This is a genomic window from Sutcliffiella tianshenii (assembly GCF_016908565.1).
In the GTDB taxonomy this organism is placed as follows: Bacteria; Bacillota; Bacilli; order Bacillales; family Bacillaceae_I; genus Sutcliffiella_A; species Sutcliffiella_A tianshenii.
Genome location: NZ_JAFBED010000003.1, coordinates 57,672 through 173,014, shown reverse-complemented (window position 1 = coordinate 173,014; position 115,343 = coordinate 57,672). Strand labels below are relative to the sequence as shown.

General features: G+C 42.1%; 124 protein-coding genes, 2 pseudogenes and 1 riboswitch (2 of these 127 cut by a window edge). Of the genes and pseudogenes, 97 read left to right on the top strand and 29 right to left on the bottom strand.

Going from position 1 to position 115,343, the window contains the following annotated elements:
* Positions 1 to 2,278 carry the 3' portion of a S8 family serine peptidase gene (locus JOC95_RS07855; protein ID WP_204414988.1) on the top strand. 1,163 nt of this gene lie to the left of the window's left edge, so the window shows 2,278 of its 3,441 coding nt (coding positions 1,164-3,441); its start codon lies off the left edge, out of view; the stop codon is at positions 2,276 to 2,278.
* 73 nt (positions 2,279 to 2,351) lie between these two features.
* Here JOC95_RS07855 and JOC95_RS07850 read toward each other — a convergent pair whose 3' ends face one another.
* On the bottom strand, positions 2,352 to 5,438 hold the full coding sequence (locus JOC95_RS07850; RefSeq protein WP_204414986.1) for an efflux RND transporter permease subunit: 3,087 nt from the start codon (positions 5,436 to 5,438) through the stop codon (positions 2,352 to 2,354).
* Positions 5,439 to 5,538: 100 nt separating this feature from the next.
* On the opposite strand from JOC95_RS07850, the gene JOC95_RS07845 reads away from it, so the two are divergent.
* The 5 genes from JOC95_RS07845 to fosB all read left to right on the top strand — a co-directional run bounded on the left by JOC95_RS07845 (position 5,539) and on the right by fosB (position 8,920).
* Positions 5,539 to 6,375, top strand: coding sequence for a TetR/AcrR family transcriptional regulator (locus tag JOC95_RS07845; RefSeq protein ID WP_204414984.1), 837 nt, complete (start codon positions 5,539 to 5,541; stop codon positions 6,373 to 6,375).
* Between the two features lie 81 nt (positions 6,376 to 6,456).
* Complete coding sequence (locus JOC95_RS07840) at positions 6,457 to 7,080, top strand: histidine phosphatase family protein (protein ID WP_204414982.1); 624 nt, start codon at positions 6,457 to 6,459, stop codon at positions 7,078 to 7,080.
* Positions 7,077 to 7,547, top strand: a complete 471-nt coding sequence (locus tag JOC95_RS07835; protein ID WP_239582779.1) for an NUDIX domain-containing protein — start codon at positions 7,077 to 7,079, stop codon at positions 7,545 to 7,547. The genes JOC95_RS07840 and JOC95_RS07835 overlap by 4 nt, the downstream gene beginning before the upstream one ends.
* 412 nt (positions 7,548 to 7,959) lie before the next feature.
* A complete protein-coding gene (locus tag JOC95_RS07830) occupies positions 7,960 to 8,484 on the top strand; it encodes a DinB family protein (RefSeq protein ID WP_204414980.1) in 525 nt (174 codons plus the stop codon).
* Positions 8,485 to 8,497: 13 nt separating this feature from the next.
* Complete coding sequence (fosB, locus tag JOC95_RS07825; RefSeq protein ID WP_204414978.1) at positions 8,498 to 8,920, top strand: metallothiol transferase FosB; 423 nt, start codon at positions 8,498 to 8,500, stop codon at positions 8,918 to 8,920.
* 3 nt (positions 8,921 to 8,923) lie between these two features.
* Here the strand turns inward: fosB and JOC95_RS07820 are convergent, their stop codons facing one another.
* The 3 genes from JOC95_RS07820 to JOC95_RS07810 are packed head-to-tail and all read right to left on the bottom strand — an operon-like array spanning position 8,924 to position 9,838.
* Positions 8,924 to 9,202, bottom strand: a complete 279-nt coding sequence (locus JOC95_RS07820; protein ID WP_239582778.1) for a DUF3784 domain-containing protein — start codon at positions 9,200 to 9,202, stop codon at positions 8,924 to 8,926.
* Positions 9,203 to 9,227: 25 nt separating this feature from the next.
* Positions 9,228 to 9,599, bottom strand: a complete 372-nt coding sequence (locus JOC95_RS07815) for a DUF2178 domain-containing protein (protein ID WP_204414974.1) — start codon at positions 9,597 to 9,599, stop codon at positions 9,228 to 9,230.
* 26 nt (positions 9,600 to 9,625) lie between these two features.
* Positions 9,626 to 9,838, bottom strand: a complete 213-nt coding sequence (locus tag JOC95_RS07810; protein ID WP_275580527.1) for a helix-turn-helix transcriptional regulator — start codon at positions 9,836 to 9,838, stop codon at positions 9,626 to 9,628.
* Positions 9,839 to 9,985: 147 nt separating this feature from the next.
* Between JOC95_RS07810 and JOC95_RS07805 the strand changes: the two genes are divergently transcribed.
* From JOC95_RS07805 to JOC95_RS07790, 4 genes are all read left to right on the top strand, one after another.
* Positions 9,986 to 10,483 carry a hypothetical protein gene (locus tag JOC95_RS07805; RefSeq protein WP_204414972.1) on the top strand — a complete coding sequence of 166 codons (498 nt, stop codon included), beginning with the start codon at positions 9,986 to 9,988 and terminating at the stop codon, positions 10,481 to 10,483.
* Between the two features lie 80 nt (positions 10,484 to 10,563).
* Complete coding sequence (locus JOC95_RS07800; RefSeq protein ID WP_204414970.1) at positions 10,564 to 11,139, top strand: TetR/AcrR family transcriptional regulator; 576 nt, start codon at positions 10,564 to 10,566, stop codon at positions 11,137 to 11,139.
* Positions 11,140 to 11,251: 112 nt separating this feature from the next.
* Positions 11,252 to 13,360, top strand: a complete 2,109-nt coding sequence (locus tag JOC95_RS07795) for an MMPL family transporter (RefSeq protein WP_204414968.1) — start codon at positions 11,252 to 11,254, stop codon at positions 13,358 to 13,360.
* 219 nt (positions 13,361 to 13,579) lie between these two features.
* Positions 13,580 to 14,407 (top strand): STAS domain-containing protein, encoded by an 828-nt coding sequence (locus JOC95_RS07790; RefSeq protein WP_204414966.1) that lies wholly within the window; start codon positions 13,580 to 13,582, stop codon positions 14,405 to 14,407.
* A 39-nt stretch (positions 14,408 to 14,446) separates the two neighbouring features.
* On the opposite strand, the gene JOC95_RS07785 is transcribed toward JOC95_RS07790, so the two are convergent.
* Positions 14,447 to 15,154, bottom strand: a complete 708-nt coding sequence (locus tag JOC95_RS07785; RefSeq protein WP_204414964.1) for a metallophosphoesterase family protein — start codon at positions 15,152 to 15,154, stop codon at positions 14,447 to 14,449.
* A gap of 114 nt (positions 15,155 to 15,268) precedes the next feature.
* On the opposite strand from JOC95_RS07785, the gene JOC95_RS07780 reads away from it, so the two are divergent.
* The 9 genes and pseudogenes from JOC95_RS07780 to JOC95_RS07740 all read left to right on the top strand — a co-directional run bounded on the left by JOC95_RS07780 (position 15,269) and on the right by JOC95_RS07740 (position 23,745).
* Positions 15,269 to 16,084, top strand: coding sequence for an aminoglycoside adenylyltransferase domain-containing protein (locus JOC95_RS07780; protein ID WP_204414962.1), 816 nt, complete (start codon positions 15,269 to 15,271; stop codon positions 16,082 to 16,084).
* Between the two features lie 245 nt (positions 16,085 to 16,329).
* A complete protein-coding gene (desA, locus tag JOC95_RS07775) occupies positions 16,330 to 17,364 on the top strand; it encodes a Delta(5) desaturase DesA (protein WP_204414960.1) in 1,035 nt (344 codons plus the stop codon).
* A 78-nt stretch (positions 17,365 to 17,442) separates the two neighbouring features.
* Positions 17,443 to 17,880, top strand: a pseudogene (locus tag JOC95_RS07770) (response regulator); the annotation flags it as partial.
* A gap of 171 nt (positions 17,881 to 18,051) precedes the next feature.
* A complete protein-coding gene (locus tag JOC95_RS07765) occupies positions 18,052 to 18,717 on the top strand; it encodes a type 1 glutamine amidotransferase domain-containing protein (protein ID WP_204414956.1) in 666 nt (221 codons plus the stop codon).
* 265 nt (positions 18,718 to 18,982) lie between these two features.
* Entirely contained in the window at positions 18,983 to 19,945 is a 963-nt protein-coding gene (locus tag JOC95_RS07760) for a carbohydrate kinase family protein (protein ID WP_204414954.1), read from the top strand.
* Between the two features lie 128 nt (positions 19,946 to 20,073).
* Entirely contained in the window at positions 20,074 to 21,081 is a 1,008-nt protein-coding gene (locus JOC95_RS07755; protein WP_204414952.1) for a DUF1835 domain-containing protein, read from the top strand.
* 20 nt (positions 21,082 to 21,101) lie between these two features.
* A complete protein-coding gene (locus JOC95_RS07750) occupies positions 21,102 to 22,043 on the top strand; it encodes a DUF4097 family beta strand repeat-containing protein (protein WP_204414950.1) in 942 nt (313 codons plus the stop codon).
* A gap of 247 nt (positions 22,044 to 22,290) precedes the next feature.
* Positions 22,291 to 22,740, top strand: a complete 450-nt coding sequence (locus JOC95_RS07745; protein ID WP_204414948.1) for a hypothetical protein — start codon at positions 22,291 to 22,293, stop codon at positions 22,738 to 22,740.
* A gap of 99 nt (positions 22,741 to 22,839) precedes the next feature.
* Positions 22,840 to 23,745 (top strand): HD domain-containing phosphohydrolase, encoded by a 906-nt coding sequence (locus JOC95_RS07740; protein WP_204414946.1) that lies wholly within the window; start codon positions 22,840 to 22,842, stop codon positions 23,743 to 23,745.
* 53 nt (positions 23,746 to 23,798) lie between these two features.
* Here the strand turns inward: JOC95_RS07740 and JOC95_RS07735 are convergent, their stop codons facing one another.
* From JOC95_RS07735 to JOC95_RS07725, 3 genes are read right to left on the bottom strand one after another with little or no spacing between them, the layout of a single operon-like run.
* A complete protein-coding gene (locus JOC95_RS07735; protein ID WP_204414944.1) occupies positions 23,799 to 24,524 on the bottom strand; it encodes a polymer-forming cytoskeletal protein in 726 nt (241 codons plus the stop codon).
* Positions 24,525 to 24,537: 13 nt separating this feature from the next.
* Positions 24,538 to 25,197: a hypothetical protein gene (locus tag JOC95_RS07730; RefSeq protein WP_204414942.1), complete on the bottom strand. Its 660-nt coding sequence runs from the start codon at positions 25,195 to 25,197 to the stop codon at positions 24,538 to 24,540.
* 3 nt (positions 25,198 to 25,200) lie between these two features.
* Positions 25,201 to 25,833, bottom strand: a complete 633-nt coding sequence (locus JOC95_RS07725) for a YhbD family protein (protein WP_204414940.1) — start codon at positions 25,831 to 25,833, stop codon at positions 25,201 to 25,203.
* A 151-nt stretch (positions 25,834 to 25,984) separates the two neighbouring features.
* On the opposite strand from JOC95_RS07725, the gene JOC95_RS07720 reads away from it, so the two are divergent.
* The 5 genes from JOC95_RS07720 to JOC95_RS07700 all read left to right on the top strand — a co-directional run bounded on the left by JOC95_RS07720 (position 25,985) and on the right by JOC95_RS07700 (position 29,762).
* Positions 25,985 to 26,638 carry a sigma-70 family RNA polymerase sigma factor gene (locus tag JOC95_RS07720; RefSeq protein ID WP_204414938.1) on the top strand — a complete coding sequence of 218 codons (654 nt, stop codon included), beginning with the start codon at positions 25,985 to 25,987 and terminating at the stop codon, positions 26,636 to 26,638.
* 63 nt (positions 26,639 to 26,701) lie between these two features.
* Positions 26,702 to 27,061: a VOC family protein gene (locus tag JOC95_RS07715; RefSeq protein ID WP_239582808.1), complete on the top strand. Its 360-nt coding sequence runs from the start codon at positions 26,702 to 26,704 to the stop codon at positions 27,059 to 27,061.
* Positions 27,062 to 27,083: 22 nt separating this feature from the next.
* Positions 27,084 to 27,503: a VOC family protein gene (locus JOC95_RS07710; protein WP_204414934.1), complete on the top strand. Its 420-nt coding sequence runs from the start codon at positions 27,084 to 27,086 to the stop codon at positions 27,501 to 27,503.
* A 183-nt stretch (positions 27,504 to 27,686) separates the two neighbouring features.
* Positions 27,687 to 29,294, top strand: a complete 1,608-nt coding sequence (locus JOC95_RS07705; RefSeq protein ID WP_204414933.1) for a diguanylate cyclase domain-containing protein — start codon at positions 27,687 to 27,689, stop codon at positions 29,292 to 29,294.
* Between the two features lie 279 nt (positions 29,295 to 29,573).
* Positions 29,574 to 29,762 carry a hypothetical protein gene (locus JOC95_RS07700; RefSeq protein ID WP_204414930.1) on the top strand — a complete coding sequence of 63 codons (189 nt, stop codon included), beginning with the start codon at positions 29,574 to 29,576 and terminating at the stop codon, positions 29,760 to 29,762.
* A 131-nt stretch (positions 29,763 to 29,893) separates the two neighbouring features.
* On the opposite strand, the gene JOC95_RS07695 is transcribed toward JOC95_RS07700, so the two are convergent.
* The 3 genes from JOC95_RS07695 to JOC95_RS07685 form a co-directional block, all read right to left on the bottom strand.
* A complete protein-coding gene (locus tag JOC95_RS07695) occupies positions 29,894 to 30,874 on the bottom strand; it encodes an ABC transporter permease (protein ID WP_204414928.1) in 981 nt (326 codons plus the stop codon).
* Between the two features lies 1 nt (position 30,875).
* Positions 30,876 to 32,375 carry a sugar ABC transporter ATP-binding protein gene (locus tag JOC95_RS07690; protein WP_204414926.1) on the bottom strand — a complete coding sequence of 500 codons (1,500 nt, stop codon included), beginning with the start codon at positions 32,373 to 32,375 and terminating at the stop codon, positions 30,876 to 30,878.
* Positions 32,376 to 32,614: 239 nt separating this feature from the next.
* Complete coding sequence (locus JOC95_RS07685; RefSeq protein ID WP_204414924.1) at positions 32,615 to 33,733, bottom strand: sugar ABC transporter substrate-binding protein; 1,119 nt, start codon at positions 33,731 to 33,733, stop codon at positions 32,615 to 32,617.
* Between the two features lie 114 nt (positions 33,734 to 33,847).
* Positions 33,848 to 33,955, bottom strand: a riboswitch (SAM riboswitch).
* A 209-nt stretch (positions 33,956 to 34,164) separates the two neighbouring features.
* On the opposite strand from JOC95_RS07685, the gene JOC95_RS07680 reads away from it, so the two are divergent.
* The 6 genes from JOC95_RS07680 (at position 34,165) to JOC95_RS07655 (ending at position 39,647) form a co-directional block, all read left to right on the top strand.
* On the top strand, positions 34,165 to 35,142 hold the full coding sequence (locus tag JOC95_RS07680) for an aliphatic sulfonate ABC transporter substrate-binding protein (RefSeq protein WP_204414922.1): 978 nt from the start codon (positions 34,165 to 34,167) through the stop codon (positions 35,140 to 35,142).
* Between the two features lie 84 nt (positions 35,143 to 35,226).
* Positions 35,227 to 36,024, top strand: a complete 798-nt coding sequence (locus tag JOC95_RS07675; RefSeq protein WP_204414920.1) for an ABC transporter permease — start codon at positions 35,227 to 35,229, stop codon at positions 36,022 to 36,024.
* A 1-nt stretch (position 36,025) separates the two neighbouring features.
* On the top strand, positions 36,026 to 36,826 hold the full coding sequence (locus tag JOC95_RS07670; protein ID WP_239582777.1) for an ABC transporter ATP-binding protein: 801 nt from the start codon (positions 36,026 to 36,028) through the stop codon (positions 36,824 to 36,826).
* A gap of 74 nt (positions 36,827 to 36,900) precedes the next feature.
* Positions 36,901 to 38,085 (top strand): aminotransferase-like domain-containing protein, encoded by a 1,185-nt coding sequence (locus tag JOC95_RS07665; RefSeq protein WP_204415514.1) that lies wholly within the window; start codon positions 36,901 to 36,903, stop codon positions 38,083 to 38,085.
* A gap of 205 nt (positions 38,086 to 38,290) precedes the next feature.
* Complete coding sequence (locus JOC95_RS07660; protein ID WP_204414917.1) at positions 38,291 to 38,896, top strand: YdcF family protein; 606 nt, start codon at positions 38,291 to 38,293, stop codon at positions 38,894 to 38,896.
* A gap of 175 nt (positions 38,897 to 39,071) precedes the next feature.
* Positions 39,072 to 39,647, top strand: coding sequence for an MEDS domain-containing protein (locus tag JOC95_RS07655; protein ID WP_419096230.1), 576 nt, complete (start codon positions 39,072 to 39,074; stop codon positions 39,645 to 39,647).
* Positions 39,648 to 39,728: 81 nt separating this feature from the next.
* On the opposite strand, the gene JOC95_RS07650 is transcribed toward JOC95_RS07655, so the two are convergent.
* The 3 genes from JOC95_RS07650 to JOC95_RS07640 form a co-directional block, all read right to left on the bottom strand.
* On the bottom strand, positions 39,729 to 41,345 hold the full coding sequence (locus JOC95_RS07650; protein WP_204414915.1) for a serine hydrolase domain-containing protein: 1,617 nt from the start codon (positions 41,343 to 41,345) through the stop codon (positions 39,729 to 39,731).
* Between the two features lie 136 nt (positions 41,346 to 41,481).
* Positions 41,482 to 42,138 (bottom strand): class F sortase, encoded by a 657-nt coding sequence (locus tag JOC95_RS07645; protein ID WP_204414914.1) that lies wholly within the window; start codon positions 42,136 to 42,138, stop codon positions 41,482 to 41,484.
* Between the two features lie 63 nt (positions 42,139 to 42,201).
* The gene (locus JOC95_RS07640) at positions 42,202 to 43,563 is read right to left on the bottom strand and encodes a copper amine oxidase (protein ID WP_204415512.1); all 1,362 of its coding nucleotides are present in this window, start codon (positions 43,561 to 43,563) and stop codon (positions 42,202 to 42,204) included.
* A gap of 219 nt (positions 43,564 to 43,782) precedes the next feature.
* Between JOC95_RS07640 and JOC95_RS07635 the strand changes: the two genes are divergently transcribed.
* From JOC95_RS07635 to JOC95_RS07595, 9 genes are all read left to right on the top strand, one after another.
* Entirely contained in the window at positions 43,783 to 44,259 is a 477-nt protein-coding gene (locus JOC95_RS07635; protein WP_204414913.1) for a DUF2975 domain-containing protein, read from the top strand.
* Between the two features lie 9 nt (positions 44,260 to 44,268).
* Positions 44,269 to 44,478 (top strand): helix-turn-helix domain-containing protein, encoded by a 210-nt coding sequence (locus JOC95_RS07630; RefSeq protein ID WP_204414911.1) that lies wholly within the window; start codon positions 44,269 to 44,271, stop codon positions 44,476 to 44,478.
* Positions 44,475 to 44,912, top strand: coding sequence for a putative periplasmic lipoprotein (locus JOC95_RS07625; protein ID WP_204414909.1), 438 nt, complete (start codon positions 44,475 to 44,477; stop codon positions 44,910 to 44,912). The genes JOC95_RS07630 and JOC95_RS07625 overlap by 4 nt, the downstream gene beginning before the upstream one ends.
* A gap of 169 nt (positions 44,913 to 45,081) precedes the next feature.
* Complete coding sequence (locus JOC95_RS07620; protein ID WP_204414907.1) at positions 45,082 to 45,456, top strand: VOC family protein; 375 nt, start codon at positions 45,082 to 45,084, stop codon at positions 45,454 to 45,456.
* A gap of 21 nt (positions 45,457 to 45,477) precedes the next feature.
* Complete coding sequence (locus JOC95_RS07615) at positions 45,478 to 45,846, top strand: VOC family protein (RefSeq protein WP_204414905.1); 369 nt, start codon at positions 45,478 to 45,480, stop codon at positions 45,844 to 45,846.
* A 157-nt stretch (positions 45,847 to 46,003) separates the two neighbouring features.
* A complete protein-coding gene (locus tag JOC95_RS07610; RefSeq protein WP_204414903.1) occupies positions 46,004 to 47,236 on the top strand; it encodes an ABC transporter substrate-binding protein in 1,233 nt (410 codons plus the stop codon).
* Positions 47,214 to 48,077, top strand: a complete 864-nt coding sequence (locus JOC95_RS07605; RefSeq protein ID WP_204414901.1) for an ABC transporter permease — start codon at positions 47,214 to 47,216, stop codon at positions 48,075 to 48,077. The genes JOC95_RS07610 and JOC95_RS07605 overlap by 23 nt, the downstream gene beginning before the upstream one ends.
* A 15-nt stretch (positions 48,078 to 48,092) precedes the next feature.
* Positions 48,093 to 48,881 (top strand): ABC transporter permease, encoded by a 789-nt coding sequence (locus JOC95_RS07600; RefSeq protein ID WP_239582775.1) that lies wholly within the window; start codon positions 48,093 to 48,095, stop codon positions 48,879 to 48,881.
* A gap of 6 nt (positions 48,882 to 48,887) precedes the next feature.
* Positions 48,888 to 49,841 carry an ABC transporter ATP-binding protein gene (locus tag JOC95_RS07595; protein WP_204414897.1) on the top strand — a complete coding sequence of 318 codons (954 nt, stop codon included), beginning with the start codon at positions 48,888 to 48,890 and terminating at the stop codon, positions 49,839 to 49,841.
* A 23-nt stretch (positions 49,842 to 49,864) separates the two neighbouring features.
* Here the strand turns inward: JOC95_RS07595 and JOC95_RS07590 are convergent, their stop codons facing one another.
* A complete protein-coding gene (locus tag JOC95_RS07590; RefSeq protein ID WP_204414895.1) occupies positions 49,865 to 50,941 on the bottom strand; it encodes an FAD-dependent oxidoreductase in 1,077 nt (358 codons plus the stop codon).
* Positions 50,942 to 50,980: 39 nt separating this feature from the next.
* On the opposite strand from JOC95_RS07590, the gene JOC95_RS07585 reads away from it, so the two are divergent.
* Genes JOC95_RS07585 through JOC95_RS07575 form a run of 3 tightly spaced genes read left to right on the top strand, consistent with a single transcriptional unit; the run spans position 50,981 to position 53,663 of the window.
* A complete protein-coding gene (locus tag JOC95_RS07585) occupies positions 50,981 to 51,655 on the top strand; it encodes a TVP38/TMEM64 family protein (RefSeq protein WP_204414893.1) in 675 nt (224 codons plus the stop codon).
* Positions 51,648 to 52,235, top strand: a complete 588-nt coding sequence (locus JOC95_RS07580) for a CDP-alcohol phosphatidyltransferase family protein (RefSeq protein ID WP_204414891.1) — start codon at positions 51,648 to 51,650, stop codon at positions 52,233 to 52,235. The genes JOC95_RS07585 and JOC95_RS07580 overlap by 8 nt, the downstream gene beginning before the upstream one ends.
* A 6-nt stretch (positions 52,236 to 52,241) precedes the next feature.
* Positions 52,242 to 53,663 carry a mercuric reductase gene (locus JOC95_RS07575; protein ID WP_204414889.1) on the top strand — a complete coding sequence of 474 codons (1,422 nt, stop codon included), beginning with the start codon at positions 52,242 to 52,244 and terminating at the stop codon, positions 53,661 to 53,663.
* 108 nt (positions 53,664 to 53,771) lie between these two features.
* Here JOC95_RS07575 and JOC95_RS07570 read toward each other — a convergent pair whose 3' ends face one another.
* Positions 53,772 to 54,659, bottom strand: coding sequence for an EamA family transporter (locus tag JOC95_RS07570; RefSeq protein WP_204415510.1), 888 nt, complete (start codon positions 54,657 to 54,659; stop codon positions 53,772 to 53,774).
* A gap of 292 nt (positions 54,660 to 54,951) precedes the next feature.
* Entirely contained in the window at positions 54,952 to 55,203 is a 252-nt protein-coding gene (locus JOC95_RS07565) for a group-specific protein (RefSeq protein WP_204415508.1), read from the bottom strand.
* Positions 55,204 to 55,504: 301 nt separating this feature from the next.
* On the opposite strand from JOC95_RS07565, the gene JOC95_RS07560 reads away from it, so the two are divergent.
* Positions 55,505 to 55,663 carry a hypothetical protein gene (locus JOC95_RS07560; RefSeq protein ID WP_204414887.1) on the top strand — a complete coding sequence of 53 codons (159 nt, stop codon included), beginning with the start codon at positions 55,505 to 55,507 and terminating at the stop codon, positions 55,661 to 55,663.
* An 85-nt stretch (positions 55,664 to 55,748) separates the two neighbouring features.
* Here the strand turns inward: JOC95_RS07560 and JOC95_RS21510 are convergent, their stop codons facing one another.
* From JOC95_RS21510 to JOC95_RS07550, 3 genes are read right to left on the bottom strand one after another with little or no spacing between them, the layout of a single operon-like run.
* Positions 55,749 to 55,946 carry a DUF3231 family protein gene (locus JOC95_RS21510; protein WP_338083068.1) on the bottom strand — a complete coding sequence of 66 codons (198 nt, stop codon included), beginning with the start codon at positions 55,944 to 55,946 and terminating at the stop codon, positions 55,749 to 55,751.
* Positions 55,947 to 55,975: 29 nt separating this feature from the next.
* Positions 55,976 to 56,299 (bottom strand): DUF3231 family protein, encoded by a 324-nt coding sequence (locus JOC95_RS21505; RefSeq protein ID WP_275580526.1) that lies wholly within the window; start codon positions 56,297 to 56,299, stop codon positions 55,976 to 55,978.
* 48 nt (positions 56,300 to 56,347) lie between these two features.
* A complete protein-coding gene (locus JOC95_RS07550; RefSeq protein ID WP_204414884.1) occupies positions 56,348 to 56,740 on the bottom strand; it encodes a hypothetical protein in 393 nt (130 codons plus the stop codon).
* A gap of 155 nt (positions 56,741 to 56,895) precedes the next feature.
* Between JOC95_RS07550 and JOC95_RS07545 the strand changes: the two genes are divergently transcribed.
* The 8 genes from JOC95_RS07545 (at position 56,896) to JOC95_RS07510 (ending at position 61,295) form a co-directional block, all read left to right on the top strand.
* Positions 56,896 to 57,762 carry a YhfM domain-containing protein gene (locus JOC95_RS07545; protein ID WP_204414882.1) on the top strand — a complete coding sequence of 289 codons (867 nt, stop codon included), beginning with the start codon at positions 56,896 to 56,898 and terminating at the stop codon, positions 57,760 to 57,762.
* A 61-nt stretch (positions 57,763 to 57,823) separates the two neighbouring features.
* On the top strand, positions 57,824 to 58,315 hold the full coding sequence (locus JOC95_RS07540) for a hypothetical protein (RefSeq protein ID WP_204414880.1): 492 nt from the start codon (positions 57,824 to 57,826) through the stop codon (positions 58,313 to 58,315).
* Complete coding sequence (locus JOC95_RS07535; RefSeq protein ID WP_204414879.1) at positions 58,308 to 58,499, top strand: PspC domain-containing protein; 192 nt, start codon at positions 58,308 to 58,310, stop codon at positions 58,497 to 58,499. The genes JOC95_RS07540 and JOC95_RS07535 overlap by 8 nt, the downstream gene beginning before the upstream one ends.
* Before the next feature lie 99 nt (positions 58,500 to 58,598).
* The gene (locus JOC95_RS07530; protein WP_204414878.1) at positions 58,599 to 58,958 is read left to right on the top strand and encodes a hypothetical protein; all 360 of its coding nucleotides are present in this window, start codon (positions 58,599 to 58,601) and stop codon (positions 58,956 to 58,958) included.
* Positions 58,959 to 58,964: 6 nt separating this feature from the next.
* Positions 58,965 to 59,411, top strand: a complete 447-nt coding sequence (locus tag JOC95_RS07525) for a hypothetical protein (protein ID WP_204414877.1) — start codon at positions 58,965 to 58,967, stop codon at positions 59,409 to 59,411.
* A gap of 32 nt (positions 59,412 to 59,443) precedes the next feature.
* On the top strand, positions 59,444 to 60,214 hold the full coding sequence (locus tag JOC95_RS07520) for an alpha/beta hydrolase (RefSeq protein ID WP_204414876.1): 771 nt from the start codon (positions 59,444 to 59,446) through the stop codon (positions 60,212 to 60,214).
* Positions 60,215 to 60,231: 17 nt separating this feature from the next.
* On the top strand, positions 60,232 to 60,660 hold the full coding sequence (locus tag JOC95_RS07515) for a hypothetical protein (protein WP_204414875.1): 429 nt from the start codon (positions 60,232 to 60,234) through the stop codon (positions 60,658 to 60,660).
* A 44-nt stretch (positions 60,661 to 60,704) separates the two neighbouring features.
* Positions 60,705 to 61,295 (top strand): histidine phosphatase family protein, encoded by a 591-nt coding sequence (locus JOC95_RS07510; protein ID WP_204414873.1) that lies wholly within the window; start codon positions 60,705 to 60,707, stop codon positions 61,293 to 61,295.
* A 61-nt stretch (positions 61,296 to 61,356) separates the two neighbouring features.
* Here JOC95_RS07510 and JOC95_RS07505 read toward each other — a convergent pair whose 3' ends face one another.
* The 4 genes from JOC95_RS07505 to JOC95_RS07490 form a co-directional block, all read right to left on the bottom strand.
* On the bottom strand, positions 61,357 to 61,800 hold the full coding sequence (locus tag JOC95_RS07505) for a hypothetical protein (RefSeq protein ID WP_204414871.1): 444 nt from the start codon (positions 61,798 to 61,800) through the stop codon (positions 61,357 to 61,359).
* A gap of 11 nt (positions 61,801 to 61,811) precedes the next feature.
* A complete protein-coding gene (locus JOC95_RS07500) occupies positions 61,812 to 63,209 on the bottom strand; it encodes a PepSY-associated TM helix domain-containing protein (RefSeq protein WP_204414869.1) in 1,398 nt (465 codons plus the stop codon).
* Between the two features lie 30 nt (positions 63,210 to 63,239).
* Positions 63,240 to 63,815: a DeoR family transcriptional regulator gene (locus JOC95_RS07495; RefSeq protein ID WP_204414867.1), complete on the bottom strand. Its 576-nt coding sequence runs from the start codon at positions 63,813 to 63,815 to the stop codon at positions 63,240 to 63,242.
* Positions 63,816 to 64,082: 267 nt separating this feature from the next.
* Positions 64,083 to 64,715: a LysE family translocator gene (locus tag JOC95_RS07490; RefSeq protein WP_204414866.1), complete on the bottom strand. Its 633-nt coding sequence runs from the start codon at positions 64,713 to 64,715 to the stop codon at positions 64,083 to 64,085.
* Positions 64,716 to 65,053: 338 nt separating this feature from the next.
* On the opposite strand from JOC95_RS07490, the gene JOC95_RS07485 reads away from it, so the two are divergent.
* From JOC95_RS07485 to JOC95_RS07470, 4 genes are all read left to right on the top strand, one after another.
* Positions 65,054 to 65,593: an RNA polymerase sigma factor gene (locus tag JOC95_RS07485; protein WP_204414865.1), complete on the top strand. Its 540-nt coding sequence runs from the start codon at positions 65,054 to 65,056 to the stop codon at positions 65,591 to 65,593.
* Entirely contained in the window at positions 65,583 to 66,557 is a 975-nt protein-coding gene (locus tag JOC95_RS07480) for a hypothetical protein (protein WP_204414864.1), read from the top strand. The genes JOC95_RS07485 and JOC95_RS07480 overlap by 11 nt, the downstream gene beginning before the upstream one ends.
* 33 nt (positions 66,558 to 66,590) lie before the next feature.
* Positions 66,591 to 70,565, top strand: coding sequence for a S8 family serine peptidase (locus JOC95_RS07475; RefSeq protein WP_204414863.1), 3,975 nt, complete (start codon positions 66,591 to 66,593; stop codon positions 70,563 to 70,565).
* 290 nt (positions 70,566 to 70,855) lie between these two features.
* Positions 70,856 to 71,707 (top strand): metallophosphoesterase, encoded by an 852-nt coding sequence (locus tag JOC95_RS07470; RefSeq protein ID WP_239582774.1) that lies wholly within the window; start codon positions 70,856 to 70,858, stop codon positions 71,705 to 71,707.
* 61 nt (positions 71,708 to 71,768) lie between these two features.
* Here JOC95_RS07470 and JOC95_RS07465 read toward each other — a convergent pair whose 3' ends face one another.
* Positions 71,769 to 72,677, bottom strand: a complete 909-nt coding sequence (locus tag JOC95_RS07465; RefSeq protein ID WP_338083079.1) for a 3-hydroxyacyl-CoA dehydrogenase — start codon at positions 72,675 to 72,677, stop codon at positions 71,769 to 71,771.
* A 114-nt stretch (positions 72,678 to 72,791) separates the two neighbouring features.
* Here JOC95_RS07465 and JOC95_RS07460 point away from each other — a divergent pair, with 114 nt between their 5' ends.
* The 17 genes and pseudogenes from JOC95_RS07460 (at position 72,792) to rarD (ending at position 90,029) form a co-directional block, all read left to right on the top strand.
* Positions 72,792 to 74,237, top strand: coding sequence for a spore germination protein (locus JOC95_RS07460; protein ID WP_204414859.1), 1,446 nt, complete (start codon positions 72,792 to 72,794; stop codon positions 74,235 to 74,237).
* Between the two features lie 173 nt (positions 74,238 to 74,410).
* The gene (locus tag JOC95_RS07455; RefSeq protein ID WP_204414857.1) at positions 74,411 to 75,034 is read left to right on the top strand and encodes a class I SAM-dependent methyltransferase; all 624 of its coding nucleotides are present in this window, start codon (positions 74,411 to 74,413) and stop codon (positions 75,032 to 75,034) included.
* A gap of 155 nt (positions 75,035 to 75,189) precedes the next feature.
* Complete coding sequence (locus JOC95_RS07450) at positions 75,190 to 75,651, top strand: hypothetical protein (RefSeq protein WP_204414855.1); 462 nt, start codon at positions 75,190 to 75,192, stop codon at positions 75,649 to 75,651.
* A gap of 74 nt (positions 75,652 to 75,725) precedes the next feature.
* Positions 75,726 to 76,553, top strand: coding sequence for a VOC family protein (locus tag JOC95_RS07445; RefSeq protein ID WP_204414854.1), 828 nt, complete (start codon positions 75,726 to 75,728; stop codon positions 76,551 to 76,553).
* 22 nt (positions 76,554 to 76,575) lie between these two features.
* On the top strand, positions 76,576 to 77,337 hold the full coding sequence (locus JOC95_RS07440; RefSeq protein WP_204414853.1) for a helix-turn-helix domain-containing protein: 762 nt from the start codon (positions 76,576 to 76,578) through the stop codon (positions 77,335 to 77,337).
* Between the two features lie 187 nt (positions 77,338 to 77,524).
* Entirely contained in the window at positions 77,525 to 79,414 is a 1,890-nt protein-coding gene (gene shc / locus JOC95_RS07435) for a squalene--hopene cyclase (RefSeq protein WP_204414852.1), read from the top strand.
* Positions 79,415 to 79,569: 155 nt separating this feature from the next.
* Entirely contained in the window at positions 79,570 to 80,097 is a 528-nt protein-coding gene (locus tag JOC95_RS07430) for a hypothetical protein (protein ID WP_204414851.1), read from the top strand.
* A gap of 46 nt (positions 80,098 to 80,143) precedes the next feature.
* On the top strand, positions 80,144 to 80,587 hold the full coding sequence (locus JOC95_RS07425; RefSeq protein WP_204414850.1) for a DUF4830 domain-containing protein: 444 nt from the start codon (positions 80,144 to 80,146) through the stop codon (positions 80,585 to 80,587).
* A gap of 55 nt (positions 80,588 to 80,642) precedes the next feature.
* Positions 80,643 to 81,032, top strand: coding sequence for a hypothetical protein (locus JOC95_RS07420; protein ID WP_204414849.1), 390 nt, complete (start codon positions 80,643 to 80,645; stop codon positions 81,030 to 81,032).
* A gap of 53 nt (positions 81,033 to 81,085) precedes the next feature.
* Positions 81,086 to 81,400, top strand: coding sequence for a hypothetical protein (locus JOC95_RS07415; RefSeq protein WP_204414847.1), 315 nt, complete (start codon positions 81,086 to 81,088; stop codon positions 81,398 to 81,400).
* Between the two features lie 270 nt (positions 81,401 to 81,670).
* Positions 81,671 to 81,885 (top strand): annotated as a pseudogene (locus JOC95_RS07410) (DUF6366 family protein).
* A gap of 11 nt (positions 81,886 to 81,896) precedes the next feature.
* Positions 81,897 to 82,349 (top strand): hypothetical protein, encoded by a 453-nt coding sequence (locus tag JOC95_RS07405; protein WP_204414845.1) that lies wholly within the window; start codon positions 81,897 to 81,899, stop codon positions 82,347 to 82,349.
* 43 nt (positions 82,350 to 82,392) lie between these two features.
* Complete coding sequence (locus tag JOC95_RS07400) at positions 82,393 to 82,866, top strand: hypothetical protein (RefSeq protein ID WP_204414843.1); 474 nt, start codon at positions 82,393 to 82,395, stop codon at positions 82,864 to 82,866.
* 72 nt (positions 82,867 to 82,938) lie between these two features.
* On the top strand, positions 82,939 to 83,883 hold the full coding sequence (locus JOC95_RS07395) for an LCP family protein (RefSeq protein ID WP_239582773.1): 945 nt from the start codon (positions 82,939 to 82,941) through the stop codon (positions 83,881 to 83,883).
* Between the two features lie 43 nt (positions 83,884 to 83,926).
* Positions 83,927 to 84,475, top strand: coding sequence for a GNAT family N-acetyltransferase (locus JOC95_RS07390; protein WP_419096229.1), 549 nt, complete (start codon positions 83,927 to 83,929; stop codon positions 84,473 to 84,475).
* 394 nt (positions 84,476 to 84,869) lie between these two features.
* Positions 84,870 to 88,934, top strand: a complete 4,065-nt coding sequence (locus tag JOC95_RS07385; protein WP_204414839.1) for a S8 family serine peptidase — start codon at positions 84,870 to 84,872, stop codon at positions 88,932 to 88,934.
* A 165-nt stretch (positions 88,935 to 89,099) separates the two neighbouring features.
* A complete protein-coding gene (rarD, locus tag JOC95_RS07380) occupies positions 89,100 to 90,029 on the top strand; it encodes an EamA family transporter RarD (protein ID WP_204414837.1) in 930 nt (309 codons plus the stop codon).
* A gap of 52 nt (positions 90,030 to 90,081) precedes the next feature.
* On the opposite strand, the gene JOC95_RS07375 is transcribed toward rarD, so the two are convergent.
* Entirely contained in the window at positions 90,082 to 90,621 is a 540-nt protein-coding gene (locus JOC95_RS07375; protein ID WP_204414835.1) for a hypothetical protein, read from the bottom strand.
* 231 nt (positions 90,622 to 90,852) lie between these two features.
* On the opposite strand from JOC95_RS07375, the gene JOC95_RS07370 reads away from it, so the two are divergent.
* The 17 genes from JOC95_RS07370 to JOC95_RS07290 all read left to right on the top strand — a co-directional run bounded on the left by JOC95_RS07370 (position 90,853) and on the right by JOC95_RS07290 (position 103,080).
* Positions 90,853 to 91,242, top strand: coding sequence for a hypothetical protein (locus JOC95_RS07370; RefSeq protein ID WP_204414833.1), 390 nt, complete (start codon positions 90,853 to 90,855; stop codon positions 91,240 to 91,242).
* A 94-nt stretch (positions 91,243 to 91,336) separates the two neighbouring features.
* Entirely contained in the window at positions 91,337 to 92,008 is a 672-nt protein-coding gene (locus tag JOC95_RS07365) for an HAD family hydrolase (RefSeq protein WP_204414831.1), read from the top strand.
* A gap of 151 nt (positions 92,009 to 92,159) precedes the next feature.
* Entirely contained in the window at positions 92,160 to 92,570 is a 411-nt protein-coding gene (gene spxA / locus JOC95_RS07360) for a transcriptional regulator SpxA (RefSeq protein ID WP_204414829.1), read from the top strand.
* A gap of 104 nt (positions 92,571 to 92,674) precedes the next feature.
* Entirely contained in the window at positions 92,675 to 93,097 is a 423-nt protein-coding gene (locus JOC95_RS07355; RefSeq protein WP_204414827.1) for an RrF2 family transcriptional regulator, read from the top strand.
* A 75-nt stretch (positions 93,098 to 93,172) separates the two neighbouring features.
* Positions 93,173 to 93,514 (top strand): IDEAL domain-containing protein, encoded by a 342-nt coding sequence (locus tag JOC95_RS07350; protein ID WP_204415504.1) that lies wholly within the window; start codon positions 93,173 to 93,175, stop codon positions 93,512 to 93,514.
* Between the two features lie 111 nt (positions 93,515 to 93,625).
* Positions 93,626 to 94,144: a DinB family protein gene (locus JOC95_RS07345; RefSeq protein ID WP_204414825.1), complete on the top strand. Its 519-nt coding sequence runs from the start codon at positions 93,626 to 93,628 to the stop codon at positions 94,142 to 94,144.
* Positions 94,145 to 94,540: 396 nt separating this feature from the next.
* Positions 94,541 to 95,245, top strand: coding sequence for a hypothetical protein (locus JOC95_RS07340; RefSeq protein WP_204414823.1), 705 nt, complete (start codon positions 94,541 to 94,543; stop codon positions 95,243 to 95,245).
* 46 nt (positions 95,246 to 95,291) lie between these two features.
* Positions 95,292 to 95,744: a GNAT family N-acetyltransferase gene (locus JOC95_RS07335; RefSeq protein ID WP_204414822.1), complete on the top strand. Its 453-nt coding sequence runs from the start codon at positions 95,292 to 95,294 to the stop codon at positions 95,742 to 95,744.
* Positions 95,745 to 95,779: 35 nt separating this feature from the next.
* Positions 95,780 to 95,956: a hypothetical protein gene (locus tag JOC95_RS07330; protein WP_204414821.1), complete on the top strand. Its 177-nt coding sequence runs from the start codon at positions 95,780 to 95,782 to the stop codon at positions 95,954 to 95,956.
* A gap of 102 nt (positions 95,957 to 96,058) precedes the next feature.
* Complete coding sequence (locus JOC95_RS07325; protein ID WP_204415501.1) at positions 96,059 to 96,793, top strand: alpha/beta fold hydrolase; 735 nt, start codon at positions 96,059 to 96,061, stop codon at positions 96,791 to 96,793.
* Positions 96,794 to 96,893: 100 nt separating this feature from the next.
* The gene (locus JOC95_RS07320; protein ID WP_204414820.1) at positions 96,894 to 97,124 is read left to right on the top strand and encodes a hypothetical protein; all 231 of its coding nucleotides are present in this window, start codon (positions 96,894 to 96,896) and stop codon (positions 97,122 to 97,124) included.
* A 306-nt stretch (positions 97,125 to 97,430) separates the two neighbouring features.
* On the top strand, positions 97,431 to 98,129 hold the full coding sequence (locus JOC95_RS07315) for a methyltransferase domain-containing protein (protein WP_204414819.1): 699 nt from the start codon (positions 97,431 to 97,433) through the stop codon (positions 98,127 to 98,129).
* Positions 98,130 to 98,259: 130 nt separating this feature from the next.
* Positions 98,260 to 98,820 (top strand): GNAT family N-acetyltransferase, encoded by a 561-nt coding sequence (locus JOC95_RS07310; protein WP_204414818.1) that lies wholly within the window; start codon positions 98,260 to 98,262, stop codon positions 98,818 to 98,820.
* A gap of 72 nt (positions 98,821 to 98,892) precedes the next feature.
* The gene (locus JOC95_RS07305; protein ID WP_204414817.1) at positions 98,893 to 99,126 is read left to right on the top strand and encodes a hypothetical protein; all 234 of its coding nucleotides are present in this window, start codon (positions 98,893 to 98,895) and stop codon (positions 99,124 to 99,126) included.
* Positions 99,127 to 99,345: 219 nt separating this feature from the next.
* On the top strand, positions 99,346 to 100,794 hold the full coding sequence (locus JOC95_RS07300) for a spore germination protein (protein WP_204414815.1): 1,449 nt from the start codon (positions 99,346 to 99,348) through the stop codon (positions 100,792 to 100,794).
* 8 nt (positions 100,795 to 100,802) lie between these two features.
* A complete protein-coding gene (locus JOC95_RS07295) occupies positions 100,803 to 101,975 on the top strand; it encodes a Ger(x)C family spore germination protein (protein WP_204414814.1) in 1,173 nt (390 codons plus the stop codon).
* 1 nt (position 101,976) lies between these two features.
* Positions 101,977 to 103,080, top strand: a complete 1,104-nt coding sequence (locus tag JOC95_RS07290) for a GerAB/ArcD/ProY family transporter (RefSeq protein ID WP_204414813.1) — start codon at positions 101,977 to 101,979, stop codon at positions 103,078 to 103,080.
* Positions 103,081 to 103,236: 156 nt separating this feature from the next.
* Here the strand turns inward: JOC95_RS07290 and JOC95_RS07285 are convergent, their stop codons facing one another.
* Positions 103,237 to 103,983, bottom strand: coding sequence for an anti-sigma factor (locus JOC95_RS07285; protein ID WP_204414812.1), 747 nt, complete (start codon positions 103,981 to 103,983; stop codon positions 103,237 to 103,239).
* Positions 103,980 to 104,543: an RNA polymerase sigma factor gene (locus JOC95_RS07280; protein WP_204414811.1), complete on the bottom strand. Its 564-nt coding sequence runs from the start codon at positions 104,541 to 104,543 to the stop codon at positions 103,980 to 103,982. Before JOC95_RS07280 ends, JOC95_RS07285 begins: the two co-directional genes overlap by 4 nt.
* A 199-nt stretch (positions 104,544 to 104,742) precedes the next feature.
* Between JOC95_RS07280 and glcT the strand changes: the two genes are divergently transcribed.
* The 8 genes from glcT (at position 104,743) to JOC95_RS07240 (ending at position 115,041) form a co-directional block, all read left to right on the top strand.
* Entirely contained in the window at positions 104,743 to 105,573 is an 831-nt protein-coding gene (gene glcT, locus JOC95_RS07275) for a glucose PTS transporter transcription antiterminator GlcT (protein WP_204414810.1), read from the top strand.
* A gap of 190 nt (positions 105,574 to 105,763) precedes the next feature.
* Positions 105,764 to 107,791, top strand: coding sequence for a glucose-specific PTS transporter subunit IIBC (gene ptsG, locus JOC95_RS07270; RefSeq protein ID WP_204414809.1), 2,028 nt, complete (start codon positions 105,764 to 105,766; stop codon positions 107,789 to 107,791).
* A gap of 162 nt (positions 107,792 to 107,953) precedes the next feature.
* Positions 107,954 to 108,769, top strand: coding sequence for an MBL fold metallo-hydrolase (locus tag JOC95_RS07265; RefSeq protein ID WP_204414807.1), 816 nt, complete (start codon positions 107,954 to 107,956; stop codon positions 108,767 to 108,769).
* A gap of 292 nt (positions 108,770 to 109,061) precedes the next feature.
* A complete protein-coding gene (locus JOC95_RS07260) occupies positions 109,062 to 111,014 on the top strand; it encodes a bifunctional 2',3'-cyclic-nucleotide 2'-phosphodiesterase/3'-nucleotidase (protein WP_204415499.1) in 1,953 nt (650 codons plus the stop codon).
* A gap of 150 nt (positions 111,015 to 111,164) precedes the next feature.
* Positions 111,165 to 112,472 (top strand): APC family permease, encoded by a 1,308-nt coding sequence (locus JOC95_RS07255; RefSeq protein ID WP_204414805.1) that lies wholly within the window; start codon positions 111,165 to 111,167, stop codon positions 112,470 to 112,472.
* A gap of 129 nt (positions 112,473 to 112,601) precedes the next feature.
* Positions 112,602 to 113,303, top strand: coding sequence for a PIG-L deacetylase family protein (locus tag JOC95_RS07250; RefSeq protein ID WP_204414803.1), 702 nt, complete (start codon positions 112,602 to 112,604; stop codon positions 113,301 to 113,303).
* A 15-nt stretch (positions 113,304 to 113,318) separates the two neighbouring features.
* Positions 113,319 to 114,275, top strand: a complete 957-nt coding sequence (locus tag JOC95_RS07245) for a GNAT family N-acetyltransferase (protein WP_204415497.1) — start codon at positions 113,319 to 113,321, stop codon at positions 114,273 to 114,275.
* Positions 114,276 to 114,333: 58 nt separating this feature from the next.
* Positions 114,334 to 115,041 (top strand): gamma-glutamyl-gamma-aminobutyrate hydrolase family protein, encoded by a 708-nt coding sequence (locus JOC95_RS07240; RefSeq protein WP_204414801.1) that lies wholly within the window; start codon positions 114,334 to 114,336, stop codon positions 115,039 to 115,041.
* Positions 115,042 to 115,146: 105 nt separating this feature from the next.
* On the opposite strand, the gene JOC95_RS07235 is transcribed toward JOC95_RS07240, so the two are convergent.
* Positions 115,147 to 115,343 carry the 3' portion of a hypothetical protein gene (locus JOC95_RS07235; RefSeq protein ID WP_204414799.1) on the bottom strand. The gene runs 1,234 nt beyond the window's last position, so 197 of the gene's 1,431 nt are visible here — the last part of the coding sequence; its start codon lies beyond the right edge, outside the window — the gene reads right to left on this strand; the stop codon is at positions 115,147 to 115,149.

Sequence of the window (115,343 nt, the reverse complement as noted above, 5' to 3'; positions counted from 1 at the left end):
AGCTTCTTCGGAAAATGATTTGATGAAGGTGGACGGTTTCCAGTTACATGATGGAAGTACACTAGGCTATCAAATCCAACCAGGAATCAAAAAACCGATCGACCATTTGGATTCTACCAAGGAATATGAAGTGGTTTATGTAGGTCAAGGGTTAAGAGATGATTTCAAGGATCTAGACCTGCAAGGGAAAATTGTGTTGTCTAAACCATTGCAACACTATGCATTCTACTCAACCGTACAAGTAGAAGCAGCTAGAAAAGGGGCAGTTGCTGCAATTGTCATTCCGCCACCAACTGTCCCGGATTATTCAGCCCTCTATTTTAGCCCGTACTCTATTCCTGCTGTGACAACTGAGCGGCAAATGGGTAATAAGCTGGTTGAACTTTTACAGAGCGGGGAAAAAGTGACTGTTCAATTGTCAGGCGAAGGACTATGGGTGCAAAATACGGCAACCGAGCCAATGTCATCGTTTTCTTCCTATGGTGCACCAACTGATTTAAGCTTCAAACCGGAAATCACCGCCCCAGGTGGTAAAATCAGTTCAACCGTCATCAATAACCAATACGAAACGATGAGCGGTACTTCCATGTCCAGTCCTCATGTGGCAGGTGGCGGCGCATTGCTGCTTCAAAAGTATTACACGGAATGGAATCTCCCGAAGAACATGGATACCGTGTTGAAAGCTAAAAATGCGTTGATGAATACTTCTGAGCTATTAACCAACCCAAAAGAAGAAAATGCGCTGTATTCTCCAAGGAGACAGGGTTCAGGCATGATGAAAATCGAGCAGGCATTAAACACGCCTTACTTGCTGCAGCATGTTGGTGTTCCGTTGGAAGAGGCTGCATCTGTTGCTTTAAAAGAGATTGATCGAACTTTTGATTTTACACTCGAAGTAGAAGCGTTAGCTAAAAACCTTGAACACGCTAAACACCAATATGAAATTTATGTGGATGTATTAACCGATGAAACAGAGAAAAGAACCTATGATGGAATAGAAAGGGAGTACCTCACATTAAATTCTATTCCTGTAGAAGACGCTGTTGTTAAAATAAACGGGAAGCAGCAAAATGTAGACAGCAAGTTCCAATACAAGCCGCATCGTGATGATAAGGTAACGATTTCTGTCACGCTTCCAAAAGAGCTGAGTGAAGGCCGTTTTGTGGAAGGGTTTGTACGTTTTGTTCCGAAAGGAAGCTCCGTTAAGGAATTGACGAATCTGACCATTCCTTTCATGGGCTATTATGGGGATTGGGGGTCCATTTCAAATGTAGATGAAAGCCCGGTAACCGGGGATGCGTTCCTTGGATATACAGTCTTGTGGAACGAAATATTGAATTTCCCATTGGGATACGACAGTTCAACTGGAACATTTGACAAGGATATTATTGGTGTGTCATCAAGATCCATCAGTTCAGGTGCGTACCCATCCTTTACTGCATTACGCAATTTGAAGGAAATGTCGCTCAGTATCCAGGATGAAAAAGGCAACAAAGTCTCTTCAATTGGAAACTTTAATGAATTCACTGCAGATGGAAGTCCGTATCCTTTCCGAAAAAATATCATGAGTTACCGAAATTATTATTACAGCTTTGAGCATCCTTTCTGGAATTCACTAGACGATGAAGGGAATATTCTACCGGACGGCCAATACTATTATGTCTTTACGAGTACGCTCGATTACGAGGGAGCAGAGCCACAGGAAGTGAAGGTGCCAATCAAAGTGGATGCTACTGCACCCCTTGCAAAAGACATTAAAGTTGAGGAACAGCAGGATGGGAAATATAAAATCACGTGGGATGTAAAAGAAGAGGGAACAGGCTATAAAGGAAGTATAATATGGGTAAATGGCAGCTATAAGACATTGCCTGCATACGCAAAAGAGTATATTTCTTCAGTAAAGCCTGAAATCGTGATGATATCTGCGATTGATCATGCACAAAATGCCGGGGTGAGCTATTTCGGGAATGAAGAGCTTCTCCATGCAGATCCGTTCATCAATTATATGACTGTATCAGGAAGCAACATCAATCAGAACAAACCAGCTTCGATTACTGTATTCGGCTACAAACGTCTGGACTGGCACTTTGAAATCTCGGATGCGGAAGGAAATGTTCTGGAAGAAGCCAACATCGAAAACGAGCATTCCATCTATGGACTGCGCTGGTATCCGGATACAGAATATCCGAACGGAGACTACTACGTCACTGTGACAGGGACAGACGAAAATGGATTAAGCTTAACATCCCAACCATATAAAATGACAGTGAAGCACTAATAGGGGCCAGACCCCGTTATGGTAAACAAAAAACCCAGCTAGGCATCCGCCTAGCTGGGTTTTTCATATTTTATCAGTTTTCCTGAATCTCTTTACGATTTTTCTTAAAAATCTTCGACAACACTTCATACACAATCGGTACGATAATCAACGTCAATAACGTTGAACTTGTCAATCCGCCGATAACGGTGATTCCGAGTCCCTTGGAAATCAATCCGCCACCGCCTGAGCCGATTGCAAGTGGTACCAAAGCTCCGATTGTTGCGATTGCTGTCATCAGGATCGGACGAAGTCGGGTTGCCCCTGCTTCGAGAATCGCTTCGCGCATTGTCATGCCGTCACGTTCCATATGGATGATGCGGTCGACAAGGACAATCGCGTTCGTGACCACGATACCTATGAGCATCAAGAGTCCCATCATAACAGGAACAGAAATCGTCTCTCCGCCGATCAATAGACCGACAAATGCGCCGATTACGGCAAACGGCAATGAGAACAGGATCGCGAATGGTGCGACACCTTCGCCGAAAGTGACAACAAGGATAAAGTAGACGATTGCAATAGCTGCAAGCATTGCCAATCCAAGCTGTGTAAAGGTTTCATTCATATCTGCTGTTACACCGGCAACCTCCATCGTCACACCTTTTGGCAGATCAAGATCTTCCAAGGCTTCATCGACTTCTGTGGTTGCCTTTGAAATATCATCTCCAACGATGGTTCCTGAAACAGAAGCATGGTACTCACCCTTACTGCGGGAAAGGGTGTTCATCGTCGTGCCTTCTTCCACTGTCACAAGCTCGGAAAGTGGGAGTGTCGTACCCATGGCAGTCGGGATCGGTTTAGCCAGGATATCGTCGATGGACTCAGGTCTCTCGGTATCTTCCTGCTTGACAATCACCTCGATGGATTCCCCGTCACTTTCTACAGTAGTCAGTACTTCCTCCTGTTTTGGACTAAGCATCATGACGAGCTGACCGGTAGTCAGGCCGTATTGAAGAAGCTCATCCTGGGCAATGTTGAAGGTATGCTCGACGTAAGCATCCTCAGCGCTTGAGGAAACGTCTTCCAGGCCGTCATTTTCAGCCAGTACGCCTTCCACCATTTTCACAGCGTCATTCAACTTATCGAGATCTTCACTATAGAAGGTATAGCTCAATTCATTGGATGCCATACCACCGGCAGCGGCGAAGTTCTGGCTCTTCCATTCGCCGGATTGGCCGATGTTGAACACATAATCTTCCACCTCTTCGCGTGCTTGTGGGAAGTTTTCCATTTCTTTATCAAAAATCAGATACATCAATACGCCGTCCGACCCTCCGCCCATCATGGCAGACATCGGATCTCCGCTTTCCGCTACAGAAAGCTGCACAATATCAATATCCTCGCGCGTCATCAATTCTTTTTCTACAACCTCGACGTTAGCCAATGTTTCTTCCATCAGCTCGCCCGCTTCCGGGGTGTACGTCAGATACATCACCTTATCCTCTTCGCTGCCCATGAAGCTGAAGCCAATGATTGGAGTCAAAGCCAAGCTTCCAACTAGTAATAGGACAGAAATGATAGAGGTGATGATTTTATGGTTAAGGGTCCATGAAAGGATTTCTTTATACCATTGTGCCAGCTTGCCGGCTTCTTTATGATGATTGCTTTCCGTTTTTTCACTGTACAGCTTTTTCTTGAAAAGGAAGTGAGATAACGCAGGAACGATGGTGATCGCTACAAATAGGGAAGCACCAAGGGCAAACGTCATCGTCAATGCGAATGGCATGAACAATTCTCCGACCATTCCGCCGACAAAGATAAGCGGTGCAAAAACTGCAACCGTCACTAGAGTCGAGGACAGGATCGGTTTGAACATTTCAATCGTCGCTTCACGGACAAGCGCACGTCCTGATAATTTCTCTTCTTTCAGATGGAGACGGCGGTAGATATTTTCCACTACAACAATCGAGTCATCGATAACACGACCGATCGCAACGGTAATGGCACCGAGCGTCATAATATTCAAGGTGATATCCATCCAGTTCAATAGCAATAGTGCCATGAAAATGGAAACCGGAATGGAAACAATAGAAATGATCGTCGATTTGATATCACGAAGGAATAATAGAATGATCAACACGGCGATCAATCCACCGAATAATGCTTTTTCCACCATGGTTGCTACCGATTTCTCGATTGGCTCACCTTGGTCAAGGGTGACATCGACAACAAGCCCATCGATGCGATCCTGTTCTTCTTCGATCAATTCTTTTACATCATTGACCACATCGACCGTGTTGGCCTGCTGACCTTTGACGATCTGGATGGCAATCGCATCCGCACCGTTCGTACGGGAGACGGATTGCACTTTTCCAATCACTTCGATGGATGCGATATCCCCAAGCTTCACGAAAGGAATCTGGTTCGTATCACTTGGTGTGACAGGGATCAGCATTTCCTTCAATTCATCCGCTGTCATGAACTTGCCGTCGATTGCCACGGCTTCTTCGCCTTCTTTAAATTCATAGAGACCCAAGGATACAGCCAGATCGCTTGCCTGGATCATCTTTTTCACATCTTCTTCTTTCAGGCCAAGCTCCGCCATTTTTCCTTGGTCATAGCTGAGCTCTACTTCTTCAATATGCTGACCGGTAATGGTTGCAGAAGCAACACCTTCAATTTTCTCTATTTTAGGAAGGAGAACTTCTTCCACTGTTGAAGATAACTCTACAATATCCTCTGTTTCACTGCTTACACTAAGAGCGACAACAGGCATCATATTCATGCTGATCGCCGTTACGGTCGGCTTTTGCGCGCCTTCTGGCAATGTCACGGAGTCCAAGGCCGATTCCAATTGGCGCTTGGCCTCATCCATATCGATTCCATATTCATATTCCACTTGCAGGCTTGCTACGTTAGAATAGGAATTGGAATAGACGGATTTCACATTCTCCAAATTTTCAACTGCCTGCTCCATAGGCATGGAGACGTCTTTCATCACTTTTTCCGGAGTGGCACCAGGATACACATCCATGACCATAAGGAATGGAATCGAAATATCCGGTATCGTCTCCATTTTCATCTTCGTTCCGGAATAGATCCCGGACACGGTGATGATAATGGTAAGAAGCCACACTGCCAGTTTGTTTCTTAATACAAAATTGACTAACCCTTTCACTGTTACACCTACCCCTGATTGACTTGTTAAGCTCAATTACATATACTAATGACTGAGTAGTCATTTGTCAACGAAAATGATATAGGAGAACTGCGAAGATATGATGAAAAAACAATTGATAATGGAAAAGGCGCTCGAGCTCTTTGCCGAACAAGGTTTCGAAGCAACGTCCGTCCAGCAGATCACTGAACGCTGCGGGATTTCCAAGGGTGCCTTCTACTTATCCTTCAAGTCGAAGGATGAGCTGATACTGGGCCTGATCGACCACTTTATGATAGAGATCCTGACGGATGTTGACCGTATAGTCAGAAACGTGGATGAAGCAGAACTTTTATATAAATACTATTACACGATGCTGCAGTCATTTTACAAGCACTCCGATTTTGCCAAGGTCCTGATGAAAGAGCCGGCCCATTACTTGAATGAAGAGGTCATCATGAAAACGCGCAGCTACGATAGCCGCTTTGATGAGAGCCTCCTTGTGATGGTGGAACGATTATATGGGGAGGAAATCCTTCATACAAAATATGATCTTATCTACTGCATCAAGGGCTTTGTCAGGATCTATTCCGAGCTGTTCCTTTTCGGCAATCTGGAACTGGATGTCGATCTTCTTACCAGATCGTTGGTGGAAAAAACGAACCTCCTGGCGAAGCACTCCACGATTCCCTTCATATCCGGGGAACTGATGGAAATGTTCAGGCTGCCTGTTGTCCAGAACGAAATGACGAAAGAACAGCTGCTCGATCTGATGGAGCAGAAGATTGCAGAAGTGGAGGAGCCTATTGCAAGGGAATCCTTGATGCTCTTAAAGGAAAATCTGATTAATCCTACCCTCGGTGCAGCCATTGTCAAAGGACTGAAAGAGAACATACGAAAGGATTCTCGATGCAAATGGGTAGCCTATCTGCTGGAGAATTATGATGAAAAAAGATAGCAGGAATTTTTTCTGCTGTCTTTTTTGTTTAAGGATAAGGTAAAATATTACATAAACATATGTAGAGGGGATGGAACTGGCATGCTGACACTATACATCACAAGACACGGGGAAACAGTCTGGAACACAGAGAAGAAACTACAGGGATGGAAGGACTCGGAGCTGACTGAGGACGGCAAGCGGAATGCCCGACTGTTGGGGGAGAGATTGAAAGATACTGATTTTACAGCGGTCTATTCGAGCCCTAGTCAGCGCACATTGGCGACTGCCGAGTTTATACTTGGAGAGAAAGAGATTGCTATTTTTCAAGACGAGAACCTGCGCGAAATCAATATGGGAGATTGGGAGGGCCAGACCCACGACTTTCTCAAGGAAACATATCCACAGGCCTATCAGGCTTTCTGGAACACGCCTCACCTTTATATGCCGGATTCCGGGGAGAGCTTTGAGCAGTTGGGGAGCCGGGTTGTGTATTTTCTAGAGAGACTTAAAAGAGAGCAAGCGGACGGAAATGTTCTTATCGTCACCCACACCGTATTTATCAAAGCACTTTTGTTACATATGAAAAAGCTGCAACTCGAGAGTTTCTGGGAGGGTGCCTATATCCATGATACCTGCTTGACCGTGATAGAACTCTCTGACAATCAGATTAATATCCTGCTAGAGGGGGATGTATCCCATCTCGGGGAGGTGACCTTCCATTGACAAGGATCGATAGCGTTCGAAAAGCCGTAGGAGCGGTCATCTATAAGGGACAGAATGTTCTGCTGGTCAATAAAGTAATGGCGAGTTTACTAGAAGACTGGGAAGGACCCGCAGGAGGAGAATGGGATTTTCCAAAAGGCGGCATAGAGCAGAAGGATGGCAGCCTTGAGGAAGCACTTTTGAGAGAGTTGCATGAGGAAACTGGTTCCACAGAATTTAAAATTGTGCGGCATCTGGAGGAGAAAATCTGCTTCCCGTTTCCGCCAATCATCGTCGAAAAAAGCGGCTTTAAAAGACAGGAAACAGAAATGTTCCTTGTGGAATATCTGGGAGATGAGGATAACCTGCAACCGTTGGATGGAGAAATAAAGGAAGCTAGATTCTTTAAGGTGGAAGAAGTGGAACGGAGATTGACGCATTCCGATACCAAGGAGTTATGGGTAAAAGTGAAAAGTCAGATTCAATAGAGCGAGCAGCCTGTGATGGGCTGTTTTTTGTATGGGATTTTGGTTCTTGAGCGGATCCATGTCAGCGGTTTTCTGTAGCGAGAAACAGTATTGTGCATATCTGCTGTGTTTTTCACCGTAAATGGGGATTTTTCATCGCAAGCATCCCCGAATTGTGCATAAATTGAATTTTTTGTGCATATCACCCTCATTTTTGTGCATAAGTGAAAATAGCTCTCCCAAAACATTCAGACGCTGAGCAAGATAGGTACAGTTTTCCACAAAATCTCTGGATTGCATTCAAAAAAGACCTAAATGAATGTACGATCCACAAGAAAACCCTCACTTCCCGCTGCGTTATCCTAATGTAAGAAGGATTTCAGCTCTCCATTATGGAATTAGTCCTTAAAAAGTAGGGGAGGAGCGTCTTGCGATGAATTTCAATCTAAAAGAAGCAATGGAAATACTCGAACGAACACCGAAAACGCTTGAAGCGATGCTTTCCGGTCTGACGAGTGACTGGCTGCATAGCAACGAAGGTGAAGGTACATGGAATGCATCTGAAGTGGTGGATCATCTGATTGAATGTGAAAAAACGAATTGGATACCGAGGATGGAGTCTATCCTGAACGATCAAGAGAGGAAGCATTTTCCGCCGTTTGACCGTTTTTCGCATCTAAATGGGCAAGAGAGTAAGACCATTGAACAAGCTTTGCAGGAATTCGCATCACTCCGGGAGCACAATGTGACTAAGCTGAAAAAGCGGATTACCTGCGATCAGCTTTTGGACTTAACGGGAATCCATCCGGAGTTCGGCGAAGTGAAAATGCGCGAGCTGCTTTCCACTTGGGTAGTCCACGACCTTACCCACATCAATCAAATTGTGCGTGTGATGGCAAAAAGATATCAGACAGACGTGGGACCGTGGAAAGCATATTTAAGCATTCTGCAAAAATGAAGGAGGTGTGCCAGTGTCTATAAAAGGTCTCAACCATTTCCTTTTTTCTGTTTCGGATCTGGAACATTCCATCGCTTTCTATCAGCATGTGTTTGATGCAAAGCTACTTGTAAAAGGAAGAACCACCGCCTACTTCGACCTTAATGGCATATGGCTTGCACTTAATGAAGAGAAGGGGATACCGCGAAAGGAAATAGCGGATTCCTATACACATATTGCCTTTACTGTTGATGAGGAGGATATCCCAGCCCTTTTGATGAAACTGAAACAGTTCCATGTGAACATCCTGCCAGGCCGTCCGAGAGAGGAGAGGGATAGACATTCCATTTATTTTACCGATCCGGATGGCCATAAGTTTGAATTCCATACCGGAACACTGCAGGATAGACTGGATTACTATAGAAAAGATAAAGCACATATGGAGTTTTTTGATTAACCCTTACGCCACCAATTTTGTATTCACATATCCTAATAGTAGTACATACCCGATAAGTAATGCAGGCAGTACGAAGTCGGTAAATGTGGAATCAATGAATGCGGAGGAAATCAGTACCAATCCCATGACGAGATTATAGAAGCCCAAGAGCTTTGCAAGCTTATTTTGGTCTTTGACCCTCCTCTGGTTGAAGCCGGAAAGCAGCCAAGTTTGTTTCTTTACTCCGATAAGATAGGCCAAAAAGAGTAATACAGCACCGATGATTAAAAAATGAGTATTCATAGAAACCATCCTCTCCAAGGGAATATTATATTTTTCTTGCTATAAACGGGACAATATAGAAAGTGATAAAAAGTGAAGCGCATAAATAGACTAGCAGGTAATCGATCTGAAACAGTGGTTTTTGCATGAATTCGTAGGTGAACAATAAAAAGGCGAGCAGAAGGACATTGGAGATGGAAAGGGTTTGGAAGGAAAGTTTTTTGATGTTTTCATTGATCCGCTCATCGTATTCCAATTCCTCCTCTTCGTCCTTTTTTTTCAGCCTGAACCACTTAACACTTGCAACGCCCAGCACAGCCCCGGCAAGAATTCCCCATTGATAGTTCCCGGTCAGAACAGATACGACCACTACTAAAGCCACAATCCCAATCATGTTTTTGATCCAATTATTTTTCATAAAAGAATTACCTCTCTTTTGAAATATTAGTCTTCCAGCCAAAACAACTCATCCAAGGGACGTTCCAGATATTTGCTGATTAGAAGGCACACTCTTATGGTCGGGTTATATTTGTTTGCTTCTATCAGATTCATGGTCTGCCGGGTGACACCGACGGCCTTAGCCAGATCACCCTGGGTCATATTCCCTTTCTCTATACGGGCCACTTTTACTCTATTCCTAGTCAGAACCTCCTCCAACCTATATCACCTCCTATTTACCATATTAGGAATAATTAAGTATATTGTAATATATATATTACTTTTTGAAAATATATTTTACAAAAAATGTGAAACTTTTCTTCGCGCCTCCCGTCTAACAGATTACATAGTATAAGGGGGATTAGCATGGATAGAGTCAAAACCATCAGCACTTTTTTTATCATTATTGCTTTAATTTGCACAATGTTCTTTCCAACAAAGTCTGCGGCCACATCCTGGGCATTTGAATTTGTGGTATATGATGGGTATGTCTATGTGGTCGGCGAAGAGACAGTCGAGGATGTGGAAGAGGAAATAGGGAATGTCACGCAGTATTCGGACATGGCCAGCCTTGCTGGAAATTTCTCCAATCATTATCCGGTCGGGACTAAATACTATTCTATCAAAGGGGTAAGTGCGGAAGAGGCAATTGCAGTCGAAGAATCAGAGGGGAATTATTTGAGGGCAGAAAGAGAAACGAAGTATCAAGCAACCATTCAAGTGGATGATATGGATGATGCAGTTGATATGGAAGAAAAGCCTCGTAAATCGGTGGATTTATCCATGATTATTATTTTTACGGTTTTAGGATTGCTTGCGGTGACGGCAATTAGCTTGATTGTTTGGAAAGGTATGAAGAAATAGGAAGAGCAATAACTGCAGGTAGCTTCCAAGCTATTTAAATCTCCACCTTGATTAGTCTATAATAAAGTGGAGGTGATAGAATGGCGCGCGACCGCAAGTTTACGGATGAAGAGTTGTTTCATGCAACGAAGCTGCTTCTGCTTCAGCATGGTTATGAAGGTTTTACTTTCAGTATTTTGGCGGACCATCTCGAGGTGTCGAGGGGAACTTTATATAAGTACTACGTGAATAAAGAAGAATTGATAACAGACTATATGTTATTTGAAATGAATCTCTTTTTGGGGGATTTGAGGGGAATCCATGCTATAGATGGTTTTGAGGCCAAGTTTGATTTTCTGATCAGTCTGATCTTCCAAAATGCGACCATCCATCAAATCATTGAGATTGTCCAGCACGTTCCAAGAAATGTGAATGATAAGGTAAGAGACAATCGGGAAAAACTGGATGAGCTGCACATGGATATGTACCATAATCTGCAAGAATTCATCCTGATTGGACGAAAAGAACAAAAGCTGAAGGACGACCTTCCGGATGGTTTGTTGTTGGGAATCATCTTTCAGTCCATTGCGATTCCCAACCACTTTGGAGTCCCGCACAAGGAATGGGTGAAGTCCATCAAAGAAATCCTTGGTCACGGAATGTTCAAAAGAAGCTAATTGACACTACTGTTACTTTAAAAGATAATGATAAGTGACGATAGTGTCATTTATTTTTTCTTAAAGTGACAGATGTGTCATTTATTTATGCATATGGAGGGGGAGCGAATAGATGAAATCTTTTCTACAAGGCATAACCGACAAGGTGTCCACCAAAAAGGGAATGTGGATCACACTTGCAGCCTGGTTGGTAATCACAATGGCTTTAGCCTTATTTGCACCAGGAGCAAAGGATTATGAAGTAACGAGCATTGATTCACTTTCCGCTGATGCGAAATCCGTCATCGCACAGAACAAGGTGGATGAATATTTCAAGGATAGCGAAGGAATTCCTGCCATTTTGGTTTTTCAGTCTGATGAAGGAGAAATAGAACTAAAAAAGCTAGCTGATCTCTTGGATGGATTGAAGGATGAAGGGATAGATGGGGTGAATGAGGTTATTCCGTTATCAACGTTGCCTCCACAGGCAGCAGCCGGCTTTTTCTCAGCGGATAAAACAACGGCAGCCATTCCATTGAATTTGATGCCTGGTCTTGAGAGCAAGGAAATCAAAGAATCCAAGGAACAAATAGAGGAATATGTAAAGAAATCATCAGACTTAACATTATATGTCACTGGTCCTGCGGGAATTGCCGCAGATTCCCTTGATCTTTTCTCAAGGGCGGATGTGGTGCTGATCTTATCGACGGTTGGACTGATTCTTATCCTGCTGATTGTGATATACCGTTCGCCATTATTGGCATTAATTCCCCTGTTGGCAGCAGCTTTTGTTTATGAGGCGGTCATGCAGCTGCTTGGACTGGTGGGGATGGCGGGTCTTGAAATAGGAAACCAGACCTTATCGATAATGTCCATTCTGTTGTTTGCAGCCGTCATTGACTATTCTCTCTTTGTATTCTCCCGTTATCAGGAGGAGCTTAAGGATCACGAGGACAAATTTGTCGCAATGAAAAAAGCGATGCGTGTGACAGGGATGCCGGTGTTCTTTTCCGGTGGTACCGTCTTGGCAGCGATGCTTGTATTGTTCTTTGCAGAGTTCGGGGACTACAGGAACTTTGCCCCGACCTTCGCTTTAGCAATGGGAGTCATCATGCTTGCATCGGTTACATTGGTGCCGGCCCTATTTACACTGTTCGGACGGAAAGCTTTTTGGCCAAAAACTCCGCGTGTCGGTGATGAAAAAGTCAAGGACAACTCCCTGTGGAGCAAGGTAGGACGCTTTGTCACAAAAAAGCCTGGCTTATCTGTCGTAATGGTCAGTTTGTTTCTATTGTTGGCAGCAAGCAATATGTTCAACCTGAAATATGACTTTAATACGATGAATTCATTTCCGGAAGACATGCCGTCACGCCAAGGCTATGAAATACTGGAAGAAAAGTTTGAAAAAGGTGATCTTGCACCGACCACTGTCCTTTTTGAAAGTAAAAATGTGGTGACAAAGGAACAGCAGGAAACACTGGCAAAAGAATTAGAGGAACAGGAACTTGTCAGCTCAGTCCGCCTGAATGGCAGCGCAGAAGATGAAAAAGTGCTAGAGTACAACCTGACATTTGAAGAAAGTCCTTATTCCGTCCAATCGATCGATGCATTGGAGGAAATCATAGGTAAAGCAGATAGAATAGTAGACAACAGCCTTGTTGAAGGAAATCTTTATTTTGCAGGTGAAACAGCCAGCCTTGTGGATGATCGTTCTGTTAATAATCGTGATGTCATCGTCATCGTCATCCTGGAGACCGTATTGATTTTCGCGATGCTTATCGTGTTGACCAAGTCGATAAAAATGCCGATCTACATGATGGGGACGATATTGGTATCATTTCTTGCTGCATTGGGACTTGGAATGTTCCTATCAGATCTATTCTTTGATATAGATACCATCAGCAACAGAGTACCGCTCTATTCCTTTGTGTTCCTTGTAGCATTGGGAATCGACTATAATATCATGCTTATTTCCAGATTCCAGGAGGAGAGAAGGGAGCATGGTGTAAAAAAAGCGGTCGAAATAGCCGTTGCCAACACAGGCGGCGTCATATCATCGGCAGGCATCATACTTGCTGCGACATTTGCCGTATTGATGACCCAGCCGATTCAACTGTTGTTTGTGTTCGGATTCATCGTTGCAGTGGGAATCCTGTTGGATACCTTCCTGATCAGGGGGATCCTCTTGCCTGGATTGATCGTACTTTTCGAGAAAGAGAAGGCGGTAAGCGAGAATAAATAACCATATAATCAGAATTGAAGCAGGCCATGATAATTGGCCTGCTTTCCTATTTTGTTACAAAGTGGTATCTTTACTATATATCAATGGTCAACTATTTTCCCAACGTATCGTATTTTGTCGAATGTAAAGCAGGGATTTTCTGCTTTACATAGAAATATATATAATTCACATTTCTTTACTCATTCCAAATAGAAAAAATAACGAGGAGAGTACATAAAAATGAAGGTGAAATTCAATCGCAATTCAGAACTGACAAATTTTATAAAAGATAATCAAGCTAATTTCGAAGCGAAGCTACTTTCCGAGGCGGTGAATGTAGCGGGGAAAATTAATGATATTTTGAACACCGGAAATATTGACCTTTTAAAGAATGCACAAAATCTGGCCATCTTTGTAGTTGAAGAGAGGGAAGAAGAGCTGATTGGGTTTGCTAGACAAGAAGGAGTGTTATGGGCTCAGCATTCCTTGACGCTATCTTTCAAACTCGAATGGGTACAGGCCATTCGACGGACACTATGGCATTTTCTCGAAAAGTACGATAAATTTAATGAAAAAAATTTTTCCAGAGAAGATTTCTTTGAACTGGAAAGAAAAGTCAATGATTCCATCGATTCTTTTATTAACAATTTCTTCCTCAGTTATTCCGAATATAAGGATGAGCTATTGAATTCCCAAAGGAAAATTGTCGAGCATCTATCGGTTCCTATCATTCCTGTCAGCCCTACAGTTGCTGTATTACCGTTGATTGGGACAATTGATGATTATCGTATGCAAACCATTGAGGAAAAGGTATTGATGGATATCTCGAGACTAAAGCTTGAGACATTGATAATGGACCTTTCAGGTTTGACCAATATGGATGAGGATGTCATCGTGCATTTTGAAAACATCCTGAGCGGCGTATCCATGATGGGGTGCAAGGCAGTCATTACAGGACTCCGTGCCGAACTCGTAAGGAACATGATCCGTTTAGGTGTGACATTCAACCAATATGCCGAGACTCATGGGACACTGCAGCAGACATTGAAAAAATATTTGGCGTTGTAATAAAAGTGGCCATCCGCATATGATGGCCACTTTACTATTTTACTCCACGAATTCTATATGCAATCCCTCTACCTCAAGGCAATACAGCCTGCCGCCATAGGCACATCCGCCATCAATCCCGATGATTTTATTTTCGCCGAAATACATTTCACGCTTCTGATGCAAATACTTTACCGGGGTGTGGCCGAAGACGACCGTCTTTTCCCCCTTGTAGCCCTTATGGAACTCCTCACGGATCCATACAAGGGTGTATGGTTCAGTCGAGTGAATGGGAGTATCCGGATGGACACCTGCATGGACAAAGATATGGGTGTCGGTTTCATGATAGAAGGGAAGTCCTTGGAGAAATTCTATATGAGGGCGGATTTCGCCGTTCATTTCGATTGGCTCTGGCATCTCATCTGATGTATACCAATATTTTGTATCGTCCTTCTCTATTTCGTAGCCGTAGTTCTGGAGGGTCTTTATACCGCCGTTATAGAACCATCTCTTCAAAGCCTTCGGATCACCCTTATCCTCAAAAGCATCAATCATCATTTTGTCATGGTTTCCCATCAAGGCAATTGCGCCTTCCGACGTCAGCTCCATCACCTTGTCCAGAACCGCCCTGGAATTGGGACCACGGTCGACATAATCGCCGAGCAGAAGCAATTGGTCCTTGTCTTTATTGTAGTTTATCAGTTTCAAAAGTCTTTCGAATTTGTCCATATCACCATGAATATCACTGATGGCAAGCATGCGTTTCATATAGATCACGTCCTTTTCTTGAGGAAATTCTATCATAATTTTCAGAAATATGGGTATTCAAGTGCTCGAAGATTTGTTTAAAATAGAATTATTGTGAAAAATGGGGGAATTTCCATGAGGAGTATGCCAAGCGGAATAACTGTAATAGTCGAAGAATTCATTGAAAAAATAGAAACAGCTTTCCCTGGATTTCTTCAGGGATTTTACCTATATGGTTCCATCTCTTTAGGAGCTTTTCAAAAAGGAATGAGTGATATTGATTTTATTGCCGTAATCAAGCAGCATCCAACTGTTGATGAAATGGATAAGCTGAAAAATATCCACAAGCAGATGCACAAAAAGTTTTCCGGATATAGTTTGGATGGATATTATCTTGTGAAGGACGAACTGGAAGCTGAAGATCAACGTATCATTTCCAGCCATTATTTTTCAGAGGGGAAGTTCAAAGGCAAGAAAAGTTTCCATAAGGACTCAATTGATGCCTTTCAGATAAAAAAATACGGAATCATCATAAAGGGACAGCAGGTCGATTACTCTGTGGACTTTGATATCGTAGTGAAAAATCAGAAGGATAACATCAATACATACTGGCAAAATTGGCTGGACAGCTGCAAGAGATTTCCTTCCATCAACTATGTAGGTTTCTATATGAGTACCGGGTCGATCGAATGGGGTGTGCTTGGGGTAACAAGACTCTACTATACCATCCGGGAGAAGGACATGACATCCAAGGTGGGTGCGGGGGAATATGCACTTGATAGCGTACCGGAAAGATGGCACAAAATCCTTGAAGAAGCGATAAGGTGGAGAAAAGGAATCAAGAAGTCAAAATATCGATCTATTTGGAAAAGACGTGCCGATGCCTTGGCGTATATGGAGTATGTGATTGGGGAATGCAATGCGATGGCTGAAAAGCGTGGGAGCAGATGACATGCCTCATCACCCAGCAATAATGTAGGTGAAAGTCATCTTCTGGAACTGAAAAATTTGGCTGGATAGTTACTTTAATGCTTGATTTTTAAAAAACTTTACACTTTTAAAACCAGTTATATCAACGCTTCCAGCCCTCAACATGACATTTGTCATACTCTGCATATGACACCTGATACTAATATTTTTTTTCCCTTTGTTTATAATGTGAAATAACAACATTAAGAAGAAGGGAATTTGAATATATGACTTCACAAAACAATACGAAAACATTAAAAAAGCAAGTGGCTCCCTTTGAACAATCACAGACAATGAAAAGTGTATGGCAGATCATTAATACTCTAGGGCCATTCTTCCTTTTATGGTACCTTGCCTATATCAGTCTATCCGTTTCCTATTGGTTGGCGCTCGTTCCAATGGTTCTGGCTGCCGGCTTTATGACCCGCGTGTTCATCATTTTCCATGACTGCACGCATCACTCTTTCTTCAAAGATCGCAAATGGAACCGAATAGTCGGTACCATCACTGGTGTATTGACCTTGTTCCCTTATGAGCAATGGGGCCATGATCATGCTGTCCACCACGCAACTAGTGGTAATCTTGATAAGCGTGGGGTAGGCGACATCTGGACGCTTACAGTGGAAGAATATAATGCATCACCATTAAAGACAAAAATTGCCTACCGTTTATATCGCAGCCCATTCGTTATGTTCGTACTAGGACCTATATGGGTATTCGCTATAAGAAATCGCTTTAACCGTAAAAATGCCCGTAAGAAAGAGCGTAACAATCTTTACTTGACGAATGTTCTTATTGCAGCTGTCATTGCACTGCTTTGCTGGGCAATAGGCTGGCAGTCATTCCTTATCGTACACGGCACGATCTTCATGGTCGCTGGTTCGATCGGCATCTGGCTGTTCTATGTACAGCATACCTTCGAGGATTCCTATTTTGAGCCTGATCAAGAATGGGAGTATGTACTGGCGGCAGTAGAAGGAAGTTCTTTCTACAAGCTTCCGAAGCTTCTTCAGTTCCTGACTGGGAACATCGGTTTCCACCATGTTCACCATTTAAGCCCGAGAGTGCCGAACTATATGCTTGAAGAGGCGCACAAGAACACGCCTCCTTTGGAAAATGTACCTACCATTACGCTTGCGACAAGCCTTCGCTCCCTGAAATTCCGTCTGTGGGATGAAAAGACAAAGAACTTTGTCACGTTCAGAGAAGCAAAAAGAATGGTGAAACGCAGCATGAACGCAGAAATGAACCCTGAACTATAAATTGTTCCACCTCGGAAGGCTCCTCTTAAAAAGGGAGCCTTCCGTTAAAATCAGCCACCCGATAAGGAGAGACCATCCATGATTCGAATTGTCATAGCCGAAGATCAAGAAATGCTTTTAGGAACCATTGGCTGCCTCCTTGACCTTGAAGATGATATGGAAGTTGTTGGGCAGGCGCGCAACGGAGAAGAGGCGCTGCGAATGGTGGAAAAAATGAAGCCGGATATTTGCATCATGGATGTCGAAATGCCACAGATGAGCGGGCTCGAAGCAGCTGAAAATTTGAAAGAGTCAGCATGCAAGGTAATCATCATGACTACCTTTGCCAGGGACGGATATTTCCTCCGGGCAAGAAATGCAGGTGTCCGTGGCTATCTTCTCAAGGATGGTCCGAGTGAGGAATTGGTTGACGCAGTAAGACTGATTTTGGAAGGGAAAAGAATCTTTGCACCGGATCTAGCAGACGATGCGCTTGAATTGCTTGATAATGCTGCAGAAGAAGAAAAAGTGATTCTTCGCCCGACACCCATCCGTGCAGTGAAAAATTATTTATCCAATATTGTCAGCTAAAGGCCATCCACCACGTATACGAGGTGGATGGTCTTTTATGTGTTTATGATTGAAAAAAAATATGGCGGGTATTATATAAAAATGTCTTAAAAGAATACATTGGAGGAGGAATCAGGAATGAGTAAACATGTACTGATGGTAGTAACAACAGCAGATAAAATGTTGAACGGGAACGAAACAGGGCTTTGGCTTTCCGAATTTGGTGAAGCATACGTGGAATTCAAGAAAGCGGGTTACGAGGTTACTGTGGCAAGCCCAAAAGGTGGAAAATCCCCGGTTGATGCACGAAGTCTGGAGGGCGGGGAAATACCGCAGGAAATCCTGGATACGGCTCAATACCTGGAGAACACTGTCAAACTCGATGAAGTGACCGACTCATCGAAATTCGATGCCATCTTCCTTCCGGGCGGACACGGCACGATGTTTGACTTCCCTGATAACATTTACCTGCAGGACTTGATCCGTGACTTGTATGAAGAGGACAAGATTGTAGCAGCAGTATGCCACGGACCTGCAGGACTTGTGGGCGTGAAGCTATCCGATGAAACCCCACTTGTTGCAGGTAAGACTTTGACTGCATTTACAGATGAGGAAGAGCGCGAAACAACGCTCGACAAGGACGTGCCATTCTTGCTCGAAACCCGCCTTCGTGAGCTTGGAGCGGAATTCATCGCCAAAGATAATTGGGCGGATCATATGAAAGAGGACAAGAACCTGATTACAGGTCAGAACCCGCAATCCACGACCAGTGTCGCGAAAGAGGTAGTGAAGCGGCTAGGTTAGACCGACCCAATTACTGATAAATACTTAAAAATGAAGCAGGCAGGAAAAACATTTGAGTTTTTCCTGCCTGTTTATTTTGCAGACAGAAATGTAGTAGTCATGAATGAAGAAAGGGGCAAATTTGATTTGTTAGAATGATTGAGGAATATGTTAGAATGAACGTGGATTCTGTTAGAATGACCAGCGAAGTTGTTACAATACCACATGTATCTGTTAGAATTGGCATTTAAAAGCTACTTTATATAAAAAGGACGGTGATCCAACATTGAGCGGATCCATTTTTTGCATCGGGGAATTACTGATTGACTTTTTCTGTACCGAAGTAAATATTGACCTAGTGGAAGGAAAGCATTTCGAGAAGCAGGCAGGTGGAGCGCCGGCGAATGTATGTGCAACTGCCGTGAAGTTAGGCGGCCACGCCGTATTCTGCGGCAAAGTGGGGAAAGATCCATTCGGGCATTTTTTGAAACAGACATTAGAAAGTTCAAACGTGGATACTTCCATGCTCGTATTGGATGAAAAGCATCCTACGACTTTGGCCTTTGTGTCCTTAAAAGAAAATGGCGAAAGGGACTTTACCTTTAACAGGGGTGCGGATGCCTATCTGACGGATAGTGAGATTGATCAGGGCAAGCTTGCGGAATGTTCAATCCTTCATTTCGGATCTGCTACGGCAATGCTTGATGATCCATTCCAAAGCACTTATTTTCAAACGATGGACGCAGGTAAGGAAGCGGGCAAATTCCTCTCCTTTGATCCAAACTTCAGAAAAGACCTTTGGCGAGGTCAAGTCCCGCGCTTTGTGCAATTGGCGCAAAAAGGGATTGGGTTAGCCGATTTTGTAAAAGTAAGTGAAGAAGAAATGGAGATCATCACTGGTACAACGGATCTGAAGGATGGAGCTTCCGTTTTACATGAGCTGGGGGCAAGCATCGTGACTGTTACATTAGGCAAAGCAGGAACGTTCCTATCCAATGGACAACAGTCGGAAATCATTCCGAGCATGGAAGTGGAATCGATCGACTCTACCGGAGCAGGTGATGCCTTTGTCGGAGCAATGCTTTATAGTTTGGCAATGGTGCCAAACCCGAAAAGCATCATTGAAAATTTTGAAAGGTTGAAAGAAATGGTCGTTTTCAGCAACAAAGTCGGGGCACTGGTATGTACGAAGATAGGGGCAATTTCTGCCCTGCCGACTTTAGAGGAAGCAACGGGAAGCAAGTTATAAAGATTGAACATAAAAAGCATCTATTTTCTCTTTTAGAGAAGTAGATGTTTTTTTACATTTATTAACTACACAAGCTTGTAATTTGCTATTATCTAGTTATAGGTAAAATATTCCTTGGTGATACATAGATGCATCAAAAAATACGAGATTCGATTGAACAGTTATCCGGGAGCGAGGCCCGAGAGTTTCTTTATCTTGCTATGGCACGACTGGAAGTGCTGCATTCAAGCGATGTTCCAAAAGAGGAAATTATGGAAGAAATCAACCATATTATACAAGATTGCTCATCACTACTTCCGCCGCCGAGAAAGGATTTTCATACAGTTCATATTGTCTCAGGGGATTCAGCCGCTGGATCTCTTAGGTTTGGACTGGAGCGGGAGCATAAAGTAATCGGGTTCCAGGAATTCTTTGCAATGGGTCCTTTATGGAAGCTTGAGGAAAAGAAAGGACGCAAGGAGCGATATGAATGGCTTAGGGACCATATTAACCTTGATGATTACATGGAGGAAGAATATGAAAGCAGGCTAGCGAAGGTAATGGAAGAAATCCGTGCCATTCCGGAGGGGATGCCCATCGTATTGTGGACAGCGGATAATGCCGATGAGCAAGTTTTCGTTCGCTATATCCTCCATGTTCTTCAGGATAAAAAGAATGAGATTCGCCTCATCAACACTTCATTGGCGTATAAACAATTATATGACACAGCTGATACGTTCCACTTCCTTCGTCAAACTGCAGAAGCTCATCCGGAGAAGCTAAAGGAGATTTTGGAGAAAAAAGGTTCCTCTCCTTTACCAGATGAGGAGATTCGCCTTTTTGTGAAAGAATGGTTGGAGCTGTCCAATACAAAAGAAGTTCTACGTATATGGGAAGATGACGGAATAAAAAGTGTCCCTGAGGAGTATTACGATGAACAGCTTCTCTATCATGCCAGGGAGGCACAAAAGGAAAACGGAAAGAATGCTTTTATCAAATCGGCAAGGATTATCGGGGAAATGTATGGACAGCTGGAAGCCATGGTGAATGATTCCTTTCTTGAGTACCGGCTAAGAACCTTTGTATATAGCGGTATCTTAGAAATAAAAGGAATCCCAAAGGCAATGAGGAATTACAGTGTGAGAGTGAAGCAATAAATAGAAAGAGGGGATGGAGCGTGAAGAAAGTGGGAACAGTCCTATTGATTCTGATTCTGATCGCAGTAGGGGCAACGGTTGCTGCGGGGCAGTTTACGGATGTTTTTTCTTTTAAGACAGTTGGATTGCAAGATGCAAAATCGGTAAATGGGGTTGGAATCAAGAAGGTGGAGGTCGACGTGTCCTCCATTGATGTAAAAGTGGTGTCAACAACTGGTGAGGAAATAAAAGTGGATCTTGCCGGGGAAGTGAGTGAGCGTTACAAGGATGATTTTAAGCTGATAGTAAAGGAAAATGGAGATACACTGAAGGTGGAAATCGAGGAGCCGAATTTCCGCTTCGGCACCATCATGATCAACCTCCAGATGATCATCGAGCTTCCCGAAAAAGAGTATGAATCCATTAGGCTCAATGCATCTTCAGGGGACTTTGACATCAAGGGAATACGGGCAATGGAGATGATTACTGAAGTAAGTTCGGGTGATATCCGCGCTGAGGATGTTACTGTGGCATCCGTTTTTGAACTGGATGCCAGTAGCGGAGACATGCGTCTGAATAATGTGAAGGCGGAAAAGTTTGCTGTGTCAGCAAGCAGTGGGGACATTAGACTCGATGGAGTGGAAGGAGAGGTCTCGGTTGATACCTCATCAGGGGATATCACCGTCTATGATGCGGCAGGTAATCTGACTTTGGAGGCATCTTCCGGAGACATCACAATCGATAACAACAAAGTGCAAGGCAATATCCAAGCAGAAGCGACGAGTGGAGATGTAAAAGTATCCTTCCGTGATGCACCAACATCCCTCTCCCTCGACTTCCGGGCAAGCTCTGGTGACGGCAGTGTCAACCTGGAGGAAATGCTGTTTGATGAAAAAACGGAGGACGAAATCCTTGGTAAGATCGGAGACGGAAAGTATTTGCTGAAGGTAAGGACCACGTCTGGGGATTTCAGCTTGAACTAGAGAATATTTTACGAAACGGCACTCTTTACTTGGATAAAGAGTGTTTTTTCTTTGTGTTGAAATTTTTGTCAAAAAAAACAAAATATTTAAAAAAATAATAGATTTAGGTATATTGTCCTTGTATAATTATGAGGGATAGAGTAAAAGTATGAAGAAATTTGGGACTTCTTAGCGAATTGCACAAAAGCAATATTTCTGTTTCATGATAGACCTTTTTAGAAACCAGATAAAAGAGGGGGAAAGGAACATGAAGAAGATAATGGCGCTTATTTTTACTGCAATATTAATGTTTGGGATCTCGTCTCCTGTATTTGCCTCTGAAGAAAAAGATATAGAAAAGGCATTGGAGATGATTGAACAAACGAATCTAGAGATTGAGAAAAAGATTGAAAAGGGAGTCACAAAGGCGGATAAACTTCATGCTGAATATCTGAGGGATATTCAAAGGCTTGAAGAGGACGAGAAGTTGGAAAATGATTTGGCAAAGAGAACGGAACAAAAAGAAAAGTTAGATGCGAAATACGAAAAGAAACTGGATAAAATTATAGCAAGGGTATATGACCAAACATTTGAGATGTCTGCAAGAACAGTCGAAATGTCCGCTGAGCTAGGAGTGGAAGCTGAGTGTATCATGATTGAGGTTTGGTTCGGTAACAAATTAGTGGAAATAGATCCAGTCCGTGTGGTAGGTTACTAATTCATATATTAATTTTACTACCATAGATTTAACGTTAATAAAAGCGAGTCTGAGGTTCATCAGGCTCGCTTTTTTCAAACATTATATGAGGTGAGATAAGTGGCTTTTACCATAGGAAAAAAAGGAACTAACTTAGAAAAGGTTACTTTTGATAATTTCGATATCAGCTTATTATCTAGAGGTGATGGAGCTGAGGTCATGGTTCAGACTATTACAAAAGGTAATATATTTTATATCTACCCGGGGGAAAATCCGAACGTTATGGAATTTTTCTATATACTAGAAGGAGAGGTTGTCTGTGAAACCAAAGAGGAGAATGTAAAGCTTGGTCCACACGACTATTACACAGCAATTAATCTGGAAGAGCCAGTTCACTTTTCAGCTGTTACAGATGTTATGTATTTATGGATTGTAACAGAACCTACTTTTTATCAATTAAGTAATAGCATAATAGAATTGACCAAGATAGTAGAAAAAGTAGAAGCACGGGATCGGTATACTTATAAACACAATGAGAGAGTGGCAAGGTATTCCATTAAAATTGCTAAAAAGATGATGTTAGTAAAAGATAAATTAGAAAATTTATATATTTCTTCCGTACTGCACGATATAGGAAAGATAAATACGCCACCTGAAATTTTAAATAAACCAACTAAGTTAACAGATGAAGAGTTTGCAATAATAAAACTTCACCCATTGGACGGGGCTGTAATGGTTAAGGACCTGTGCTACGAGGGCATCGCCCAAATTATTGAACAACATCATGAAAGACTAAATGGTAGTGGCTACCCACATGGTCTAAAAGATGAGGAAATTGTATTAGAGGCTAGGATTATTGCGGTAAGTGACGCTTATGATGCTATGACAGAGGATCGAGCTTATCGAAAAGCTTTTTCTCCCCAGTTCGCAATTAGTGAGTTAAAAAGGCTTTCACATACTCATTATGATTATGAAGTAGTAAATGCCTTGGAAGAAATACTAAAAGAAGAGGGACACCTCTCCTAGTGTCCCTCTGTTACCCTCAGCGCGCTATCTCTCACTCAATCTATCTTAAAAAATCAATCTATTTTCTTCTTCTCTTTAATAAAAGCATCTTTATCAGCGGTGAATTCCTGTTTATATTCAACTAATTCAATCTCACAGCCCGGGCCCAACGTGACAAAGTTACCACGTACGACTTTTGCTTTGGTGTATTCCAGATGGATGTGGTCGCCTTCTATAACCTCTGACTTCAAGGTTTTATTGAAGGTTTTGATGAATTTATCGATTACGGAGCGACTATTTCTTTTCTTCACAGTGATGGTTTCCCCGCCGATTTCTTTTGCATAGGATTTTCCATGCAGCGTAACGTTGATCGTATCTGCATTTAGAAGTCCTTGGATTTGAAATGCGCCTTCTGCCTGGAAACTTTCGCATTCACAATCCTCCGCTATGTCTATCGATCCTTCGAGTGCCAGTTGTTCTCCTTTAATACTTTTACCTACTGTGGAAGCACCCTTCACTTCTAATTGCTGAAAATGCATATTTCCTTTGACAGATGCATGACCGTGAATCTCTACGCTTTCAGAAAATAAGTTCCCTGTTAGGGTAGAACTGCCATTGATGATTGTGCTCTTGGCGTGTACGTTTCCAGTAATTTTTCCTGTTCCATTACATTTTAAAACTTCACACTCGATATCATTGACAATGGTTCCACTTCCATTAATGACGACCTTGTTAAATGTTCCGCCTCCAACACTGCCGCTTCCATTAATAACTAAATCTTCTATTTTAACATTTTCCATTATGTCATCTCCTTTAGTGTTGATTTACTTTGTGGGCTATTGTTGTTTTATGGGATTTATAGCTGGACCGATATTCTACAAGTTCTATATCACAATCCGGGCCAAGGGTAACATTGTTGCCCCGGACTACTTTTGCGGTGGTATGTTCAAGATAGATGTTGTTACCTTCAATGCTATCAACTATAAGCCGGTTTTTTCCGCCGAAAAAGTTTAACCATTTGCCCTTGATCTGGATTGTTTCTCCGCCGATTTCTTTAATGCGGCTTGTGCTATGCCCCAGTGTAACGGTCAATTTCCCGACATTAAGAAGACCTTCGATATCCAATCCACCCTTGACGGATAAAGTATCGAGTTCCACTGAATCTTTGGATGAAAGCCATCCTCTCACAAGACAACCATCTCCGGACATTTTCTTTTTCAATTCAAGGTTTCCGAAAACCTTAAAGTTCCTGCCTTTGATCTCGTCATAGACCTTGCTGTTTCCGAACATCTTAAACCTGTCGACGGTGGCTTTTCCGGTCATTTTAAAATCCCCGAAAATCTTAATCGTTTCACATTGAAGATCACCACGGATATGCCCTTGACCATGGATGCTCACTTTATTATAAATGCCACCTGTGGATGTGCCTTCTCCAAAGATCCTTATGTTTCTTTTATGAGTGATAGCGGTCATCTTTTACCCTCCCATTACCAGCTTGTTTTTTAGTTCCTCTATAATGGCTCCCATTTCCTGCTCTACGATGACCTTCGCATGGGTATCAACAAACACATCATGGGAAGAACCAAGCAGTAGTACAAATGCCACCCCCATTTTTCTTACAACAAGCAGCTTTGCATTTGTCTGATCTGTTTTTGAATAATGTTCATGAAAAGTATGAAAAATCATCCTTGCTTCTTCCAACAAGATATGTCCTTCATGAAGCAGATTATTTACAAGATAGAGTTGTAAAATTGCTTCAAAATCGAATGTATTCTTGTTTGATATATGCTCAGAGTAAAGAGTGATGATTGACTCTGTAACAATGTTCCGTTCAATTAATTCATCTTTGGTCAGGGTAATCTGTTTCGCATTGGGAGAGAACATTTCAGCTAACTCATCCAGTGAAACATCGGTTTTCATCTGTTTGATTTTATTGATTCGATCCAATATCTTAACTCTTGGAAAAAAGGTTTCCTGACCGGTATAAGTGGATTTTCTGATGAACCAGTCCTCAGGGATCAGGTCCTTGCGCTTCCAGCGATACAATTGACCATAGGATATACTGGCCTCATCCAACAAATCCTTCTTGGATATCAATTCTTCTTCCATCGCTATTCCTCCATCAATGTATTATCAAGTAAGCTTAGTGTAACATAACACTGTTACGCTTGTAAATAACTTATCTTTCTTCCTGAATGAAGGAAATTAAATGTAAGTTGAAGAAGTAGATATATCGTTAAACGAAATAAAGGGGTCTTTTATGCAAATCACTACTCAAATTGATCCGTTGTTACATGATTTGAAAAATTACTGCTATTCCATTACAGGGAGCCGCTGGGATGGGGATGACCTGTTCCAGGATACTGTGATGAATATGATGTATAGAGCTTCTGACTTGGAAACTCACCCAAATCCAAAGGGATATCTTTTTAAAGCAGCTACCAATCAGTGGAGGGATACCATCCGAAAAAGGAAGAGGGTGGATCTGCTGGAATTAGATAAGATTCAGGCACCTTCGAAAATTGACATCAGTCTGTTGGATTCTGTGGAAATGCTGACTGTTCTCCTGCCTTTTAAGCAGGCGGCATCCATCTTGCTTACGGAGTATTTTGGCTTCTCGGCAAGTGAGGTGGCGGACATGCTGGGGTTGACAGCCGGGGGAGTCAAAGCAGCATTGAATCGGGGGAGAACGACGTTAAAGGTAATGATGGATGCTCCAGAGAAGCGAGAGCCAATCGATTCACTAATAAACCGTCTATTAAACGGATTAAAAAAGGATGACCCGTGGATTATCATTTCTACATATCGAATATTAGTTTCCAGGGGAGTAAAGGTCAGGAGAGATGACATGCACTTTATTTTTACACTGACAGACCCTGACGGCAATATGTTTGATATCATAGAAAAAATTTAATGGATTATCGTATCTTTTCATCTCGTAAACTCGTTACTTAATAAAGGGGGTGATTTTTTGAAAATGGTGAAGAGAATTGATACGGTTTTTGTTCCTGTGACGGATATTCAGCGGTCAGAAGAGTGGTATATGAAGGTGTTTCCTTTCCGAGTGGTGTATCGGAGCGGGGATGGTAACTATGTTGGCTTCCGCTTTAATGAAGAAGGAGAAGAAGTAAAAACGGCATTAACGATTTTCAAAACCGAGAAGCTACCGGAACGTATTCACAGTCCATTCAATTTCTATATTGAGGAGGTGGATGAATTCCATACCTTCCTATTGAAAAACGGCTATAACGTAGGGGAAATCCACTCTGCGGATGGAATGCGATTCTTCGACTTCTATGATCCGGATGGCAATACATTGGGTGTGGTGGAGTTTTAAAGGTAAAAAGGAGGATATCACGATGATTAAAAGAGTGGGGACGACCTATATACCGGTTAAGGATCCTGAGACTGCTTCGAACTGGTATCAGGAGACTGTGGGCGCTGTGGAAAATTTCCGCAATGAGGACAAGGCGATCATGGATTTTGCAGATCAAAGCTTTTTTCTTGTCAAAGCTAAGCCAGCGGAGAGAATGGGGTTTAAGGACATTCATGGGAATCTTCATTTCGCCATGACATTTGAAGTGGATGGATATCAAGAACTTTCTGCCTTACATACGTTCTTAAAAGGAAAAGGGGTCGAAGTCGGGGAAATCGAAGACCGGGGCCACGCCGGTAACAACTTTGTTTTCTATGATTTGGACGGAAATCCTTTCGATGTGTGGAGCGAATTGAGTCCGAAGTTTAAAGAGAGAAATCAAATTGGTTCTAGTAGCTTTTAAGAAAAGGAATGCGATGGTCGCTGATTTCAGCATCATCGTATTTTTTTTGCTTCTATGTAACTTTTTAAAAAGCTGTTCGGCATGATATCTTTTTTCGACAATTTTCCCTTTTCCCATATATTCACGAAAGTTTCTCTATGCTACTATTGAACTATATTTCATTTGAACAAACATGGGGGAACTATGAAGATTTCTAGCAGTCTACGAACACTACTTTCTCTGTCTTTTGGGGCATTAATTATCATATTGACCATCACATTAAGCTTTGCGATCGGTAATCGGTCAAAAGCGGAGGTCCGGAATGAAATCGGGGATTCGCTTAGGGAGATTTCCTATATCATGGGGGACAAACTGGACCATTATATGTGGACGCGTTACGGGGAAGTTTCGATGCTAAGCGAATTGAATGAAATCAGGCAAACCGACCTGGAGGGCACACGGCAAGTATTTGATAGGATGAAAGGGACGTTCCCTTCATTTTCTTGGATCGGTCTTACGGATGCCAATGGTACGGTGATTGCATCTACGGAAGGATTGCTGGAGGGGATGGATATTTCGTCCCGCCCGGTTTACCTTGAAGCACAGGAGGAAACGTTCATCGGTGATGTTCACGAATCTGTACTTCTCGCTGAACTCCTTCCCAATCCAAGCGGGGAGGAAATAAAATTTGTTGATATCTCTACCCCGATTTTTGATGAGGAAGGCAAGTTTACAGGTGTGCTGGCTGCGCATTTAAGCTGGGCGTGGGCAAAAGAAATCCAGGATGCCATCATGGATCCGCTCCATAAAAGGGACCAGCTCGAAATGTATATTGTCAGCAACATTGATGACACAGTTTTGCTTGGTCCGGACGCCGAGCTTGGGAAGTCTCTGGATCTATCAAGCATTGACCATGCGAGAGAAGGGTACAACGATTGGGTATTGGAGACATGGCCGGACGGAAAGGAATATCTGACAGGATATGTGCTTGCAGATGGCTATAAGGACTATCCCGGGTTGGAATGGACTGTGCTGGTCCGCCAACCGGTTGAAGTCGCATATGCCCCGATGGCTGGATTGCAGCAGTTCATCTACATATTAGGATTTGTCTTCGCAGGGGTGCTGGCAATCATCGGATGGATGGTTGCGGGAAAAATTACGGATCCACTGAAGAAAATCACAATGGCTGCAGATCTTTTGAGACAGGGAGAGAAAGCGGAGATTCCCGATCATAAAGGGATCAAGGAAATCGAAGTGCTCGCGCTTTCCTTAAAAAAACTGATTGATAACCTTACCCAAACCGAGTCTGCACTGGTAGAAATGGAGGATGTCGCGCACCGTGACCATCTGACCGGTCTTCCTAACAGGATTGCACTTGATACCTATCTGGAACATGCGATGAATCAGGAAAAGGTTATTACGGTGCTGTATCTTGACCTTGATGGATTCAAGCAAGTCAATGATACATTAGGTCATGAAACAGGGGACAAACTGTTGGTAGAAGTGGGATCCCGTTTGAAGGAAAGTATCAGGAGTGAAGAACTCGTGGCAAGAATGGGCGGGGATGAATTTGTCATTGTCCTCACTTCCCATACGGACCCAACTGGACAAGCTCTAAAAGTGGGGGAACGGGTCATCTCCATGATCAACAAGCCCTTTTTAATCGATGGTGAAACGGTATCTGTCGGATGCAGTATTGGTGGGGCAGTATGGAACAGTGGCATAGGCGGGGTCAGTGAAGTGATAAGAAGAGCAGACGAGGCATTATATGAGGTTAAACGAACTGGTAAGAACCGGATTCAAATTAAATAGCAAAGAACTTACTTACAGAAAAGAAAAAGCAGCACGGAAACGCAATCCGTGCTTTTACTACTTTAATCATTGTATTGTTCATTCAACCTCCTTTACCTTATATTTATTCATACAAAAATAGCATCAATCCATCAAATTGATGCTTCTGGGCATTCATGAGGATTAGGATAACGGGGTGAGTTTAATCATTTTCGTTTAAGAATCAGCGTCTTTATCCTTTTATGATGTAATCATGTATACTAGGGAGAATAGAAGCTGGTTTGAAAGGAGTTTCTCCCTATGAAATATATGAAATCGCAAATGAAACAGCTGATCAAGGACAATGACCACCTGCAACAACGCCTAAGAGACCTCATGGATCAGCATGGTTTGGAAAAGAACTTCGCCCTAAAAGCGTTGTACCATTCCGAAGTTGCAGAAGGAGGTAAATATCAATTGGATTATCAGGCGCTTGATCCCAGGGATTAGCAGTTCTGTTTATTGTGCCAGTTAGCAGAAAGCAGTGTGATTCTACAACAGAATTCACACTGCTTTTTGCATGGAATGAGTCAGGCAGGTCACCTATCCACGACTTTCATGCGTGGAACAAGGGATTCCCATTATCTCATCTTATAATACGTAATCCCTAGTGCCAGAGCGAGTACGCCGCCTTTGACGATATCCATTGCGTAGTAGGGGACGGACATCATGACAAGGCCGTTTTGGAGCACGCCGATGAGTACAGCCCCTATGAAGGTTCCGAAGGCGTTTGGTTTACCTGCACCTAATACGGAGAAGCCGATGAATGCTGCGGCAACGGAGTCCATAAGATAAGGGGCGCCTGCATTGATCTCAGCTGTCATGATTCTTGATGCCAGGACGATGCCGCCGATGGAGGCAAAAAGGGCAGACATCAAGTAAGCGATCATTTTATATTTATTGACAGGTATGCCAGAGAGCTTGGCGGCTTCCGCATTCCCTCCGATTACATACATGTACCTGCCATGCTTTGTATAATTCAAAAAGATGTGTACGAACAGGACGACCACGCCCATGATAAGAATGATCCAGGGAACCTGGCCGATTTTACTGAAAAGGGGGCTGATCAATCCTTCAGAGAAATTCCCATCAGGCATGATCATGTTTTGTGAGATGCTAGCCCCTTTTGTATATGTAAGGGCGATTCCTTGAATGATGAACATCATGGCAAGGGTGAGCAGCATATCCGGGATCTTCCCTTTTATGATCAATAGGGAATTCAATAAGCCCACGATTAAAGAAGCAACAATCGCTGCAAAAATTGCAATGAATGTATTTTGTGAAAACCAGACGAACATGGAAATCACAATCGCGTTGGAAAGGGAGGCGACAGAGCCGACCGATAGATCGAAGCCGTTAACAGCCAGTGAAACGGTAATGCCAACGGCAATGATCGTTACGATGGAAATGGAACGAAGGATGCTGATGATATTGTTACCTTGAATAAATGCCGTATTGGCCATGGTAAATACGGCAATCAACACGAAAATGGTCAGGATGGTCCCATATTTATAAAAAAATTGAAATAAAGAGTTCGAGCTGAGTGAGGTGGTCCCCTGCATGTTACTTTCCTCCTGCTGAGTAATATAGGATTTCTTCTTCATCTGTCCCTGATGTTTTAAGCTCCCGTGACACCTTGCCGTCATACAATACATATACTCGGCTTGTGATCCCCATGATCTCCGATGTTTCCGATGATGCGTAAAGTATTGCTTTTCCCCGTCTTGCCAGGTCGGCAATCAATTCATAAATATCCTTTTTTGCCCCAATATCGACCCCTTTTGTCGGCTCATCGAAAATGTAGACATCGGCGTCTGTAATCAGCCACTTTCCGATTGCTATTTTCTGTTGATTCCCGCCGGATAGATGCTGTGCAATGGCATCTGGGGAAGGAGTTTTGATTCCCAGGCTCGCAATAAGTTCGGTTGCCTTTTTCTTTTCCTTTTTCCGATCTAAGAAGCTGAAAAAGGAAGTGAACGTATTCAAGCTCGCAGCAGTAAGATTCGTCGTAACCGTTTCTGTCACAAGGATCCCTTCTTTTCTTCGCTCTTCCGGAACGAGTGCTATTCCGTTCTTCACTGCTTCATGAGGACTCTTAAGCTGGACCCTTCTGCCCTTGATGAAAATGTCACCGGATGTAACGTCCGATAGACCGAACAACGTCTTGCATAGCTCTGTTTTGCCAGCGCCAACAAGACCGGCAATTCCTATGATTTCGCCCTCTGAGACTTTGATGGAAAGGTTATTCAGTTTAGTAGAGTCACAGAGGTTGCTCACTTCCAGCACGGTTCGACCATGGGTGTATGGTTGCTCAGGGAATTGCTCCTCGAGCTTCTTGCCAAGCATCTGTTCCACCACTCTATTTTGCGTAGTAGCCGATGTCACTTCTTTGGACACAAGCATTCCGTTTCGCATCACCGTGATTTCCTCACAGAGCTCGAAAATTTCAGGCAGCCGATGAGAAATAAAGATGATGCCGACATTTTGATTTTTCAAGTCTTCTATTATACGGAAAAGCTCCTTCGTCTCCGCCTGGCTTAACGGGGCAGTGGGTTCATCCAGGATTAAGAACCGGCAATCCGTTGCGATGGACTTGGCGATCAGTACCATCTGTTTTTCGGCAAGTGTGAGTTCACTGACCAGCTTCTTGGAGGAGAGTCTGATGTTCAGTTTTTCCAGCACAAGGGAGGCATCCTTATGCAGTCCACGCCAATTCATGAACTGTCTATTCTCCCTGACTGTTTTTCCAAGCATGATATTTTCCCCGACAGTCAAGTAGGAAACGAGTGCGGTATCCACTTCCTGATAGACCGTCTGGATTCCGAAGTCCTGTGCATCCTTAGGCGTGCGGATGGGGAGGAGGGTTCCATCAAGCTCAATTTCGCCGCTATAGTGACTGTAGGCTCCGGAGAGAACCTTCATCAGTGTGGACTTGCCGGCACCATTTGCTCCAATCAGCGCATGTACCTTACCGGTTTCTGCAGTGAAGTCGACCTGATTTAATGCTTTCACTCCGGGGAATTCGATGGAGATATTAGTCATTTGAAGTACCTGGGTAGACATGTTGTGTCCTCCTTTCATAAAAGTAGTAAGTGAATAAAGGTTATTGTTAGAATGATTGGCAATTGTGTTAGAATGTTTAACGAATATGTTAGAATGATTGGGTTTTCTGTAAGAATGATGAGGAAAACTGTTAGAATGACCAGAAATCCATACCAAGTTTTCCTGCCAAACTCAATTTATCTCCAAGAAAAGCTGCCCAAAAGTCAGATGATGACTTTATGGACAGCCCGGTAATTATGCTACTTCTGATAATGATCCTTCAGCACCTTCATCCAATCCTCTTCAAATGCGGAGGAGGTTCCCCAGCCTTCAATGATATCTGCGAGATTCACCATGTTGACTGCCTGATCCGATTCGCGAAGCTCCTCCTGGGAGATGAGGGATGCCTCAAGGTCATAGGTCTCAGGCGTTTCTTCGCCAGCCAGCTTCTTGGCAAGCAGACGCAGATTGACCGCACCAATCAGTTTAGGATCTACTGCCGCTGTGTATTTCCAAGGGCTTTTTTCTGCCTGGATTTCCTGGAGGTCGGCATTGGATACATCGATACCGTAGATTTTGATTTCGTCACGGCCAGCTTCCTGGATTGCTCGCGCGGCGCCTATTGCGAAGGCATCCCATGTTGCGAAGATCGCGTCGATTTCCCCTTTTTTATGCTTATTCAGCATCGCCGCCACAGCATTCTGGGTCTGAACGGAAGTATCAGCAGCCGCTACACCGAAGCGCTCGACTTCCTTGATGCCTGGATTGCCAGAAAGCGTATCCTTATAGACTGCGTTCCGTCTTACCATCGGAGGAAACCCGTCGACCCAAAGGTAAACGATATTTGCTTCCCCATTGAAATCCTTCACAAGCTGATCAAGCGCCAGTTTCGCAAGTGCTTCATCATCCTGGGATGTCTGTGTCACACCTTCAACCGAACCAACGTCCGGATTGGAGTCAAACGTCACAACGCTCTTGCCTGCTTCCACCAACTTCTTTACTCCTTCCACAGTCGCGGCATCATCACCATGGGAAAGGATGACCCCATCATAATCCTGAGTGACAGCCTGCTCGATCGCATCGTGGAACTTCGCGCTGTCCCCGTTTGCAGTGAATACATCCACTTCAAAACCAAGTGCTTCCCCTTCCTGTTTGGCACCTGCCAGGAATTGAGCAGTATGATCATCGCCACCGATTTTTCGGATGACCTTGATTTTCGCACCTTCCCCATCTGCAAAACGCTCTGGTACATTTTCAAAGGATACCTTTTCCTTGGCTCCAGCAGTCTGACCGGAATTCCCTGAGGAACATCCTGTTAAAAGTAGTGATAAAGATAGCGTGGCGGCAAAAACTGATTTCACGATTGTTTTCTTTTTCATGATTATGACTCCCTTTTAATTTTTTTCTATTTTTGGCCGGGGAGGAATTCTACAAAATAAAAAAACCTCCCTGAAAAGAGAGGTTTCACCGCAATACATATGTCGGATGCGCCTCTCTCATCTTTCAGGACACAGATATGTCCTGCAGGATTTAGCACCAATTCCATTTGGAACGGTTGCCGGGCATCATAGGGCCAGTCCCTCCGCCACTCTCGATAAGAGAATACGTATAAAATTATTGAAAAATTTATAATTATCACTTTAATGGGTTGAAGAGGTAATGTCAAGAAAATATTTATTTGAAAATTTTAATTTTCCTATCTAATCAGATAGTGATTGACATGAAAAAAATAGGAATGTATATTAATAGAATATTATTTATAAAAATACATAATAATACGTTGTTACAGATAACTTAGGGGGAAAATAAAGTGAAAAAGTTAACAATCATGATAGTCGCATTATTTATGTTAATAGCGCTAACCGCTTGCGGAAGCGATGATGCCGGCTCGGGGAAATCTTCTGAGCCGTTGAAGGTAACGTTGCCGACATGGACAGGCTATGGTCCATTATTTTTGGCAAAAGAGAAAGGTTTTTTTGAAAAGAATGGCATTGAAGTGGACCTATCCATTGTGGAAGGGTTGGCTGAGCGCAAACAGGCATTGGCAAGCGGGAAAATCGATGGCATGGCTACTGCTCTTGATGTTCAAACAACATTGGCGGCATCCGGCATTCCGGTGAATGTCGTCTGGATCCTAGATGACTCCTTTGGAGGGGACGGAATCCTTGTGAAAAATGACATCAAGGATGTGAAAGACCTGAAGGGGAAAACGATGGCATTTGAAGTGGGTTCCACGAGTCATATGCTTGCACTTACAGCCCTGCAGCAAGGAGGCTTGACAGAAAATGATGTCGAGGTTGTACAAATGTCTGCCGGTGATGCCGGTGCAGCGTTTGCTGCCGGGAAAGTGGATGTGGCTGTCACTTGGGAGCCATGGCTATCCAAAGGTGCGGATGCGGGTGGAAAAGTATTATTGACGACAAAGGACCTGTCAGGAATCATTGTCGATACGGTCAGCTTCAAAGAAGAAGTAATCAAAAATCGCCCTGATGATGTGAAAGCTTTTGTAAAAGCAATGGGAGAAGCGATGGACTATTGGAAAGAGAATCCCGAAGAAGCCGATGAGATCATGGCAAAAGGCCTCAAGATTGATACAGAGGAATTCGTTGCCACAAAAGAAGGCTTGAAGTTCTTCACAAAAGAAGAGAACAAAGAATTGTTCGGTACAGAAAGCAGCAAAGGATCCATCTATGAATCTACCGAAAAAGCGATCAAGTTCTATAAGGAACAGGGGATCATCGATAAGGAGCCGAAAGCGGAAGATATCATCAACGGAAGCTTCCAATAAAATTTAAGAACCTAACATATGGAAGGTCTCTTTCCTCCAATGTTAGGTTTTTTTATAAAAGATAAATAGAATTGGGTGGGTGCTATGCTAGCGAAGATCTTTACTCCTAACAAAGAAATACCTAAAATGCTCTATACTTCAGCAGGATTTGTCACCTTCTTGCTATTTTTAGCCTTCTGGTCAGTGCTGAGCTATGGGGGGATCGTGAACCCATTGTTCTTACCGACGCCAACAGCAGTATTATTCACAGGAATTGACCTGTTTGTAAACGGAGATCTCCTTTCTGATATCGGAATCAGCTTTTCGCGCGTATTGGTAGGATTTCTAGTGGCTGCAGCCATCGGGATCCCACTCGGAATATTAATGGGTTCCCTGAAGATCATGGAAGGAGCATTTGAACCGATCATCGGTTTCATCCGCTATATGCCGGCATCGGCCTTTATTCCTTTGTTGATACTGTGGATTGGCCTTGGAGAAGCGGAAAAAATGAGCGTCATTTTCCTTGGGACCTTCTTTCAACTGACCCTCATGATCATGGATGTCACGAAAAATGTCCAAAATGAATTGATTGATGTTTCCTATACATTGGGAGCAAACAAGGTCCAAGTCTTTACAAAAGTGATTTTGCCTGCTTCCTTGCCAGGGATTGTCGATACACTGCGCATCACATTCGGGTGGGCATGGACGTATCTGGTCGTGGCGGAAATTGTCGGTGCGTCAAGCGGATTGGGCTACATGATCATGCATGCATCCCGTTTCCTTCAGCCTGATAAAATCATTGTCGGGATCCTGATCATCGGTCTATTGGGGCTGATGACAGATTTGATATTTAAAGCTATCTACCGAGCGTCGTTTTCGTGGATGAGAAAGGATGGTCTATAAGATGACTTCTACACATACAACACAGTTATGGACACCAAAGCTTGAAATCAAAGAAGTGGGAAAAACCTTCAAGACCAAAAGCGGGGAGACCTCAGCCCTTGAGAAAACCTCTTTCTCCATAAACGAAGGGGAGTTTGTCACCATCCTCGGACCTTCCGGCTGCGGAAAATCGACCGTGCTTCGAATCGTCGGTGGCCTTGAGGAAGCGACTACAGGTGAGGTGCTGCTTGATGGCAAGGCAATCCAAGGTCCGGGCCCTGACCGCGGCATGGTGTTCCAATCCTACACGCTCTATCCATGGTTGACCGTCAAGGAGAATATTTCATTCGGTTTGAAACTGAAAGGGTCATCCCAGAAGGAACAGGACGATGTTGCACGTCATTATCTGCAATTGATCGGCCTGGAAGGGTTTGAAAATCATTATCCCATCCAATTATCGGGTGGCATGAAACAGCGCGTTGCCATTGCACGCTCCCTCGCGAATGATCCTGAAATCCTGTTGATGGACGAACCATTTGGAGCATTGGATGCCCAAACAAGGAACATCATGCAGGAGGTCTTATTGAAGGCATGGGAAGAGTCGAAGAAAACAATCCTTTTCATCACCCATGATGTCGACGAATCCATCTTCCTCGCAGACTCTGTCTATGTCATGACAGCAAGACCCGGACGCCTGAAAAAGAAAATCCCGATCACATTGGAACGCCCAAGGCAATTCAGCATCAAAGGAACAACCGAATTTGCCAACTACAAACAGGAATTACTGGAACTGATCAGGGAAGAAAGTTTAAAATCAATATAAGCGGGGATAGATTCCTTGTCCCACTTACTTTTTGTGTGGGACAGGTGACCTGTCCCCGGAAAGGCATGATGAACATGGACGCCAAATCCTTTATCTCCAAAACAATAAAACCTGCTCTGAAGAACAGTCCGCCGGGTGAATGGATGCCAAGTATCACGGAAAACTGTATTCGCCTTAATTCCGGCTATCCTGCACCAGCGCTTGTTCCGGATCAAGAGCTGAAGGCGGCAGTAGTACGCCTCCTGGACGAGGAGCGGGACTTGCCTCTTCACTATCTTGGAAGTCCTCACATCGACAAGCTGAAGGAGCAAATTCAAGATAGATTGGATGAGCGTGGCATGCGTGTGTCCAAAGAAGAGCTATTGGTCACTTCCGGTGCATGCCAGGCGATCGATCTGATTGCCAGGATCCTCCTTGATGAGGAATCGGTTGTTGCAATCGAAGCACCGACCTATATGGAGGCATTGGAAATCTTCCGGAACTACACAAATCAGTACATCTCCATCCCTGTTGATGAACATGGGCTTCAGACAGATCTACTCGAAAAAGAACTTGAAGAAAGAAAACGCACCGGACTCAGTTTGCCGCGTTTTTTATATACCATCCCGACTTTTCAAAATCCAACCGGGACCACACTGACTCTAGAGCGTAGAAAGCATCTGCTGGAGCTTGCCTCCACCTACAACTTTCTCATAGTCGAGGACGATGCCTATGGGGAGCTTGCATTCGGCGAAAGCCCAGAGACGTTGAAAGCAATGGACAAAGAGGGGCGGGTGCTTCATATCGGTTCGCTCTCCAAGGTCGTGGCACCGGGCATGCGTATCGGCTGGGTAGCGGGAGCCAGTGATTTCATTACAACACTATGTTGGTTCAAAAAAGACCTCGAGCATCCTTTTGCCCATAGCACGATGGCAACTTACCTGGAAAACATCGACTTCAAAGTGCGCTTAGAGATGCTGAAGAATACCTATCGCGAAAAGTGTGCGGTCATGCTCTCAGCCTTGCAGGAAAATATGCCTGAATCCGTTACATGGTATGTGCCGAAGGGAGGATATTTTGCCTGGGTGAGGCTTCCTGGAGTGGATACGTCGGAATTGCTGGAAAAGGCAATGGCAGAAGGAGTGGCCTACATCCCTGGAAAGCACTTTTTTCTGGATTCCGTAGAAGGAAAAGAGTATCTGCGACTATCCTTCAGCTATGCGGATGAGAAGGAGATAGGGGAAGGAATAAAGAAACTAGGGAAGCTAATCAGAAAATAAAATGGCTGTCCTGAAAGTTTAAAAGCTTTCGGACGGCCATTTTGTTGTTAAATTCCAATCAGCGGCATTCACCAAAATTCAGGTTCATTCTACTGGAATTCAACCGGAATTTGTCATATCCAGGAACCTTATCATAGCTTACCGAGTATGATAGAAGAGGGAGCTCTGGTAGTAGAGCTATCTACGAATAAATTGAGGTGAACTGATGCTCATTTCAGAGTTGGATGAGAATGCGTTAACAGATCATCAAATTGCAAGTCTATTATTCAATGGCTTGGAGGATGATCAGCACAACGGCGACTGTATTCTTGTTGTCGGCAGCAGCAAAGCGGTGCAATATCGTCTGCCAAAAGCAGTAGAGCTATACCACAATGGCAGAGCAGGTAAGATACTATGTGCCGGTGGTGTGAAATGGGACGGGCAGGAGGCTGTAGAGGCTGTTGCGCTAAAAAATGAAGCTGTCAAAATGGGAGTCCCCGACAAAGATATATTAGTAGAGGAACTCTCCCTCCATACGAAAGAGAATGTGCTGGCATCCATGCTGATATTGGACAGGGCATTTTCCCTTCATAAAATAGACAGGCTGCTGATCGTCACCACTGCCTTTCATATGAAAAGACTCCACCTGACGCTGAAAACCTATATGCCATCATGGGTCAACTTTACCCTCTGTCCGGTCAATGACCTCACAACACGTGCGGATAACTGGTTTGAGAGTGAAATGGGGAGAAAGCGGGCCGAGGCAGAGGCCCGGAAAATCATCATGTATGTCAAACAAGGCGCCTTAGTGGACGAAGATATTTCCCTGTGAGTCACTTTCCAAAATAGAAAGTGACTTTTCTTGTTTTATAACACGTCCTGAACGTATTTTAAGCCTGGAACAAAGCTTCTCAGGCTACCTAGGAGACATGTGGATGTTTCACTGAAAATAGTGATATTTTTTTCCGTGAATCTTGTAAAATGAGGTTAATAAAAGAAAAGAAGGGGTGATTCACTTGAAAAGCAGAATGAACCAGTTGTTTGACGAACAAAAAAGCGTTCACGTGCTGTATGCCTATAATGGAATGAAGCATTATTTTGAACAAGTAGTGGAGTTTATACATAATGGGATTTTGGCGGGAGAATATGTGATTCTTATTGAAAATGCTCGTCTTTATCGCATAATCGAAAAAGAATTGAGCAAGAGATTAACAAAAGAACAAATGAAGTTTTGTCACTGGATCAACAGCTTCGATTTCTACTTTTCAAGTGGCAGCTATCATCCTCCTGCTATCGAAAAGTACTTTCAGAAAACTGTACATCCCTATATAGAAAAGAACATTTCTTTCCGGTCCTGGGCACATGTGGAGTGGAGATCGATGGAGGAGCCGCTGCATCTGATAGAGGATTTTGAAAGAATAGCAGATAAAGCAGTGAATGTGGTTTCCTTCCCATTGATCTGTGCATACGAAGGTGAAAGGATGCCAGACTATCTGAGAAATATCCTGCTTGAGACACACCCTTACGTTTTGGTGGAAGATGATCTGATTGACTCCGAGCAATATCATACTAGTACGAGATAAAAAGAGGAGTCACCTTATTTAATAGAAAAGGTGACTCCTCTTTTCAATGTAAAAAAATGACTTTCGACTTTCGTTGATCTTTTAAGATTGAACAACCAACGCATCTTTCTTTTGCTTCGAATAACGCCAAGCATAATCAAACTCCAACGTCACAACGCCCTTAATATCTATAAAACTAACAAGCCCATATTCCCTCGTTAAGAAGCGGTTGTGCTCAATGGCACGTCCGATTAGTTCCTTGTTATTCTGCAAATCCTTGATAATAACCGTACTATCAGCAAGCTCCACCTCATAGGATTCGGTTCCATCACTGTATGTTCCGATAAAGTCATGCCAGTCAGAAGGATTTGGTGTATACGCCAGCTCAAACTCCGGGCATGCCTTCGTATCCACGACAATGCATCTATCACCATGATTTGGAGCTAGAGGAGGGAGGCCGACAGAGAAGACATTGTTGCCGTTCTCGTCCTGGGCACTGTAGATGTCGCTTGTTTGCCTTTTCAATTCATAGCTATTTTCACGATGCTTCATGAGCAGTTTCCCGGAAAGCTCAGTTATTTCGAACAGACCGTGGTAGCTGTGAAGGTAGGTCCCTTCATAGGCTTTACCGTCGATATCATCCGTTAAAATAGGTTGTGCAGAAGGCTCGGAAATGTTCGCTTCATCCTTCAGCAGTTCATCCACGATCTCATAGCCTGCCTGGAAGATGTTCTCCCCGTTCGCAAGGGCAATGACCGCAATCCCTTTTTCCGGAACAAGGATGAACTGGCTGGAGTACTGGTAGCTGTACTGGCCATAATGCCAGAAGCGCTCGATGCCGTCCTTCGTCTCCTTGAAGAAGGTGATGCCGCAGCCCCCATCATTCGTTGTATACCACTTGCTCTGCTCTTTTCTCATCTCCTGGATTGAAGCAGCGGAAAGGATCTGCTTATCATTGAACATCCCGTCCTGCAGATGCATCAAGGCAAAGTTGGTCAGGTCCTTGATGGAAGAGAACGCATAATAGGACGGATAGCTCGCACTGTTATCAAAGAACTGTTTCGCAAGCGTCAAACTTCCCTCCGCATCCCGGTCATGAGGCAAGGACAACGGCTGGGTCATCGCCCGTAGCGGATGATAGGTAGTCTGCGTCATCTCAAGCGGATTAAACAGCATCTCCTGCATCAGATCTGCAAACTTCACACCGGTCACAGTCTCCGCGACAAACCCTGCAATGTTCAGCGCATGATTCCCATATGAATAAGCAGTTCCAGGCCTAAATAGCACAGGCAAGGTTGGGACCACCTCTTTCATATAATCATAAAGCCCCGATTCCTTATAAAAGAAACTCACATCTCCGCCAGTAGGAAGGCCTGATGAATGGGTCACCAGCATACGAACCGTAATTTCCTTCGAGCGCTCTGCATCAGCTGTGACAAACCAAGGCACATAATGCTGAACCGGCTTGTCCAGGTCTATCACCCCTTTTTCCACAAGCATCATGATTACCGTCCCAGTGAAAAGCTTGCTGACTGAGGCGATGCGGAAGAGCGTGTTCTCTGTGACCGGTGTTGCCCAGTCTTCAATATGTGTTTTGCCGTAGCCTTTGGAGAGGGTGACCTCGTTGTTTTGCAGAATTGCAAAGGCTGCAGCGGGTAGGTTGTTGGATTGCATTGAGTTATGGATGATTTTATTTATATTGCTTATTGTTGTAGTCATACTTTATCCCCTTTAATATATTCCTGCACAATAATAATTCTCTATTAGATTCGTCATTTCCTTTATTATATAAAAGTAACAGACGGTAGTAGAGTTATAAAAAAAGCCGCCTCCCCATCAGGGAAAGCGGCTTCTCTCACTTCTTCAAACTACTATAAACAACCAACCGATCCGAATACTCCCGCACACTCCGGTCAAATGTACCGGTACATGTAATGAGGTTTAAATTACTCTGAAACGAATAATCAAATATCGCATCAACCGGCGCTTCGCCTTCTCCATAGGTCTCAATCCGATCAACTACATAAGTAAGGGAATCTCCTTCTTTGTTATATACTTGAATCTCATCCCCTGGCTCCAGATTCTTTAGCTCAAAGAACACAGCCGGACCATTTCTGCTATCAACATGTCCGGAGATGACAGTGTTGCCTCGCTCGCCTGGCATTGGGCCTTCGCTGTACCAGCCGACGGTCTCAAAAGATTCAGGTACGCCCATTTGGCCGTTTTCGATGACGCCGACTTGTTCTACCGTTGCGTCGACCCCGATTCTAGGGATGACGATTTGATGTGGTTCTATGGTGGTCCGTTCTTCTTTGACTACTTTCCCGTTCTCATTGGTGGAGGGAGTGCGGTTGGGGATGGCTGTTTTTTCTTTTTCCGGGGATGCCGCTTCTGTGGTGGCAGCTTCGGTTTTCTGGGTATCTTTTTGATTAGCGTTGTTCGCAGTATCGTTAGCAGATGAGCATCCTGCAAAAAGCAGCATCATGGTGGATACGATGATAAGGTGCTTCATGGGTAGCGACTCCTTTTTGGATAATAGAAAGAGAGGGAGGACCCTCTCTCAGCTATCAATCTATTATTGTTGGTTACCAAGCTTTCTTCTAGCGATCACGGCCATGGCTACTATAGCAGAGATCACTCCTGCAATGCTCCACATGATAGCAGGATTCATACCAGTTGTTGCTGCTCCACCCATACCGGCATTCGGCATGTCGGATGGTTTTTCTTCAGCGAATTTCTCAGGATGCTGGTCCACAATAGCACCTGCCATCATCTCGCCAACATCGAACATGTGCGCATAAGCTTCACGGATGGTGTTATAGGCAGTTTCATAGTCACCTTCGTTATAGCTGTTGAATGCCTTCAGTAACTCATCGATATGCATCTGCAGTCCGGCTTCAAGGTCTTCTGCTTTCAGTCTTCCTTCTGTAGCTGTTTCAAGGAATGCTGCCTGTTCCACTTTATACTCTTCCAGCTCGGCCAATGCCATTTCTTTACCTTCTTCGTTTTCTTCAGCTGTTGCTACCACATAGTCAACGAAATAACCGATATGGCTGCTCCAGATCTCTTCGAATTGCGCTCCGCCTTCTTCACCGTAGACAGATGCTACCGCTGCAGAAAGGTCAGTCGTATTTCCGCCTAACGCTGCTGCTGAGGCATCAAAGTCGCCGGCGCCGTCAATTCCTTTTTGCATCGCAAGGATTGCCAGTGCAGCATGCTCGGAGAATAGGTGGTTCAAGTCAGAGCGTAAGTCTGCTGCCGGTGTATCGACACTTGTGTTCTCGAATTTTTCAGGGAACTGATCAGTGATTGCCCAAGATAATCCCTTACCAGGAGAATACATATGCTCGATCGAATGTCTCAGGTTCTCATATGTTTTTTCAAAATCTCCAGCTACGTAGTTATCAAATGCCCAGACAAGCTGTTCCACGTGCATTTTCAATCCTGCTTCTAACTCTGCAGCTTTTAAGCGGCTTTCAGTTGCTGTGTCGAGGAACGCTGCCTGTTCCACTGTATATTCATCAAGCTCGGCAAGTGCCTGCTGTCTTCCTTCTTCATTGTCTTCCGCGGTTGCTGTTACATAGTCGACGAAATAGCCGATATGGCTGCTCCAGATTTCTTTGAATGCGGCGCCGCCTTCCTCACCGTATACGGAAGCTACTGCTGCTGACAGGTCGTCCGTATTTTCGTTCAATGCACCTGCTGCCTGTTCGAAGTCCTCTGCTCCGTCAATCCCTTTTTGCATCGCGACTACTGCCAGGAATGCATGCTCTGAAAGTAATGCATCCAGGGAAGCCCGAAGATCTGATGCTGGTGTCGATACGGAAGTCATATGGTCACCATGCGATCCGTGATCCTCTGCATTCGCTACTCCATATGCTGGCAGTAATAACCCGACACTTAATGGTACTGCAATCATTGCTTTTTTCCAGTTCACATTTTTCTTCATCTACAAACACTCCTTTATGATTTGGTTTCAACTACCTAACGCCCCGGATCAAAAGTTGGATCACTTTTTTTGAAAAAAATATAAATATAAGTACATGATATTCATTAATCAATAATATTTATCTGTTATAAGATAACTTTTTATTGATAAACAATAAATATAAATCTATAATAAAAATACAAAAAACATTTAGAAGAGGTGTAATTAATGAAAAGAGAAACAATTTTTCTGAAAATAGCTTTGTTCCTGATTGGAGCACCGGTACTTGCTTTGTGTATATTTGCGGTACCGAAAATAGCGAAAGGGGTAGCGGAGTTTGTTGAGGCTCCTTATGTGAATTACCTTATTCTCATTGGTGTGTATGCCTCTGCGCTCGCGTATTTTGCAGCATTGGTTCAGGCGTTTAAACTTTTAAGCTATATTGACAAGAATATAGCTTTCTCGGAACTATCGGTGAATGCACTGAAAAATATCAAATACTGTGCCATCGCAATCAGTAGCATTTACGTGCTATTCCTTCCGCTCTTTTATATCGTGGCGGAGATCGATGATGCACCGGGTCTCATCGTCATGGGCATGGGCCTTATATTTGCAAGCTTTGTCATTGCCGTTTTTGCCGCTGTTCTTCAAAAGCTTTTGAAAGATGCAATCGATATAAAATCTGAAAATGATCTTACGGTCTGAGGTGATAATATGGCTATTATAATCAACATTGACGTTATGCTGGCAAAACGGAAAATGAGTGTCACCGAACTCACTGAAAAGGTAGGCATCACCATGGCCAACCTTTCCATCCTGAAGAACGGCAAGGCAAAGGCTATCCGCTTTTCTACCTTGGAGGCAATATGTAAGGCACTTGACTGTCAGCCCGGGGATATCCTGGAGTATCGGGACGAAGAATGAAGAGATTACTTCTTGTGGTAATGATTTTCTTATTCCTTGCAGCCTGCAGCAGTCAGGAGAAATCCATGGAAACTGCCAAAGATACCGTACTGATAGAAGTCAAAAACAGTACCGAATACGAAATTTACAGCTTAGAGCTGCGCTATTATCATACTGATACACTTTTTGGTTCACAGCAAACAATGAAAGCGGAAGATGGCCCCCGATTGAGGAAAGGGGAATCGCTTGCTTTTATTCTGGAAGAATCAAATCTTAATTTTGAGCAAGAAGTATTTTTTGAACTTGCACTGATTGATGTGTTGAATAACAGAAAAAGAGTAGTGATCGGTGAGAAATTCCCTTTAACGCTAAAGAAGGGGAAGAGGTATCAGTTGAAATTGACCGGTGATGCCCCAAACAATTTGGCAGTCACTGGTCTGGAAGAAGAATCATAAGAAGCTAACGCCAACCGGGGGTATAACCTCTGGTTGGCTATTTTTGATAGAAATAAGTAAGTTTAAGTTTTTTAATTTTTCAAAAAAGAGATTGTGTTTAGATCTTCATTTTGAAATAATTGGTACTAACTAGGGTGCATAGAAGACGAAGAGTTGGAGGAGAGGGAAAATGGAGAGTCCAATTAAAAATCAGATCAATACAATCTTTGTTCATGTCAGCAATCTAAAAGAATCAGTTAGGTGGTACTCCGAACTGCTGGGACAGCCCTATAGCATGGACAAGGTCGAGGAGCCCGTGTATAACATGGATATCAACCATCATACAGGTTTGACACTTGATGCAGGGCCAAAAGGGAAAATCAAGAAGCAAGCGCAAAGTGATCACCCATTGTTCAATTTCCACACAGAGGACATCGAGAAGGCTTATACTTTTGCAAGGGAAAAGAACCTGCAAATCAGCAGCGAGATCACTACTTTTGAAGATTTTGCGTTTTTTACAGTCAAAGATCCGGATGGCAACACCATAATGATCTGTACAGGGTAACTAGTAAAGGAGGTATGGAACATGATTAAAAGTCCAGTCAAAAACAAGATCAAAACAATCTTCATTCCGGTGAGGGATATCGAGAAAGCGAAGGAATGGTATAAGGCAATGCTCGGGATCGAGGATGGGGAAATCCAATTCGGCCACCTGTTCATTGCGGAGATGGAAGGTACAGGGATGATCCTTGATACGATGCCAAAGTGGCGCGATGAAAACGGAGAGCTACCGACATTAAATGTCCCGGTCATTCAATTTGGTACGGAAGATATTCATGCATCCTACCAATTTATGAATGAAAACGGCGTTAATCTTGTTACGAAGATAGAGCACGGCCATTTCTTTGTGTTCAGGGATTTGGATGGGAATATGATGATGGTGTGCCAGGATTGAATATAAATATGGAAAGACTCGTCAAGACAGGTTGACGAGTTTTTTTATTGGTTACAATCTTTTACTTACACATCCAAAAGAACATTAAAGTTCTTACCTGACAACCATTAATAGTATGATAGGTGTATCTGATACAAATAGTGAAGGGGAGAAACCCATGATAAAGAAGCTTGCCTTGATAGTGATTATTGTACTATCCCTTTCAGCATGCCAGTCTGAAAGCTCCGAGAGTGCGGAAGAGCTGCTGCAGAAGGATTGGAGTGAAATAGAAGAGTCCGCAAAAGGGACGACCGTCCGCATGTATATGTGGGGAGGGGATGACGGGATCAACCGCTATATGGATGAATTTGTCGCCCCGCGCTTGAAGGAGGAGCATGATATTACGCTTGAGCGGGTTCCGATGGACACAAACGAGATCCTGCAAAAGCTGTTCAATGAAAAGAAGGCCGGCAAAGAGAAGGGGACAATTGATGTCATCTGGATCAACGGCGAGAACTTCAAAAATGCCAAGGACAATGAGCTTTTGGTCGGACCTTTCACAGAGAAGCTGCCGAATGTCCAGAAGTATGTAGAATCCGAAAGCTTGGATATCCAATATGACTTCGGGACGGAAGTGGAAGGCCTGGAAGCTCCATGGGGCAAGGTGCAGTTTGTGTACTTTTATGATGAAGAGAAGATAGCTGACCCTCCCAAATCCTTCGGCGAATTGAAAGCTTGGGTCAAGGAGAATCCAGGGCGGTTTACGTATCCCGAAGCTGCAGATTTTACTGGGAATGCATTTTTGAGACATCTTTTATATGAAGAAGTGGCAAGTCCGGACGAATTACTGGAATCCGGCTTCAATGAAGATTTGCTAGAAAGTGGGGAGGAGAATCTTTGGAGCTACCTCAGGGACATCAAGCCTTATCTATGGAGAGAAGGGAAAACCTATCCTTCAGACCTGACAGAGCTTGATCGCTTATATAACCAGGGGGAAGTGTGGATGACCTTCGGGTATAACGAAGCACGGGCAGAGAGTCTGATAAAAAACGGCAACTTCCCGAAGAGCACGAAATCATTCATCATGGATTCCGGTTCGATTGGCAATACACATTTCCTCGCAGTGCCATTCAATAGTCCAAACAAAGCGGGGGCGATGGCGTCCATTAACTATCTTCTATCCCCAGAGGCACAGCTGATGAAATATGATTCCACCTACTGGGGAGAAAATATTGCATTAGATCCTGGGAAGCTATCGGAAGAAGATAAGGCTAAGATGGAGTCAATGGATAGAGGAGCTTCTGTGCTGCCGCCTGAGGAGCTTGCCGAAAAGAACCTGCCGGAAGTGGATGCGAAGTATGTGAACTGGATAAAGGAGCATTGGATCAATGAAGTGGTCAAGACAGACTAAACACTTTCTGGCATTTCTGCCTGCTCTCATCCTGATCAGCTTTGTCGTCCTCTATGCGCTCTTTCTTTCCTTTTGTGAAAGTGTGGCCTGCAGCACAGGTTGGACGTGGGAACATTATTCGACCCTTTTCGAAGAGGATCGCTTCCGGGATTCAATTGTATACAGTCTATCTATAGCAGGAGTGTCCACCCTTTGCTCCCTTGTGATTGGCTTGGGCGTGACAAAACTGCTGCACCATAGGCTTTTGAGTGGAAGGTCTCGGAGCCTGCTATGGCTTCCGATGCTTTTCCCCCACTTTGTCTGGGGATACATGATGATCCTCTTGTTCTCACAGACAGGTTGGCTCTCTTCGATATTTTATAGATTAGGTGTCATTGAGACGGCGTCTTCCTTTCCGCTGATCATTCAGGATGAACATGGAATGGGCATCATCCTTACGTATATATCAAAGGAGGTTCCATTTGTGGTCCTGCTCCTGCTGCCGGTGTATATGAATTTGCCGAAGGAGCTGCCTCAGGTGGTAAGGACCCTTGGGGGAAGCAGGTGGAATGTGTTCAAGACGGTGGAGTGGCCATGGGTCTATCCTGTAATCGTCGAGGCGGGCATCATTGTTTTTGCCTTTGTCATCGCAGCATTCGAGTTGCCTTACCTGCTCGGCACGACCTACCCTCAGATGGTATCGGTCGTTGCATACGAATGGTTCTTCCAGGGAGATTGGAGCAAGCGGCCATTATCCTTCGCTTTCATGATCTGCATAACCGTCCTCATTCTGTTCATCACGGCAGCTGCCTCCTCCTCGATGAATAAGAAACGCTATCAGATGATGAGGGGAAATAACTAGAAAATGGATGATTCTATGAAAAGAACTTGGCATTTCGTGTGGGGGCTATTCTTTCTCACACCGGTCCTATTACTTCTATTAAATAGCTTTGCCTACAACTGGAGATGGGGTGAGGTGCTGCCTCCCGGTTTAAGCCTGAGGGGCTGGTCTGTACTTATGGGAGAGCCGCAACTGATCCGAGCGGTGCTTACAAGCCTTGCTATCGGGATCAGTGTCATTCTCCTGAACTTTGTCATCGCCCTTCCAGCAGCGAGAAAGCTCGCTTTTCATACTTTTAAAGGCAAAGCGTGGCTCGAAACCCTGTTGATCCTCCCGATACTCATCCCGAGTCTAGCTGTTGTAATGGGGATTCATATTGCGATGATCCGCGTCGGGTTAAGTGACACGATACTTGGTGTGATTTTGATTCACCTGATCCCGACCGTCCCTTATTCAATCAAGATTTTCCGTGCAGGATTTGAACGCCTTGGCGAGGGTTGGGAGAACCAGGTAGTGACGCTTGGCGGGAACAAGCTGTACGCGTTCTATTCGGTGTACCTTCCACAGATGACCTCAAGCTTCCGAAGTGCGGTATTTCTCATATTTGTAATTTCACTAGGTCAATTCGCCCTTACCTCCATCATCGGAGGGGGGAATGTGCTGACACTGGCACTGCTTTATTTTCCCTACCTGAAAACTGTCGATACCTCGGTGATTGCAAGCTTTTCGCTCTTGTTTGCCTTTCTTCCGATATTGGTGATCATCTTGTTTGAAGTTATGTTCCATTTAATGAATCCCTATAAAAACCGTTCGTTCAGGAAGTGATATTTCATGATAGCCATTCACGATATGAAAAAGGCTTTTAAAAAGTCTTATGTTTTTGAATCTGTCAGTTTTACGATGACAAAGGGGGAGATCCTCAGTATTGTCGGACCATCCGGCACCGGAAAGTCGACCCTTCTCAAATGCCTTGCAGGACTCGAGGAAATGTCAGGTGGTTCTTTCTATATCGAAGAAAAAGAAATGACCAGCATACCTGCAAGCATAAGACCGGTTGTCATGATGTTCCAGCAGCCGTTTCTTTTTCCACACATGACAGTACTGGATAATGTCATGTACGGACTCAAGTTCCAAAAGAGAAGTAAAAAAGAGAATACGGCAAAAGCAAGAAGCTTTCTAGCTAAGGTCAATCTCTCAGACTATGAAAACTTCATGCCCTATGAATTGTCGGGTGGACAGCAGCAACGCGTGGCCCTTGCCCGTGCATTGGTTACAAGTCCAAGCCTGCTACTGCTGGATGAACCGTTCAGCAGTCTCGATAATGCGCTACGGCAGGAAACAAGGGATTGGGTGAAGCGGCTTCTGAAAGAGCAGAACACAACCGCGATCTTTGTCACACATGATATTGAAGAGGCGATGATCATGGGGGACAGGGTGTCAGTATTTGGGGAAGGAAGACTCCAGCAGATTGGCGACCCATCCGACATCTACTATCATCCGAAAAGTACTTTTGTCGCAGAGTTCTACTCAGACGGGTTCATGCTCGATCCTTCTACGTTTGTGCATACAGAAAAACTCCATGTCATCAAACATGGAGAAACCCATGCCCGATCCTGGAGTGCAACTATCTTGAATAAAAGAATGAAGCACGGAAGAGTCTTTTACGATATCAAACTGGCAGACAATCAAAAGCATGTGACTATTCTGGCAGAGGACATCTATCAGGTAGGGGAAAAACTTCTGATAGGAATAGTGAAGGAAGAAGATGTGATAACAGTAGAATGACAGCAGGGAGAAGATCGCTGCTGTCAGGTATATTTCTTCATAAAGGAACGATCAATCCTGTTCTTGAGCTTCCAGGGGGATTTTCCTTGAAAATAGAACCTGTCGTACAGGAGCATCGCTTCTTTCCCGCCTGTGGAAAGAATGGAAAGGAACCTTTTCTGAGGCTCGAAGGTGGTCAGCTCCCTTTTTGTTAAAGTGCGCTTGATGTTCTCCAAAAGAACAGGACCCTGGCGCACCGCATAGACTCCATTCTTTGCAAGCTCAGGGTAGGTGGAGAGGGTCACGCAATCTCCGGCACCGAAGATTTCCGGATGGCTCTCGCTTTGAAGCGTAGACTGGACAAGCAGGTATCCTTCCTCTGTGCAGCTCATTCCACTTTTCCGAAAAAGTGGAGAGGAGGCTGGCCCTGTGAGCAGCAGTACTCCGGAATGCTTGATAGATCGGTTACTGGTTCGGATGATCTGATCTTCGATTTTTTCTACCTCTTCGTCCACAAAGATTTGAAGCCCTTTGCTTCTGCATAAGTCTTCAAGTCTCACAGAAGCTCCCTTAGGCGCACCGGGAAGAAGGCGGGAGGAGCTGATCAGGGTCACCTGTCCGGTTTGCCCGAGTCGTCTTTTTCGAGCAAGGATGGACAAACTGATTTCCACACCAGCTGCGCCTCCTCCTACAATTACAGGAGACGGTGAATCCCGGAGTTCTTTTATCGTGCCAGGGAAGGTGTAATTCGGCTTCACCGTCCGGACCGCACTTGAGGGACGAAATCCATGGTTCGTCCCGGAGCCGATATCAAAAGAAATGATACTGTAGAATAATGCTTCACCCTTATCAAGGACGATTCTTTTGTTTTCAGGGTCAAGCTCTGTGACAGTCGCTTCGATGAACTGTACACCTGCCTTAAGGGAAAGCTTGTCCAAGTCGATCCGGATGTCCTCCTCCTTATAAAGGCCCTCGGTGAAGCCTGAAAACATCCCGGAGTAGTATTGATACCTATTGGAGGATACAAGGACGAACCTAGTGTCAGGGATTGATTCTTCACAGAGCTGTTTCAAGCATTGAATATGGGCGTGGCCGCCGCCTACAAGAATAACCGCATGCATTCGTTGTTTCACCTCACTCAAAAAAATAGGGATGATGCTATGTCAAAAAAGAATGTTGGAAAAATAATTGGTATTGTAATCATAATTGGAGTCCTTCTGTATATCAACAAAGAATACTTGAATCTGAGTCCACACGATATCAGGGAATGGATTCTTTCCTATGGAGTATTCGCTCCGATTCTATACATAATTCTCTATACCTTCCGACCGTTGATCCTGTTTCCTGCCTCGGTCCTGTCGCTGACTGCCGGGCTCGCTTTTGGAGCCTTGTGGGGTACAATTTATACCATCATCGGGGCAACTGCGGGCGCCATCGTGTCCTTTGTTGTTGCGAGAAAAGTGGGCAAGGGCTTCGTGAAAGGGAAAACGAGCGGTCCGAGAATTACAAAGATCACTGACCAGCTAGAAAAACGCGGATTTCTCTATGTGCTCCTACTAAGGCTGATTCCTCTATTAAACTTTGATTTGATCAGCTATGCTGCAGGGGTATCGAGAGTGAAATTTGCTCCTTTTGTGTTGGGTACCTTGCTCGGCATCATCCCTGGAACTTTCGCCTATAACTTTTTGGGATCGAGCATTTTGGGAGACAATATAGGGAAAGTGATCACAGCGGTTCTTGTATTTTTACTTATTACCATTATTCCGGTAATCTCAAGCCCTAAACTTAGGGAAAAGCTCGGGCTGACTAAAGCGGGAGGAAAAACAGATGCTTGATACCCATGCAAGAAAATATGTACAACCAGCCATTGAAAAGACAGCGACAGGCTTTCTGAAGCTAGGCCTGAGCCCCAATCAGGTAACCATTGCTTCCTTTATTATCGGAATATCATCTGGAATCTTTTTTTACTTTGGCTTCCCGATCATCGCCGTCATCGTGTTATGGCTGAGCGGCTATCTTGACGCAGTAGATGGAACGATGGCACGACAGACGAAGCCGTCCGCCTTTGGTACAGTCATGGATGTGACGTTTGACCGGCTGGTGGAAATCAGTGTTATCCTCGGCATCGCTTTTGCCATTCCAGACGTTCAATGGGCGCTCCTTTTATTGAGTGTTTCTATCATCTTTTCGATGACCGTATTCCTGACAGTAGGTGCCGTATCGGAAAAGCAGGGTGTCAAATCCTTCTACTATCAAGCAGGCCTGGCCGAAAGAACGGAAGGCTTTCTATTCCTATCCATCATGATGCTCCTCCCCGCCCATGTTTTATGGACGACATTGTTATTCTTTTTTGTCGAGACATTCACCGGCACACAGCGACTCTTGGAAGCGAAAAGAATATTGGATAAGGAGTGATGGGGAATGAAAAAGTATGACCTGATTGTCATGGGAGGAGGTGCAGGCGGACTGACCGTTGCCGCTGGTGCTGCCTCATTGGGTGGAAAAGTGGCTCTGATTGAAAAAAATGATCAGCTCGGAGGAGACTGCCTACACTATGGCTGTGTGCCATCCAAAACTCTGATCGAGGCAGCAAACAGGGTTCATGAAGCCCGCTCTTTGAAGAATCTCGGCCTTCAAACCTCCGGAGCAGTCGATATGAAAGCCGTCATGGGACTTGTTCGAGAATCCATTTCCCATATCCAAAAGCACGATGATGCAGACCGGTTCCGGAAACTGGGGGTGGATGTCTATTTTGGCCAGGGAAGCTTTCATTCTCCACATGAGGTGAGAGTGAAGGATGAAATGATTTATGGCAAAAAAATCGTCGTTGCCACTGGTTCACGACCGTCAGTGCCTGAAGTGGAAGGGCTAGAGGAATGCGGGTTCCTGACAAATGAAAGTATTTTCGGATTACGTGAGCTGCCACAAAGGCTCGCCGTCATCGGTGGCGGTCCAGTAGGATTAGAGCTAGCACAGGCCATGTCGCGGTTGGGTAGCGAGACAACCGTCATTGATCGTTCCCCAGCTCTTTTTGGAAAAGAGGACAAAGAAGTAAGTCAAAGTATTTCGCAGATACTGGAAAAAGAACTAACGATCCTGACTGAAGCTTCTGTGGAAAAAGTTGAAATGAGGGGCGGAAAGAAAACCCTGTTCGTGAATAGGGAAGGAGTGTTGAGTGAATTCCCGGTGGATGAAATACTTGTGGCTGCCGGCAGAGTACCGAATACGGGTTCCCTTGGTCTGGAAAAAGCGGGAGTCCAAACCGATGAACGAGGCTATATAATTGTCAACAATCGGTTGGAATCCAATGTTCCCCACATATATGCGATTGGTGATGTAAACGGCGCATTTCCCTTCACACATGTTGCCGGAATGGAAGGGAAGCTCGTTGTTCAGAACGCACTCCTAGGGCTGCGGCGAAAAGTCAGCTACGACAATGTCCCATGGGTCATCTACACCTCCCCGGAAGTCTTCCATCTCGGAATGACTGAAGAGGAGGCGCGGGACCAGGCTAAAGTCATCAGAGTGTTCCGTGTACCGTTATCCAATGTCGATCGATTTGTCACCGATCATCGAACAGATGGTTTTGTCAAAGTGATTACCGATAAAAAGGGTATCATCCTTGGCGCTCATGCAGTCGGTGGGCACGCAGGAGACTTCATGCAGGAAATTACCGCAGCCAAGCAATTTAACAAAAAAATTGGTGCACTTTCCAATGTCGTTCATCCCTATCCGAGCCACAGTGCAGCTGTTGGGCAGACTGCTGATCTGTACTGGAGAGAAACCCTGTTTGAGGGAAGGGTACAGAAGATGTTGGAGAAGTATGTGAAGTGGAAGAGCTGAATTAGGACATTGGTAGATTAGAATCTCATAGACTAGCTGATTTCACAAATAAGGAAGATTGATTGTATTTCGCTATGTGATTCGCAAAGAGGGATTGAATTTTGGAAATCAGCCAGAGAGAATATCCCTCTGGCTTTGTTTCATATTCCCGATGGCGATTCCTCCCAAAATAAGAACGACTCCAAACCATTGTAATGAAGCTATTTCTTCAGAAAGGACAAGGGCGGACATGATAATGGCTACAGGTAGCTCGGATGCTGTAAGGATCGTTCCAAGTCCTGGTCCGACATGTGGCATCCCGATCGAGAATAGTAACGGAGGAAAAACTACACCGAATATACCGAGTATCATTCCGTAAGGCAGTACACCTGTGAGGGTTTGGATATCGAATAGGAATATTGGAGGGAATAATACAACAGTGACAATCAAGGCCCCGGTTGAGAGGAGGGCACTTTTTTGAATAGCCGGCACTTGCTTACCGACGATGCTGCTCAAAAAAATGAATATCGAAAAAGTCACCGCAGAGAGCATTCCCCATACAGCCCCTTGCAAGGATACAGTTTGTACATTCTCTATGAATATTCCAGCTGCCAAAATCGAGCCGGCAAGTAGAATCACTATCGAAAATACTTTACCTGCTGATGGTCTTCTTTTATAAATAATCCATTCGATCAAAGAGCCGATCCAGATGAACTGGAATAGAAAGATGATGGCCAAAGAGGCATCAAGTGTCTGAAGAGATTGATAGTAAAGCAACCCTGTCAATCCCATCGGTATACCGGCCAACATTATGGTCCCGCCGTGCCTGAAGCTAATTCTGGTTTTCTTGGCGAACAAAGTCACCAGCCAAATAATCAAGGTTCCAAATAGCACTTGACTCCCCGTAACCTCCACCATGGAAAACCCTGCCGAATAGGCAAGCTTCACAAACGTGGATAATATCCCCAGGCAGCAGCCTCCAATAAACACAAGTAATGCATAATGCCAAGTCTTCATCATAAATCCCCTCTTTACTCTTATTAAAAAACAAAAAGCCACACGACTGTCCAAAGACAGTCGTGTGGCGAAAATAGAGTCACCTCTAGAAAAATCCACAGTAAATATTTTAATATTGAATTCTAATTGGAATTATAATAGATTACTGCTTTTATTACAATGTAAAATATTTTAGAAATAATAGTAGTAATATGAACATATAAGGGGAGCTATATACTGGAAAAAAGCATATTTAATTTAGAGCATGCTTTTTCAAGCTTCAAAAAAGTAAGGGGAAACACGTATTGCTGGCCTATTTGGCACTCACCCTGTTGTCTGCTTTCTTCTTAAAAAGCAGCGAATGTGCATTGCCTACTTTGTTTTCCAAGTATTCAATGGAATAGTGGCCGGAAGGATCTGTGGCATCGACCACGGCCCTGGATAAATTATCAATGACAAGGTTCAATAGCTCCGTATCCCGGGCTTCTTTTGTTCTGTTCACTTCATCCATAATCTCCTGGGCCAGATTCTGCACTTTCCTTAAACGCATCCCACTCGAATTCATAGACAAGTTATTCCTCCCTTTGACTCGTTTTTTTTAAAAAGTATATGTTGCAGGCTCAAAATCTTGCCAACAAAGTTAGCTAGTTAAAAATATATGTTCAGACACTGATAATCATTATCAATATTGAGAGTTTTGGTGATTTAGAGTCTCCATTTAAATACAATATACCAGTTATATATTTCTACGATTAGACATTTTTGGTATTATTCAGATGAGTGGCTTAAGGGAAAAAATCCTTTGATAAAGGTTAATGAATGAACAAATAAACATATAGTTGAATTAACAAGGGAGTGTAAAAGGGATGGATTTATTTTTTTATGGCACGACTGGATTGATTCTACTGTTCCTCATTATTGTCTTTGCCGTTAGGGCAGGCATTGATACTTCCAAAAATTTAAAAGCAATACGTTCAGAACTGAGGGAAATTAAGAGGAAACTCAAAGAAATGGAAAAAGAATAATATAAAGCAGATTATAAAACCTTTGCTAAAAGTTCGATAACCTGAAAAACACCATTCTTTATGGTGTTTTATGTTGCAATCCATTTTATATCGAATTTGGATTACCAGGAGGATTGTATCTTGGTGGTACTCTTAACCAACCTCTTTCTTTCATCAGATTTTTTAAAGGTGCTGCAATCTTCATTAATTCAACTTGTATTTCAAAAAAAATCAACCCGACGTCAGTCCTAACTGTTTTGGACATCGCCTGCGCACAAAAGGTAATGGAGGTTGCAATTTTCACAGCTATTAGATTCGCGATTTCATCATCATTTAATTTAACCCCTTCAGGAACTGAAATTGGATCAGATATCGGCTTGTTCGGATTACTAAGGGCAAAGGAACTCCTTCCTTTAACAAGAAGTCCTCAACTAATTTAGTATCACTTTTACTGGCTTCAAAAGTATTCATCAGAACATGTTTTAATTCAGGATCAGTTGTTGTGTTTAATCCAACCTGATAAAGTGCCTGTGCTTCATGGAAGGCTGTAAATGCTGTCCACATATCCATTACTTCCCCAACGTGAAGTAATGGCTTCGGTTCTTTATCAACAAAATTCTTGAAAATCGCTGCCAAACTTTCTATCGCCCTTGTCATATTACACCTCGTCGTTTTTTGTTAAATAATTCCCATATTATTCTAAAATTATTCGAATTGCTCTTCAAAAAATGCTGCAACGTCTTCAGGAACTTCCACTACGTCATGAATTAAATATTCTTCCGTATCGGTATTATAGATTAATTGAACCAACAACGCCTTGCCGTTTTCATATTTCACCAATGTCATTGTAGTGACTGACGAACCGTTAGTTTGTGTCTGTTTAATCAAATCAAGTCTCTCTTGTATATATTCTTGATCGATTCCCTCTGCAAATAATTCTTCAAATTCTTTAGAAGAGCCTTCACTTGATGCTGCTAAAAAATCCATCATAAATGCTGTTCTATGCGGACTGTCCGAATTGGGAAACTCAGAGTCTTCTTTACACCCAGATAAAAAAGTCACTAAAAGTAATAAAGAAACAAACCAAACTTTTTTCAAATTTATCCCCTCCAAGAACTGACATGCTTATATTCCTTTTATTTTTATAATAACTTAGTTATCAGGAAATTTGTAATTAATGTTATAATAGCTTAATAATGGAAAAAGACCTTTTTTTATATAGCTGATTCAATGAATGGAATGGGGAGTACAAGTTGAAGGAAAATATCATTAAGCTTCTGATAGTCTTCTCTTTAGGATTAAATGTTATTTTAGTAATCTTATATAACGACGCCAGAAGTTATAAACAAGAACAGTTAGATTATCTATACTCCTTATTCCATTCAGAAATCGCCTCAAATGACGTTCACACAAAGAATGCAAGGAACGGCATTTATGTTGAAAGCTTTGTGGCGCTCCATTCAAGCTTAAAAACTGCTTCATTATTGTCTTATAATTTACTGGGGATGATTCAATTCCCTGAAGAAGATATTATAGCTTCTTATGCTGAGATGGTAAAAGAATGGTTAACCAGCAGCTACATTCCAACTCCTGAGGAACTCGACCATTTAGAAAGAGATCTGATATCCATCGAGGAAACATTTGGGGCAACACATAGAAACAATATTCCTAAAGAGAATAATTTACTTGGCTGGAATGAAGCAGAGTATATAAATGAATTGGAAAAACTCAAAAAAACTTTATATTTTTATAACCATCCATCTTCCAAAAATTCAACCGAAAATACATCAGGATCTCTTGTATCCTCAGAGATAGAAAAAATAACCATTCAGAAAATAGACGGTTTAAGTAATACCCCGGGATCCTTAAAAGTGATCACAAATTCAGAAGATATAAGATTTATTCAGGAGTCTTTCAGCGAAGCCATCATGCAGCCTGGAATTGCTGATATGTCACATCCGGAGTACAAAATTGATATCGGAGAGGAAGTCTATTATCTATGGATTGGAGGGACGTCGGGGACGATCATGAACGTAATCGACACCAATACGATTTATACCCTTTCGGAACAATCCGCTCAACGTATCTATGAGTTAATTGAAAAAAGTAATAGCGACTAAACACTGGGAAATGAGTTGATAATATTGGGTTACGATATCGATTAATTAATAGGGGGAGCATGTGAAAAAACTTATTGGAATCGGAATGATCCTAGCTTTAGTTGTTATCAGCTTTTTCTTAGGTAGGCACTTTTATATAAAAAGTACTTTTACAAAACCATATGAGATTGTAGAAGAAGTGGTAAAGGACGCCAAAGCCTCCAAGGGTAGGAGCCCGTATCTTATCAGTGACGGCGATTGGACCGAGCTTTCAGAGAAATCCATTTATAAACTTGTAAGAGAGCCTTTGCAGTGGAAAGAATTCACGGATTTTATCAATGAATGTGAAGGACCAGCTAATTCTTTATCAACAGAGAATGGCAATGCAACAGATAAACTAATGAAGCGAAAATATAAAGAAAATCATCGTACAATTGGTGTAACCTGTCATGAATTTGATATTGAAAGCGGACAGCACATTGGAACGAAAACTTATAACCTGTTGCTCGAAAACATTGACGGTTCATGGAGAATAGTTGGGAGAGCACCGCTAGAGGGGGATAACATTGAATAAAAACAAATTAAGAAAGTCATCCAAAAATCGATCATTGTTTGGGGTCTGTGGAGGAATTGCAGAATTTTGCGGAATCTCTGCCCTAAGCATTAGACTTATCTTTCTTTTAACGCTACCTGTGTCTTTCATCGTCTATATCATTCTTGTAAACGCCGTTCCGGATAACCCTCCGTCTTTGTATTGAAGGTTGAAACTTTTTTAATCTATTACCGTCAAAAACAAAAAGAGGGGACTATTAATTCAAATAGATTAAATACAAAATAACTAATCGGAGGTAAGAGATATGTTTATTTTTAGCTGCTTGGTTCTGGTAATTGGTTCTGTTGTTTTATTTAAAAGGTTTGGTGTGAAAAACTCCTTCTCAAAAGGAGTTGCCTTAGCAATTGCACTTTCCATTCTTGCTGTAGTTGCTCTAGCGCAGAATTATACGCAATCTCTTATTCCGGAAGCGAATGACGGAATGGGGATCTCCAATAGCGTGGCCTATTGGATCATCGGTGAAGAGCGGTGGACAAATGAGATGTTCCAATCGTTTTTTGAGAAGTCAACTTATCTTACTTTGGTTCTCATTGTAGCTTATCCCCTTGTTCTTGCAGTGGAAGCACGAAAAGGGAAGAAAACAATCGGTTTATCTAATGAGTAGTGGCAAATGAAAAAATTAATAAATTTAATATTCTTTTTAAGTGTAATTTTAATCGGATGCCAACAAGATACAACAGAAAAAAATCTTGATGAAAACTCTACAAAAGAAAGAGTATACAGTAGTAACTGGGATGGTACGCCAGTGATTGTAATAAAGAGGAACGAGAATGGAACCAATGAAAAAATAAGAGAAATTACAGACACAGAAGAAGTAGCAACTCTTATTAATGAATTGAAAAACGCCGATTGGGAAGAAAACGTGGTCGTGGATATTTCTCCCCCAGATTATACTTTCACTTGGAATTCATTTAAGCACAGTGTTTGGATAAACGAAGAATATGAATATAAAAGAATAGAACTCAAAATCGATGGACAATCGAATTGGGGAACTCTATCAAAGAAATCCTCTGAAATTGTATATGAGATCCTGATAGGCGTAGATATTCAAAAGTGAATCAATAAGTTATTTGAAGCAGGTGAGTAACAATGATTGAAAAATTCCCTATCTATATTCCCTCATTAAAAAATGAACGATTGGTTCGTGTCCATCTGCCGGAGGATTATTCCGTTCATGTAGAAAAGAAGTATCCGGTATTATATATGCATGACGGGCAGAATGTCTTCCACGATAAAGGTGCCATCGGTGGAGTTTCCTTGGGTCTTGAAGAATACTTGAACAAAAATAAGCTGGATGTGATTCTTGTTGCTATAGACCAGGTTAGTGCTGAAAGATTAAACGAGTACTGTCCTTGGGAAAACGGACCGTTTAATAAAGAGTTGAGAGGAAACGAATTGTATGGAGGCAAAGGCAAAAAATACATAGATTTTATTGTAAATGAATTGAAACCATTGATAGATAGCAAGTATCGAACAATTTCCGATCACACTTCCATCGCAGGTATCTCACTGGGAGGACTCATCTCCACTTACGCAGTTTGCATGTATCCTCAAGTTTTTCAACATATCATTCTTCTATCCCCTTCATTTTTAGCTAATCAGGAAGAAATGGAGAACTTAATTAAACAAAGCGATTTGTCTCCAATCAAAAGCCTATACCTTGATTTCGGAGCAATAGAGGCTGGTAAAGGAACACCAATTAATACAGCATTCGTAGCCTCCAATCAGACAATTTATAATCTATTGAAAGAAAAAATAGCAAACGCCAGATTGAAAATTATCGATGATGGGGAACATAACTATAAATCTTTCAAAAAGAGAAGGGCGGAACTGTTTGCTCCGATATTTTCAGGTACTTGATAGGCAGGGGGTTTCATATGCTGAGAAAAAGTAGGATGGTCTTTCTATTATTAATTCTTCTGCTAGTAGCTTGTAGCAAACAGTTGGAAAGCGGGGAATTAGTTCATGAAGAGCAGACGGGTCCGTTTAGTCAAAGTGTTGGAGATAAATTAGTAGAAATAATATTTAACCTTGATGATTTTGAAGTAATGTGGAACGCCTTTAATTTTGAAGCCAAACCTTTGGATGTTGATTTTGAGGAATTTGCTATTATATTTGCACATACAAGTGAATCCTCCACTTGTCCAGTTGAAGTTGATAAAATGGTGCTGGTTGATACTGGTTCAGAACTAACCATAGATACTGTTCAAAAAGGTTCTAATTGTACAAGTGATGCAGTGCTAAAGACTTTTGTATTTAAAATTGAAAAAGACAAACTGGAAAAAGTGGAAATCATCTTTTTTTAAGGGGAAGCTTTTTCTTTAGAAAACTGATTTGACGTGGGGGTATTATGAAAACTTTCATATACATGGTGAGACATGGTGATTCACCAAAGCACGGAAACGAGAGAACAAGAGGATTGAGTGATAAAGGGAAATTGGACGCTAAAGGTGTTGCCCGCTTATTACAAGAGGAAGGTATTGATGCGGTCATCTCAAGTCCATACGACCGTTCCGTCCTAACTGTCCAAGCGTTAGCGGAGCAAATTGGACAAGAGGTTTTAGTGTTTGAGGACCTAAAGGAAAGGATTTTTACTGTGGAAGAGAAGCGAATATCTGATTATGAACTTTCCCCTTTATTAATAAAGTCATTTTCTGATCCAAACTTTGCTTTGACTGGAGGAGAGTCTAATGCCGATTGTCAAAAGAGAGCGATAAAAGTCTTTCAGGAAATACTACATACTTATCGCGGTCAAAAAGTGGTTATAGGCACTCATGGAGCTGTTATGACATTGATGATGGGATATTATGACCAAAAGTATGATTTGGATTTTTTACTACAAACTACAAAACCGGATATTTACAGGATGGAATTCGATGGGCAGAATTTGATGGGGGTTAAGAGGGTGTGGGATGTACAACAAGTTAAATGTTCATCATGAAATAAAGAAAAAAGACGATATCCCGAGGGATCCGTCTTAGTATCCATGCTATTGAACTGAATCAGTGATGACCACTATGATCAGTAGAATCTTCCTCTTCCTCCGACTTTTTAACATCCTCTGATTCCACAACTTCTCCGACCACTATCAGTCTCACGGGTTGAAGGCTGATTTTCTCTGTTTTCAATGTTGATGTCAAGTAGTAGATTCCTTCTGAAGGGAAGGAATGATTCACCATGATTTTTTCGTCATTGATTGTTTCAAACGGAATTGGGATGGTCTTCTCTTCCCCTTGTTTACGGAGGGTCAAAGACAAATCCTCTTCTTTCCATGCCGTTTGTTCTTTATTGGAGATGCTAAGGACCATTTCCGTATCTATCTTTACTTCAATTGTTTCTGGGATTTCCCATTTGATTTCAGGCGGTGTAGACAATGTATCCTTTGCGTACGTACAACCTGATAACAAAAGAGTAGACCCTAGGAATATGAGTAGTTTCCTAATCATTTTATGCCCCCTTAAGCCTGCAGCCATGTTTTTAGTTTTGGTACACGCGGTATGATGAATTTATCGATCAGGAAGACGACGATTAGGCTGATTCCTACAAGGGGAAGCAAGATTCCCATAATGATCATCAGTATCCACACTGATCGGGTAACTTTAGGGTTATCCACTTTGGATGGTGCGCCTGATTTATTGGCAGGTTTCCGTTTTTTCCACATAATAAAGGAACTGATAACAATTAGAATGATACCGAGGCATGCAAGTAACCCGATGATCTGGTTCGCCACTCCAAAGAGTCTACCTTCATGAAAAGCGATTCCTGCTGTTGTCGCTTGAGCCATGATTCCATAGTCTTTGAATCTAGCATCGCTTAAAATGAAACCGGTATAAGGATCGATGTGCAAAGTTGCTTCGTCGAGCACTTGTCCATTTGAGGAAGTGACCGTGAACACCCCAGTTTCATTAGCAGGGAAAGAGATTGTGTATGGTTTGGCGATGTTTTGGCCCTTGGAAATCTCATCAATGCTATCAATGGATAATGGAACAAAGCCATTCATGGCAGTGGTGGGCACCTCAAGGTTTTCAGTGGCCCATGGTACATCCGCCGCAATATCTTCCGTCGCAACTGCCGATACTGGCTTTTCACCAAATGAACTTCCAAAAGGAGGGTTCCCTGTATTGGTGGAAGTGGCTACCCGACTCATGATCTCACCAGAAATTCCCGACCAGGCAAGACCTGAGATCAATATGATTAAGATCGCACCCGATAGCCAAAAAGCTGTTACGCCATGCATATCCCTCCAAAAGACTCTTCCTTTTTTGCCCAGGCGAGGCAATATTGTTCCCCAAATGGATAGCTTGCCTCTTGGCCACCAGACATACAGGCCGGTAACCATTAAAATGATCGCCCATCCTGCAGCAAGTTCCACAATTCTGTTGGCGATGTTTCCTCCTACAAATAATTCACTATGAACTTTGACGACTTGATTCATTATTAAATCCTCATTATTCATCGAGCCGACGATCGTGCCATCATATGGGTTCACATATACGGTCTTCATGACATCGTTTTGCATGATTCTGACTTCAGTCGTTCTGTCAGCCTCATCAAACTGCCGGATGGATGTAATGGCAGACCCTTCCATGTTTGATAGCACATTTTCCACCACTACTGACGGGGCCAGCCGTTCTGTTGATTGGGGAGGTATTTCATATAGATCCTTATATAGGCTTGCTTCAATTTGAGGCTTGAATAAGTAGACTGCCCCACTGATCGCTAGAATCACAAAGATAGGGGCAAATAAAATACCGGCATAGAAGTGCCAGCGCCAAACTGCCTTATACAAATCACCTCTCGACTTTTGAACGGCTTTTGGAGAAAAGTCAGGTTCCAACTTTCGTGCGTGTTCCATTTTTTTCACTCCTTCAATCCTAATTGGCTTTTATTTTTTTGGTTGGCAACATGCCTCTCCATTCATTTCATTCTGGATAGCTTTAATTGCATCTTCAAAGCTGTAGATTTCTCCGCCAAATCCCAGTTGGAACTGTTCCGCTTGTTTCTTGGAATCGAAAATCAAAACTTGGGGTTCACAACAATTGAGGTTGATGTCTGCATGCATCAAGAAGTATGCCATCCTTGCACTGATTGTTGTTCCTTTTAAAAAGTCCTGGCAGATTATCTGCGAAACATCCGCTTTGATATCCTGGTATCGCAGCAAGCCGCAATGCGCACAGCAGGTCTGTTCTACCTGCTGATTCACTTTGATAAGCTGAACAGATAGCCGTGATTTTGTCGGTTTGTAACAATAACTGCAAACATTTGATGGGAATAGCTCCTGTGGTACAAGAGTGATGCCATTCGATGTTTTTAACACCTTCTGCTCATCCACCAGAGGCTTTATATCACGATAAACAGTCATTTCAGAGACACCAAGCCTCACACTGATATCAGAAACACGCAGCGTCTCCTCTTCTTCCAGCCATGTTAAAATTTGTTGCTGTCGTTCGAGCGGTAACATATTACCCACCATCCTTATTTTAGTAACGCTTAAAGAAGCCATTTAGATCACTAGTAGATTAAGATTATTTTATAAATGAGCCATAAACAAGCATGCGGATGATGAAAATTGTGAAAAAGTGTTGAACTTTAACATGTTGGAGATTTACTTTTGGTAGGTCGTTTCATTCTTTTCAAATAAGTGGATTGTATAAAATGAAAAAAGTTCCAAAAACTCCGTTTCTCTAGGGAAGGGAGTTTTTGAAACCTTGGATGTGATAAGGTTAAATTACTGATGGGCTTTTTCCATTGCAAGTTTGATTCCAAATCCGATCAGCACAGCACCTGTTATCGATTCAATAACGGTCGTGGTTTTTGGCCGTTTCATAAATGCGCTGATCTGGTCCACGAGAAGGATATACATGATAAACCAAACAGCGGTCAGGATGGCATAAGTAAGTCCCATAAGTATGAACGGCACTAGAGTGTCGCTGTCTGGATGAACGAACTGAGGCAAAAATGTCAGGAAGAAAACTGCAACTTTAGGATTTAACATGTTTGTCAGAAACCCCTGTTTGAAATGGGACTGATTCTTATATTTTCTTATGGATCCCGTGTCTTCGTTGCCAATGGCAGATTTACTCTTTAGCGCCAATAGGGTCTTGATGCCCAAATACACAAGATACACTGCACCAACATATTTGAAGATTGAAAACAGAAGCGCTGATTTTACGATGATAGCAGAAAGTCCGATAACGGCAGCAAGAGTATGAATGAGCAATGCACAAAACGTCCCCACTAACGTTTTGAATCCCCCGACTCTTCCTGCAGAAAGAGTATTTCTGGTGGCGATTGCAGTATCAGGACCGGGCAATAGAATAAGCAGCATACTCATAATCACAAACAGATAGAAATTCTCCATGTTGATGATCCCCAATCTAATGAAATTTGTTAAGCCTCATTTTATCAGAAAACGAAATGTTTTGAACATTTGTTTATGAATCCCAAGTTATAAAATCAAACAGAATGAAGCTTGGGATTTTTTGCATTTCGTAATGATAGAGAAAACTCTTTATTTTTCGATTTTCCACTATACAATAAAACTGTAATCAAAATTAGTAGATAAATGTGAAATCACATAGGTGTAATGAACTGAAAAGCAGAGTAAAACTCACTCTGCTTTTTGTTGAGAAAAATTCTTGTAACCTTTCAATCCGTTCAAACGATTAATAATAGAATACATAACGAGGGGGGAGTAGTTTGATTGATTTGGACAACTTAGAAGATAGCATTAGTAAAATCTATCGTAAATATTATTTAGATGTTTATAGGTTTCTTGTCTGTTTTTCAGGGAATCAAGACGATGCAGAAGACATAACTCAGGAAGTTTTTATTAGGGTTCTTAACAATTTATGTGCCTTCAACAATGAAAACAATTTGAAGACTTGGATCTTTTCGATTGCAAAACATGTAGCCGTTGATCATTACAGAAAGAAAAGATTTTCTTCCATCTTCAATGAGGGTTTTTTCAAGCAGATCGAATCACCCAATAAAAGTCCTAATGATTTAGTCGAACAAAATGAATTGAAAATGTATATTCATGAGGCTATCTCTAAGTTAAAGCCTAAATATAGGGCTGTTGTAATTCTTAGGGGTATAAATGAACTGTCCGTAAAAGAAACATCTGAGGTCCTTAACTGTAGTGAGTCAAAGGTGAAAGTTGATTATCACCGAGCAATCAAAGACCTCAAAAAGAAGTTGAAATTAAATGTGGAGGAGGTAATACGACATGCAAAATGACAAGGATTTGTTTGATTTGATTCGTGAGACATATCCCCAAAATCCGCGTGATGAGTTTGTTGTCTCCACTGCAAAAAAATTAAGAGAGTCTGCAAGAAAAATGGATAAAAGAGGTCCCATTAAAAGATTTGCATTTGCTTCGAGCGGATGGGTGGTAACGAAACTAATCCCTTCTGTAGCTCTTTTAATAACTCTAAGCATAGGTGCTTATAGTTATTTCAACTCGCAAAATACTACAAACAGTTCTCAACAGAACCCATCTAGTAATTCAGGAGTTGCCATACCTGCTATCGAATTACCGGAACACGGTTCAGCTAAAATGATGCCACTCATTGTTTATAAAGGGAAAATATATACCCAATCACCAACAACGATTGATAATAATAAAGTTTCAGAGATAAAAGGTGAAAAGCTGGGAAAAACAAAAGCCGGTATAGATGAATGGAGTAATCAGGATAATTATGCAAAAGAGTTTGCATCGACAATTGGGGAAACCGATGTTTACTCTGTAAAAGGATATAAAGATGGCCTTCGGATTATGACCTATTACGAAATAGATGGAGAAGGTTATGCAGAGTTTTACGAGAGTCTAACGGGAATCACTGTAAATGATGGAAATGATATTTTCGGTGATTTGCATTTGGTGAATAATGTACAAGAAGCAAAATCTAGATCCTATGAGGATTCGTTAAGCAATACGAATAATTACATGAACATTAATAACTTAAGGGTAGTTAATGCATTTTTAGAAGAATTAAACATGACCAAGCCATACTTGATACAAGATGTAGAAGCAGAAATAGGCGATTTTCGTAACAATGATCAGTATAAAGAATTAACCTTGCATCTAAATGATGGAACGGCTGTCACACTAGGTGTAATCAAGGGAGGATATATCAGTTACGGGCAATCGCTATATTTTAAAATGAATGATCAAGTATTTGAGGAACTTTGGAATCTATAAATCTATTCAATAAAAAGTAGTGGAGGAGTTTATTTGAAAACTAATGAAAAAAGAGTGAAGGTTACTCTAAGCATCATATTAATTTTCGCTTTGATAACTAACTTTTTCATCATGCCGAACATCGCATGGGCAACGAAAAACCAAATGCCGATATCTACTAGTGGGAATGGAGTCCAAATAAATAAGGCAGATGCTACACTTATTGAACAATTTAATGAGCAGGAAGTAGTAACATTTTTAGTGAGATTTAAGGAGCAAGTAGATACGCACCGAGTTGCAACAGAAGCAGCAGAAAGAGCAAAAAAACAAAAATCGACAGTTAATACGGAAGTTTATGTCCGTTCTGCCATCGTCTCAACGCTAAGGAATACAGCAATGGAATCTCAAGATAAAGTGATGGATTACCTCGAAGATGCAAAGAAAAAAGGCGAAGTGAGAGATATTCAATCGTTCTACGTGGTCAATGCCATTGCAGTGACTGGTACAAAAGAAGTGATGGATAAAATTGCTGCATATACGGAGGTCGAAAAAATTCTGCCCAATGAAACACGGCAATTGATCGTCCCTACATCAAGTATGGAAACTACATCTGTCAGTGATCAGTCAACAGTCGAGTGGGGAGTGGAACGCGTTGGTGCACCACAGGTTTGGGACATGGGGATCGATGGATCTGGAATCGTAGTGGCCAGTATTGATACAGGAGTGCAATGGGATCATCCTGCGTTAATAGAAAAATATCGCGGATACAATCCAGCAATTCCAACCCAACCGGATCATCAGTATAACTGGTTTGATGCTATCGGGGATAAGGAAGCACCATATGACGATTTAAAACATGGTACTCATACAGTGGGAACGATGGTTGGTTCAGAGTCCGATGGAAGCAATCAAATTGGTGTTGCTCCTGGTGCAAAGTGGATTGCTGTTAAAGCTTTCGGAGCTAATGGTGGTACCGATGTTGATCTCCTTAGAGCAGGGGAGTGGGTATTAGCACCAAAAGATTCTGCAGGAAATCCTCACCCTGAGATGGCTCCAGATGTGGTAAACAACTCATGGGGTGGTGGGCCAGGCTTGGATGAATGGTATCGACCAATGGTTGAAAACTGGCGGGCTGCTGGGATTTTCCCTGTATTTGCTGCAGGCAATTCCGGTTCTGCCGGTGAAGGGTGGATTTCTTCTCCAGCGAATTATCCTGAATCTCTTGCAGTTGCGGCAACTGATCATAACAATGCTCTAGCTGGTTTCTCATCTCGCGGACCTGGACCTTATAATGACATGAAACCTGATGTTTCTGCACCTGGGGTTCATATCCGTTCATCTGTCCAAACCAATGAATATGAGCTTATGAGTGGTACATCCATGGCAACACCTCATATCTCCGGAGTCATTGCACTGATTATGCAAGCAAATGCATCATTGACTATAGATCAAATTGAGGAAATATTGCTAGATACAGCGATTCCGTTGACAGATTCAGCGTATACTGCATCACCGAATCATGGATATGGACATGGATTTGTAAACGCTTATAATGCAATTAAATCATTTCAAAAAGGAAATGGAACAATTCAAGGTCAAGTTGGACAAAATGGCAAGGATACTTCAGCGCCAACTTTCCAACATACACCACCAAGGTATGTATATGACCAAGTAGTATTGCCTTTAACGGTGGAGGTACAAGATAATATCAGTGTAGAGAAAGTTGAACTTCAGTTTTTAGTAGATAATGAATGGAAGACAATAGAAGCAACAAGAACAGCAGGTGACTTCAGAAACGGTACCTACCAAGCTGTAGTTCCGGAAGAAGATGTAAAGAACAGCAAATTTTCATATAAATGGATCATAGTAGATTACGGGAAAAATAATGTAATCTCACAGTATGATGTGGAAGTGAAGCCTGCGGTCTCTATTGGTTATTTCCAAGATTTCGAGAGTGGGACGGAAGGTTGGTATTCAGAAGGAATAAATAATGATTGGCAATGGGGCAGCCCGCTAGCGGGGCCAGGTAAAGCTTTTTCCGGGAAAAATGTATATGGGACATACCTTAATGGCCCACATGCCTTTAATACTTATTCCTATCTGAATATGCCACCTGTACAGATTCCTGAAAGCGGAAATGCATATTTGCAATTTAAGCAATGGTATGACTTTAGTCCAGATGGGATAATGGGTTCAACAGATTTCGGGGCAGTACTTGTCTCAACTGACCGGGTAAACTGGGAAATGTTTGCTAGAACGGAAGCCACTGGGATCGATGAATACACGACTGATGAATGGATAGATGCAGAAGTAGATCTTTCCGCTTATGCAGGAAATAAAATATATATCTGTTTCTATATGAATGCCTTTGCAACAGATTATGAGTTGCGTCTTCATGATGGCTGGTACGTGGATGACATAGCATTAACAGATAAACCCTTAGAAAATGTTGGGGAATATATGGAGCAAGACACTAAAGGATTAATTCATACGAAAAAACAATCAGAAAATAGTATATTAGCTCCAAGTGCTACACATGTTGAGGTTGATACTAACCAACCCAATGTATTACCGATCGGTGGTAAGGTCACTATTATAGAATCTGGATTCTCCACTACAACAAACCCAGCTAATGGCAGTTTTTCGATAGATTATAAAGCGGGGGATTTCACTCTTCGTGCCGAGGCTTATGGATTTCACTCCATGGACCAACGTGTTTCCGTTCCAAAAGATGGAATTGTTGAAGCGGATTTTGCGCTTGAGCCTTTAGGAAAGGGAACGGTAAAAGGTGTAATGAAGGATGAAAAGACAGGGAAACCTCTATCAGATGCTATTATTTCTATAGTAGAGGATGCAGCCATTACTCCAGTAAAAACCGATAGCAAGGGTAGATTTACACTTACAGCCTATGAAGGTACCTATACGTTACATGTGTTTAAGAGAGATTATGTAATTAGTGAATACACGGTAACTCTTCAATCGGGTAAGAAAATCACACAGAACATAGATTTGAAAAGGTTTATTGGGGTCCCTGGAGAGATTGGTTATGATGATGGGACATCTGAAGATTCATGGTTTTTTGGTTTTGCCAATAATGGCTTTGCTATAAAAATGTCCTTGGATAAAGGAGTTACGAAGTCTTGGTTGACAGGTGGACTATTTAAGGTGAATACAGAAGCTCCTTATCGTGGAACTAGATTTCAAGTGGCGGTATATGATTCCACAGGTGTGAATGGTGATCCCGGAAAGCTAATTGCGGGGCCATTTGATGCTGATGCCAGGACTGATGGGGAATGGACGCATGTTGATTTAATGGATAAAAACATTTTTGTTACAGGAGATTTTTACTTGGTATATATACAGCCTGATGGTTATTTTGACCGTAAATCACCAAGTCTCTACAGTGATATTAGCAGTACTTTCCATGATCGAAACTGGTTTTTCTTAAATGGGGTTTGGGAACAGAATGATAATCCGTTTTATGGAAACATGATGATCCGGGCAGTTGTAAATAATTCCTTACCGGTTCCAGTGATTGAATCGCCATTAAATGATTCGTTCACAAAAGAATCCAAAATTGTTGTGAAAGGGGAAGCAGCACCATCAAGTACTGTTATCATTCAAAACAACGGGAAGGACAAAGCAACTGGAAAATCAAATGAAGATGGTTCATTTGCCATTACTGTAGATTTGAAAAAAGGTGAAAACAGATTAACGGCAGTTACAGAAACGAAGGCTGGTAGAACAGACCCATCGGAAGCTGTAAATATAATATTCGACCAAAAGAAACCAGAGATTACGATAAACAAAATTGAAAAAATCAAAGGAAAGCATAATGAAGTTATGGTTTATGGCAAAGTAAAAGATGACTATTTAGATAGCATTTTTATTAATGATAAACAGATTTCTGTTGATTTAAAAGGATCATTCAAAGAACAGTTTAAATTGGATAAAAACGAATATAAGATAGACATACATGCAAAGGATAAGGCTGGAAATAGTGAAAGAAAGACGATCAAAATCAAATAATCTAGCTTGAGCGAACACCTGTCGTAATGATTTAATATCGTCTAGGTACCAAAAACCAAATAATTGTGCAATATCATATTCAAAATCCATCCACCCCCCACACATAATGCTTAACTGAGTATAAAAGTTTTGCACAAAATATAATGAAGAACCCACCACTTTAATATTTGGTTTTGGGTTCTTTGTTTTAGTTTTCAATATCTTGTATTAATATAATAATTAGAATGCATCTTGATACCATTGGACTATTACATCAGAGAGACATAGTAAAACCAAAAAGAGGTGTGGCTTTGAAAAAGCAGAGAAAGAAGAGATTGTTAATATTTTTTGCTACAATAATTTCACTGATTTTCTTTTTTTATTTTCAAAATAATTGGATTGAGACTACAGATATCTCAATTAATACAGATAGAGTTCCAGCAAGTTTTGATGGTTATAAAATCGTGCAATTATCGGACCTTCATAGTAAATCCTACGGGGAAAATCAAGATGTGATAGTTCAAAAAGTAAGTGAAGTTAACCCTAATCTAATTGTATTTACAGGTGATCTAGTGGATTCGAAGAAATATAATAAGGAAACCAGTCTGACATTGATGAAGGAATTGATTCAAATCGCTCCGGTTTATTTTGTAACTGGTAATCACGAATGGTGGTCTGGGAAGTTCAGCTCATTGGAAGAGAGCTTACTTGATATAGGTGTAAAAGTAATGAGAAATACAGCAGATTCAATTACCTTAGGTAACGAAAGCATTCAAATTATCGGAATTGATGACCCTGCACTTGCCGGAGATGGAATTGATGAAAGAAGTATCACAGAGGAAGCTATCATAAATGCAATGGAAGGGGTAGGAGAAGGCAGATTTAACATCCTTTTATCCCATCGGCCAGAGTTGTTCAGCCTTTATTCTAAATACAGCATTGATGTAGTTCTATCTGGACACGCTCACGGCGGACAGTTTAGAATGCCTTTTGTCGGGGGATTGATTGCTCCTAACCAGGGCTTGTTTCCGAAATTCACTGCAGGCAAGCACGTTTCTGAAAACACCGCTATGATTGTTAACAGAGGTCTCGGCAATAGTATAATTCCTTTGAGAATCTTTAATCGACCGGAAATAGTTGTATTAACATTAAAGACACCATGAATAACTAATGAACCTTTGAAATCAGAAAATCACATCCGAATGGATGTGATTTTTTATTGAATTATTTTAAGAAATCCTGATCTAGATATTTCGGATTTGGATATTTATAGAATCCTTCACCAGATTGCTTTCCTAGTTTTCCTTTATCGATAAATTCTCTTTTCAGATAATCCGCTACTCTATCGCTTTCTTTATTACCTTGTTCTCCCATATTAATGGCAACATTATAGACAGTATTAATTCCAATGATATCTAGCCATGCGAAAGGTCCAAATGGCGCTCCTGATGTGAGCATCCATGTTTTGTCAATCGACTCCGGATCCGAAACTCCGTTTACAAGTAAATTTTGGGCTGCGAATAAAAACGGAATGATAAGTGAATTCATTACATATCCTGGTTGTTCTTTATGGATCGGAATTGGCACCATTCCAATTGCTTTTGCAAAATCGATCAAGTCTTGAAAGATTTCTTCTTTTGTTCCAGGGTGTTTCATGATTTCTGCAACATTGAATTTCCAAATTTCATTAGCGAAATGCAATGCTAAGAATTTTTCAGGTCTACCTGTAAATTCAGCGAACTGACTTGGCAGCAAGGTTGAAGTGTTAGATGCAAAAATAGTCTTTTCTGGTGCAACTTTCGCTAATTTTTGATAAAAATCTTTTTTTATTTCTACCAATTCAGGAACCGCTTCGATCATTAAATCTGCATTTTCAACTGCTTTTTCCAAGTCAGTATATAGCGTTAAACGGTTATATGCATCTTCCAATTCTTCTTGCGTAGCTCCGATATCCTCTTTATACCGTTCCATGTAATTTTTGAAGCGGGTATCCGTCATTTTTAATGCGTTTTCGTTGATATCGTATAAGGATACTTCAAATCCTTTAAAAGCAGCTTGGAATGCAATTTGACTTCCTAAAACTCCGCCACCAGCAACCGTAATGTTTTTAAAATTCATATATATTCCCCCTATTGTTAACAACGTGATTCTTTCCTATATAGTAGTCCCCAAACTGCACGCACTGATTCAGTTAAAAAGTATAGTATTTTGACATTTCCTAATACTACCTTTAAGGGAGGTAGTATAATGCCTAACATAGAAAAATGCCTTGAAGAAAATATCAAAAATATCGAAAATTCTTTTCACCATACTTCTGACCTTATCGTAAGGAAAATGAAGGTGGGCTTCAAAGGTTCAGCCGAAATGGCCGTTGTCTATCTGGACGGGATTATTGATATAGAGCTTATTCAGGAGCATGTGGTCAAGCCTTTATTGGAACCATTCAAGACTGTAGGTATGAAGGAATCACTCATAGATCAAATACTGGGAAGAGTCATTGAATCGGCTGAAGTGAAGACCACTAATCAGTATAAAGAGTTGACCGATGCCATCGTACAGGGGAGTACTGTTTTACTGATAGACGAGTATCAACAAGGGGTCATCATTCCATCTCCTAAGTGGGCGGAAAGAAGTATCGAAGCAACACTAGGAGAACGTACCGCAAGAGGTTCCCAAATTGGATTAACTGAAAAAATGAAAACAAATATCAATCTGATAAGAAGTTCATTAAAAACTCCCGATTTTTGTGTAGATACAATAGAGTTGGGCTCGATTTCCCCAACATCAGTTTCTATCTTATACATAGAAGGTATTGTGGATAAAGGAATATTAAAAGAAGTTAAAAAGAGAATAAAAAGTTTAAGGTTAAAGTATGTCCTCAGTGAAAGAGTACTGGAGGATGTGTTAGAGGGAAAGCCAAGGTCTATTTTTCCACGAATAAGACATTCAGAAAGGATTGACGGAGTGGTCTCTTCCTTATTTGAAGGAAGAGTAGCCGTTATTGTTGATGGCTACCCTTTCGCCATCTTGACACCAGCTCTATTTGTCGAATTTCTTCAGGCACCTGATGAATATCACATCTCATTGGGCAGGCTTACTAGCCGGGCCATGAGAATGTTCGCATTTTTTATGGGAGTATATCTGCCTGCTGTTTATATAGCGATAGCCAATTTTCACAAAGATGATCTGCCAAAAAAGATTTCAGAAGCCATCATTTCTAAGGATGAGCTGTTGCCGACCTTTTGGGAAATGATCATTCTAATATTTTTGATAAGAATACTAGTTGATGTTTCGTTCCGTCTTCCGCAAACGGCAGTGATTTTGGTGTCATTAATTGGAACAATTGTTATTGGAGAAACAGCGGTTACGGCAAAATTAATCCACCCAGTCAGTCTAATCGTGATAGGAATCACAACTCTTTCAAGTTTCTTAGGGGCAAACAGAGGACTGGTAGTAGTTGATAACACTTTAAGAATATTATTTTTGATTATTGCAAATTTTTTTGGTTTTACCGGGTTAATTATAGCTACAACCCTTCAAATAATTTATATGGTGAGCCTAAAATCAGTAGGTGTTCCTTATCTTTCCCCATTAATTCCATTTAAGATGGAGGAATTGAAAGATACATTATATAGAGAAGATTTGCAGAAACTTACCAACAGCAAGCATACCTATACCGAAGAAAATAATTAACATGGTGAAAATAGATGAAGACTCCAAAACGAGCGCTTAATAGTGCTCGTTTTTTCGTGTAAAAAACACTCTATTACTCCGACATTTTTAAATATCCATAAATAATTTAAAGACAGGTGTATATCAAACTTTGTCGAATTATATGGTTATAGCCTTTTAAAGGGGAGATTTATATGGGTTTCCTTAAAACAACAAAAGAATTTATTGATCGTCATTATCAAACTCCTAAAGGAATAATTGGTACATATATAGGTGAAAAAATGGTAAGGCAGCACAAGGTTGAAACGAACTTTTCGTTGGAGCTAATGGATGTTAAAAAGGGTGACAGGATTTTAGAATTGGGGTGCGGTGCAGGATACGCAATCAGATTGATTTCAGAAAAGGGCTTAGCCGAAGAAATAGTAGGGTTGGACCTTTCTCCGACTATGATTCGATCAGCAAGAGTCAGAAATAAAAAGGCAATAAATGAAAAGAGAGTAAAACTGATACAAGCTAATCTCAACATTTTGCCCTTGCAGAATGAAACTTTCAACACGGTCTTCAGTATCCAAACTATTTATTTTTGGACAGATATAGCTGCGACATTATCCGAAATCTTTAGGGTCTTAAAGTCTGAAGGAGTTGTAATCCTTACTTTTTCTGACGGGAAAAATGATGAAGTTTGGGAAGGAATAAAAGGGATTACAGAAAAACATATTATACCTAATATGAAGAATGCAGGATTTAAAGAAGTTTCTTTAGTCAGAGGCCCAGATTCAAGAGGATATCATACTGTTGCGGTTAGGGGAATTAAGTAATAGATTAACTTTATTAGTTTAGTTCACTATTGGGAGCTTATCTGAAACGAGGTAAGCTCCTTTCTTTTATGAAATTATGCATTGAGTTATTTGGTTTAATTTGGAATAATCAGTATTAGTGAGTTACTCGATTTTTATGAACATGGAGGTACTGAATGAAATTTAATCAATCACTCAGCTTGATATTATTATTGGTCGTTGTTTTTTGTTTTTCGTTACCTAGTAAGCAGTTTGCTAGCTGGGCATATTCATTTGTGGTCTATGAAGGAGATATTTATGTAATCAGCGATGAATACGTAACCGAGATTGATAAAGAAATAGGACATGTAACAAAGTATTCGGATAAGGAAGGCACCTATTATGGGAATTTTTCTAATGCCTATAAAAAAGGGACTAAGTATTTTTCCATTAAAGGAGTTAGTACAGATACTGCAATAGCTGTTGAAGACGCTGGTAAATATATAAAGGCTGATTGGGATGGTGAGTATGCCGGAGGAAAATATAATCCTATTCATTTGGTTATAGGTGGAGGGTTAACTATTGTCATACTATCTCTCTTAATTTTAATAGTTAAAAAGAAAGTAACCAGTAGAAACGCTTCTTTTTCAAAAAAGTGAAATTATCCATTGACCTTAAACTAGGTTTAACCTTTATCCTGAAAATGTAAATAGAAAATCAAGGAGTGGTTAGAATGTTCAGATGGGATGGGGGATTTATTATGGTGGATCCCGATAAGTATGAGGAAGGTGTTCAATGGTATCAGGAAGTATTGGGGTGGGAGTGTATGGATCAGATAACCACCTGGGTCGGTCGAAAGAGTTTTATGAAGATGCCAAGAACCGGGATGGTTACGATCAAATCCTTTGAAGGTGATTATGAACACTTGCAATCGCACGAAACTGAAGGGAACGTTAAGCTCGTATTTGTTACATATAATCTTGATGAGACACTACATTATCTATCAGGCCAACAAGTAAAATCATCGGATATCCGTGTATTACCGAATGGTCAAAAGTACTGTGACATCTTTGCCTTTGACCATACGAGGTTGACCTTAGTGGAGGAAGAGAGAAATGGTGACGATAGAGATTACCCGGCTTCAGGAATCATCGGCTTCGGAAGTGTTAATACGATTGTTCATGTAAAGGATCCAAAGTTTTCTGCCGAATGGTATGCAAGGAACCTTGGATTTGAAATCGTCGAGGTGGATGAGGAAATTGGATTTGCCCACATGCGGACCGAGGATGCCTATGACAGAAATGTCCTGAATGAACAATTCTGGGAACATATTTGGTTGGTAAAGAGTACAGATGGCCCTGTAGAAAAGCCGAATGATAATAAAGCCAGGACCTATTATGATATCAGGCCGGAAGATTTCTTTGATGAATACAATAAACTGATTCAAAACGGGATCAAGCCATCGGAAATTGCCGGAGATCCCTTTAAGGGCTGGGCAGGGTTCCATTTTTATGATCAGGATCATAACCGGATTAATGTTTGGTCGTATGTAGCTAGATAAACGAACTAGAGTGGTGGAATATATGGAACTTACCATACAGGAATTTTCAAAAAGGACAGGATTGCCTCCAAGTAAACTAAGATTCTATGATAAAAAGGGGCTGCTGAAGCCCTCCTCCCGTTCGGATAATGGGTACAGGGTTTATTCGATAGAACAGATTCACTTGGCGAAGATGATCGATTCTCTGAGAAAGGCTGATATCGCGATACAGGATATAAGGCACTATACCGAAGCTAGTGAGCATGAGAAGAAAATGATTCTGGATAGTTGGAAAAATGATCTGGATAAAAGGTTGGAATCCCTCCATGCTGCACGGAAGTATGTAGGAGGGATGAAGGCAGAAAACACTCAAACTCTTATGCTATCAAAGTGGGAGAACGAAAAGTTATTTGTATGGCAGAGATTTGAGTCAGAAAGAAGTGCTTACCCTTTTCGAGAGCATTTTTTAGAAGCGAAACGCCTATTAGTGGAACAAGGAATTCCATGTTCAGAGCAGGTATATCTAAGGAACGAGAAGGTTGACGGAGATAAGATCATCGGGGAGGTAGGCTTTGAGGTGAGTTACAGCACCCGATTGAAGAACATTGAAAACATCCGATTTGAAAAGGTTCCTCCCACCCTATTTGCTGTCATGCAGGATTGCCGGGCAGATGATGCCTTTCTTTGCTTTTCCTACATCCAGGTAGTCATCCGCTACGGTTTTCAACCTGCTGGGATAAAAATCGAGAGGTACGCGAGTATAGAATCAGATACCTTCGATTATCTAATTCCATTAGTGAATTAAATCGGTGTGTTATTAAGAAGTCAAAAAATAAAATTGGTAGAGTAGTCTATGCTATTAGAAATAGCCATGCAGTTTGTTCTGTATGGTTATTTTTGTTGGACACCGGCGTGTCAATTCGTCATCGGCATTCTTCTAAAATGGATAAATGCACATAAGTTAAACTAAATAACCCATTTTGGAGGAAAGTATGAAAACAATGGATATCGTCAACGAAAAAATAAGCAAGATGACTAATTATTTGTTAAGCGAACAGTCGGATAACGGAACTTGGAACTTTTGTTTTGAGGGAAACATCATGACAGATGCCTATATGATCATCCTTATCAGAGTTTTAGAGATTAAGGATGAAGAGGGTTTGGTGAAAAGGCTCGTTGAACGGATAAAGGGGAAACAAACAGAAAACGGATACTGGAAAGTGTATGAAGATGAGGCTGATGGAAATCTAAGTGCAACGATAGAGGGCTACTTTTCCTTGCTATACTCTGGCTACGCAGATCGTGAAGAAAGCACTATGCGCATGGCGGAAAATTTTATAAAGAATAAGGGTGGACTGTTACAAAGTGACTGGCTCACCAAAATGATGCTGTCTTTGACTGGTAGAATAGAGTGGCCAAGTATCGTAAAAAGTGTTCCGATTGAAATCATGCTACTGCCTAAATGGTTTCCAATTAATATCTATCATTTAGTAGGGTATGCAAGGGCTCACTGGGTGCCGATTATTATCTGCAGTAACAAGGATGCTTCCTTTCAAACACCGCAGACTCCAAACATATCCTACTTACTTGAAGAGGTCGATGACTCTCGACCTTTAGAGGGAATGGAAATGCTTCAACATTTTGTGACGCATGCAATGGAAAAACTGGCTGACACCCCTGATGTCCTAAGGGAAAAATCCTACTCTCAAGCTGAAAAATACATGATAGATAGAATAGAAGAAAATGGGACCTTAAGTAGCTACTTCAGCTCAAGCTTCTTTATGGTTTTCGCATTTCTTGCACTCGGATACAGCAAAAATCATCCCTATATAATGAATGCCTTTCAAGGGATGAAATCCTATATTTGCACAGCATCTACAGACGGTACTACCTTTGTGCAAAATTCTCCATCAACTGTATGGGATACTGCTTTATTGACAGCCGCATTGTCCAATGCAGGGGTTCCTCTCCAGCACAAATCACTTCAAAAAGCCGGCCATTACATCCTTTCTAGACAGCAACATAAATATGGGGACTGGTCGATAAAGAATCCAGGTATTGAGCCGGGTGGATGGGGCTTTTCCGATATCAACACGTTGATCCCGGATATTGATGACACAACCGCGGCCTTACGGGTAATTACCGCCTTCGCCCAAACGAATGAAAGTTTCCGGGATGCCTGGAACAAAGGGGTGGAGTGGGTTATGTCGATGCAGAATCAAGATGGCGGCTGGTCCGCTTTTGAAAAAAATACAGATAATTACCTTTTACCTTTGATTCCTTTTCGATACGAGGATAGAGTGCTATTTGATCCATCCACCGCGGATTTGACTGGAAGGACCTTAAACTTCCTTGGTGAATATACAACGATACCGCATGACTCAAAGCCGCTTCATCAAGCAAAGGAATGGCTCAAACACAACCAAGAAAAGAACGGCTCCTGGTATGGCCGTTGGGGGATTTGTTATATCTATGGCACTTGGGCAGCCATAACCGGTCTTATAGCGATTGGAGTCCCCTCCACAGAATCCATCATAAGCCGCGCTGTTAATTGGTTGCTCTCCATCCAAAACCCAGATGGAGGATGGGGCGAGTCCTGCGAAAGTGACATACAGAAGCGGTACATTCCTTTGCATCATAGCACACCATCTCAAACTGCCTGGGCACTGGATGCGCTTATCTCTGTGTCGGATCAACCAACGCCTCAAATAGAAAAAGGGATCAGGACACTTACACACTTACTGGAAAAGGACGATTGGACTGCCGTGTATCCGACAGGTGCAGGTATTCCAGGAAGCTACTATATTCACTACCACAGTTATAGGCATATTTGGCCTTTGCAGGCACTTAGCCATTACAGGAATAAATATGGGCGGGAGTAATGATAAGACTAAGAGCAGTAAATGGATATCAACACATTCTGACCAGAATGTGTTTTTTTTGTATTGATTAGAAAAAGATTGAGAATATTTGGTTATTTTGAAATAATTGGATTAAGGGTTGAAATGTTATTGAAAAGCCTAATAGGGAGGTATCCATGAAACGAAATCTTGTATTACTTGTTCTTATCCCTATATTTTTTGTTTGTTGTCAAGCCAGTACGACGCTAAATAGTCTTGAAAGAGTTTCTGTACAAGAGATACAGATCGATTCTCTGCTTGTAGACTGCTCAACTGCATTCGAAAAGCCATTTTGGGCGAGCAACCAGGAAGCCATTATGTATCATTGTGAAGTAACAGTCAGCGAGCAGACCAAACTGACCGATGAGGATGGGAACAATTTAACTCTAGAGAGCTTTCAAGAAAATACAGTAGTAAACGTACTATTCAATAAAGAAACGAAGATAGGAAAAAATGATCAAAGACAAGTGGAAGCAAAGGAAATCATTCTTTTGAAGGACAAGGACAGTTACGTAATCTGGGCTGAAAGAATGGACAATATTCAACTAAGAGAGGCACTCATTACACGACTGGAAAAGGCAGGGATCAGTTATAAATTGGATGACGAAAACAATGTGCTGATAAAAGAAAAGGATGTGACAGCCGCGTCGGCGTGTTGTAGTTAGAATGATGTAAATGAAAATTTTATCGCTTTAGCATGGGGGTATTCGGATGAGATTGAGAGGCTGGCTGATTTCGTTGCTTATTCTGATTGGATGTATGTTTTTATTTGGAGGTCTTTTTTATGAGGGAGACTTTCCAGAAGAACATAAAAAATACCTGGATTCTTATGGCTGGCATATTAGAGCTATGGAAAATGAGGAAATAATTGATTTGAACGATTATTTTCCAGAGACTCTCCAAATGTACAAAGAGGCGGGTTTAGACCTGGAAGAATATAAGAACAAGGAAATAAAAGTAACGAGATACTTGTTGAAGGAAAAACAAAAAAAAGGAGAGAACGCCTCAATCTTTGATGGAAACAACATGTACATTTCCATCTATGAAGTGGAAGGAATCATCATCGGCGGTCACGGTCATCTGGAAGACTGGTCTCCAGGAATATTCTCCTTGGAAGATAAGGAGCGGTTGAGAAGTGATGGGATTTTGTATTAGTCATATGGGAATAAGCAGCCGAAATTAACGGTGCTCAATGAAGGAGAGAATTAGAATGAACAAAAATAGTATATTAGTATTTTGTTTTATTATGATATCTTCACTTCTATTTGCCTGTTCAACAAAGGAAATTATTCGAATTGCCACTCCGATAGATGAGAAGGGAGTGGAAGGGGTAACGTTTTATTCAGAAGTAACAGATCAGGAGAAAATAAGCCAACTAAGGACGGTTGTTGAAAATCTAGAGCGTATAGAAAATCCAAAAAGTGAGAGTGAATTAGCAGATGTTTTTTTCACACTGGATAAACCAGAGGAAAACTACTCTGAAATAGGCGCTTACATATGGTACAAGGATGACGGTACAGCCACCTTGAAACGAAATGAAAATAACTATTATCATGTAACGAAAGAGCAAGTTGATATCTTAAAGGATATTCTGAGCTGAGTTCAAAAAAGTCGGCTATATCATAATTACTGGAGCTAAATGGGGGAATGTGCATGTTTGTTAAGATTTACCAGTATCATATTCAACAGGATAAGGTGAAAGAGTATTTTGAGATTCAGCAAAAAGCTTCAGAAATTTACCTCAAGTACATCACCTCTCAAACAACTTATCTCAATAGCAAAGCGGATCCTACAAAATGGCTGGAGATTTCCAGATACGAGAACGAAGAGGAATACTATAAAAGTATGAAGCTAGTGAATGAAGAAGCAAAGATACAGGAATTATTTAAAGGATTCCAGTCACTTCTTGTTTCGGATAAGAGAGAAATCATGGAAGAGGAGTTTATGCAAAAACAACCAGGATCGTAAAGAAAGAGATCGTATTATAGAAAGGGCGATGGACAATGTATTACGAAAGTGTCAGTTCCGTCATATATACTTTGCTGTTCTGGTGGGTAATTTTCCTCGTATTCCAACGAGTTACGAACCGGTATCCTAAAAGCACTACATGGAAGAAAGACATTATCCTGACTTTTTGCCAAAGTGCAATTGTATTGGCAATTCTTCCGTTTTTAGTTGAGTTTATTAGATCTTGAGCAACATCCATGTGGAGTGGCTATTTTAACTGAGGGCGGTGGTATGGTGAGCAAAGAAAAGGAAACTCCTGAAAGATTAAGAGAGCGTTTAAGACAGGAAGAATTAAAGAAGAGTCCTGGAGGGAATTTTAATGACTCTCTTAACAGGGCGAGCACGGGTGGACTTGTCTGGTGGGAAGCCTAGGTTGGAAGGGCACAGGAATTCTTATAGTACTTTTCATAGTTGGATATGTCATTGCATCATTTCTAATGGATTGAGGGATGAGAGAATGAAGTTGAAAAATCTAACAGTTTTGATATTGCTAGTATTCTCTCTAATAGGATGTAGCAGCAAGTTTGTTAGCGGAAGTCTGATACACGACGAGCAAACCGGTCCAAAAGGTCCCGTGGCAGGTGAAAGAGCAATAGAAATAGCGTATACAGCAAAGGAGTTCGAGCACTTATGGAGCGACTTCAACTTTAATGAGAACCAACCTGATATTGACTTTGATGAATCTGCTATCCTAATTGCTCATACAATGGAAAACTCATGTCCAATGAATATAGAAAGGTTTGAACTAAGTGAAGATGGAACCAAGCTAACCATAGAAACCGCTCCTGATGGAGATGGAGATGGCTGTGATGATATTGGTTTCCTAAAATCATTTGTATTTACAATAGAAAAGTCGAAACTCGAAAAGGTGAAGACCGTTTATTTTGAAGGGGAACCTTTTGACATGTAATTTTAACTAACATGATAAAACACCTAAGGAGGGATTCAATTACATGAAAACCCCGGCACTATTCTATAAAATAAATAAGAATAACGTTACCACAAGCGATTACATCCGCTGGTCCCACCATTTTTTAGAAAATAACATCTCCTCACCGTCACTTTCCATCCTCTCCTCCTTTTCTAATAGGGAAAATATTTTTGAAGTGGAAGCATATTTCAAGAGAGCGTTGGATGAGTTGGTGATAGAAGGACCGTGTTTTTCGGAATGTGTACGGGGTTATATCGGATTTTTGGCAGGAGAAATTATGAAGGCCGATAGCCATGCCCATATTTTTGCCTTGGCAAGGGAGATATTTCTGATTGTGGCAACAGAGCTGGATTATCCGGACGATTTAATGGAATGGTATAAAATCAGCGAAATGATCGATAGACTTCAATATGATGAAGAATCAATGGATGTAGTGGAAGAGGATGTACTTTTCATCATCAGGGAGGAAGCCAAGCGCAGTTCAGGGTATCTATAAATATTTGTATTTATTTCTAGTTTTTGTTAACCTGTTTCTGAATAATCAAATTTTGAAAGATAAGGTATGATTATGACCAATATGACAAGAAGTCAAAGAAGGGGCAGTAATAAGAAGAAATATATCATTCTTTCCCTGATTTTTGTTCCATTGCTTCTAATTGCAGCGGTTTTTACTTATGGATATTTGCAGTACAAAAGCGCATTTGAAAATTCAAAGGATGATTCGATTCTCGATGATGAACCGATCGAGTTCAATCCGGTCGAGGTGACGGAGGAGAAATATAACGTCCTTATGTTGGGGATTGATGCAAGGGGAGAGGAGCAATCCAGGACGGATACGATCATGATTGCCCAGTATGATGAAAAGACAAAGGATACGAAGCTTGTCTCCATCATGCGCGATACCTATGTGGAGATACCGGGTCATGATTCCAATAAAATCAATGCCGCCCATGCTATCGGTGGAGTGGAGTTATTAAGAAAAACAATCGAGCACAATTTTGGTGTCGACCTGCATTACTATGCGATTGTGGACTTCCAAAGCTTTTCTAAGGTCGTGGATGTGGCGTTTCCAGACGGCGTGGAAATCGATGTGGAAAAAGATATGTCAAAAGGAATCGACCATGCACTCACGGCTGGCAAGCAAACATTGAATGGCGCTGAGCTTCTGGATTATGTACGGTTCAGGCAGGATTCGGAAAGTGATTTCGGGAGAGTGCGGAGGCAGCAGGAAGTGCTGAAGGTGTTAAGCAATGAGTTTTCGGAATTGAACACTGTGGTGAAGCTGCCAAAAATAATGGGCACTGCTATGCCATATATCAAAACAAATATGGAAAACTCCCTTCTCATTAAAATTGGACCAAGCGTCCTTTTTGAAAATAAGAGTGAGATGGAGTCACTGAGAATACCAATGGACGGCACATTCACTGATGAGCGATATGACCATGCCGGTCTTGTGCTTGCGACTGATATTGAAACGAACAAGACAGCCATTCAGGAATTTTTGGGTGAATAGAGGCTAGGCAAAGCTTTTAGCCTACGGGTTTGGGGGTGTCAATTTGAATGTAAGTCCAATGGAATATACTTTCCGTGGTTTAAATTATGAAATCAGGTCTGCTACTGAAAAGGATGCCAAGAACTTGTCAGAAGTGAGGCTGCAGATTGATGGAGAAACAGAGAACATGGATCGCGTGCAGGGAGAAGCATATATTGATGAGGCTGGTTTTAAAAAGATCATTAAAGCAGACTCAGAAAAAATAAATAATATCTTTCTGGTAGCCGAGGTAAATGGTAAAATCGCAGGATTTTGCAGATGTGAAGGTAGTATGTTGAAAAGGGCTTCCCATAAGGTAGAATTCGGAGTGTGCGTCCTTAAAGAGTACTGGGGATATAGCATAGGGAAAAGCTTTTTGGCGGAATCAATCAATTGGGCGGACACTAATGGAATTGAAAAAATGGCATTAAGTGTTCTCGAAATAAATGAAAAGGCTGTAACCCTTTATAAACGATTCGGTTTTGAAGTGGAAGGCATTTTGAAGAAAGATAAATTGCTCTCTGACGGCAAGTTTTACAATACTCTTTTGATGGCTAGGTTCAGGGAAGAGTAGAATAGACACCATCCTGCTTCCCGTTAAAAAAATACCACATTTCCTAAAATCAAAAAAAGCTGTATCCATCCATGATATTGGAGGATGCAGCTTTTTTTGTCCCCATTTATATAGGAATAAAGACACTATTAAAATTCAGATGACTATGAAAAAAGGATAAATCTTTCTTCGTTTTTGCCCCATCCTTATTTTTTCAGGTAAAAAGTTCAGGTTGAATAAGATTGAAATAACCCAAGATACGACGGGCATTTTCCGTGCTAGAATAACTTTTGAAACGCACTTATTTTAATTTTCTGAAAGATGATAAGAACAAGGAGGACAAGCCGTTTGCCAATCTAAAGATTAAGTGCAATGTTTCATATTCTTCGAATGGAAAATAAGGGGATGACTGATAATGTATCGAACCATGAAAAAAGCAGTACTCACAGTTTTTGCTATCATTCTACTATTCTCACCAATAAGCCAAGGTTTGCCTGCACATGCAACAACTAATCAGGTTGATGCAGTGAAGATTCTTTCCGACTTAACCACATCAGAGAGGGAGGCACTTCATGTTCTCCAAACCTCGGAACAAACAGGTTTGCATCTCGACCCATCGATTGATCTATCACAGAATCAACATGTTGATGTAATTGTACAGTTTAACGAATTGCCTGCTGCATCCGCAGTTACTTTAAGCAAAGCAGAAGGGAAATCGCTAACGCTTTCCGAAGCGAAAAAGAAGGTCGATACGGCCCATGCCAATTTCAAAAAGGACGTAGAAGCAATAAGGAATATAGCAAAAAGCAAATCTCTCCATCTAGTTGTCAACCATGAATTCAAACATGCTTTCAATGGCGTTTCCATGACTTTGCCAGCAGATCAGGTAGAATCCCTACTTGAATCAAAAGAAGTGAAGACTATCTGGAGTGATAAGAAAGTACAAGTCATTACTCCGATTGTAAATGATGAGAAGAAGGAACAATTGGTTGTTTCTCCTGCTGTAGATGTCCAAGCTCTTCATGAAGAAGGCTTCACAGGAGAAGGGGTTAAAGTGGCAGTGATTGATACGGGAATTGATTATCATCATCCGGACCTGAAGGATGCTTACAAAGGCGGATTTGATTTTGTCGATAATGATGAGGATCCGATGGAAACCACCTATGAAGACTGGAAACAATCAGGTCGTGCGGAAGTTATGTCAGGCAATACGTATTATACTGCACACGGGACACATGTAGCAGGAATCATTGCAGGTCAAGGGAAAAATGAAAGTGAATATGCCGTGACAGGAATCTCCCCTGACGTGGAACTATATGGGTATCGAGTACTTGGTCCTTATGGAACAGGGATGGGAAGCCACATTATAGCGGCTGTTGATCGTTCGGTACAAGACGGAATGGATATAATAAACCTTTCGCTAGGTGCAAGTATAAACGATCCATTCTACCCGACGTCCATTGCTGTAAACAATGCTGTTCTAGCTGGTGTTACTTCTGTAGTGGCTGCAGGAAACTCAGGCAGTGAAATGCGTACGCTTGGTTCACCAGGTACTGCGTCATTGGGGCTGACAGTCGGGGCGAACAATACCTCCATCACAGTGCCTACTTTTGACGGAGTGGTGGGAGATTCACAAGTTGATTTACGCGCGATGGCTTTAAACATCATGGCGCCGATCCAGAACCTTGAAGGAGAAACGCTTTCGATTATTGATGTAGGGCTGGGTCAACCAGCTGACTATACGGGAAAACAAGTAGAAGGAAAAGCCGTTCTTATTTCAAGGGGAGTTACATCGTTTGATCAAAAAATAACCCTGGCAAAAAATAAAGGGGCTCAAGCAATCCTCATCTATAACAATATGGAGGAACAAGGACACATCCCGCACTATCTGGGGGAAACAGTGACCTACATCCCGACCTTCTCTCTTACAAAGGTAGATGGCGAAATGTTAAAAGGAAGGCTTGCTAATGAAGAATTATCGATAACTTTCAACAATTTGGACGAGCACAGCATGGATGGAGGGAATTTAACGGATTTCAGTTCTCGCGGACCATCCAGGCTGCACTATGAAATCAAGCCTGAAGTTACTGCACCCGGTGAGCAGATTCTCTCAACCATACCAGCTTATATGAACGGAAAAGATCATTTGAATAATTACGACATCGCGTACAAGCGTTATTCCGGGACATCCATGGCATCTCCTTACGCTGCCGGTCTAGCAGCTCTATTATTGGATAAGAACAGTGAATATACACCAGAACAAATCAAAACGATTTTAATGAATACAGCCGATCCGCTGAACAAGCAATATAGTGTGTTTGAAGCGGGAAGCGGACAAGTTAATCCTTTAAAAGCTTTGAATAATGAAGTGGAAATGATGGTAGATAATCCTGCTGTTACTTTCATGAACGGGGAAAAAGTCGAGGTTCGCTCCAAATCTGGTGCGTTAAATTTCGGACCGGTGTTGTTAGAAGGGGAGAATCGTAGCGTAGAGCGTGCAGTATCTATCGCCAATAATGGAAACAGACCAAAAACCTTTGAAGTAACATCAGAGTTTCAAGTAGGAATCAGAGGTTCAAATGATGCTGCAGAAAATGGGGTAGCATTACAAATGGCTAAAGTGGTCACGGTTCCTATGAAGCAATCAAGGGTCACCAATATGGGGATAAGCGTTCCAGCACATGCACAACCAGGAACCTATGAAGGATTTATAACGCTTACGAATAAAAAGGATACTTCGGAAGCTTACAGAATTCCTTTCGCAGTAGTGGTTGTGGAAAAAGGGATGCACTACATGAAAACAAATCCAAAAGCCATCACCAAAAATTTTGAATTTTATCACCCATTCGTTCCTTCCGCCACAGGAGTTTCATTCAGCATCAAATCCGCAATGGAGACACTGGACTTTATCCTGTTAGACGGGAAAACCGGCGAGGAGCTTGGGTTCTTGGGGCAAATGAATGCTCGGGGAATATATGAGGATACAGATTACTACGTTGGCGGTGTTTTTGATGGAAGGTACTACCCTTTTACCGGAAATCCGGAAAATCCGATCGCTTCTGAGTGGGTGAATGTCAAACGTGGACCAGGACATTATAAAGTGAAATTGATCTCCACAGATATGGAAGGCATCACATATGAGCTTGTCGACCATACCTTCATTGACTTTACAGGGCCATCGTTCCAGACAGAAACAGAAGAAGGGTTCATAGAATATCAAAAGGGAATGACCTCCTATACCATTAAAGGAAGTCTGATAGATCAAACCTATGAATCTTATAAAGCATTAGGTGTAGACATTGATCAATCACAGAATTTTATTATGGAAAAATATAATAGTCAAATCTATTCAAGCGGTTTTTATGTCAATGCCGATGGAAGTTTTGAATACAATATGCCTATCAATCCTTCTCTTAAGAGTGCAAATGTGGAGCTCTATGGATATAACTCTGCTGGAGTAGGTGGAGATTACAAATTTTACACACTGGTGGAAGAAGGTACTCCTTACCTATATGGCTCACTGGATAACAAGTATGTTAAAGGTGGGGACACTGTAAAGATGACCCTGACTGCCAATAATGTTTCTGAAGCGAAGAAATGGAATGCCCTTTTTAATTTTAATAAAAATTCTATTGAAGTATTGGATGCAAAGGTACTTATTGAAGATAGCACGGTAAAAATAAGTACAAGTTCCGTCAATTCCTCTACTGACAGATTAGGTGTGGAAGTTGAAGTAGGTAATGGAAGTATGTCAGGTGATGAAGCTATTGCAGAAATTACCCTGAAAGTAAAAGATGACACATATGGTTTATATGCTCATTTCAGTAATTCCCAAGCAAGCTACCTGAACGCGGAGGGGCAATCCATCACCATGCCATCAAGTTATGCACCGCTTCGTATTACGCCAATCTATTCCAAGATTTCAGGGAGTATTAATCCGCCAAAGGCACTTCAAAGAGAAGGCAGACCTGGATGGAGGCCTGGGTTGAATGCTTCCAACATTGGTGCAGAAGTCTATGTTTTAGATCATAAAGGAACACATCATGATGCCACAATCAGAACGACTAGCCAGCTTTACGTGGAAAAGCTGCCTGTGACATTAGAAGAAATGCAGCTGGTGGCAAAATTACCTGGTCACTTTACGTATACCAGGTCATTCAATGTAGGGTTTCCAGATGACCAGGGGAATGTCATTGCACAATGGAATTCGGAATTGAACGTTGTGGAAATGACACCGGGTGATGTGAATGATGACGGAGTAATTGACATTTATGATGCACTGTTAATCGAAGAGCATTGGGGTACCAACTATCGTTCTGCAGATATTAACTTTGATCAATCTGTGAACGGAACGGACATGCAGTATGTAGTGGACAACTACTTGTTAGTAAACAAAACTGCTGTCAATCCACCTGAGCCGACGGATGTTCATAATGGAAGAACGTTAGAAGATATCCTAGCGAGCCTGAATGTGAACTAAAGGAATCTATAACACGTGAGTAAGGAGCAGGCCTCTCGGAATGGGATGCCTGCTTCTTTATCATTCAACACAATTATTCTTCGCAAGTCGAAAGATTTCCGTTGCAAAATTCGTGAAGCCCCTCTAAACTAGGTACAAATACAATGAGAAAAAGAGGTCGCTTCCATGAATCAATCATCAAATAAAGAGCTCGGTCTAGGGATTGCGTTTGCAGCATTATCCTATATGTTATGGGGGATCCTCCCGTTAATCTGGAAATTGGTAGATGATGTACCGGCAAGTGAGATTTTGGCGCACCGGGTTGTATGGTCGCTATTATTCATGTTAGTGATATTACTCTTGCTAAGAAAGTTTTCGAGCTTTTTCATGGAACTCAAGGCACTTGTAAGGAATCGGAAGAGATTTATCGGTGTTGCCTGTGCATCCGTGTTCATCAGCATCAACTGGGGACTGTACATATGGGCCGTAAATGAGGATCGCATCATTGAGGCGAGCTTGGGGTATTACATCAATCCGCTAGTGAGCATTCTTTTGGCTGTCATCGTGCTAAAAGAAAAACTGTCTGTTCTGCAGACTCTTTCTATTATCCTAGCGGGAATAGGTGTACTGGTATTGACTGTGAACTTCGGATCGTTTCCATGGGTTGCCATCATGCTTGCCGTCAGCTTCGCTTTTTACGGCTTGATCAAAAAGATGGTCCAGCTTGGAGCATTAGTCGGCTTGGCCATTGAGACGCTGCTTATCACCCCTTTTGCCCTGATGTTTTTAACTGTTGTTCATGTAAATGGCGGGGGAGCTTTAGGAGAAAGTGTAAGTGTCACGTTCTTGCTACTCGGAGCCGGCGTGGTGACAGCCATTCCGTTGCTGCTTTTTGCTAGCGGGGCAAGGCGCATCCCACTTTCCATGATCGGACTGCTGCAATACATCGCACCGACCATCAAACTGATCATTGGTGTCTATCTATTCCATGAACCATTCACTGCTGTGCACCTCGTTGCGTTTACATGTATCTGGCTTGCGTTGGTTTTATATACTTTGACATTGACGAAGGGTCTGCGTATGAAAAGGGCTGTTTTGTCGAGAAAGAGTGCTTAATGGAACATCGGCTTAAGGAAAGTGAAAGGAAAATCGAAGGATAAATAGAAGGTTATTTTAAATTCTTTTCAAGATTGTTTACTCTAAACTCTAACTTTGCTTCTTTTTCGATTAATAGATCTGTATCAAATTTGAAAGAATCCAATCTTTCATTTGTTCCTTTGAGTCTTACGTCTATTCTTTGCATGTCTTTTCTGTATTCTAGTCTAAATGCAGCAAAATCTTGCTCGAGTCTTGTTTGACCCTGTTGTAAACTCTCTTGACTTTGCTGTAGACTAGCTAGACCTTGCTGAAGACTAACTTGACTTTGCTGTAGACTAGCTAGACCTTGCTGAAGACTAACTTGGTTTTGCTGTAAACTAGTTTGGCCTTCCTTTAAACGGCTAATATCAGTTTTAATTTCAATACCGTCTGTTTTTAAATTCGAAACGTCTGTTTTTAAAATCGAAACATCTGTTTTTAAAACCGAAACATCTGTTTTTAAAACCGAAACATCTGTTTTTAAAACCGAAACATCTGCTTTTAAATCATGCACATCTGTTTTCAATTCATTAATCCCTTGCAGGATTTGTTTCAGCAATTCATTTTCCATACTAACCATCCTTTCCTATAAATTTTAATCAATAATATCATATCACATCAAGTTGATAAAAAGGTAAAATATAGAATTTCGTTAAAGGAATTTAGCGTCTTTAAGATATCTTTAATATGTACGAGATAACAGGAAAAGATAATAAAGATAATATTGAAAAGAGAATTGTAAAATTATATGCCATAAATTAGTTTGAGGTTAGCGGAATAATACCAATAAAGGGGCAAGAGTATGAAAAACTTCCTTTCAATAATAGCGGTCGGGTTATTAATACTTTTAATCGGATGTTCCATCGATGAGCAGGGTACTGACGAAGAAGGACTACTCGTTGACAATGTCTCACATACCTCGGTTGATTGGGCGGATGTGGTGGTTTGGAATGATGTGAAATATCAGCTCGATGATGAAAAGACAGCTGAGATTACAGAGAATGATCTGGGTGAGGAGCTTGGGACCATCACTTTTACAGTAATCGAAAGTAAGGAAAGCAATAATCCCGAATACCAGTTGAAAAATGGGGAAGCTACAATAGCAAGAAAAGGGTCGATCATATACTCCATTAAAAAACTGGACGAAGAAAAATATATCTTTGTGCAGGATCGGGTATATAGGGCGCATTGACATTTCACACCATTAAATTTACGCTGATGATAAAAGAAAAGATGATTGCGTTGATCCAAAGGGTTGACGCTTTTTTATATGGAGCGTGTATTCTATGGGGATAAAAGCCGCTTTGTTCGACCTGGATGGGACACTTCTGAATAGAGAGAAATCAGTGGACTTGTTCATTGACAGACAATATGACCGCTTATTCGAATGGGTGGGTCATATCGAAAAAGAAAGGTATATGCACAGATTCATAGAATTGGATAGCCGCGGGTATGTTTGGAAGGATAAGGTGTACCAGCAGTTGGTGGTGGAATTTGGGATAAAGATGGCTTGGGAAGATCTGCTGGAGGATTACATCCAAGAGTTTAAGAACCACTGTGTTCCTTTTCTCCATCTGATAAATATGTTGGATGAATTGAAAAGCAACAATCTCCTTCTCGGGATCATCACAAATGGTTATGGGCAGTTTCAGATGGAAAACGTGAAGGCGTTGGGAATCGAAACGTATATGGACCTTATTTTAGTATCCGAATGGGAAGGATTAAAGAAGCCAGATCCGCAAATATTCCAACGCGCACTAAAGAAACTTCACCTTTCACCCGATGAAGCAGTATTTATCGGAGATCACCCTGAGAACGATGTGAAAGCTGCTCAAAAGATTGGAATGAAAGGTATTTGGAAAAGGGACAATTTACGGCACGATATTGAAGCGGATTTTAGCGTGGACGATCTGGCGGAGATACCATTCATCATTAAAGAATTAAATAAAAAAAATTGATTTATTTGTTAGATGCAATTGACTTTTGATACTGTAACTATTAAAATTACAGTAAGAGAAGGTTATCATTCACCATGGTAACTTAATTTTTATACCAAACTGTAATTTTTTTTATTTCATTTTATAAATTTTACTGGGAGTGTGTAAATATATGGTCATTTTATATACTACGCCAAGCTGTACTTCTTGCCGAAAAGCAAAAGCATGGCTGGAAGAACATCATATCGATTACGTGGAAAGAAACATATTATCCGATCCGCTTACGATCGATGAAATTAAATCAATTCTGCGAATGACAGAAGACGGTACGGATGAGATTATTTCAACCAAATCAAAAACATTTCAGAAGTTGAATGTGAATATCGAAGCTCTACCGCTTAAAGAATTATATGAGTTGATCAAGAACAATCCGCAAATGCTGCGCAGACCGATCATCCAGGATGAAAAGAGATTGCAGGTTGGCTACAACGAGGAAGAAATTCGCAGTTTCCTCCCGCGTAAGCTTCGTACATTTGTCAGCATAAAACCGGATGGAACACTGAAAAACGTGGTCAATAATTAGGGAACAGGACTAACCAAGATCATGACCACTTTTCTTGACACGATTTTTAGTAGCATATAATCTTATAAAATACAGTATAGTTTTCATTTCTTAGGAGGCAGGTCATGAACAGTGATTTTACCCTTGCCGTTCACAGTTTAACTCTTCTGGCACTTCAGCCGGACCGGATGTCAACCAGTGATGCCATCGCTGAGAGTGCAGGAGTCCATCCAGTACGCATTCGTAAAGTGCTAAGCTTGTTAAAAAAACATGGAATCATCAAATCAAAAGAAGGCACTGGTGGAGGGTTTATCTTTGCATTGGAATTATGTGACGTAAACCTCTTTGACATATATAACATTACTTCAGAAGGCGCGCTTCAGCCGAAATGCCCTGAATCAAACGAGCGGTGCATTGTCGGTGCAAATATGCATAAAGTCTTGTTCTCCATATTCATAGGTGCTGAAAAATACCTTGGGGAATATTTAAAGGACTATACAATCAAGGAAATAGTCAATCTTGTCAATGAAGAACAAAGCGGCTGTTAAAATAAGTGTGCTTTTTCTTATTTTAAATGTAATAAAAAAAGTTACAGAATCCACAATTTAGAGAAGGTGAATATGATGTTGTCTAATAATGCTTCCATCATAAAAACAGGTGATTGGATTAAGGGAGAATCACGCGACGGAGAATTGGTGATCGGTTACATCGAATCACCGCTTTTTGACGGGGCAGTGAACGTCACCGTTGTTAACAGTGACAATAAAGAAACCGTTGGAAAAACCATTCAAATGTTAAGCAAACGTGTAAAAAAACTGCCGGATTCTATGGTGACTAACAGAGAACAAATCCTCTTCCAAATTGACTTGGCTTTGTCTACAGGGGATGAAGAATGGTTTCTTGAGCTATCTTCCAAGTTGAACTCCATGCGCCAGTTGGCTGAGGGAGTTCATTTAACTAAATAGAATAATTAGCAGGGAGCGTTAATCCATAAAGGGTTAACGCTCTTTTTGTTGAATCTTATTAAAAGATGGTCACGGCAATCGATTAAGGGTAAAGGAGGGAAGGCTAATAAAATGAATGAATTAAAACTAATTGAAGCATACAAAAACGAACTGCAAAACTATTCCTTGGAACAACTGAGGCATATTTCGTTAGAAGGAGTTTGGTCAATCGGTCAAATGTACGACCATCTTATTCTCGTTGCCCAAGAGTACCTCGATAATATGGAGGCTTGTGCAGCAACAGAGGAAGAACAACCGCTCGGAAAAACGGAATTTGGAAAGCGCCTTTTTGAAAATGGAGGATTCCCACCGATCAAAATTAAACTCCCGGACGAACTGAATGAACCGCCGAATAATTCAGATTCAATAGAAAAGCTTATGAGTAGGATCGACGAGGTCATGCAGAGGATGGAACGGTCGAAAACTAAATTAGATGACGTTAACCCGAACAATAAAGTGCAACATGGTGGATTCGGCTGGCTCAATGCTCGGGAATGGTACGCTCTCGTTGGTATGCATTTTCGCCATCACCTGCGGCAGAAGGAAGAATTAGTGGAGAAACTACGGTTACAAGGAGTAAATGAAGCGTAAAATTTACTTAGGATTGTTCGTTTTAATAGTGAAATGCAATAATGTGGCCAATAGGCTATGAGAAGAGGCATTCAGAAGTGTTAAACCCGGCAAAAATGGCGGGTTTTTTACTTTGTGTGGAAGAGGAAATTCCTATATCAATGAAAATTTTGATATATCAACGATTCTGTAGGCGATATCAATGAGAATTTCCATATATCAATGAAAATCTAATTTTATCAATGAAAACAGGGCGGATATTGATAAAACGCATTATTCGACAAAACCCGCCAACCCTCCCATCACGTGCAGTCTCAAAAAATTAGGTTCCGCAAAGGAAATATATGTTAGAATTGTGTTATACACCCTTTTTATACCAAAGCGACGAAAATAATCATAGGAAAAAGGAGAAACAGAATGAATTCTTTGTACAAAAAAACAATTACCTTCCTGCTCTGCTTTCTGGTTCTCCTCATCCCTCAAGCTAATGCCGCCTTATATGAAGATATTCCTTTCGAAACAATGGTTGAGCAGGCAGACCTGATAATTGTCGGGAAAATTAACGGCGCTTTCGAAGAACGAACGCAAAAAGTGGAAGAAACTGAAGTCGAAGAAGATATCTATTTAGGTTTTACTGATTGGAAGATTGATGTTACCTCCTACTTGAAAGGCGAGTCCGAAGGTGATTCAGTGCTGGTGACCACCCCAGGAATTAAAGGGGAAAGCGCTGATTCAGAAGCAGAATTCCGCTACCGTTCATCTGACTATCTATTGGATGAGATGATTCAGTCAATGGAAGAGGAACTAAATACCGAAGTCGAGGATATCTTGTTTTTCCTTGAGGAGCGTGACGGTTATTTTCATCCCATCACTCCTAAAGCGATTATTCCTCTGAATATCATCTATTGGGAAGAGAACCTTAATCCCGATGTTGTGAATATGGACGAAATTTCCCCCGAAGTTTTGGGGGAAATGGAATATCTGCAAGACTATTTGAAGAAAAACCCGAACTACTCTTCCACAAGCAAAGGGCAAACCTGGTATCCCTATGCTGCTTCAATCCTACCCCTTGGATTACTTGTTTGGTATTTTAAGAGGAAAAGAGGGAAGCAGCAAATTTAAATGTTATCGAAAGCGACCCTATAAACACACCTATTAGGAGAAAAAAATGAACATAAGAAAACTTAAACAAAATGAACAACCTCCCATGGAATTATTGCTTTTGGCCGATCCTTCAGAAGCGATCGTGAAAGACTACTTAACAAGGGGAGATTGCTATGTTGCTGAACTTGAAGAACGGATTATTGGTGTTTATGTTCTTCTGCCAACCCGGCCTGAAACGGTTGAGTTGGTAAATGTAGCAGTAACTGAAGCACATCATGGCAATGGGGTAGGAAGGCATCTGGTTCTGGATGCGGTTGCGGCAGCCAGATCCAAAGGATACAAAACAATCGAAATTGGCACTGGGAATTCAAGTATCGGACAGTTAGCCCTTTATCAAAAATGTGGATTCCGGATTGTGGGTGTCGACCAGGACTTCTTCATCAAGCACTATCCCGATGCCATCTATGAAAACGGGATCCAGTGCAGGGATATGGTTCGGCTGGTTCAAGACTTATAAGTGTAAAATTCTATTCAAAAAAGGAGAAATGTAAAATGCGTTTATCACTTTTAGGAATTTCAATTATTCTATTCGGTATTGCACTCATTTTGACATCAAGCGGCTCAGCTACCACATTTGGACTTGGTATTTCATTTTTTGGATTAGTTGTTTCATTTGTCGGATGCTTTGGTAGTGAGTTTAATAAAGTAAAGCCAGTTTCAAACAAATAATTGATAGTATAACTGGTTGCAGAAGGCGGTCTATAAAAGTGGTTGAATACAGCAGGAAGTCCCTACACAAACAGGAGGAATTTGATGAAACCCAATGAAAATATGTTCCCAACCGGAAGGGAACACCTAGTACCTATCGGAGAATTCCTTTTATACGCAAAGCTTTATGGAGAAAAAACTAACAACCCGTCAGTCATCATGGATGCAGGATATGGGGACTATTCAAAAGCGTGGGATACCATAATTTCAGAAATATCCAAGTCAACACAGGTTCTCGTATATGATAGAGCGGGACTAGGCAAAAGCACAAAAAGCCCCAACCCTAGAACAAGTTTACATATGGTAGGAGAGTTGAAGGAGATGTTAACAAAACTCGATTTCAAGCCTCCGTATATCCTGGTCGGCCATTCCTTCGGCGGAGTGAACGTCCGGATTTTTGCCGAGCATTTTCCTGAAGAGGTTGCAGGAATGGTCCTTGTGGATTCCACCCCGGAGGATTACCGGGAGCGGTTTCTTCCAACCATGTCCGAGGAGTTCCAATCAGCATACAACCAACAATTCATCCATGAAGGAAATTATGATGAGTTTATGGAAAGCTTGAAACAGCTTAAAGAATGCAATACAAGATTAGAGGTTCCTGTCATGGTATTGGCTGCTGGGAAGAAAGCTCATTATTCGAAGGAATCCCAGGAATTATGGAATGCCATGCAGAAGGAACTAGTAGACATTTCTACAAATGGTGAGCTTGTGATGGCGGAACATAGTGCCCATTATATACAGAATGATGAGCCTGATATAGTAATACATGCTATTAAGAGATTGTTAGACGGTCGCTAATTGGCAGAAGGTTTGTAGTAATGGATGATGTGGACTCATTCTTATCGGACCTAATTCTTGCTGGAGAGAAATAAATAGTACAGACGGGAGGGTGAGAAACTTGTCAGCACTAGTGGCTTATCCATTACTTGTAATAGTAGGATTATTAATATTGATCCTTGCTACCACAAGTAAAATTTCAGGGATGAAGTTTATGTTAATGGGAATCAGCATTATATTAGTGGGTGGAGTTTTAATAATAGATGAAAACACTAGATTGGCTGGATTTGAATATTTTATGTTGTTTACTGGATTGATCTTTGGGGTTATTGGTTTTATAAGAGAGAACTAATAATATATAGATTACAAAAGTATTACAAATATAACAGTGATGAATAGATTTGAAAATTGCTGACGTCTTCTTACGCTCGTAAATTACTTTCAATTCACTCAAACTTGATATACATACTTATAAGTATCCTTCCAGGTAAAAATATGAATGGTAAGCAAGCAAACCTCTGTGAAGGCTCAATTACCTGTACATCGGACAGTGCAATTTCCTCTTTATAATCTATCTTTAACCCACCTGTAACCTTAGAAGTTCAAGTTATTGGTACAATATTACATATAAAGTTATTTTATGAAAAGGGGTTATTTTATGGAGAAAGCTATTTTGAATAATGAGGATCTGTACAGCATGCTGGACGAGTTTCTTAGGGATTCGAAGTCTTTTTGGGAGGGCTTTTATGAAGACAGAAGCATGGACATCCCGTTTTTTAAAATCCAGGGAGCTGACGAAAATCTAGTATCCTATTACGAAAATGGCTTTTTGCCCGAGCGGGTGCTGGAGCTTGGCTGTGGACCTGGCAGAAATGCCATCTATATGACCAAGATGGGCAGCAGGGTGGATGCATTGGATATTTCAGAAAATGCAATTGGCTGGGCAAAGGAGCGGGCGGAGGCGGAAGGAGTGGCCATCAACTTCCATTGTGCATCCGTTTTTGATTTTGAATATGAACCGAATTCCTATGATTTCATCTACGATTGCGGCTTGCTTCATCACTTGCCACCACATCGCCGTCTTGCTTACTTAAAAATCGTGAAGCATGCCTTAAAGAAAGACGGCCACTTCGGCATCGTTTGCTTCAACACAAAAGGGGCACCAGAGACACCTGATTGGGACATATACACGGAAAAGAGCATGAAAGGTGGAATCGGGTACACGGAGGAAAGATTAAAAGAGATTTTCTCCAACGATTTCCAAGTAATCGAGTTCAGGGAAATGAAGAAAATGGATCAGGACAGCGGAAGGTTCGGTGAGGATTTTCTTTGGACAGGTTTGATGCAGGTGAAATGAGATAGCTGTCAATGGAGTTTATCTGTAAAAGGTAGGCTTCTTTTTTATAGAATAAAAGATTGAGTAAAAGTTGAATATTTGGAATAATTGGTAGTGTTGAATAGATTGATTTCAAAATGGAGGCTGTAAAATGACGTATAACATCTGGAAAGGAAGTTTGGTCCGCTTGCGGCCAATCCAACCATCAGATTGGGAGAAGTTTCATAAAGATGGTTCGGATTCTGAGATTGCAAGATTAAATGATGTAATATATGGTCCTAGAACGGAAGAGGGAACTCGTCAATGGACAGAAGCGGAATCGGAGAAAGGCTGGGATGGCCACCATTTCCGGCTTGCCATTGAGAACTTTGACGGGGAATTAGTCGGGAGTATTTCTACAGATAAATGTGATCCGCGGCACGGAACCTTCAGCTATGGAGTCAGTGTATTTAGGGAGTATTGGAAAAAAGGCTATGCGAGCGATGCGGTAAGGATTGTTATAAGATATTTCTTTGATGAATTGCGTTATCAGAAAGTGAACGCGAATGTGTACAGTTTTAATGAAGGTTCCATCCGACTTCATAAAAACCTGGGTTTTACAGAGGAAGGTCGACTGCGCAGCATGGTTTATACGAATGGGCACTATCACGATATGCTGGTTTTCGGGTTGTTGAAAGATGAATTTGCGAGAACTAGGCTAAACGAAGAATAAAGTGAAGACGGAATCAAGTATGCGCTGGAAAAGTATGGGATCATCTGATTAAATACGGGGGGGAGTAAATAGATGATGTCTAAAACTGAAGGTTGGTTAACAATCGTTTACGGAACCCTTACAGGAGGGATCCCTATTAAGGAGGGTCCTGAAACGGCCGGGGTGGCTTGGTTCAATCCAGGTCGGTTGCCATTGTTGATGGTGCCGAATAGGAGAGGGCAGATTAGAAAATTTTGCGGAGATAGAGACAGGTTTGTAACTGGAGCTTTGGAAACACCGTTGTGGGTGAAGTGGTTGGGGAAGTGAACATACTGGTATATAGAAGCCTCATAAATTCGGGGCTTCTTTTTTTTTGATATTGTCAAGATGATATAAAACAATCGTCTTAGAATATGAAAAATGGGAAACATGGCAAGGACCTCATGTTAACCCCAAAAATTGATACGCAAGAATGGCCCCATCATCCGTTGTATATTTAATCTTTGTTCGGGAAAATTAAGGGAAAAAGTAATTTGGGTGTTTAATATGAGTGTATCAGAAAATATAAATGAGAATTTGTCTATTTTGCAGAGTTCCTTTCATCATAATAAAGAGCTGATTATTCGGTCGTTCTTTTTTTCGTCTGAGTCTTCGGGTTGCTTGGTGTACTTGGATACGATTGCCGATAAGAAAGTGATACAGGAGCATATACTCGGTCCTTTATTAAAGCTTGAAAAATTGTCCGGCAATCCTGTAAAACATATTGAAAATACGATCGAGATCTCCAAGATCAAAACGGTTACGGATTTACATGATGCCATTAAAGAGCTCTCAAATGGGAATACGCTCATATTTATTGATGGGACAGACCGGTGCATTTCAGCGGATACAGCAAATTGGAAGGACAGATCCCTGTCACCTCCGCAGACCCAACGAGTGTTAAAGGGGCCACAAATCGGCTTTACAGAGCTAGCCAATAATAACATCTCACTGATAAAACGATTCATTAAAAATGAGCAATTGACGATTGAGGATCAAACCATCGGGGAGGAAACGAGTACAGGGGTCTTTTTATTATACCTAGCTGATAAAGCGGATCGTGAAATAGTGAGTTATGTGAAAAGCAGGGTGAAATCCATTGATTTAAAGTCGATTCTCGATTCCTCCTATATACAGGAAAGCATCTCAAGCGATCAGATCACGCCTTTCCCATTGGTGCTGGCAACTGAACGTCCTGATGTAGTAGCTGGCCATCTATTGGAGGGGAAAATCGCTATCATTTGTGACGGTTCTCCGGATGCTTTGGTTGTGCCAGCCCTGTTCATCCAGTTTTTCCATTCGCCGGAAGACTATTATGAAAGCTCGATGTTCGATTTTACCAGGCTGATTCGAATCTTATCATTTATTGCTTCGATCTTCCTGATCCCTTTTTACATCGCATTTGTTTTGTTTCATCAGGAGCTTATCCCGAGTGAACTGCTTGTCAGCCTTGCTGCACAGAGGCAAATAGTCCCACTGCCTTTGGTCATTGAGGTCATCCTTTTGATGGTAATTTTTGAAGTATTATTGGAAAGTTCAATCCGACTGCCAACTGGCATCATGCTGGCATTCTCGATCATCGGGACAATCATTCTTGGGCAATCGGCTGCAGATGCGGGAATCGTACAGCTTTCCACACTCGTCATGATTTCAGCAACATATGTGTTGAATTTCGCTGTTCCCATTCATCCTTTCGGCAATGCCATCAAAGCCATCAGATATATCCTTGTGTTTTTGGCAAGTACCTATGGTTTATATGGAATCATCCTCGGAACGATTGTCCTGATCAACCACCTTTCTTCACTAAATAGCTTTGGTGTACCGTATTTATCACCGATCTCGCCTATAAAAACAACCGATCTTAAGGACACCTTCATTAGGTTCTCGTTAAAGAAGATTATCAATGCGCCCAAAAAATATAATAAGGACGATCTCTTTAAAAATAGCCGTAAATGAGTGATAGCATGAAATATCTGTATACTCTTTTTATACTTTTATCAGTGATAGCGGCGTTCTTCTCCCCGATGGATAAGCATGAGTTGAATGAAATTTCTTTTTCATTTGCGATGGGGGTCGATTATGCAGATGGCGGGTATGAGCTTTCGCTGCAATTGATCAATCCTGCTGCCATTGCCGGGAAAACACCAATTCCAAACTCACCCTACGTTGTATACAAAGCGAAGGGGAAAACCATTGATACTGCATTAGAAAGAATTTCCGTCAACCTATCCCGCTTTATTCATTTAAAGGAAGTGGAAGTCATTGTTATAAGTGAAAAAATCGCTCGAGAAGGAAAAATTAAAGACATTGCTGAATATGTCATGCACTCTGCACAGATCCCGGCTAATGCCAATATGGTGATATCGCAGGACGTAAATGCCAGTGACCTATTAATGGTTTATTCCCCTATAGAGGGCTTTTCAGCATTTGAAATCGCATCTATCCTCAAGAAATTAGGCAGAGATATTCCAAGGACCGCTTCTGAAATCAAGGTGAACGATATCAAGGAAGGAAAAGACATCGTCTTGCCTTTTATAAAAATTGAAGGAGATCTTAAAATTGGACAGGAAAAAGGAAATTTAGAAACAACGGGACCAGCCCATATCGCCTATGGAGGGTTGGCACTTTTCAAGGAGAATCAGCTAGCTGCCTTCCTTGATTACCGGGATTCTGCTTATGTGTCAATGCTGCAGGGAGCTGAATCTGGGTTTTCAATTGAAGCCAGCTGTCCAAAAGGGGAGGATGATCTATTTATCTTCCGTATACTTAGCAATCGCTCTAGAGAAGGGAAGTTAGAAATATATGAGGATAAGTATATCTATCATTTTAACTTGAATATCACCGGTGACATCAGTCAATTAAAATGCGAAATCAATTTAGAAGACCCTGAACAAATCAAGTTGTTAGAAAAGCAGCTGTCTAAAACCATCCAAAAGAATATCAACCATCTTCTGGCCATTTCTCAGGAGCATGAGCTAGATCTTCTTGGATTAGGCTTGATCATGCGCGAAAAAAGTCCGGGGAACTGGAAAAAGCTAAAATCCTACTGGCCGTTACGACTGAAAAACGCCGAAATCCAGGTTCATTCGGAAATCACTGTACAAAATATCGGGAATTACAAGGCAGGGGGTGGATAAAGTGGAAAACAAACCGCTCATAGGCATCATTGAGACCATGTTTGCGATGCTGCTATTCCTTTTAGGAAGTTCTGTCATTTTTGGTTTGAATTTATCTGCTGAAAAAGCCGCCTGGGTTGTCAGTCTTGTCGCAGGAAGTATTGGCCTGCTTTTATTCTGGATGAATGCTTATATTTGGAGAAACAATGATTACGGGAATCTTTCCTCCATTTTAAGAAAAAACTTTGGGAAATTCCTTGGAATTGCAGCTTCCCTTGCCTATGTCCTTTACTTTGCTTACCTGGCATCACGCGTATTGACAGATTTCACCATGTTCATTAATAGTCAATTACTATATTCGATGAAACCGTTTTTAATCAAGTTTTCAATCTTTCTTGTTATTGCCTATACCTATTTAAAAGGGCTAGAAGCTTTTATTCGGTCAGCAGTCATTATCGGTGGTATTACAGTGCCGTTTCTTCTGCTGCTTCCGTTCTGGGTTCTCGTCAGCGGGACTTTTAACTGGGAATATATCGAACCCATCCTGGATATGGATTTTAAAAAAATCGCCAGTACCCTCCCAACGATGATTACGTTTCCTTTCGGAGAACTGATCGCCTTTTTGATGATTTTCCCTTATCTTAAGCGTGAGCACAGATCATCTTTATCCAAGAAAGGCAGTTATATCATGATTTTCTTTACGCTCTTGCTTTCCCTTTTTTCTTTTTTGAGCCTTGGGGTACTACATCCGAATATGGCCAAGAACTACACATTTCCTATGATCAGTGCGATTGAAAAGGTAATACTCTTTGACTTTGTTAAAAGGCTGGACATCTTTGCGGTGATTATCATCATCTTTGGCGGATATTTCAAAATTTCGATTTTCACCTTCGCAAGTGTGAATCTTGCAAAATACACCATGACTAAGGTAAAGCCGCAAGTCCTGACCATATCCATTCTGGTGATCATCCTTCTGCTTTCCTACACCTATGCGGAAAATATCTCACAGCACTTGGAGGTCGGATTGAAATACGTACCGCTTTTTATCCATTTGCCGCTAGCCATCCTGGTGCCGATTTTACTTCTTTTCATCACGTTCATTAGGAAGAAGCGGGTGATGGGGTGAAGCTAGCTTGTTGAATATTGTTTTCACTTGATATTGGGATTTGGCTAATATACAGGTCAAATCGCCCGATATCCGATTTTGAGGTCTCCAATGGCCGGCCAATCCGAGTGTATCCCATACAAAAAAGCAGAGCCAACCACGGCTCTGCTTTTCCTATTACAACCCTGCCGAAAGCAATATGCTTCCTTCAGGCAACTGATTACCCTTTTCTGGTTCAAGTGTGATCGCAATCGTATCCCAGTCCTTATTTTCTGCAGGATCTACTTTGTATAAGACATACCCTTTGCCGTTCTCATCCACGGTGAAATCCCCAGCTGGAATCGGCGCACCATCCTTCAGAAGCCATACCTGGTACACTTCAGTTCCTTTGAGCTCAGGCAGTTCCTGTGTCTGAATCATGACGGATAGAGCCTGTTCCTGTTTGAAAAGGGCGGCAAATCCGCTTCCACCAGCCTCGGATGGCTCTAGTGCAACGATACTATCCGGCTGTACGAGTTCCTGTTCATCTGTTGAACCTTCCTTTTCATCCTGCATCAGGAAGTAGCCGTTTCCTAGCAGTGAGAGGATAAGCGATGCCGCCAGCAACCCAGTCAGCCAAGGTTTCGACTTATGGGTAGCTTTCTTTCTTAGAGGCGTCGGTCCTGTTACAGGCGTTGGATTTTCCACAGATACCGGTTCAACCTCTTCCTCAGCAAATACATTCCCTAAGATCCTACCCTTCATTTCTACCGGGGGAGTAACCGGTTCGGAAAGGAAAGCCATGTCACCAAGCACTTCCTGAAGTTCTTTCAGTTCTTCCTGGCATTCAGGACATGCCGCTGCATGCTGTTCGAAATCTTCTCTCTCTTTATCCGTTAAGTGTCCATTAAAATAATCCAAAAGCAAATCACACTTCTGACTCATAAGCTCCCCCTCCTTTCTCCATCTGCAATCAAAGTACTCTTTAATTTTTTCAATGCCAATCTTAGTCTTCCTTTCACCGTTCCGAGCGGAATACCGGTCATTTCGGCTATTTTCTGCTGGGTATATCCTTTAAAGTACATATAATGCACCATTTTTTTCTGATCGTCAGAGAGGGTGGATACTGCTTTCCTGATTTCATCGCGCTGTTCGTTCCACTCTGTCTGGCCTTCTGTCGAGTCCGTCGATTCTAGGAAAGGCTCGACGTCTTCAATCGGGGTGCTCTGATTTCGCGTTCTTTTTCGGATGATATCCAATGCCCTGTTTCTTGCCATAGTGAAAAGCCAGGAGGAGAACTTGCCTTTGGTGGAATCATAGATCCCATTTCCTTGCCAGAGCTTTATGAAGACATCCTGCATCGCTTCTTCTGCAATTTCCTGATCACCAGTAACTTTCATCAAAAAGGAATATAGTATTTTTTCGTACCTATCGTAAAGCTCTTCAAGAGCGGCCTTATCCTTGCCCCTTACCCGCTCATAAAGAAGTGCGTCCTTATTCTGCATAGAATTTCTCCCTCTTTATTTGATTGCTTCCATTATACCCTTAAGTGTCTAAGATAAAGAAGAAAAGACTCCTAATCACCTAACGATCGAAAAGGGATTTTGGATGCATTTTTCATCCCATATTTTGATGACTTGACTCTAATCCCATCCTAGCGTAACTTTATAAATATTGCAGTTTTTTTGCACCGGAGGAATGAAGATGCAAGTTAAAAAAGTTTTGAACAACAACGTCCTCATTGCGACCCACCCGGAGTACGGCGAAGTCATCCTTACCGGAAAGGGAATCGGGTTTGCAAAGAAGGCGGGGGAGAATATTACAGTCGACCGCGCAGAGAAGTTCTTTGTGCTCAAAAGCGAGGACGAGCAGAACCAATATAAGCAGCTTCTTGATTATATAGATGAAACGTTTATCGGCCTGATGAATGAATGCATGGAAATGGTCGAGGCAAGGTTTCAGGTGAAATTGAATGAGCATATCCATGTCGGCTTAACGGATCACTTGTATTTTGCTGTGAAAAGGATTCAGCAGGGCCTCGACATCAAGAATCCCTTTTTAAAAGAAACGGAGCTTGCCTATCCGAGGGAATATGCTGCTGCCATGGAGATTGTCGAATGGCTGAAGGTCAAGCTCGACCTTGCGATTCCAGAGGGGGAAATTGGTTTTATCACCCTGCACATCCACAGTGCACTGACGAACCGGGACCTGTCGGAAATCAATCGTCACACTCAGCTGATCAACGATATGGTGACAGTGATCGAGGACTCCTTGAGAATTAAGATTGACCGGACAGATATAAATTATCTGCGCCTTGTAAGACATTTTCATGCGTCAATTGAACGCGTCCAGACTGACCAGTTCCGTCCCGACCAGCAGGAAATCCTCGCAAAAGTGTTGCGGGAGGAATATCCCGTATGCTACAATCTAGCATGGAAATTGATTAAAATAATGCAGCAGAAACTGCAGAAGTCTGTGCCTGATGCAGAGGCAGTCTATTTGACTCTCCATTTGCAAAGGCTTTCTAAACAATAGAATAAGACCTATATACAACGTTTTTTTCACGTGTTACTGGTGATGCAGGCATGAGAGGAAGAAAAGCTGTACAGAAAGCGGTAGACCAGACGTCTACCCCGCTTTCGCGTACACTTTCTTGATTCTCATGCCTTTTTTGTTGTTCGGAACTTTTCTGCCATGCATGAAGATACTTAGGAGGAAAAAAGCTATGTTTAAGAAATCATTCGGTTTGCTGCAGCGAATCGGTCGCGCATTGATGCTTCCGGTTGCCCTGCTGCCAGCTGCGGGGATTCTGCTTGCATTCGGGAATGCGATGCAAAACCCGAACCTTGTCAGCCGTCTTTCATTTTTAGAAGCGGATGGCATCATTTTACTTGCTGAAATCATGGAGCAGGCAGGAAGCATCGTCTTCTCAAACCTGCCATTGTTATTTGCCATCGGGGTGGCCATCGGTCTCGCCAATGGTGATGGCGTTGCCGGACTTGCGGCAATGATCGGGTACCTGATCATGAACGTCACGATGAGTGTCATCTCAGGGGTTACAGCAGACCAGGTCGGAAGCGATCCTGCACTGGCCAATGTACTTGGGATCCCTACTCTTCAGACCGGGGTATTTGGCGGTATTATAGCCGGGGTGCTCGGGGCATATATGTACAATAAGTTCTACAATATTGAATTGCCATCTTATTTGGGATTCTTTGCTGGTAAGCGTTTTGTTCCCATCATTACTGCAGCATCCGCACTGGTGTTGGGTGTTGTGATGAATTTCATCTGGCCTTTTGCACAAGAAGGGCTTAATACTTTCTCTTACTTTATGACAGAATCAAACCGTACGTTGGCCGCCTTCATTTTCGGGGTCATCGAACGTTCCTTGATTCCATTCGGCTTGCACCATATTTTCTATTCTCCGTTCTGGTTTGAGTTTGGTTCTTACACCAATGCGGCCGGTGAAATTGTCCGCGGCGACCAGCGCATTTTCATGGAGCAGGTAAAAGATGGAGCTGAACTTACGGCGGGTACCTTCATGACTGGTAAATTCCCATTCATGATGTTCGGCTTGCCGGCTGCAGCACTGGCGATCTATCACTGTGCACGTCCTGAGCAAAAGAAATATGTTGCAGGAATCATGGGTTCCGCAGCCTTGACATCATTTTTGACTGGTATCACAGAACCGCTTGAATTCAGTTTCCTGTTTGTAGCACCTGTTCTATTCGGGATTCACGCAGTGTTTGCGGGTCTTTCCTTCATGGTGATGCACATATTGGATGTGAAAATCGGGATGACCTTCTCCGGGGGCGTCATCGACTATATCCTATTCGGTATCCTGCCGAACCAAACTGCTTGGTGGCTAGTGATTCCAGTAGGTTTGGCATTCTCAGTCATCTACTACTTCGGTTTCCGTTTTGCAATCAAGAAGTTCAACCTGATGACTCCTGGTCGTGAGGAAAAAGTGGAAGAGTCCGAAGAAAATGCAGCAGGCGGTTCATTGGATCTTCCATACGGCGTACTGAAAGCACTTGGTGGAAAAGAGAACCTGGCGAACCTTGATGCATGTATCACTCGACTGCGTGTGAGTGTAAGAGACGTCAATCAGGTAGATAAAGAGCAACTGAAAAAGCTTGGCGCTGCGGGTGTCATGCAGATCGATAAAAACATCCAGGCAATCTTCGGGCCTCGCTCTGAAATCATCAAAGGACAGATCCAGGATATCCTTAGCGGAAAAACTCCGGTGAAGGAAGAAGTGGCAGCAACTACAGAGCCGGTTGCAGTAGCTTCAACTGATAGTGAAATCGTGATGCCGATGAGCGGCAAACTTCTGCCGATTTCTGAAGTGCCTGACAAAGTTTTCTCCCAAAAAATGATGGGCGACGGCTTTGCGATTGAGCCTACGGAAGGAACTGTCGTTTCACCCGTAGCAGGAACAATCGTCAACCTATTCCCGACAAAGCACGCAATCGGGATTGAAACTGCTGAGGGCAGGGAGATTCTCGTGCACGTGGGAATCGACACCGTCAACTTGAAGGGTCGCGGCTTTGAAAGCCTGATCGAGCAAGGAGACAAAGTGGAACAAGGTCAACCATTATTGAAGGTGGACCTAAGCATCATCAAAGGCGAAGCGACTTCCATCATCACACCAATCATCTTTACAAATCTTGCTGCCGGCGAAGCAGTTGAGATAAAGGACGGTAAAGTGAGTTTTGGAGAAAAGGGCAGAGTTAAGATAGTAAAGAAATAAGAATTGCAGGGGCCTGACCCTCACCGCTTTAAAGCGGTGAGGGTCAGGCCCCTTTTCTACATCTAAAGTCTTACAAAAATTCAATCAAATCACGGAAGTATCCTATGTGCAAAACCCGTATCCTTAATTTAAAGAGAATAGTTAAAAAAGGCGGGAATTAAGATGACGAATTTTATTTGTGAAACTTGTGGAGTCCAGTACAAAGGAACGGTACATCAACCGGATTCTTGTAGAATATGCAACGAAGAAAGACAGTATGTAAGTCCGGATGGCCAGTCATGGACAACACTGGAAGAGATGAAACAAAAAGAATATCAAAATATCATCCAAATGGAAGAGGAAGGTCTATACAGTATTAAAACTTCACCGGAATTTGCAATTGGGCAAACAGCGTATCTTGTGCAGAATGCAGGTTTTAATGTGCTTTGGGACTGCATCACCTATTTGGATGAAGTTACAGTAAAAGCCATTAAGGCGCTTGGGGGATTACATGCCATCGCACTGTCGCACCCCCACTATTATTCAACCCAGGTTGAATGGGCCGAAGCGTTCGATGTTCCTATCTATATCCATGAGGACGATAAAGAGTGGGTGATGCGACCAAGCGGGCGCATCATATTCTGGTCGGGTGAATCCCTGGAATTAACCACAGGTATCACGTTGCACAGATTGGGAGGACACTTCAAAGGAGGAGCAGTAATGGAATGGACGGATGGGAAAAAAGGGAAAGGAGTCTTATTGACGGGAGATGTGATCCAAGTGGTAGCCGACCGCAACTGGGTAAGCTTCATGTACAGCTATCCGAACCTCATTCCGTTGCCGGCCACAAAGGTGGAGGAAATAGCTGATAAAACCCTGAAGTTAAAGTTTGATAGGATATATAATGCTTTTCATCGAGTTGTAATGGAGGATGCCCATGAAGCAGTACAACGGTCGGCGCAGAGGTATGTGGATGCGTTGAGTGGGAGATTATTTTAACAAGGAAGAAGTTTGGAAAAAAATGCGAGATTCCTGTCATTCTAATTATTACCTATAATAATTCGTATAGCTTTTTCATAAATATGGGGGTTGTTTCCAAAAATCGTTATCAATCCCTATTTTTATACAATTTAAGCTATTTTTTGGAAGAAAAATCAGTTCTATTAGATTATTTTGTAAATAGTAATCTTATCTATAATTAGAAGAGTATGACTATTACATAACCAAAGGAGCTGTTTTTGCCTTGAAGAGAACATTCCAAAAGCTTGGGAAAAATGTATTGGCCGGGACTATGGCATTATCGGTGCTGGCTACTCCAGCAATGGGAAGTGCGGTAGATGCTGCACCGAAAGAGCATAAGGACAAGCAGGGAAAGCATGATGTGGAACTGAGAATTTTGGGGACAACGGATATCCATACGCATCTGGTCAACTATGATTATTACAAGGATGCTGAAACGAATGAGTTCGGCTTGGCAAAAACGGCAACATTGATCAAAGAGGCAAGGGCAGAAGCGAAAAATACATTATTGTTTGATAACGGGGATCTGATACAAGGAAACCCGCTTGGTGATTATAAGGCAAAAGTGGATGTGCTGGAGGACGGTGAGCTGCATCCGGTTTTTCAGGCAATGGAGCTGTTGGACTATGATGCGGCCACTTTAGGAAATCATGAGTTCAACTATGGGATGGACTATTTGGATGAGGTACTTGATGATGCACCGTTCCCTTATGTAAGTGCCAATGTGTTCAAGGATGATGGGGATGATAATCCGAAGAATGACAAGACTTATATCAAGCCATACCAAATCATCAAGAAGAAGGTTGTTGATGAAAGAGGGAAGAAAAAGGTGCTTCGCGTAGGTGTGATTGGTGCCGTGGCTCCTCAGATCACCCAATGGGACAAGGCGCATCTTGATGGCAAAATCATTACGAAGGATATTGTGAAGTCTGTGGAGGAAAATATTCCGAAGATGAAAAAGGACGGGGCGGACCTGATCATCGTCCTTGCACACTCAGGAGTAGGTGATGCTGAGTATGCGGAGATGGAAGAGAATGCAACATATGACCTGACAAAGGTAAAGGGTGTCGATGCAATCATCACTGGACATAACCACCTGACTTTTCCTGGCGGTTTCAAGGACCTCCCAGGTGTTGATACAGAAAAAGGTACCATCAATGGCGTTCCGGTTGTGATGCCTGGTAACTGGGGCAACCAGCTTGGTGTGATGGATTTGACGATTACCAAGGTGAAAGGCGATTGGAAGGTGAAGGACTCAGTCTCCAGCCTGAAGCCGATCATGGACAAGGATAAGAATAGTTTGGCAGAGCCCGATCCTGCAGTGCTTGCTGCGGTAAAAGAAGCGCATGAAGGAACCATCAATTATGTTCGTCAGGCGGTAGGCACGACTACAGCGGATATACACAGCTACTTCGCACTAGTCCAGGATGATCCGTCCATACAGATTGTAACGAATGCCCAAAAGTGGTACATCGAAAAACAATTGCAGGGAACAGCCGATGAAAACACACCTATTCTTTCTGCCGGTGCACCATTTAAAGCTGGCGGGAGAAACGGTGCAAGCTACTACACGTATATTCCTGCAGGGGAAATCGCAATCAAAAACGTGTCGGATCTTTACTTGTATCCGAACACTGTCGCAACAGTAAAAGTGACTGGTGCTGACGTATTGGAGTGGCTGGAGATGTCTGCTGGCCAGTTCAAGCAGATCGACCAGAACGCTTCCGGAGTACAGCCACTGGTGAACACGGATTTCCCGACATACAACTATGATGTCATTGATGGTGTCACCTATGAGATAGACGTAACGGAGCCTGCGAAATACGACAAGGACGGGAAAGTCATCAACGCCGATGCTAACCGTATCAAGAATTTGCAATACAACGGTGAGGCAATTGATTTGACTCAGCAGTTCATCGTCGTAACAAACAACTATCGTGCTAGCGGTAAGTTCCCGGGTGTAAGAAACAACACTGGTGTGGAGCTGTATCCGGATGAGAACCGCCAAGCAATCATCGACTACATCCGTGAGCTTGGTACGATCGATCCATCAGCAGACGGCAACTGGACATTCGCACCAGTGGGCGGAACGGTAGACGTATCATTTGATTCTTCTGTGAATGCTAAAGACTCACTACCGGAAAGCAACGTCATCCGCTATGATGGAGTAAGTGATAATGGGTTTGGCAGATATGTTCTTCAACTCCCAACTGAACAACAATAATGATAAAAGGGAGAGTGCTTACCATTGGCACTCTCCCTTTTATTTAAATCTACTCACCTTTTAATAGAAAGTGCACAATATCTGCAAAGTTTTTGGGTAAGGGTAAAAATATATTAAAATAACTCAACTTTTTGCGGAGGTGCTTATAGGATGTCAGATTATAAGAAAGATAGTATTTCACTGAAAGGAGCAGTTGGATTAGGCACAGGCGTGATGATCAGCGCTGGGATTTTTGCCCTGCTAGGACAGGTAGCAGAAATGGCAGGGTCTTGGTTCCCCCTTATTTTTATTGGAGGAGCAATCGTTACCGCATTTAGCGCATATTCTTACATAAAAATGAGCAGCGAATACCCTTCAGCCGGAGGGATTGGAATGTTTTTGGTTAAGGCTTATGGTAAAGGAACTATAACAGCTTCAGCTGCATTACTCATGGCGATTTCCATGGTCATAAATCAAAGTTTGGTTGCCAGGACATTTGGAACATATACATTGCAAATTTTTGACGTAAATGAAACAAGCTTTCTTGTACCTATTCTTGGAGTAGGGCTTCTTACATTCGCATTTATAGTGAATATTACTGGAAATAGATTTATCCAATCTTTTACCTCGATTGTTTCCCTATTAAAAATCGCAGGATTAGCTATTTTTGCGATTGTCGGGTTATGGATTGCAGGCTTTTCGATTGAAGGAGCTGCTGGTGGAGGCGGCAATAGTTATGTCGATCAGACTCTAGTTAGCGCAATAGCTGCGATGGCCTTGACGATTCTTTCCTTTAAGGGGTTTACCACCATAACAAATAGCGGATCCGAAATTACCAAACCTAAGAAAAATATCGGCAGAGCCATTATGATTTCTATTTCTATCAGTGCAATCATTTATGTACTACTAGCTTGGGCAGTCTCAAGCAACCTTTCATTAAATGAGATTATTGAGGCGAAAGATTATGCTTTAGCTGAAGCAGCAAAGCCAGTGTTAGGTGAATATGGTCTCTGGTTTACTGTTGCAATCGCCATCATTGCCACTATTTCAGGCATCATAGCCAGTGTATTTGCCGTTTCACGGATGCTGGCTATGTTGACGGATATGAAATTGATTCCTCATAAACATTTTGGAATGCCGGGAAGTATTCAAAAACACACTCTTGTTTATACCATTGTTTTAGCGATGCTGTTAACCATCTTATTTGATTTAAGCCGTATTGCCTCCATGGGCGCAATTCTTTACCTGGTAATGGATATCATCATCCACTGGGGAGTATTCAAGCATCTTCGTGAAAAAGTTGGACCGAATCCTGCTATTGTATTAAGTGCACTAATTCTTGATGTGGTGGTACTGGGTGCCTTTATTTCGGTTAAAATTTCCACAGACCCTTTAATAGTTGTTTTATCAATTATTTTTATGATATTGATTTTTGCAGGTGAGAGATTATTTCTACGTAAAATGGATGATAGTAAGTAAAAAAAGAAAGGTGCCTGACCCCCAGCGCTTTAAAGCGCTGGGGGTCAGGCACCTTTACATTTATTTAAAGGAATTTCACTATATATAAAGAATTATTTAGTAAAGCGAAAGAAAAGGAGAGTGCTTGATATGAATCTAGTTGTTCTGGGTGCTCATTGCGGGGACGCTGAAATCCAGGCGGGTGCGATTGCGTACAAGTATGCAAAAGCAGGTCATAGGGTTACATTTGTACACTTGACTGCAGGGGAAAAGGGGAATCCAGCTGGTATTTCAATCGAGGATTATAGGGAGCAAAAAATCAGGGAGTCCGAGAAAGCGGCCGCTCTTCTTGGAGTGGATACGATCACGCTGGATTACAAGGATGCAGAGCTTACCTTCAATGATGAAATTGTGACACGTGTCGCGACGCTTATGCGGGAGCTGAAGCCCAAAACGGTGATTACCCACTGGGAGAAAAGCATTCATCCAGATCACGCCCTGTGTGCGCAAATTGTACAGGCTGCCCAGTTGAAGGCAGGGCTTCCGGGTTTCGTCCTCGAGGGATTACCTGCACATTTTTACAACTATTTTCACAGTGAAAACTGGGAGGACATGGAGGAATATGTGCCGGACATTTTTGTTGATGTTTCGGTGGAGTTTGATACATATCTAGAAGCGCTTTCCCAGTATTGGTTCGTGATGAATTCAAAGTCGTTCCGCTACTATGATTACTACCAGGCACTTGGTACGGTGCGTGGCTGTGTGAACCGGACAAAGTATGCACAGACACTCAAATATCCTACAGGATTAAACGTAAGAAAAGGCCCTGCCATTCCAGGGTTCGATCTATAAGGAGGCGAAATGAATATGACAACTTACCGTTATTATCGATCGGGGGATGAAAAACAAATCGTGGAGCTCTGGAACCAAAGTCTTGGAAGGGATCCGATTACATCCAAAAGATTTCGCAATCTGGTGCTGCTGGATGCAAACTTTGATCCGCGCGGCCTTCGTTTGGCTTTTGAAGGGGATAAGTTTGTCGGCTGTGTGTATGCAGTAAGAAGAAGGCTGCCAATGTATGAAACCGACCTAGAGCCTGACAATGGCTGGATCCCATTCTTTTTTGTCGATTCCGATATGCGGCGAAAGGGTGTCGGGAGGAGATTATTGGAAGATGCGGTTGCTTTTCTAATAAATGAAGGCCGCTCCAATATTTTCTTTTCCTCCTATGCTCCGAACTACATTTTACCTGGGATCGATGCGGAGGCGTATCCGGAAGCATTCTCTTTTCTTGAGAGCCAAGGATTTACCAGACTCTATTCCCCAGTTGCGATGGATAAAAGCTTGCTAGGGTACGAGATTTCCGAAGCTGTAAAAGCATTGAAGCGAAACAGGCAGGAAGAGGGATATACTTTTTCAAAGGCAGAGGATAAAGACCTTTATGAAGTGATTCAATTTGCCAATGAAAAGTTCAATCCAGATTGGGGACGGGCGATCCGTGAGGGGATCCTGCAAGGCCTCCCATTAGAAAGGATTCTCGTTGCCCGGGATAACGAGCAGTTAGTCGGGTTCTGTATGTATGGTGGCTATGAAGGGGTGCCAGACCGCTTTGGCCCGTTTGGCGTCGATCCGGATCAGCAGGGAAAAGGGCTCGGGAAAATCCTTTTATCCGACTGCCTTCAAAGCATGCGAGCGGAAAGTCTGCACACAGCCTGGTTCCTTTGGACGGGCGAGCAGACTACAGCCGGGCATCTATATAAGAAGAATGGATTTGAGATTACAAGGAAGTTTCATGTGATGAAGAAAATAATAGATTTAAAGTAAGGTAGTATACCTTCCGTTCATGAATAAGATTTATTAAAACGGGAGGAGAGGGTCAATTGTGGAGAATAAACCAATCATCGGTATCACCTCTCATGTAGAGCTTGATTATCGGCACAGCCTATCGAATGATTATATCCAAGCCGTCATCCAGGCTGGGGGGATACCGGTTATTTTACCTATAGGGGGAGTAGATTCTGATACGGCGAAGCTTGCAGATAAGTTGGATGGTCTAGTCTTGTCTGGTGGAGGAGACATTGATCCCATGCTATTCGGTGAAGAGCCGCATCCTCATTTAGGAACCGTCTCACCTGGGAGAGATATTTTTGAAATGGCGATAATAGAAAAAATGCTCGCTTCCAATAAGCCGATCCTTGCTATTTGCCGTGGTATTCAAATCCTCAATATTGCCATTGGGGGAGACATGTATCAGGATATTTATAGTCAAAAAGATGAATCTTTACTCCAACATTCCCAAAAAGCAGCACGGTCTCATTTGTCTCACTATGTAATTGCCAACGAAAATAGCCTGCTGGCAGAAATTGCAGGGCAAACAAAATTTAAAGTGAATTCCTATCATCACCAGGCCGTTCGAAATGTACCGGACCCTTTTATCGTCTCCGCCCGCTCTTCGGATGGTATCATCGAGGCCATCGAAAGTGTGAGGCATCGGTTTGTGTTGGGTGTTCAATGGCATCCTGAGCCCTTGGCTGTCGATGGGGATGGTATTGCAAAAAACATTTTCAGTAATTTTGTCCAAAGCTGTTAATGCACAGTAGGATAGGAATTTTGTGTTCAAGTATAGGAAAAGGCAACCAACAGTTTAACACTTTCTGTTGGTTGCCTTTTTTAAATAATTCATTTTCCTGTTTATCTAAAACATCCACAACCCCAAAACAGTAGCGACGATCAACCCCGCAATAACCGGTATGAAACTGCGCCTTACTAGCTCCATCACCGGTACTTTCGCAAAGCCTGCAACCGCAACGAGGGAAGACCATGCAATCAGCGTTCCGCCCCCGACCCAGATAGCACCCATTTGACCAATGGCAGCAAGAGTGGCAGGATCGA

Bases quoted from the DNA above. Each gene is read 5' to 3' on its own strand.
- JOC95_RS07715 (WP_239582808.1), top strand. From the start codon at position 26,702: ATGGTGAAGAGAATTGATACGGTTTTTGTTCCTGTGACGGATATTCAG.
- glcT (WP_204414810.1), top strand. From the start codon at position 104,743: ATGCAAGTTAAAAAAGTTTTGAACAACAACGTCCTCATTGCGACCCAC.
- JOC95_RS07455 (WP_204414857.1), top strand. From the start codon at position 74,411: ATGGGTTTCCTTAAAACAACAAAAGAATTTATTGATCGTCATTATCAA.
- JOC95_RS07730 (WP_204414942.1), bottom strand. From the start codon at position 25,197: ATGACCGCTATCACTCATAAAAGAAACATAAGGATCTTTGGAGAAGGC.
- JOC95_RS07800 (WP_204414970.1), top strand. From the start codon at position 10,564: ATGGCGCGCGACCGCAAGTTTACGGATGAAGAGTTGTTTCATGCAACG.
- JOC95_RS07500 (WP_204414869.1), bottom strand. From the start codon at position 63,209: ATGGAACACGCACGAAAGTTGGAACCTGACTTTTCTCCAAAAGCCGTT.
- JOC95_RS07530 (WP_204414878.1), top strand. From the start codon at position 58,599: ATGTTTATTTTTAGCTGCTTGGTTCTGGTAATTGGTTCTGTTGTTTTA.
- JOC95_RS07305 (WP_204414817.1), top strand. From the start codon at position 98,893: ATGATGTCTAAAACTGAAGGTTGGTTAACAATCGTTTACGGAACCCTT.
- JOC95_RS07790 (WP_204414966.1), top strand. From the start codon at position 13,580: ATGAAGGTGAAATTCAATCGCAATTCAGAACTGACAAATTTTATAAAA.
- JOC95_RS07605 (WP_204414901.1), top strand. From the start codon at position 47,214: ATGAAGTGGTCAAGACAGACTAAACACTTTCTGGCATTTCTGCCTGCT.
- JOC95_RS07610 (WP_204414903.1), top strand. From the start codon at position 46,004: ATGATAAAGAAGCTTGCCTTGATAGTGATTATTGTACTATCCCTTTCA.
- JOC95_RS07300 (WP_204414815.1), top strand. From the start codon at position 99,346: ATGAGTGTATCAGAAAATATAAATGAGAATTTGTCTATTTTGCAGAGT.
- JOC95_RS07365 (WP_204414831.1), top strand. From the start codon at position 91,337: ATGGGGATAAAAGCCGCTTTGTTCGACCTGGATGGGACACTTCTGAAT.
- JOC95_RS07690 (WP_204414926.1), bottom strand. From the start codon at position 32,375: ATGTCTACCCAGGTACTTCAAATGACTAATATCTCCATCGAATTCCCC.
- JOC95_RS07725 (WP_204414940.1), bottom strand. From the start codon at position 25,833: ATGGAAGAAGAATTGATATCCAAGAAGGATTTGTTGGATGAGGCCAGT.
- shc (WP_204414852.1), top strand. From the start codon at position 77,525: ATGAAAACAATGGATATCGTCAACGAAAAAATAAGCAAGATGACTAAT.
- JOC95_RS07695 (WP_204414928.1), bottom strand. From the start codon at position 30,874: ATGCAGGGGACCACCTCACTCAGCTCGAACTCTTTATTTCAATTTTTT.
- JOC95_RS07260 (WP_204415499.1), top strand. From the start codon at position 109,062: ATGGCATTATCGGTGCTGGCTACTCCAGCAATGGGAAGTGCGGTAGAT.
- JOC95_RS07480 (WP_204414864.1), top strand. From the start codon at position 65,583: ATGCAAAATGACAAGGATTTGTTTGATTTGATTCGTGAGACATATCCC.
- JOC95_RS07445 (WP_204414854.1), top strand. From the start codon at position 75,726: ATGTTCAGATGGGATGGGGGATTTATTATGGTGGATCCCGATAAGTAT.
- spxA (WP_204414829.1), top strand. From the start codon at position 92,160: ATGGTCATTTTATATACTACGCCAAGCTGTACTTCTTGCCGAAAAGCA.
- JOC95_RS07520 (WP_204414876.1), top strand. From the start codon at position 59,444: ATGATTGAAAAATTCCCTATCTATATTCCCTCATTAAAAAATGAACGA.
- rarD (WP_204414837.1), top strand. From the start codon at position 89,100: ATGAATCAATCATCAAATAAAGAGCTCGGTCTAGGGATTGCGTTTGCA.
- JOC95_RS07635 (WP_204414913.1), top strand. From the start codon at position 43,783: ATGAAAAGAGAAACAATTTTTCTGAAAATAGCTTTGTTCCTGATTGGA.
- JOC95_RS07580 (WP_204414891.1), top strand. From the start codon at position 51,648: ATGCTTGATACCCATGCAAGAAAATATGTACAACCAGCCATTGAAAAG.
- JOC95_RS07370 (WP_204414833.1), top strand. From the start codon at position 90,853: ATGAAAAACTTCCTTTCAATAATAGCGGTCGGGTTATTAATACTTTTA.
- JOC95_RS07265 (WP_204414807.1), top strand. From the start codon at position 107,954: ATGACGAATTTTATTTGTGAAACTTGTGGAGTCCAGTACAAAGGAACG.
- JOC95_RS07255 (WP_204414805.1), top strand. From the start codon at position 111,165: ATGTCAGATTATAAGAAAGATAGTATTTCACTGAAAGGAGCAGTTGGA.
- JOC95_RS07375 (WP_204414835.1), bottom strand. From the start codon at position 90,621: ATGGAAAATGAATTGCTGAAACAAATCCTGCAAGGGATTAATGAATTG.
- JOC95_RS07665 (WP_204415514.1), top strand. From the start codon at position 36,901: ATGGACGCCAAATCCTTTATCTCCAAAACAATAAAACCTGCTCTGAAG.
- JOC95_RS07325 (WP_204415501.1), top strand. From the start codon at position 96,059: ATGTTCCCAACCGGAAGGGAACACCTAGTACCTATCGGAGAATTCCTT.
- JOC95_RS07720 (WP_204414938.1), top strand. From the start codon at position 25,985: ATGCAAATCACTACTCAAATTGATCCGTTGTTACATGATTTGAAAAAT.
- JOC95_RS07600 (WP_239582775.1), top strand. From the start codon at position 48,093: ATGAAAAGAACTTGGCATTTCGTGTGGGGGCTATTCTTTCTCACACCG.
- JOC95_RS07430 (WP_204414851.1), top strand. From the start codon at position 79,570: ATGAAACGAAATCTTGTATTACTTGTTCTTATCCCTATATTTTTTGTT.
- JOC95_RS07735 (WP_204414944.1), bottom strand. From the start codon at position 24,524: ATGGAAAATGTTAAAATAGAAGATTTAGTTATTAATGGAAGCGGCAGT.
- JOC95_RS07395 (WP_239582773.1), top strand. From the start codon at position 82,939: ATGACCAATATGACAAGAAGTCAAAGAAGGGGCAGTAATAAGAAGAAA.
- JOC95_RS07510 (WP_204414873.1), top strand. From the start codon at position 60,705: ATGAAAACTTTCATATACATGGTGAGACATGGTGATTCACCAAAGCAC.
- JOC95_RS07585 (WP_204414893.1), top strand. From the start codon at position 50,981: ATGTCAAAAAAGAATGTTGGAAAAATAATTGGTATTGTAATCATAATT.
- JOC95_RS07405 (WP_204414845.1), top strand. From the start codon at position 81,897: ATGAAGTTGAAAAATCTAACAGTTTTGATATTGCTAGTATTCTCTCTA.
- JOC95_RS07650 (WP_204414915.1), bottom strand. From the start codon at position 41,345: ATGACTACAACAATAAGCAATATAAATAAAATCATCCATAACTCAATG.
- JOC95_RS07570 (WP_204415510.1), bottom strand. From the start codon at position 54,659: ATGAAGACTTGGCATTATGCATTACTTGTGTTTATTGGAGGCTGCTGC.
- JOC95_RS07595 (WP_204414897.1), top strand. From the start codon at position 48,888: ATGATAGCCATTCACGATATGAAAAAGGCTTTTAAAAAGTCTTATGTT.
- JOC95_RS07295 (WP_204414814.1), top strand. From the start codon at position 100,803: ATGAAATATCTGTATACTCTTTTTATACTTTTATCAGTGATAGCGGCG.
- JOC95_RS07710 (WP_204414934.1), top strand. From the start codon at position 27,084: ATGATTAAAAGAGTGGGGACGACCTATATACCGGTTAAGGATCCTGAG.
- JOC95_RS07565 (WP_204415508.1), bottom strand. From the start codon at position 55,203: ATGAATTCGAGTGGGATGCGTTTAAGGAAAGTGCAGAATCTGGCCCAG.
- JOC95_RS07795 (WP_204414968.1), top strand. From the start codon at position 11,252: ATGAAATCTTTTCTACAAGGCATAACCGACAAGGTGTCCACCAAAAAG.
- JOC95_RS21505 (WP_275580526.1), bottom strand. From the start codon at position 56,299: ATGACAAGGGCGATAGAAAGTTTGGCAGCGATTTTCAAGAATTTTGTT.
- JOC95_RS07515 (WP_204414875.1), top strand. From the start codon at position 60,232: ATGCTGAGAAAAAGTAGGATGGTCTTTCTATTATTAATTCTTCTGCTA.
- JOC95_RS07830 (WP_204414980.1), top strand. From the start codon at position 7,960: ATGAATTTCAATCTAAAAGAAGCAATGGAAATACTCGAACGAACACCG.
- JOC95_RS07645 (WP_204414914.1), bottom strand. From the start codon at position 42,138: ATGAAGCACCTTATCATCGTATCCACCATGATGCTGCTTTTTGCAGGA.
- ptsG (WP_204414809.1), top strand. From the start codon at position 105,764: ATGTTTAAGAAATCATTCGGTTTGCTGCAGCGAATCGGTCGCGCATTG.
- JOC95_RS07385 (WP_204414839.1), top strand. From the start codon at position 84,870: ATGTATCGAACCATGAAAAAAGCAGTACTCACAGTTTTTGCTATCATT.
- JOC95_RS07345 (WP_204414825.1), top strand. From the start codon at position 93,626: ATGAATGAATTAAAACTAATTGAAGCATACAAAAACGAACTGCAAAAC.
- JOC95_RS07340 (WP_204414823.1), top strand. From the start codon at position 94,541: ATGAATTCTTTGTACAAAAAAACAATTACCTTCCTGCTCTGCTTTCTG.
- JOC95_RS07280 (WP_204414811.1), bottom strand. From the start codon at position 104,543: ATGCAGAATAAGGACGCACTTCTTTATGAGCGGGTAAGGGGCAAGGAT.
- JOC95_RS07755 (WP_204414952.1), top strand. From the start codon at position 20,074: ATGCATCAAAAAATACGAGATTCGATTGAACAGTTATCCGGGAGCGAG.
- JOC95_RS07400 (WP_204414843.1), top strand. From the start codon at position 82,393: ATGAAAACCCCGGCACTATTCTATAAAATAAATAAGAATAACGTTACC.
- JOC95_RS07620 (WP_204414907.1), top strand. From the start codon at position 45,082: ATGGAGAGTCCAATTAAAAATCAGATCAATACAATCTTTGTTCATGTC.
- JOC95_RS07425 (WP_204414850.1), top strand. From the start codon at position 80,144: ATGAGATTGAGAGGCTGGCTGATTTCGTTGCTTATTCTGATTGGATGT.
- JOC95_RS07630 (WP_204414911.1), top strand. From the start codon at position 44,269: ATGGCTATTATAATCAACATTGACGTTATGCTGGCAAAACGGAAAATG.
- JOC95_RS07330 (WP_204414821.1), top strand. From the start codon at position 95,780: ATGCGTTTATCACTTTTAGGAATTTCAATTATTCTATTCGGTATTGCA.
- JOC95_RS07745 (WP_204414948.1), top strand. From the start codon at position 22,291: ATGAAGAAGATAATGGCGCTTATTTTTACTGCAATATTAATGTTTGGG.
- JOC95_RS07785 (WP_204414964.1), bottom strand. From the start codon at position 15,154: ATGAAACGCATGCTTGCCATCAGTGATATTCATGGTGATATGGACAAA.
- JOC95_RS07310 (WP_204414818.1), top strand. From the start codon at position 98,260: ATGACGTATAACATCTGGAAAGGAAGTTTGGTCCGCTTGCGGCCAATC.
- JOC95_RS07495 (WP_204414867.1), bottom strand. From the start codon at position 63,815: ATGTTACCGCTCGAACGACAGCAACAAATTTTAACATGGCTGGAAGAA.
- JOC95_RS07805 (WP_204414972.1), top strand. From the start codon at position 9,986: ATGGATAGAGTCAAAACCATCAGCACTTTTTTTATCATTATTGCTTTA.
- JOC95_RS07350 (WP_204415504.1), top strand. From the start codon at position 93,173: ATGTTGTCTAATAATGCTTCCATCATAAAAACAGGTGATTGGATTAAG.
- JOC95_RS07765 (WP_204414956.1), top strand. From the start codon at position 18,052: ATGAGTAAACATGTACTGATGGTAGTAACAACAGCAGATAAAATGTTG.
- JOC95_RS07490 (WP_204414866.1), bottom strand. From the start codon at position 64,715: ATGGAGAATTTCTATCTGTTTGTGATTATGAGTATGCTGCTTATTCTA.
- JOC95_RS07315 (WP_204414819.1), top strand. From the start codon at position 97,431: ATGGAGAAAGCTATTTTGAATAATGAGGATCTGTACAGCATGCTGGAC.
- JOC95_RS07660 (WP_204414917.1), top strand. From the start codon at position 38,291: ATGCTCATTTCAGAGTTGGATGAGAATGCGTTAACAGATCATCAAATT.
- JOC95_RS07670 (WP_239582777.1), top strand. From the start codon at position 36,026: ATGACTTCTACACATACAACACAGTTATGGACACCAAAGCTTGAAATC.
- desA (WP_204414960.1), top strand. From the start codon at position 16,330: ATGACTTCACAAAACAATACGAAAACATTAAAAAAGCAAGTGGCTCCC.
- JOC95_RS07245 (WP_204415497.1), top strand. From the start codon at position 113,319: ATGACAACTTACCGTTATTATCGATCGGGGGATGAAAAACAAATCGTG.
- JOC95_RS07355 (WP_204414827.1), top strand. From the start codon at position 92,675: ATGAACAGTGATTTTACCCTTGCCGTTCACAGTTTAACTCTTCTGGCA.
- JOC95_RS07525 (WP_204414877.1), top strand. From the start codon at position 58,965: ATGAAAAAATTAATAAATTTAATATTCTTTTTAAGTGTAATTTTAATC.
- JOC95_RS07815 (WP_204414974.1), bottom strand. From the start codon at position 9,599: ATGAAAAATAATTGGATCAAAAACATGATTGGGATTGTGGCTTTAGTA.
- JOC95_RS07845 (WP_204414984.1), top strand. From the start codon at position 5,539: ATGATGAAAAAACAATTGATAATGGAAAAGGCGCTCGAGCTCTTTGCC.
- JOC95_RS07440 (WP_204414853.1), top strand. From the start codon at position 76,576: ATGGAACTTACCATACAGGAATTTTCAAAAAGGACAGGATTGCCTCCA.
- JOC95_RS07250 (WP_204414803.1), top strand. From the start codon at position 112,602: ATGAATCTAGTTGTTCTGGGTGCTCATTGCGGGGACGCTGAAATCCAG.
- JOC95_RS07420 (WP_204414849.1), top strand. From the start codon at position 80,643: ATGAACAAAAATAGTATATTAGTATTTTGTTTTATTATGATATCTTCA.
- JOC95_RS07560 (WP_204414887.1), top strand. From the start codon at position 55,505: ATGGATTTATTTTTTTATGGCACGACTGGATTGATTCTACTGTTCCTC.
- JOC95_RS07450 (WP_204414855.1), top strand. From the start codon at position 75,190: ATGAAATTTAATCAATCACTCAGCTTGATATTATTATTGGTCGTTGTT.
- JOC95_RS07820 (WP_239582778.1), bottom strand. From the start codon at position 9,202: ATGAATACTCATTTTTTAATCATCGGTGCTGTATTACTCTTTTTGGCC.
- JOC95_RS07675 (WP_204414920.1), top strand. From the start codon at position 35,227: ATGCTAGCGAAGATCTTTACTCCTAACAAAGAAATACCTAAAATGCTC.
- JOC95_RS07335 (WP_204414822.1), top strand. From the start codon at position 95,292: ATGAACATAAGAAAACTTAAACAAAATGAACAACCTCCCATGGAATTA.
- JOC95_RS07705 (WP_204414933.1), top strand. From the start codon at position 27,687: ATGAAGATTTCTAGCAGTCTACGAACACTACTTTCTCTGTCTTTTGGG.
- JOC95_RS07415 (WP_204414847.1), top strand. From the start codon at position 81,086: ATGTTTGTTAAGATTTACCAGTATCATATTCAACAGGATAAGGTGAAA.
- JOC95_RS07780 (WP_204414962.1), top strand. From the start codon at position 15,269: ATGAGGAGTATGCCAAGCGGAATAACTGTAATAGTCGAAGAATTCATT.
- JOC95_RS07625 (WP_204414909.1), top strand. From the start codon at position 44,475: ATGAAGAGATTACTTCTTGTGGTAATGATTTTCTTATTCCTTGCAGCC.
- JOC95_RS07505 (WP_204414871.1), bottom strand. From the start codon at position 61,800: ATGATTAGGAAACTACTCATATTCCTAGGGTCTACTCTTTTGTTATCA.
- JOC95_RS07285 (WP_204414812.1), bottom strand. From the start codon at position 103,983: ATGAGTCAGAAGTGTGATTTGCTTTTGGATTATTTTAATGGACACTTA.
- JOC95_RS07685 (WP_204414924.1), bottom strand. From the start codon at position 33,733: ATGAAAAAGAAAACAATCGTGAAATCAGTTTTTGCCGCCACGCTATCT.
- JOC95_RS07615 (WP_204414905.1), top strand. From the start codon at position 45,478: ATGATTAAAAGTCCAGTCAAAAACAAGATCAAAACAATCTTCATTCCG.
- JOC95_RS07460 (WP_204414859.1), top strand. From the start codon at position 72,792: ATGCCTAACATAGAAAAATGCCTTGAAGAAAATATCAAAAATATCGAA.
- JOC95_RS07590 (WP_204414895.1), bottom strand. From the start codon at position 50,941: ATGCATGCGGTTATTCTTGTAGGCGGCGGCCACGCCCATATTCAATGC.
- JOC95_RS07700 (WP_204414930.1), top strand. From the start codon at position 29,574: ATGAAATATATGAAATCGCAAATGAAACAGCTGATCAAGGACAATGAC.
- JOC95_RS07840 (WP_204414982.1), top strand. From the start codon at position 6,457: ATGCTGACACTATACATCACAAGACACGGGGAAACAGTCTGGAACACA.
- JOC95_RS07575 (WP_204414889.1), top strand. From the start codon at position 52,242: ATGAAAAAGTATGACCTGATTGTCATGGGAGGAGGTGCAGGCGGACTG.